Annotated in this window: 109 protein-coding genes and 1 tRNA gene (1 of these 110 only partly in view); 54 read left to right on the top strand and 56 right to left on the bottom strand. The window is 40.4% G+C overall.

The features are described from left to right. Positions 1–451: 451 nt before the first annotated feature. On the top strand, positions 452–1318 hold the full coding sequence (rpoH, locus tag GKR92_10595; protein QMU62118.1) for an RNA polymerase sigma factor RpoH: 867 nt from the start codon (positions 452–454) through the stop codon (positions 1316–1318). An 8-nt stretch (positions 1319–1326) separates the two neighbouring features. On the opposite strand, the gene GKR92_10590 is transcribed toward rpoH, so the two are convergent. The 3 genes from GKR92_10590 to GKR92_10580 are packed head-to-tail and all read right to left on the bottom strand — an operon-like array spanning position 1327 to position 3694. Then, positions 1327–2310: a heme A synthase gene (locus GKR92_10590; protein ID QMU62117.1), complete on the bottom strand. Its 984-nt coding sequence runs from the start codon at positions 2308–2310 to the stop codon at positions 1327–1329. A gap of 34 nt (positions 2311–2344) precedes the next feature. Then, a complete protein-coding gene (locus tag GKR92_10585; GenBank protein QMU62116.1) occupies positions 2345–2938 on the bottom strand; it encodes a hypothetical protein in 594 nt (197 codons plus the stop codon). A gap of 15 nt (positions 2939–2953) precedes the next feature. Further along, positions 2954–3694 (bottom strand): hypothetical protein, encoded by a 741-nt coding sequence (locus tag GKR92_10580; GenBank protein ID QMU62115.1) that lies wholly within the window; start codon positions 3692–3694, stop codon positions 2954–2956. Between the two features lie 36 nt (positions 3695–3730). Here GKR92_10580 and GKR92_10575 point away from each other — a divergent pair, with 36 nt between their 5' ends. Then, entirely contained in the window at positions 3731–3934 is a 204-nt protein-coding gene (locus tag GKR92_10575) for a twin transmembrane helix small protein (GenBank protein ID QMU62114.1), read from the top strand. 129 nt (positions 3935–4063) lie between these two features. On the opposite strand, the gene GKR92_10570 is transcribed toward GKR92_10575, so the two are convergent. The 7 genes from GKR92_10570 to GKR92_10540 all read right to left on the bottom strand — a co-directional run bounded on the left by GKR92_10570 (position 4064) and on the right by GKR92_10540 (position 10534). After that, the gene (locus GKR92_10570) at positions 4064–4936 is read right to left on the bottom strand and encodes a cytochrome c oxidase subunit 3 (protein QMU62113.1); all 873 of its coding nucleotides are present in this window, start codon (positions 4934–4936) and stop codon (positions 4064–4066) included. A 20-nt stretch (positions 4937–4956) separates the two neighbouring features. After that, entirely contained in the window at positions 4957–5514 is a 558-nt protein-coding gene (locus GKR92_10565; protein ID QMU62112.1) for a cytochrome c oxidase assembly protein, read from the bottom strand. 88 nt (positions 5515–5602) lie between these two features. Next, positions 5603–7231, bottom strand: a complete 1629-nt coding sequence (ctaD, locus tag GKR92_10560; GenBank protein QMU62111.1) for a cytochrome c oxidase subunit I — start codon at positions 7229–7231, stop codon at positions 5603–5605. Between the two features lie 61 nt (positions 7232–7292). Further along, entirely contained in the window at positions 7293–8126 is an 834-nt protein-coding gene (gene coxB / locus GKR92_10555) for a cytochrome c oxidase subunit II (protein QMU62110.1), read from the bottom strand. A 21-nt stretch (positions 8127–8147) separates the two neighbouring features. Continuing rightward, positions 8148–8654: a DUF2244 domain-containing protein gene (locus tag GKR92_10550; protein QMU62109.1), complete on the bottom strand. Its 507-nt coding sequence runs from the start codon at positions 8652–8654 to the stop codon at positions 8148–8150. Positions 8655–8888: 234 nt separating this feature from the next. Next, positions 8889–9752, bottom strand: a complete 864-nt coding sequence (bioC, locus tag GKR92_10545) for a malonyl-ACP O-methyltransferase BioC (protein ID QMU62108.1) — start codon at positions 9750–9752, stop codon at positions 8889–8891. Then, positions 9752–10534: an alpha/beta fold hydrolase gene (locus GKR92_10540; protein QMU62107.1), complete on the bottom strand. Its 783-nt coding sequence runs from the start codon at positions 10532–10534 to the stop codon at positions 9752–9754. The genes bioC and GKR92_10540 overlap by 1 nt, the downstream gene beginning before the upstream one ends. A 7-nt stretch (positions 10535–10541) precedes the next feature. Here GKR92_10540 and plsY point away from each other — a divergent pair, with 7 nt between their 5' ends. Next, positions 10542–11147, top strand: a complete 606-nt coding sequence (gene plsY, locus GKR92_10535; GenBank protein QMU62106.1) for a glycerol-3-phosphate 1-O-acyltransferase PlsY — start codon at positions 10542–10544, stop codon at positions 11145–11147. Between the two features lie 29 nt (positions 11148–11176). Here plsY and tsaD read toward each other — a convergent pair whose 3' ends face one another. Then, entirely contained in the window at positions 11177–12205 is a 1029-nt protein-coding gene (gene tsaD, locus GKR92_10530; protein ID QMU62105.1) for a tRNA (adenosine(37)-N6)-threonylcarbamoyltransferase complex transferase subunit TsaD, read from the bottom strand. A gap of 153 nt (positions 12206–12358) precedes the next feature. On the opposite strand from tsaD, the gene rpsU reads away from it, so the two are divergent. From rpsU to GKR92_10515, 3 genes are all read left to right on the top strand, one after another. Further along, positions 12359–12574: a 30S ribosomal protein S21 gene (gene rpsU / locus GKR92_10525; GenBank protein QMU62104.1), complete on the top strand. Its 216-nt coding sequence runs from the start codon at positions 12359–12361 to the stop codon at positions 12572–12574. Positions 12575–12621: 47 nt separating this feature from the next. Then, a complete protein-coding gene (locus GKR92_10520; protein QMU62103.1) occupies positions 12622–13068 on the top strand; it encodes a GatB/YqeY domain-containing protein in 447 nt (148 codons plus the stop codon). 163 nt (positions 13069–13231) lie between these two features. Continuing rightward, positions 13232–14296 carry a uroporphyrinogen decarboxylase gene (locus GKR92_10515; protein QMU62102.1) on the top strand — a complete coding sequence of 355 codons (1065 nt, stop codon included), beginning with the start codon at positions 13232–13234 and terminating at the stop codon, positions 14294–14296. A gap of 4 nt (positions 14297–14300) precedes the next feature. Here GKR92_10515 and GKR92_10510 read toward each other — a convergent pair whose 3' ends face one another. Then, positions 14301–14894: a hypothetical protein gene (locus tag GKR92_10510; GenBank protein QMU62101.1), complete on the bottom strand. Its 594-nt coding sequence runs from the start codon at positions 14892–14894 to the stop codon at positions 14301–14303. Between the two features lie 34 nt (positions 14895–14928). Beyond that, on the bottom strand, positions 14929–17436 hold the full coding sequence (locus GKR92_10505) for a PBP1A family penicillin-binding protein (protein ID QMU62100.1): 2508 nt from the start codon (positions 17434–17436) through the stop codon (positions 14929–14931). Between the two features lie 183 nt (positions 17437–17619). Between GKR92_10505 and pilM the strand changes: the two genes are divergently transcribed. The 17 genes from pilM (at position 17620) to GKR92_10420 (ending at position 39078) form a co-directional block, all read left to right on the top strand. Continuing rightward, a complete protein-coding gene (pilM, locus tag GKR92_10500) occupies positions 17620–18681 on the top strand; it encodes a type IV pilus assembly protein PilM (GenBank protein QMU62099.1) in 1062 nt (353 codons plus the stop codon). 2 nt (positions 18682–18683) lie between these two features. Continuing rightward, positions 18684–19247, top strand: a complete 564-nt coding sequence (locus GKR92_10495; protein QMU62098.1) for a pilus assembly protein PilN — start codon at positions 18684–18686, stop codon at positions 19245–19247. A 3-nt stretch (positions 19248–19250) separates the two neighbouring features. Next, a complete protein-coding gene (gene pilO / locus GKR92_10490; protein ID QMU62097.1) occupies positions 19251–19841 on the top strand; it encodes a type 4a pilus biogenesis protein PilO in 591 nt (196 codons plus the stop codon). After that, positions 19838–20389, top strand: coding sequence for a pilus assembly protein PilP (locus GKR92_10485; GenBank protein ID QMU62096.1), 552 nt, complete (start codon positions 19838–19840; stop codon positions 20387–20389). The genes pilO and GKR92_10485 overlap by 4 nt, the downstream gene beginning before the upstream one ends. A gap of 130 nt (positions 20390–20519) precedes the next feature. Beyond that, complete coding sequence (gene pilQ, locus GKR92_10480) at positions 20520–22649, top strand: type IV pilus secretin PilQ (GenBank protein QMU62781.1); 2130 nt, start codon at positions 20520–20522, stop codon at positions 22647–22649. 131 nt (positions 22650–22780) lie between these two features. Further along, positions 22781–23305: a shikimate kinase AroK gene (gene aroK / locus GKR92_10475; protein ID QMU62095.1), complete on the top strand. Its 525-nt coding sequence runs from the start codon at positions 22781–22783 to the stop codon at positions 23303–23305. A 26-nt stretch (positions 23306–23331) separates the two neighbouring features. Continuing rightward, the gene (aroB, locus tag GKR92_10470) at positions 23332–24417 is read left to right on the top strand and encodes a 3-dehydroquinate synthase (GenBank protein QMU62094.1); all 1086 of its coding nucleotides are present in this window, start codon (positions 23332–23334) and stop codon (positions 24415–24417) included. Positions 24418–24421: 4 nt separating this feature from the next. Then, positions 24422–25612, top strand: a complete 1191-nt coding sequence (locus tag GKR92_10465; protein QMU62093.1) for a deoxyguanosinetriphosphate triphosphohydrolase — start codon at positions 24422–24424, stop codon at positions 25610–25612. Continuing rightward, positions 25596–27206, top strand: a complete 1611-nt coding sequence (locus tag GKR92_10460; GenBank protein QMU62092.1) for an AAA family ATPase — start codon at positions 25596–25598, stop codon at positions 27204–27206. Before GKR92_10465 ends, GKR92_10460 begins: the two co-directional genes overlap by 17 nt. 188 nt (positions 27207–27394) lie before the next feature. Next, the gene (locus GKR92_10455) at positions 27395–29104 is read left to right on the top strand and encodes a DNA primase (GenBank protein ID QMU62091.1); all 1710 of its coding nucleotides are present in this window, start codon (positions 27395–27397) and stop codon (positions 29102–29104) included. A gap of 76 nt (positions 29105–29180) precedes the next feature. Then, positions 29181–30989, top strand: coding sequence for an RNA polymerase sigma factor RpoD (rpoD, locus tag GKR92_10450; GenBank protein ID QMU62090.1), 1809 nt, complete (start codon positions 29181–29183; stop codon positions 30987–30989). A gap of 80 nt (positions 30990–31069) precedes the next feature. Beyond that, positions 31070–31146, top strand: a tRNA-Ile gene (locus GKR92_10445). A gap of 416 nt (positions 31147–31562) precedes the next feature. Further along, the gene (locus GKR92_10440; GenBank protein QMU62089.1) at positions 31563–32426 is read left to right on the top strand and encodes a response regulator; all 864 of its coding nucleotides are present in this window, start codon (positions 31563–31565) and stop codon (positions 32424–32426) included. Positions 32427–32438: 12 nt separating this feature from the next. Continuing rightward, entirely contained in the window at positions 32439–32804 is a 366-nt protein-coding gene (locus GKR92_10435; protein ID QMU62088.1) for a response regulator, read from the top strand. Continuing rightward, positions 32804–33385 (top strand): hypothetical protein, encoded by a 582-nt coding sequence (locus GKR92_10430; protein ID QMU62087.1) that lies wholly within the window; start codon positions 32804–32806, stop codon positions 33383–33385. The genes GKR92_10435 and GKR92_10430 overlap by 1 nt, the downstream gene beginning before the upstream one ends. A gap of 39 nt (positions 33386–33424) precedes the next feature. After that, entirely contained in the window at positions 33425–35704 is a 2280-nt protein-coding gene (locus GKR92_10425; protein ID QMU62086.1) for a HAMP domain-containing protein, read from the top strand. Positions 35705–35742: 38 nt separating this feature from the next. After that, positions 35743–39078, top strand: coding sequence for a response regulator (locus GKR92_10420; protein QMU62085.1), 3336 nt, complete (start codon positions 35743–35745; stop codon positions 39076–39078). 52 nt (positions 39079–39130) lie between these two features. Here the strand turns inward: GKR92_10420 and GKR92_10415 are convergent, their stop codons facing one another. Further along, on the bottom strand, positions 39131–39316 hold the full coding sequence (locus GKR92_10415) for a hypothetical protein (GenBank protein QMU62084.1): 186 nt from the start codon (positions 39314–39316) through the stop codon (positions 39131–39133). Positions 39317–39716: 400 nt separating this feature from the next. Between GKR92_10415 and GKR92_10410 the strand changes: the two genes are divergently transcribed. Beyond that, positions 39717–40013, top strand: coding sequence for a hypothetical protein (locus GKR92_10410; protein ID QMU62083.1), 297 nt, complete (start codon positions 39717–39719; stop codon positions 40011–40013). 3 nt (positions 40014–40016) lie between these two features. Here the strand turns inward: GKR92_10410 and GKR92_10405 are convergent, their stop codons facing one another. From GKR92_10405 to aceE, 4 genes are read right to left on the bottom strand one after another with little or no spacing between them, the layout of a single operon-like run. Further along, entirely contained in the window at positions 40017–41927 is a 1911-nt protein-coding gene (locus GKR92_10405) for a DUF839 domain-containing protein (protein ID QMU62082.1), read from the bottom strand. 6 nt (positions 41928–41933) lie between these two features. After that, a complete protein-coding gene (gene ald / locus GKR92_10400) occupies positions 41934–43034 on the bottom strand; it encodes an alanine dehydrogenase (protein QMU62081.1) in 1101 nt (366 codons plus the stop codon). Between the two features lie 18 nt (positions 43035–43052). Continuing rightward, positions 43053–44696 (bottom strand): dihydrolipoamide acetyltransferase, encoded by a 1644-nt coding sequence (locus GKR92_10395; protein QMU62080.1) that lies wholly within the window; start codon positions 44694–44696, stop codon positions 43053–43055. Positions 44697–44715: 19 nt separating this feature from the next. After that, positions 44716–47361, bottom strand: coding sequence for a pyruvate dehydrogenase (acetyl-transferring), homodimeric type (gene aceE, locus GKR92_10390; GenBank protein ID QMU62079.1), 2646 nt, complete (start codon positions 47359–47361; stop codon positions 44716–44718). A 203-nt stretch (positions 47362–47564) separates the two neighbouring features. On the opposite strand from aceE, the gene GKR92_10385 reads away from it, so the two are divergent. Continuing rightward, the gene (locus GKR92_10385; GenBank protein ID QMU62078.1) at positions 47565–48710 is read left to right on the top strand and encodes a patatin; all 1146 of its coding nucleotides are present in this window, start codon (positions 47565–47567) and stop codon (positions 48708–48710) included. A 281-nt stretch (positions 48711–48991) separates the two neighbouring features. Here the strand turns inward: GKR92_10385 and GKR92_10380 are convergent, their stop codons facing one another. The 5 genes from GKR92_10380 to GKR92_10360 form a co-directional block, all read right to left on the bottom strand. Next, positions 48992–49879 (bottom strand): FAD:protein FMN transferase, encoded by an 888-nt coding sequence (locus tag GKR92_10380; GenBank protein QMU62780.1) that lies wholly within the window; start codon positions 49877–49879, stop codon positions 48992–48994. 93 nt (positions 49880–49972) lie between these two features. After that, the gene (locus tag GKR92_10375; GenBank protein ID QMU62077.1) at positions 49973–51196 is read right to left on the bottom strand and encodes a DUF3570 domain-containing protein; all 1224 of its coding nucleotides are present in this window, start codon (positions 51194–51196) and stop codon (positions 49973–49975) included. Between the two features lie 46 nt (positions 51197–51242). After that, on the bottom strand, positions 51243–51461 hold the full coding sequence (locus GKR92_10370; GenBank protein QMU62076.1) for a DUF4266 domain-containing protein: 219 nt from the start codon (positions 51459–51461) through the stop codon (positions 51243–51245). A 58-nt stretch (positions 51462–51519) separates the two neighbouring features. Further along, positions 51520–52023, bottom strand: a complete 504-nt coding sequence (locus tag GKR92_10365) for a redoxin domain-containing protein (protein QMU62075.1) — start codon at positions 52021–52023, stop codon at positions 51520–51522. A gap of 482 nt (positions 52024–52505) precedes the next feature. Further along, positions 52506–53795 (bottom strand): O-acetylhomoserine aminocarboxypropyltransferase, encoded by a 1290-nt coding sequence (locus GKR92_10360; GenBank protein ID QMU62074.1) that lies wholly within the window; start codon positions 53793–53795, stop codon positions 52506–52508. Between the two features lie 414 nt (positions 53796–54209). Between GKR92_10360 and GKR92_10355 the strand changes: the two genes are divergently transcribed. From GKR92_10355 to GKR92_10340, 4 genes are all read left to right on the top strand, one after another. Beyond that, a complete protein-coding gene (locus GKR92_10355) occupies positions 54210–56426 on the top strand; it encodes a hypothetical protein (GenBank protein ID QMU62073.1) in 2217 nt (738 codons plus the stop codon). A gap of 59 nt (positions 56427–56485) precedes the next feature. Continuing rightward, a complete protein-coding gene (locus GKR92_10350; GenBank protein ID QMU62072.1) occupies positions 56486–56887 on the top strand; it encodes a hypothetical protein in 402 nt (133 codons plus the stop codon). A gap of 884 nt (positions 56888–57771) precedes the next feature. Further along, a complete protein-coding gene (locus GKR92_10345; GenBank protein ID QMU62071.1) occupies positions 57772–59130 on the top strand; it encodes a porin in 1359 nt (452 codons plus the stop codon). 220 nt (positions 59131–59350) lie between these two features. Next, positions 59351–60160, top strand: a complete 810-nt coding sequence (locus GKR92_10340; GenBank protein ID QMU62070.1) for a hypothetical protein — start codon at positions 59351–59353, stop codon at positions 60158–60160. A 44-nt stretch (positions 60161–60204) separates the two neighbouring features. On the opposite strand, the gene GKR92_10335 is transcribed toward GKR92_10340, so the two are convergent. The 19 genes from GKR92_10335 to def all read right to left on the bottom strand — a co-directional run bounded on the left by GKR92_10335 (position 60205) and on the right by def (position 77469). After that, complete coding sequence (locus tag GKR92_10335) at positions 60205–61716, bottom strand: 2,3-bisphosphoglycerate-independent phosphoglycerate mutase (protein QMU62779.1); 1512 nt, start codon at positions 61714–61716, stop codon at positions 60205–60207. Between the two features lie 105 nt (positions 61717–61821). Further along, positions 61822–62688: a twin-arginine translocase subunit TatC gene (gene tatC / locus GKR92_10330; GenBank protein ID QMU62069.1), complete on the bottom strand. Its 867-nt coding sequence runs from the start codon at positions 62686–62688 to the stop codon at positions 61822–61824. Beyond that, the gene (gene tatB, locus GKR92_10325) at positions 62675–63115 is read right to left on the bottom strand and encodes a twin-arginine translocase subunit TatB (GenBank protein ID QMU62068.1); all 441 of its coding nucleotides are present in this window, start codon (positions 63113–63115) and stop codon (positions 62675–62677) included. Before tatB ends, tatC begins: the two co-directional genes overlap by 14 nt. Before the next feature lie 22 nt (positions 63116–63137). Next, positions 63138–63335 (bottom strand): Sec-independent protein translocase subunit TatA, encoded by a 198-nt coding sequence (tatA, locus tag GKR92_10320; GenBank protein ID QMU62067.1) that lies wholly within the window; start codon positions 63333–63335, stop codon positions 63138–63140. 67 nt (positions 63336–63402) lie between these two features. Further along, positions 63403–63720, bottom strand: coding sequence for a phosphoribosyl-ATP diphosphatase (locus tag GKR92_10315; protein QMU62066.1), 318 nt, complete (start codon positions 63718–63720; stop codon positions 63403–63405). A gap of 2 nt (positions 63721–63722) precedes the next feature. Continuing rightward, the gene (gene hisF / locus GKR92_10310; GenBank protein QMU62065.1) at positions 63723–64496 is read right to left on the bottom strand and encodes an imidazole glycerol phosphate synthase subunit HisF; all 774 of its coding nucleotides are present in this window, start codon (positions 64494–64496) and stop codon (positions 63723–63725) included. 80 nt (positions 64497–64576) lie between these two features. After that, the gene (hisA, locus tag GKR92_10305) at positions 64577–65314 is read right to left on the bottom strand and encodes a 1-(5-phosphoribosyl)-5-[(5-phosphoribosylamino)methylideneamino]imidazole-4-carboxamide isomerase (GenBank protein ID QMU62064.1); all 738 of its coding nucleotides are present in this window, start codon (positions 65312–65314) and stop codon (positions 64577–64579) included. A gap of 3 nt (positions 65315–65317) precedes the next feature. Beyond that, positions 65318–65977 (bottom strand): imidazole glycerol phosphate synthase subunit HisH, encoded by a 660-nt coding sequence (gene hisH, locus GKR92_10300; protein ID QMU62063.1) that lies wholly within the window; start codon positions 65975–65977, stop codon positions 65318–65320. A gap of 20 nt (positions 65978–65997) precedes the next feature. Continuing rightward, a complete protein-coding gene (hisB, locus tag GKR92_10295) occupies positions 65998–66591 on the bottom strand; it encodes an imidazoleglycerol-phosphate dehydratase HisB (GenBank protein ID QMU62062.1) in 594 nt (197 codons plus the stop codon). Between the two features lie 46 nt (positions 66592–66637). Beyond that, positions 66638–67075, bottom strand: a complete 438-nt coding sequence (locus GKR92_10290) for a D-tyrosyl-tRNA(Tyr) deacylase (GenBank protein ID QMU62061.1) — start codon at positions 67073–67075, stop codon at positions 66638–66640. Further along, positions 67072–68028 (bottom strand): prolyl aminopeptidase, encoded by a 957-nt coding sequence (pip, locus tag GKR92_10285; GenBank protein ID QMU62778.1) that lies wholly within the window; start codon positions 68026–68028, stop codon positions 67072–67074. The genes GKR92_10290 and pip overlap by 4 nt, the downstream gene beginning before the upstream one ends. A gap of 28 nt (positions 68029–68056) precedes the next feature. Further along, positions 68057–68650: a methyltransferase domain-containing protein gene (locus GKR92_10280; protein QMU62060.1), complete on the bottom strand. Its 594-nt coding sequence runs from the start codon at positions 68648–68650 to the stop codon at positions 68057–68059. A 3-nt stretch (positions 68651–68653) separates the two neighbouring features. Next, entirely contained in the window at positions 68654–70105 is a 1452-nt protein-coding gene (locus GKR92_10275; protein ID QMU62059.1) for a potassium transporter, read from the bottom strand. Positions 70106–70187: 82 nt separating this feature from the next. Next, positions 70188–71561: a Trk system potassium transporter TrkA gene (trkA, locus tag GKR92_10270; protein ID QMU62058.1), complete on the bottom strand. Its 1374-nt coding sequence runs from the start codon at positions 71559–71561 to the stop codon at positions 70188–70190. A 103-nt stretch (positions 71562–71664) separates the two neighbouring features. After that, complete coding sequence (locus GKR92_10265) at positions 71665–73035, bottom strand: response regulator (GenBank protein ID QMU62057.1); 1371 nt, start codon at positions 73033–73035, stop codon at positions 71665–71667. Beyond that, on the bottom strand, positions 73032–75281 hold the full coding sequence (locus tag GKR92_10260) for a HAMP domain-containing protein (GenBank protein ID QMU62056.1): 2250 nt from the start codon (positions 75279–75281) through the stop codon (positions 73032–73034). Before GKR92_10260 ends, GKR92_10265 begins: the two co-directional genes overlap by 4 nt. Beyond that, positions 75269–75853, bottom strand: a complete 585-nt coding sequence (locus tag GKR92_10255) for a DUF4390 domain-containing protein (GenBank protein QMU62055.1) — start codon at positions 75851–75853, stop codon at positions 75269–75271. Before GKR92_10255 ends, GKR92_10260 begins: the two co-directional genes overlap by 13 nt. Next, positions 75850–76821, bottom strand: a complete 972-nt coding sequence (locus GKR92_10250; protein ID QMU62054.1) for a methionyl-tRNA formyltransferase — start codon at positions 76819–76821, stop codon at positions 75850–75852. Before GKR92_10250 ends, GKR92_10255 begins: the two co-directional genes overlap by 4 nt. Positions 76822–76926: 105 nt before the next feature. Beyond that, entirely contained in the window at positions 76927–77469 is a 543-nt protein-coding gene (gene def, locus GKR92_10245; protein QMU62053.1) for a peptide deformylase, read from the bottom strand. 152 nt (positions 77470–77621) lie between these two features. Here def and GKR92_10240 point away from each other — a divergent pair, with 152 nt between their 5' ends. The 10 genes from GKR92_10240 (at position 77622) to GKR92_10195 (ending at position 88359) form a co-directional block, all read left to right on the top strand. Further along, positions 77622–78815 carry a LysM peptidoglycan-binding domain-containing protein gene (locus GKR92_10240; protein ID QMU62052.1) on the top strand — a complete coding sequence of 398 codons (1194 nt, stop codon included), beginning with the start codon at positions 77622–77624 and terminating at the stop codon, positions 78813–78815. 146 nt (positions 78816–78961) lie between these two features. Beyond that, the gene (gene dprA, locus GKR92_10235; GenBank protein ID QMU62051.1) at positions 78962–80086 is read left to right on the top strand and encodes a DNA-protecting protein DprA; all 1125 of its coding nucleotides are present in this window, start codon (positions 78962–78964) and stop codon (positions 80084–80086) included. 151 nt (positions 80087–80237) lie between these two features. Continuing rightward, on the top strand, positions 80238–82733 hold the full coding sequence (locus GKR92_10230; protein QMU62050.1) for a DNA topoisomerase I: 2496 nt from the start codon (positions 80238–80240) through the stop codon (positions 82731–82733). 2 nt (positions 82734–82735) lie between these two features. Further along, positions 82736–83275: a tRNA threonylcarbamoyladenosine biosynthesis protein RimN gene (locus GKR92_10225; GenBank protein QMU62049.1), complete on the top strand. Its 540-nt coding sequence runs from the start codon at positions 82736–82738 to the stop codon at positions 83273–83275. 3 nt (positions 83276–83278) lie between these two features. Beyond that, positions 83279–84208 carry an oxygen-dependent coproporphyrinogen oxidase gene (gene hemF, locus GKR92_10220; protein ID QMU62048.1) on the top strand — a complete coding sequence of 310 codons (930 nt, stop codon included), beginning with the start codon at positions 83279–83281 and terminating at the stop codon, positions 84206–84208. Positions 84209–84264: 56 nt separating this feature from the next. Then, positions 84265–84696 carry a hypothetical protein gene (locus tag GKR92_10215; protein ID QMU62047.1) on the top strand — a complete coding sequence of 144 codons (432 nt, stop codon included), beginning with the start codon at positions 84265–84267 and terminating at the stop codon, positions 84694–84696. Between the two features lie 215 nt (positions 84697–84911). Beyond that, positions 84912–85904, top strand: a complete 993-nt coding sequence (gene hemB, locus GKR92_10210) for a porphobilinogen synthase (GenBank protein ID QMU62046.1) — start codon at positions 84912–84914, stop codon at positions 85902–85904. Between the two features lie 72 nt (positions 85905–85976). Next, complete coding sequence (gene aroE, locus GKR92_10205) at positions 85977–86813, top strand: shikimate dehydrogenase (GenBank protein ID QMU62777.1); 837 nt, start codon at positions 85977–85979, stop codon at positions 86811–86813. Beyond that, positions 86810–87706 (top strand): 4-hydroxybenzoate octaprenyltransferase, encoded by an 897-nt coding sequence (locus GKR92_10200; protein ID QMU62045.1) that lies wholly within the window; start codon positions 86810–86812, stop codon positions 87704–87706. Before aroE ends, GKR92_10200 begins: the two co-directional genes overlap by 4 nt. Then, positions 87703–88359, top strand: coding sequence for a hypothetical protein (locus GKR92_10195; protein ID QMU62044.1), 657 nt, complete (start codon positions 87703–87705; stop codon positions 88357–88359). The genes GKR92_10200 and GKR92_10195 overlap by 4 nt, the downstream gene beginning before the upstream one ends. Positions 88360–88378: 19 nt before the next feature. On the opposite strand, the gene GKR92_10190 is transcribed toward GKR92_10195, so the two are convergent. Then, entirely contained in the window at positions 88379–89119 is a 741-nt protein-coding gene (locus GKR92_10190; protein ID QMU62043.1) for a ComF family protein, read from the bottom strand. Positions 89120–89196: 77 nt separating this feature from the next. Between GKR92_10190 and bioB the strand changes: the two genes are divergently transcribed. The 3 genes from bioB (at position 89197) to mscL (ending at position 91888) form a co-directional block, all read left to right on the top strand. Then, the gene (gene bioB, locus GKR92_10185; protein ID QMU62042.1) at positions 89197–90216 is read left to right on the top strand and encodes a biotin synthase BioB; all 1020 of its coding nucleotides are present in this window, start codon (positions 89197–89199) and stop codon (positions 90214–90216) included. Positions 90217–90247: 31 nt separating this feature from the next. After that, positions 90248–91390 (top strand): 8-amino-7-oxononanoate synthase, encoded by a 1143-nt coding sequence (gene bioF, locus GKR92_10180; GenBank protein ID QMU62041.1) that lies wholly within the window; start codon positions 90248–90250, stop codon positions 91388–91390. A 117-nt stretch (positions 91391–91507) separates the two neighbouring features. Further along, positions 91508–91888, top strand: a complete 381-nt coding sequence (mscL, locus tag GKR92_10175) for a large-conductance mechanosensitive channel protein MscL (protein QMU62040.1) — start codon at positions 91508–91510, stop codon at positions 91886–91888. A 106-nt stretch (positions 91889–91994) separates the two neighbouring features. On the opposite strand, the gene radC is transcribed toward mscL, so the two are convergent. Continuing rightward, a complete protein-coding gene (gene radC / locus GKR92_10170) occupies positions 91995–92666 on the bottom strand; it encodes a DNA repair protein RadC (GenBank protein ID QMU62039.1) in 672 nt (223 codons plus the stop codon). A 135-nt stretch (positions 92667–92801) separates the two neighbouring features. Here radC and coaBC point away from each other — a divergent pair, with 135 nt between their 5' ends. From coaBC to argB, 4 genes are read left to right on the top strand one after another with little or no spacing between them, the layout of a single operon-like run. Then, positions 92802–94061 carry a bifunctional phosphopantothenoylcysteine decarboxylase/phosphopantothenate--cysteine ligase CoaBC gene (gene coaBC, locus GKR92_10165; protein QMU62038.1) on the top strand — a complete coding sequence of 420 codons (1260 nt, stop codon included), beginning with the start codon at positions 92802–92804 and terminating at the stop codon, positions 94059–94061. After that, on the top strand, positions 94012–94485 hold the full coding sequence (locus tag GKR92_10160) for a dUTP diphosphatase (protein QMU62037.1): 474 nt from the start codon (positions 94012–94014) through the stop codon (positions 94483–94485). Before coaBC ends, GKR92_10160 begins: the two co-directional genes overlap by 50 nt. A gap of 40 nt (positions 94486–94525) precedes the next feature. Then, the gene (locus GKR92_10155; protein ID QMU62036.1) at positions 94526–95896 is read left to right on the top strand and encodes a phosphomannomutase/phosphoglucomutase; all 1371 of its coding nucleotides are present in this window, start codon (positions 94526–94528) and stop codon (positions 95894–95896) included. A 26-nt stretch (positions 95897–95922) separates the two neighbouring features. Continuing rightward, positions 95923–96807, top strand: coding sequence for an acetylglutamate kinase (argB, locus tag GKR92_10150; protein ID QMU62035.1), 885 nt, complete (start codon positions 95923–95925; stop codon positions 96805–96807). On the opposite strand, the gene GKR92_10145 is transcribed toward argB, so the two are convergent. Then, on the bottom strand, positions 96793–97425 hold the full coding sequence (locus tag GKR92_10145; protein QMU62034.1) for a DUF4124 domain-containing protein: 633 nt from the start codon (positions 97423–97425) through the stop codon (positions 96793–96795). The genes argB and GKR92_10145 overlap by 15 nt on opposite strands. A gap of 86 nt (positions 97426–97511) precedes the next feature. Continuing rightward, positions 97512–98222 (bottom strand): orotate phosphoribosyltransferase, encoded by a 711-nt coding sequence (gene pyrE, locus GKR92_10140; protein ID QMU62033.1) that lies wholly within the window; start codon positions 98220–98222, stop codon positions 97512–97514. A 73-nt stretch (positions 98223–98295) separates the two neighbouring features. Between pyrE and xth (GKR92_10135) the strand changes: the two genes are divergently transcribed. The 3 genes from xth (GKR92_10135) to GKR92_10125 are packed head-to-tail and all read left to right on the top strand — an operon-like array spanning position 98296 to position 101202. Then, positions 98296–99066 carry an exodeoxyribonuclease III gene (gene xth / locus GKR92_10135; protein ID QMU62032.1) on the top strand — a complete coding sequence of 257 codons (771 nt, stop codon included), beginning with the start codon at positions 98296–98298 and terminating at the stop codon, positions 99064–99066. Next, the gene (locus GKR92_10130) at positions 99063–100451 is read left to right on the top strand and encodes an MFS transporter (GenBank protein QMU62031.1); all 1389 of its coding nucleotides are present in this window, start codon (positions 99063–99065) and stop codon (positions 100449–100451) included. The genes xth (GKR92_10135) and GKR92_10130 overlap by 4 nt, the downstream gene beginning before the upstream one ends. 19 nt (positions 100452–100470) lie before the next feature. Next, complete coding sequence (locus tag GKR92_10125; protein ID QMU62030.1) at positions 100471–101202, top strand: DUF4197 family protein; 732 nt, start codon at positions 100471–100473, stop codon at positions 101200–101202. A gap of 12 nt (positions 101203–101214) precedes the next feature. Here the strand turns inward: GKR92_10125 and GKR92_10120 are convergent, their stop codons facing one another. The 10 genes from GKR92_10120 to dnaA form a co-directional block, all read right to left on the bottom strand. Beyond that, positions 101215–101703, bottom strand: a complete 489-nt coding sequence (locus tag GKR92_10120; GenBank protein QMU62029.1) for a L,D-transpeptidase family protein — start codon at positions 101701–101703, stop codon at positions 101215–101217. Positions 101704–101826: 123 nt separating this feature from the next. After that, entirely contained in the window at positions 101827–102465 is a 639-nt protein-coding gene (locus GKR92_10115) for an AAA family ATPase (GenBank protein ID QMU62028.1), read from the bottom strand. A 288-nt stretch (positions 102466–102753) separates the two neighbouring features. After that, positions 102754–103521 carry an exodeoxyribonuclease III gene (xth, locus tag GKR92_10110; protein ID QMU62027.1) on the bottom strand — a complete coding sequence of 256 codons (768 nt, stop codon included), beginning with the start codon at positions 103519–103521 and terminating at the stop codon, positions 102754–102756. A gap of 29 nt (positions 103522–103550) precedes the next feature. After that, the gene (locus GKR92_10105) at positions 103551–104207 is read right to left on the bottom strand and encodes a TIGR04211 family SH3 domain-containing protein (GenBank protein ID QMU62026.1); all 657 of its coding nucleotides are present in this window, start codon (positions 104205–104207) and stop codon (positions 103551–103553) included. 68 nt (positions 104208–104275) lie between these two features. After that, on the bottom strand, positions 104276–105193 hold the full coding sequence (locus GKR92_10100; GenBank protein QMU62025.1) for a hypothetical protein: 918 nt from the start codon (positions 105191–105193) through the stop codon (positions 104276–104278). Positions 105194–105229: 36 nt separating this feature from the next. Further along, positions 105230–105802, bottom strand: a complete 573-nt coding sequence (locus tag GKR92_10095) for a LemA family protein (protein ID QMU62024.1) — start codon at positions 105800–105802, stop codon at positions 105230–105232. 157 nt (positions 105803–105959) lie between these two features. After that, positions 105960–108407, bottom strand: a complete 2448-nt coding sequence (gene gyrB, locus GKR92_10090) for a DNA topoisomerase (ATP-hydrolyzing) subunit B (protein ID QMU62023.1) — start codon at positions 108405–108407, stop codon at positions 105960–105962. Between the two features lie 92 nt (positions 108408–108499). Further along, positions 108500–109663 carry a DNA replication/repair protein RecF gene (gene recF, locus GKR92_10085; GenBank protein ID QMU62022.1) on the bottom strand — a complete coding sequence of 388 codons (1164 nt, stop codon included), beginning with the start codon at positions 109661–109663 and terminating at the stop codon, positions 108500–108502. Beyond that, positions 109608–110708 carry a DNA polymerase III subunit beta gene (gene dnaN / locus GKR92_10080; GenBank protein QMU62021.1) on the bottom strand — a complete coding sequence of 367 codons (1101 nt, stop codon included), beginning with the start codon at positions 110706–110708 and terminating at the stop codon, positions 109608–109610. Before dnaN ends, recF begins: the two co-directional genes overlap by 56 nt. 238 nt (positions 110709–110946) lie before the next feature. After that, positions 110947–112308 (bottom strand): chromosomal replication initiator protein DnaA, encoded by a 1362-nt coding sequence (gene dnaA, locus GKR92_10075; protein QMU62020.1) that lies wholly within the window; start codon positions 112306–112308, stop codon positions 110947–110949. A 231-nt stretch (positions 112309–112539) separates the two neighbouring features. Between dnaA and rpmH the strand changes: the two genes are divergently transcribed. The 5 genes in view from rpmH to mnmE are tightly spaced (at most 54 nt apart) and all read left to right on the top strand, a layout consistent with a single transcriptional unit that may run on beyond the window. After that, complete coding sequence (gene rpmH / locus GKR92_10070; GenBank protein QMU62019.1) at positions 112540–112683, top strand: 50S ribosomal protein L34; 144 nt, start codon at positions 112540–112542, stop codon at positions 112681–112683. Beyond that, positions 112684–113028: a ribonuclease P protein component gene (gene rnpA, locus GKR92_10065; GenBank protein ID QMU62018.1), complete on the top strand. Its 345-nt coding sequence runs from the start codon at positions 112684–112686 to the stop codon at positions 113026–113028. Positions 113029–113035: 7 nt separating this feature from the next. Next, on the top strand, positions 113036–113275 hold the full coding sequence (yidD, locus tag GKR92_10060) for a membrane protein insertion efficiency factor YidD (protein ID QMU62017.1): 240 nt from the start codon (positions 113036–113038) through the stop codon (positions 113273–113275). A 1-nt stretch (position 113276) separates the two neighbouring features. After that, the gene (yidC, locus tag GKR92_10055; GenBank protein ID QMU62016.1) at positions 113277–114968 is read left to right on the top strand and encodes a membrane protein insertase YidC; all 1692 of its coding nucleotides are present in this window, start codon (positions 113277–113279) and stop codon (positions 114966–114968) included. 54 nt (positions 114969–115022) lie between these two features. Beyond that, positions 115023–115343, top strand: the beginning of a protein-coding gene (mnmE, locus tag GKR92_10050) for a tRNA uridine-5-carboxymethylaminomethyl(34) synthesis GTPase MnmE (GenBank protein ID QMU62776.1). Its footprint extends 1017 nt past the window's final position; only the first 321 of its 1338 coding nucleotides appear in the window; it begins with the start codon at positions 115023–115025; its stop codon lies beyond the right edge, outside the window.

The raw sequence follows: 115343 nt of genomic DNA, 5'->3' as shown, positions 1-115343 counted from the left end.
ATTCGAAATAGACAAAGTCCAAATTTAGACCGATAAAAGGACATCAACTCCATTCTGATATTTTTCTATGAGTTAGCTCCAAATTTGTTCCTTCATGAGAGCTTCTCAACGCCTGTGTGGCAACAAAGATACTGACTCAGCATTTTGAAACAATAGGTTACCGGGTGAAGCGTGCTTTCGAAGCGACGTAACAACAAACGGGATTTAATAAATCAAAACGCTATGAAATCTTCATTATTTCGAAATGCATAGACGAGAAGAATCTTGAGCAAGAGTACCGCTGATTTTGGATTATTAACCTTATAAAAATAATGCTTATTAAGCCTTGAATCGATGCGGTTACACCAAACATCGGCTTTATTATTGAACTCATGGGCAGGTTAGCACTCTAATATCAAGAGTGCTAAAATTACATCATTCACATGATCTTTAAGAGAGGAAATCACAGTATATGACAAAGTCGATTATGCCCCCACAGACACCTCTAAGCGTATCCACAGCGAACGTAGATAGCTATATTGCGTCTGCCTATCAAATACCTGTGTTGGATGCAGAACAAGAGCATGCTCTGGCTGTACGCCTGCATGAGGATAATGATCTTGATGCGGCACGTACTTTGATTCTCCATCACCTACGCTTTGTTGTTCAGGTGGCGCGTGGATACAACGGTTACGGCTTACCTATTGCTGATTTAATTCAGGAAGGCAATGTAGGCCTTATGAAAGCTGTGAAAAAATTTGATCCGCAAAAAGGTGTGCGCTTGGTATCTTTTGCAGTGCACTGGGTGCGCGCAGAAATCCATGAATATGTTTTGCGCAATTGGCGCATTGTAAAAATTGCTACTACTAAGGCGCAACGTAAATTATTTTTCAATTTACGCAGCAAGAAAAAAAGACTGGCCTGGTTAAACCAGGCAGAAGTTGAGAACGTAGCGGAACAACTTGGCGTTAAAACTACTGATGTATTGGAAATGGAAAAACGTCTCAGCAGTCCTGATATGGGATTTGACTTGCCTGATCATGCTGATGAAGAAGACTCTGCAGCGAGCTACGCACCGGCTGCATACTTAAGTGAAGATACTGATACACCAGAAGTTATTACTGAAGAAAATGATTGGCGAGCTCATCAGAATAGCCAGCTAAAAATAGCGCTGCAAGAATTAGATGAACGCAGTCGCGACATCGTTGCTAAGCGTTGGTTAGCTGAGAAAAAGACCACCTTGCAAGATTTATCCAAGCAATATGATATTTCTGCAGAACGCGTACGTCAGTTAGAGAGCAATGCAATTAAAAAACTTAAATCAGTAGTTACTGCTTAAATTTAGTTTTACTCTAAACGCGAATAATAAATTAATGTGACCACACTGAGCAGCAGCAACGCTGCTCCACCGTTGTGCATCACCGCAACACTGATGGGCAACTTCATCACTACATTAGAAACTCCCAAGGCAATTTGTGCTAACAATAACAACAAAGTTATTGTTGCCAGCTGGCGCATATTCGATGATGTACTGCTACGTTTCATGATGCGTAATACTAAATACAACCAAAAAACTCCAACGACTATCGCAAACATGCGATGACTAAGATGAATTGCAGTTCGTGCAGGATTGTCGAGCACGCCAAACTCATAGTTCTGCTCTATACCACGCCAAATTACAAAACCTTCTTTAAAGTCTGTCTCTGGCCACCATTTACCTTGGCAAGTTGGAAAATCGGGACAAGCCAAAGCTGCATAATTCGCACTCGTCCAACCGCCCAGAAGAATTTGTGTGCCCAATAGCAACAAACCCACAACTAAAATTGGTGTTAAAGAGTTTTTCCGAAGCGAAGTTTGCTCCCGCGAACTATCTAATACTAACCACCAGAGCAATGCCAAAATACTCAAGCCACCGAATAAATGCAGCATCACGATGACCGGTTTTAGCAATAGGGTAACCGTCCACATCCCTAATAATCCTTGAAAGATAACTAATCCCACTAAGATAATAGGCAACCATAACGCTTGCTTCGTGTCTCTTCGTCTCATTATTGCAACAATAGCCAAAGCCACAATCAATAGGCCCAATCCTTCAGCTAGGTAACGATGGATCATTTCTTTCCAAGCTTTGCTAGATTCAACTTCGCGCTCAGGAAATGCCTGATTAGCTTGATCAATTTCAGAACTCGTTTCTGGAACACCTAAAATATGGCCATAACAACCAGGCCAATCCGGGCAGCCCAAACCTGCATTAGATAAGCGCGTGTAAGCACCCATCACTACAACCATAAGTGCTAGCAATGTCGCAAACAGTGCAATTTTTCTAAACATACTATTGTTTTATCTTTCTTGTATTTATTCAGATTTAACCTATTTTAGACACTTTTAATAAGCGCTTAAGATCTTTCTTCATGCCTTTAGAAGTAACGTCTTTAGAGTACCACATCATTAAATTTCCAAGTGGGTCAATCACATAGATCTGATGCAGAGGAAGATCTTTGAATAGTGGTAGCGACTTATCCACTATTTTTTTCTCAAACCAGGCCACTTGCATGCGATGATATTTGGAAAATAATTTATTTATAGCTTGTGTGCTTTGTTGGTTATGCACACCAAGATATTTTCGTTGCACGCGATCACTATCACGACCTAACGTTAAACGCACTTGGCGCATTTTAAATAAATCAGCTTCACAGTATAGATCGCAAGATTCATCACCGATGTATAACAAGGTCCACTTACCCATGAATTCTTCATGACTCCATGAACTACCATCAATAGCTTTTAGCTCAAACTTTTCGAGAGGCTGAGCAGGGCTAATTAATGTGCCATGATTTTGTGTTTTTGAACTCATCCAACTGTTCGGCACATAAAATAACCACATTGCAAAAAATAACGGCCCAAAAAATACTGCGAATAAGCCGATCATATAACTTCTACTTTTAGTTCTATTTTCCATTAGTCTTATTATATTTTATTTATTATTCGACCTAGAAATGGGCCTAGGTCGATGCAACACAACGAATATAATCAGCACAGTTATAGCCATAGCAAACCATTGAAATGCGTAACCGTAATTGCGTTTCGATGAGGAAGTTTCGTATATTCTCCACTTCGCTTTATACGTATCTTCTTGCCCTGCTTGCATACGCAAGGATAACGGCATTAAGTCTTGCCCTATCCTAGATGACAATAACTCAAAATCTAGGAATTGAATCAAACGCGGCCAACTTATTGAGCTATCTATTTCACCCAAACTAAAGGCTTTGCCATAGGGAACATACACACTGCCTACTAAAGTTCTCATATTTTCATCAACATCTACATTAGGCAATGTTTCACGCGAACCAGTTAGTGGTACCCATCCACGATCTACTAAAACTACTCGATCAGAGTTATAAATTTTAAAGGGTGTGAATATATTGAAACCCACTTGATTATCTAAAAAGCGATTATCTAGTGCAAACTGCTGACTTGATATAAACCTTCCTTTTACGCGTATAGACTGAAAACGTAGGCTAGCAGGATCAATAATCGGAAAACTAAATGCTTGTGGCTCACTGTTTTTGCGTGATTCAATTTCTAGTTGGATTTGTTTTTTTTCTTCGCCACGTAACAACTGCCAAACCCCTAAGCTACTAAGAAAAAATATTCCCGCTATAGTAGCCATTACCACTTGCCAAGTTGGTTTTCGCCAATGCTTATTTTCTGTCACAATGAATTAACCATAAAAAAGTAAAAGTTTATTCCCATGAAAATTATTATTATTCTATTATTTCTAGCTGCACTAGGCAGCCTTGCTTCAGCTATGGTTTTTTTAGTTAAGGACAAAGGCGAAACCAATCGAACAGCAAAAGCACTAACCTATAGAATTGGTATATCTGTATTTATTTTTGTTCTTCTTATCCTTGCATACTTCGCCGGCTACATCGAACCTCATGGCATTTCAGGTTAAAACTATAAGCTAAAAAAACGCCGCGACAAATCTGCCGGGAGCAGATTTGGGTAGCTTTGCTAGCCGTATGGCCGAGTACCAGGAAGGTACGAGTCAAAGCGACGTTTTATATCTAATATATCTGCCAGCTTAAACCCAGTAGACAAATATATATAAGCCTAACCATACAACGTCTACAAAGTGCCAATACCAAGCTGCCGCTTCGAACCCGAAGTGATGCTCTGGCTTAAAGTGGCCACGTATGCAACGTACCAGAATCACAAATAGGACGATGGCGCCGATGGATACGTGCATGCCGTGAAAACCTGTCAGCAGGAAAAATGTAGAACCATAGACACCTGAACCCAATGTTAAACCTAAGTGCTGGTATGCCTCGTAGTATTCATAGCCCTGGCATACCATGAAGATCGCACCCAGTAATACGGTTAAAGACAAACCAATGATTAACTGGCTACGGTGATTTGCTTTTAGCGCATGGTGCGCCCAAGTTAAGGTCACGCCACTGGTTAATAACAAAGCGGTATTAATCGCAGGTAAACCCCATGCTGGCATCGGTGTAAATTGACCGCCAATCTCGCCTGGGCCATTTCCCGTTAGTGGCCAAATCACTTCAAAACCAGGCCATAAATAATTATTGGTGGCTGCCCCAGCTCCTTCGCCCCCTAACCAAGGCAAAGAGTACACACGTGCATAAAATAAGGCCCCAAAGAACGCAGCGAAGAACATCACTTCTGAAAAAATAAACCAGAACATACCCCAACGGAATGAAGTGTCTACTTGGCTGTTATATGCGCCTGTTTCACTTTCTTTAATAACCGCACCAAACCAACCAAACAACATGACTAATAAAATAACCGCACCCACGATCATTAGGTGTTTGCCCCATGTTGCGCCATTTAGAAGATTCGAAAATCCAACCATAAGACTACAAACCGCAATTGACCCAATGATGGGCCAATGACTGCCATGAGGGATGTAATAATTACTTTCTGCTTGTGCCATAAGTTTTCTCTTAATAAATTTTAAGTGTTATCAATATTATTTAATGATTTGCTAACGGTATTACTCACATCAAAATACGTATAGGAAAGCGTTACCGTCTTAACGTGATCAGGTAATGCAGGATTGATTACAAACACCACTGGCATCTCTAAAGATTGCCCTGCTTCCAGAATTTGATTATTAAAACAAAAGCATTCGGTTTTAATAAAATGGTTTGCCGCTGAAAAAGGTGCAACACTTGGAATCGCTTGGCCAACAATCGAACGACTGGTTTTATTTTTTACAAAAAAACTGGCTTGGTAAGGCTTGCCTGGATGCACCTGCATCTTCGCAGTCGCTGCCTCAAAATCCCAAGACATGCCCTGATTTAAACTAGTAATAAACTCAACGGTAATGGTGCGTGACTCATCCACTTCAAAGCTTGCTTGCTGCTGCTGAGTGACATTTTCAGACTTACCATTTAGTCCAGTGATGTCACAAAGCACGTCATACAATGGAACCAGCGCATAACCAAAACCAAACATCGCAACTGCAAAAAAGCAGAGCTTAATCGCACTATTATTGGATGAAGACTTCATATCTTAATAATCTCATTTGCTAGCCATTAAGAAATAGAAGCCAACATAAATAATCAATGCCACGCAACCCAATAGAATTGCGGTGCGCCTAGCTTCTCGTTTTGACTGTTTCATAATGTTCACGTGTAAACCAATTCCATTCGTCTTCAACATTTGGTGGTGTTGTAAAGCTGTGATATGGGGGTGGTGAGCTTAATGTCCACTCTAAGCCATGTGCGCCATCCCAAACTCGATCAGTGGCTTTAGCGCCGCCACGTATAGTTGCGATTACAAGACCTAAGAAAATTAGTTGTGAAAAACCAAAACCAAATGCACCAATGGTTGCAATCTGGTTGTAGTCAGAAAACTGTAAAGCGTAATCTGGTATACGTCGCGGCATACCTGCTAAACCTACAAAATGCATTGGGAAGAAAGTCACATTTACAAAAATGGTAGATAACCAAAAGTGTGTCTTACCCCAAAACTCGTTGTACATATGGCCGGTCCACTTCGGAAGCCAATAATACACCGCAGCAATGATTGCAAAGATGGAACCTGGCACTAATACGTAGTGAAAGTGCGCGACTACAAAGTATGTGTCGTGATATTGGAAGTCTGCTGGCGTAATCGCCAGCATTAATCCTGAGAAACCACCAATTGTGAATAAGATAATAAATGCTATGGAAAACAACATTGGTGTTTCAAACGTCATCGCGCCACGCCACATGGTACAAATCCAGTTAAACACCTTCACGCCTGTCGGCACTGCGATCAGCATGGTGGCAAACATAAAGAACAGTTCGCCTGCTAACGGCATACCTACGGTGAACATATGGTGTGCCCATACAATGAAAGATAAAAATGCGATGGATGCCGTTGCATACACCATTGATGAGTAACCAAATAATGGCTTACGTGCAAACGTCGGGATGATGCTAGAGATCACGCCAAACGATGGCAGAATCAAAATATATACTTCAGGGTGGCCAAAGAACCAAAATATATGTTGGAACAATACCGGGTCACCACCGCCCGCAGCATTAAAGAAGCTAGTGCCAAAAAACTTGTCGGTTAACAACATAGTTACGCCACCTGCTAACACAGGCATTACTGCAATCAATAAATAAGCAGTAATTAACCACGTCCATACAAACAAGGGCATTTTCATTAATGTCATTCCAGGTGCGCGCATATTTAAAATAGTCGCTACCACATTGATGGCACCCATGATGGATGACATACCCATAAAGTGAATTGAGAAAATCACAAACGGAAGCGCATCACCGGTCTGCAGTGACAAAGGTGGATATAGAGTCCAGCCACCTGCAGGTCCACCACCGTCCATAAACAACGTTGACAACATCATGGCGAATGCAAACGGTAGTATCCAGAAACTCCAGTTATTCATGCGCGGCAGTGCCATATCGGTACCACCAATCATCAGTGGAATTAACCAGTTTGCAAGACCGGTAAAAGCCGGCATCACTACACCAAAAATCATGATAATGGCGTGCATTGTGGTCATAGAGTTAAAGAACTGTGGATCTACAAACTGCATACCTGGCTGAAATAATTCTGTACGAATGATTAACGCCATGAATCCACCAATAAAGAACATGATGAATGAGAACCATAAATACAATGTACCAATATCTTTATGATTGGTAGTTGTAATCCAACGCATCATGCCTGATGGATGATGTTCGTCGTGATGCTCTTCTGATGCCACGGTAGACATATCTAAAACTCCCTAACTAAATAAACTTTTTTAAAACTAAAAACTAATAAATTGAAATCCATTAATTGCTTAATACTGCTTGCTTGTTTTCTATAACAGCAATATTTTTTTGGCTGGTTTGCTCCGCGACCCAAGCATCATAATCTTCAGGCGAAAGTGCACGCACCACAACCGGCATGAAACCGTGATCACGCCCACATAACTCGGCACATTGACCGCGGTAAATGCCAGGCTTGTCGATTACAGTCCATACTTGATTGATGTAACCTGGAATAGCATCTTTCTTAAGCGCCAAATCTGGAACCCACCAAGCATGTAACACATCATTGGAAGTAATTAAAATTCGGATCTTGCGATTGGTTGGAAGTACGAGCTCATTATCTACCTCTAACAAGTAGTTATCATTTTTGGGCTCTTGATTATAAATTTCTTCACGAGGTGTGCTTAGAATGCTATAAAAATCGATGTCATGATCAATATATTCATAGCGCCAAAGCCACTGGTAACCCGTAACTTTGACAGTCATATCTGCGCCACTGGTATCCTCCATCGCGATTAGTACTTTTGCCGCAGGAATAGAAATACCAATCAAAATTACAAACGGAAGTGCCGTCCAAATAAACTCAAGTAAAGTGCTTTCATGAAATTCAGCGGGTGTAACACCTTTTGATTTACGATCTCTAAAAATCGAAATCGCCATAGCGCCAAAAACTAACACACCGATTACACAACAAATGTAGTAAATAGCCATGTGCAAATCAAATACCTGCTTGCTGATATCTGTTACACCTTCGGTCATATTATAGGGCTGAATGTCGGCCCATGCGTTTTGAGAAGCAATAATCATCAATCCGAATAATGAACCGACTGAACGCACCAAGTATTTCTGTTTCATTTGTATATTCCTGCCAAAAAACTAACTATGTATAAGTAGTGTGTGTAGTGCTTTTGCTAATGAATCAGACAAACTTTTGCGTTCATCATTAGTTAAACACCTTCCTATTTCCGTCTCTTTACCTTTCGAACGAATCAGCAATCTACTTGGATGACCTTGTAATGGAGATTTAACTAACTCCAAATTGACCCAAGCTCGTTCAAATTGCCATGCTTCACTAGGTTTTTGTCTCCCCTTTTCAACAATCACTAGATCGTCTTCTATAGTGACGACCTCTTGGTCGCGACAGCGTAAACTGCACATATATAGGCCTAATGTAAGCGCGAATATCTCTAATCCTGCAAACGGCAAAATTAACCACAGCCCTTGCAAAGCAAACATGCCTGCTATACCAAACGATATAGTCGCCATAAAATAAATAAAAAGCTTATTGCCACGCCAAGAAAGAGATTGATTGCGACGAACTATAAACTGCTTTTGTGCTGATAGTTCATGATCTATATCAGTAGCAGTAGTCAAATTATAAATCCCTTATTTAGCGAACCCATATCCAGTATTTCTTGGGTTAAATACTAATGATATTAGGCAATATTAATGCTCGTAATTGTAGCCCTCCATTAGAAAAAGTAATTCCCACACTATTAGGGCAATAGAGATAGTTACACTCTGCTAAATTGATGTCTTATGTTGCTATTAACCACGGTTATAAATATTGTTTTCATTTGTTGTTCAAGATTCTTTGTAAAGAATATTTTCATCACGCTATTTAATCTGATTTATTGGAATTCGCACTTCACTAACCGGCATTTTATCTTTATTTGATGTTAACTTCCGAGCATAACCATAAATAACTTCGTAACTAGCCGGCAATAAGCCATTTTTTTGGCGATAATGTTCATAGGCTGCTTCAAATTGATGGAATTTTTTCTTCCCCATTAAGCCGTTAGAGAAATTATCTTCTTTCATACCAAACTTGCCACGACTACCTGTATCTTTTAAATCCCGTAATAATTGCCGCGCTTGCTTATATTCAATCGTAATAACTTCCATATCGACAACCGGATCAGCATAGTGATTCGCCATTAATAAATCACCTATATGGTGCATATCGATAAACTGATGCACGTGATCACGCTGATCAACGCGCGCCCAACTTTGACGTAACTCTTTCAACGTATCAGGCCCGAAAGTACTAAACACCAGTACACCGTCCTGTTTTAGAATTCGAGCGCATTCAATGAGCACTTGATTTAGATCTCCACACCATTGAAAAGTAGAGGTGGAAAATATCAGGTCAACAGACTCATCTTTAACCGACAAATGCTCTGCCTCACAACACATTATTGAGGCGGTTGGTTGTAAGGGCGGCTGCATTTGATTCGTTTGCAACAACATAGACATGGCAACATCACTGGCAATTACATGGCTGTTAGGAAACTGAACTTGCAAACCTCGTACGCTTCTCCCAGTTCCTGACCCTATATCTAAAATAGTGTACGGCTCTAGTTTTAACATTTGCAAACGTTCTAATGCACGATCACAAATCTCATGCTGCACAATAGCAGCAGCATCATATGTATCTGCTGCTTTAGAAAAATCTTTACTTATTCGATGTTTATTAAGCATTAAACTTGTTTTTCTGTTTGTGCAAACATGCTTTTTACTAGATCAATAAACTGCTCAGAATGCGATAAAAACGGTACATGGCCAGCATCAGTTATTTTACAAATCCGTAAATGCCCCCATATTTCAGCCGTGTGCTCAGCGGCTCTTACAGATGAAACCTGGTCGTTTTCACCCTGCAATAAAACTATTGGAACATTCTTTGATAGACATAAATCGCGTAAATCTATTTCTTTTAGCCACCTTAAGCCCCAACGAATTTTATCTTGATGCTGATTAGAGGCTTGCTCTAAAGCTTGCATACTTTTCTTTGCGGCCGTGCTGTGTAGTGTTTGTAATGCACAAAATTGTTTTAGCGTAGTCTTTGGAGAAGCATCATACTGTTTTACAAATCTTGTAAAAGTATTGGGTGGCATTGCATGCGGCCATTCTTTGCTGGCAACAAACTTAGGTGTGCTCGCGATTAACATCAAACTTTGCACACGTTGCGGGAATTGCTTTAAATACAATTGAGCTAACATACCGCCTAATGACCAAGCGATAAGTACACAGCTAGGCGGTAATGTATTTGCCAGCAATTCTACTCCTTGGTCAACACTCTCATCCCACTCTATATCATGGCTATGACCATGGCCTGGTAAGTCTACACACCAAAGTTGAAATTCTTTACTGAGATCAGCGATACAAGCCTGCCAAATTTTCGAACTGGACCCCCATCCATGCAACAATGCCAACACTGGGCCATTGTTAGCTTGGCCAAATTTTGAAACATGTAATCTAGACATCGTATTTATGGACACTCTTCCCGCTCAAATACTAATCGTTGTAGGCGCGTATCTGCTTGGCTCATTCAATAGCGCAATCATCGTAAGCAAAGCATTTAGTTTACCTGACCCTCGAAACTTAGGCTCTGGGAATCCTGGTGCCACAAATGTATTGCGCACTGGCAATAAGATAGCCGCAGTGATTACTTTAGCTGGCGACTTACTTAAAGGCTTGCTACCGGTGTTAGCAGTGGACCTACTTACGGCAAACACCCCTCTCGTAGCGGCAACCGGTGTTGCGGCCTTGCTCGGTCACATGTATCCGCTTTACTACGGTTTTAAGGGCGGCAAAGGAGTGGCTACAACACTCGGAGTGCTGCTAGGTTTTGATTGGCTACTTGGTGCAACATGGATTACGTTTTGGTTATGTGCCGCACTATTTTTTCGTTATTCCTCACTCGCAGCTCTGATTGCAACCACATTAATTTTAGTAACAAGTTGGTTTTGGTTAGAGAATATTTGGTTATTTATATCTATGGTCATTATTACGGCATTTGTTTTCTGGAGACACCGCAGCAATATTAAAAATTTACTGAATGGTACTGAATCTAAATTAAGTAATTCTCAGGAATAAATATAAATAAAGATCTAGCTGTTCCTACGTTATATAGATTCTAACGACCATCTAGGTTGTACTTGAATCTGCATGTCTTGCGGTTGAATTCCGCGCTGCAAACGTAATAGGCCCAGCTGAGCCACCATCGCTGCATTATCTGTACAAAACTCTGGGGCTGGATAAAAAACCTGTATGCCGCGTTTACCTAGTTTTTCTTTTAACTGCTGACGTAGTTTTTTATTCGCACCTACGCCACCCGCAACCACTAACGTTTTAGCATTGCTTTGTTCCAATGCGCGCAGTGATTTTATTCTTAAGGTATCCACCGCGGCATCTTCAAATGCACAAGCCACATCAGCACGTGTTTGATCATCGATAAAAGAAGATTGGCTTTCTTGTAATGTTTTTAATGTATTTAATACGTGGGTCTTCAGTCCACTAAAGCTGAAGTCCAGGCCAGGTCGATCGGTCATTGGTCGGGGAAAATGAAATCGCTTTGCATCCCCTAACTGAGCTAATTGTTGAATCTGGGGGCCGCCCGGATAAGGCAGTCCTAATAGTTGCGCGGTTTTATCAAATGCTTCTCCCACCGCATCATCAATGCTTTCACCTAAAATACTGTAGCTTCCTATCGCATCTACTTTGACCAGCAGGGTATGGCCACCTGAAACCAATAGCGCTACATAAGGGAATTCTGGAGAAATATTCTCGATCAGTGGTGCCAATAAATGTGCCTCCATATGGTGAATCGAAATGGCGGGTTTATTGATTGACCAGGCGAGGCTACGTGCAAAACCAGCTCCAACCATAAGCGCACCCATCAGCCCTGGGCCAGAGGTATATGCAATCGCATCGATATCTTCAGCTAACCCAAGATTGGCAGCATGTAGGGTTTCTTGAACTAATGGACCCAATTTACGAATGTGGTCTCGCGAGGCCAACTCAGGCACTACACCGCCATAGGGACTATGTAGCTCAATTTGTGAGTAGAGCTTATTTGCCAGTAGCCCACCAGATTCACTGATAATGGCTACTGCCGTTTCATCACAAGAGCTTTCAATTCCCAGTACACGCATGGGCGCATTATCACGCGATTTTGCTACATAGGTACAACATTCCTAGGGGGATGGCCTTATATCTAGTCTAGTAATCTGATGCTTTGTTTGATATTTGGCAACTCGTCTGTATAATCGCGGCTCATTTTTCAATTAAATAAATTCAATAATCATATGCCTGGTGTACGTGTAAAAGAAAACGAACCCTTTGATTTCGCTCTAAGGCGCTTTCGCCGTTCTTGCGAAAAAGCGGGAACAGTCACCGAAGTTCGTCGTCGTGAGGCTTATGAAAAACCTACTGAAATCCGTAAACGTAAAGCTGCAGCTGCTGTAAAACGCAACCTAAAGCGCGTATCTCGTACCAGTTTACGTCGTCGTCGTCTTTACTAAAAATTTCTCTTACACCTTCTGGTGCTTCCCCAAACTTGACTAGTTCCGTGTCCAATCTTAAGGCTAAGCTGACGGATGACATGAAAGCTGCTATGCGCAGTGGGGAGAAGTCACGCCTGCTAACTATTCGTTTAATACTTGCTGCAGTTAAACAGCAAGAAGTAGATACACGCGAAGAACAAAGTGACGAAGACATTATTGTCTCACTCACCAAAATGCAAAAACAGCGTCGCGAATCCATTAGCCAATTTGAGAAAGCCGGTAGACAAGATTTAGTAGATAAAGAAGAGCAAGAATTAGTTGTCCTTAGCGAATATCTGCCTGCAGCATTAGGTGAAGATGAGATCGATAAATTGATCACTGATGCAATGTCCGAGTCTGGGGCAACAAGTATTAAGGATATGGGCAAGGTAATGGGTATTTTAAAACACAAGCTTGCGGGACGCGCAGATATGGGCGCGGTCAGTGCAAAAATCAAAGCAGCATTAGCCTAACCTTGGCCTAACCATAGTTAGCTAAGCTAGTATTAAATACCGTTTAACTAATTCTCAATTAACATTGATATAGTAAGCTTGTTAAATCATTCGGGCTTAACTATCCCAGATTCAATTTGTCTAAGGTTACATCCCGGCTAATACCGAATAGGTTTCATTTACTATGTCTGCTTTGAAAAACGATCTTTTTATTCGCGCATTACTTAAACAAGAAGTAGAACGCACTCCAATGTGGATTATGCGCCAGGCAGGTCGGTATCTTCCTGAATATCGCGCAACACGAAAACGTGCAGGTAACTTTTTAACGCTGTGCAAAACACCCGAATTAGCCTGTGAGGTTACGATGCAGCCGCTAGATCGATATGGTTTAGACGCTGCAATCTTATTTTCCGACATCCTTACCATCCCCGATGCATTGGGACTGGGTCTACAGTTCAGCGAAGGTGAAGGACCAAGTTTTAAATCACCGATTACAAGCATGGCGGATGTAAATCGCATTGCCGATATCTCATCGCCAATCAATGATCTCAGTTACGTTACCGATGCCGTCAGTTTGATACGTAAAGAACTCGATGGCCGAGTGCCGCTGATTGGCTTTTCTGGAAGCCCGTGGACGCTAGCAACCTATATGGTAGAAGGTAAAGGCAGTAAAGAATTTCACAAAGTTAAAGGCATGCTTTATCAAGAACCTGAAACACTTGAAAAGCTATTAGATGTTTTAAGTAAATCCGTCACAGAGTATCTTGCTGCACAGATCGATGCAGGCGCACAAGCCGTTATGATCTTTGATACCTGGGGAGGCGTACTATCTAAAGAGTGTTATCTCAAATATTCACTCTCCCCCATGCAGAAAATAGTACACCAACTTAAAAATATCCCATCTGCTAAAAATGTACCCATCGTTTTATTTACCAAGGGTGGCGGTAATTGGTTAAATGAAATGGCAGCCACTGGTTGTGATGCGTTAGGGTTAGATTGGACCACTGAGATTGATCATGCGCGAGCACAAGTTGGCAACAAGGTTGCATTACAAGGTAATCTAGATCCCTGCGTATTATATGGTAGCGACGACGTCATTCGCGAAGAAGTTAAGAAAGTGCTTAGTAAGTTCGGAAATGGCTCTGGGCATGTTCTAAATTTAGGTCATGGCATCCAACAATATGTAAACCCAGACAAGGTGAGCGTCTTAGTTGAGGCGGTTAAAGAATTTAGCCCGGCCTATCATTAGGCAACTATTCAGCAAGTAATTCTTTCAAACCCTTCAAATTGATTCTTTGTATACTTCGATTCTGACTTTTACTTTTTGGTAATTGATGTTGCTGACGTAAATTAAATACCGATACTTCAATCTCATTATCTTGATATTCAAAATTTACAGTCGGCAAAAATACAAAATCATTATTTAGCTTTAATCTTTGCTCAGAAAATTTCAAGGCTACATTTTTATCTTGCAATACATCAATAATTCTCTCTACTGTATCGCAGGAAACATGAATGCTTATTGGCGTGTTTACACCTAAAGTACCCTCTAAAACAGGACCGACTAAAAACGGAGCATAGTCTTTTAACCATTCCATAACGGCTAAGGCTATTTGACGCTCGACTAATAGTATTTGCTCGTGCGTAGGTATAAAAGTCTTTTGAAAAGATGCTATTGCCTGCTCAATTTCAAAATTACTTGGCAATGAGCCATGCTCAGAGTTACCTAGTCTTTCACTGGCTTTTAATTTAGCACGATGAAAATCTCGCACACCTTCTTCAGTGATAATTTTTGCGGTTTCGAAAGCTAACGCTTGTCTTAATCTATCTGATTTATTGCGACCCACTTTCTAATGACGGCCAATAATTAGAAGATAGAGACTAGAAAAGTTGCTCTGGAATCTCTATTACTTCACCAGGCTCACCACCTTGCTGTTGAAAAGTAATTTGATTACCCACTTCGACACTTGTGGTTGGAATGTATTGTTCGCGAAAAGTTTCTTGGATACCTTGATTACTGTCCTGGTCTACGAGCAAGCCTGTTTTAGGATCAATACGCATCGTTACGATTCCTTGCGGTGTCTGTAACGTATTTTCAGCTTTACCATCTAGTGCTGTGCGCATGTAGTCGATCCAAATCGGTAATGCGGCAGTACCGCCTACTTCACGCTTACCTAACGGTCGATCCTGATCAAACCCCACCCAAGTAGTTGCCACCACGTCACCATTAAAACCACTAAACCAAGCATCATGCTGCTCATTAGTGGTACCCGTTTTGCCAGCCAAGTCATCTCGGCCCAGCACTTTTGCCTTGGTGCCCGTGCCGCGTTTAATAACATCTTGCATCATGCTCACCATTTGATATGCATTCTCATTCTCTAACACGCGCGAAGCAATTCTAAGTTTACTCGGTAAGTCTGATGATAACTCAGGCTGTTTACTAACCTCACTAGTTTCTATTACAGTAGTTTTATTGGTAATTGCTTCTTCTTCGCTAATTTGTTGCTGTAGTTGTAGACAATCTGATTCGCAAACTGCCAAAGCTTCAGCGCTGAATAACACTTCGCCCTTATCATTTTCGATACGTTCTATTAAGTAGGGTTCTATCAGGTAACCCCCATTTGCAAACACTGCATAACCTTTAGCGAGCTCAAGAGGTGTCACTGCACCAGATCCTAGCGCTAAGGTTAAATCATAAGGTAGACGTTCTCGGTCAAAACCAAACTTTGCAATATGCTGCATGGCATGCCGGCGGCCCATGTCATTAAGTAGTCGTATAGAAACCATATTGCGTGACTTAAATAGAGCAACTCTTAAGCGCGTAGGACCGAAAAATTTACCGCTATAATTTTGTGGGCGCCAGGTATCTTCTAGAGCAACATCTTCGAAAACTACTGGCGCATCATTAATAATGCTTGCAGGTGTATAACCGGAATCCAAGGCTGCAGAATATATAAAAGGTTTAAAGCTAGAGCCGGGTTGACGCCTGGCTTGTACAGCGCGATTAAATTTACTGTAGTAATAATCAAACCCACCCACCAGTGCCAAAATGCCCCCATTTTGTGGGTCCACTGAAACTAAAGCGCCTGATACCTCGGGCACTTGTTCTAGAGACCACTGCTTAGAGTCTTCCGTTGTAACACGTATTACATCGCCCACGGCAAACATCTTTGTAAGGTCGCTAGGCGCTTCACCCATCGCATTTTCATTTAAGTAAGGACGTGCCCATTCCGCACTTTTCAATGGAATGGCTATAGCACGATCCGCTCCAATGTAAACTTGTAAATCATCTTTACTGACTGCGGTAACGACTCCGGGAACTAGACTGCCAATTTCCGTCAATACGCGTAGGGTTTCATCTAGCTTTTCAGTATCGATTTCACCCATCTCATTAGTGATACCCTCTACCTTTGATTCAACACCTCGGTAACCATGACGTTTGTCATAGTCGCGCAAACCCTTTACTAATGCTTGCCTTGCAGCTTGTTGCAAACGTGTGTCGACAGTAGTGTAAACACGATAGCCTTTGTTATAAGCATCTGCAGTACCAAAGATATCGACAATAAACGCACGCGCCATCTCGCCTATATAAGGTGCGTCTACTTCAACCCTTGGGTAATGACGTGAAGCCGTGACTTCGGCCTCAATAGAATTACGATAAGTATCCTTATCAATGAATCGTAAATGGAGCATTCTACCCAGCACGTAATTACGTCGTACTAACGCACGGTCAGGATTTATAATCGGGTTAAAACGTGATGGTGCTTTAGGAAGGCCTGCAATCATGGCGATTTGTGAAATCGATAATTCATCCACATTGAGTCCGTAATAAACATCCGCTGCGGCACCCACACCATAAGCGCGATTGCCAAGATAGATCTTATTAAGATAGAGCTCCAGAATTTCATCTTTGCTGAGCTCATGTTCGATTTGCAAGGCTAAAAGTATCTCTCTTAACTTGCGTACATAAGTGCGTTCATTGCCAAGGAAAAAGTTTCTCGCCAACTGCATCGTAATTGTACTGCCACCCTGGCGTTTTTCACCCGTACGCAACACTTCAATTGCTGCACGAATTAAGCCTTGGTAATCCACCCCTGGATGTTGGTAGAAACGGTCATCCTCTGCAGCGAGAAATGCCTGTATAACTGGCTGAGGGTACTGTTTGATCTGTAATGGCTGGCGGCGCTTTTCGCCATATACCGCAATTAGCTTGCTATCACGGCTAAATACCTTAAGAGGCACCTGTAATTCAACATCTTTAAGAGTACTGACACTAGGCAATCCTGGAGCGAAATACAGGAATGCACCCACTGCAATGATGCCTGCAGCGACGGAGATCCCGAAAATTCCGATGAATACTAGTCGTAATAGCTTTAAAAACAATGGCATATGCTTACAATGAACGTCGCTCTAGTGAGTTATCTTAAGAGCAGGGTATCAGAACCTAAATTATGCGGTTCAGCAAGTATTTTGCGAAACCCACTATTTGATATAGAGTTACACACAGTTCCTAATATACATTTATATAAGCCAATCATAACTATCACAATATTTAAATAATTAATTATCAACGTGTTGTTTTTCAATAGAAATAAAGGCCCTGTAGTTGGCCTAGATATTAGCTCTTCCTCGGTGAAGGCCATGGAGTTTTCACAAACCAGTAATGGTTATCGTGTTGATCATTTTGGAGTAGAGCCTTTACCTTCAAACGCTGTGACCGAAAAAGTCATTTCAGACGTGGATGCAGTTGGTGAAAGTATTAGACAAGTGATGAAGAAGTCTAGTTCCAAAGCTAAAAACTGCTGTTTAGCCGTAGCTGGATCGGCGGTAATTACTAAAGTCATCACCATGCCCGCTAATCTAAGCGAAGAAGACTTGGAAGGCCAGATACAACTCGAAGCTGATCAGTACATTCCTTATGCTTTAGAAGAAGTAAACCTAGATTTTGATATCTTAGGACCTACTGAAGAAAATCCTGAAACCATCGATGTACTACTCGCAGCATCACGCAGCGAGAATGTCGATATGAGAGTTGCTGCCGCAGAAGCTGCAGGGCTTGCTCCGATTGTGATCGATGTAGAAGCGTATTCAATTGAAAATGTATTCCCTATATTAACGGAGTCTGTTGAAAACAGAGGACGCGACAAGACTGTTGCCATATTAGATATCGGGGCCACTATGACTAGTCTCAATGTGCTTGAAGATCATAAGATGGTGTATACACGCGAACAGCCATTTGGCGGTAAGCAGTTAACTGAAGAGATCATGCATCAATATGGCCTAACTTTTGAAGAGGCTGGCTTAGCAAAAAAAGAAGGTGGCTTACCAGAAAATTATGTCTCTGACCTATTAGAACCCTTTAAAAACACTGCCGCACAGCAGGCAAATCGTTTTTTACAATTCTATTACTCGGCTAGTCAGCACGTAACCGTAGACCATTTATTACTCGCTGGTGGTTGCGCTGCAATCCCAGGCTTAGATGAAAGAATCGCCAATGAAACCGGCATACAAACTACTATCGCAAACCCGTTTAGCCATCTTTCCCTGGGTTCGAAAATAAATCCACAGACACTAGGTAGTGATGCGCCTTCCATGTTAATCGCATGCGGTCTTGCGTTAAGGGCATTTGATTAATTATGGCTAGAATTAATTTATTACCTTGGCGCGAAACGCGTAGGCGCGAACAGCAGAAAGAATTTTTTACCCTGATGGGATTAGCCGGGGCCTTGTGCGCTGCAGTTGTGCTACTCACACATTTTGAGATTAACGGTAGAATTGGCCACCAAGAAAAACGTAATCAGTTTCTCACCAATGAAATTAAAGTATTGGATGGAAGAATTGCGGAAATTAAAAAGCTAGATTCAACTAGGCAGGCACTGATTGAGCGCATGGATGTTATTCAAAACTTACAAGCCGCTCGCCCAGGAGTAGTGCATTTATTTGATGAATTGGTAAAAACATTACCTGAAGGCGTACATCTTTCTAGTCTTAAACAATCTGCAAATAACTTACAGTTATCCGGCAAAGCCGAGTCGAATGCTCGTGTGTCATCCTATATGCGCAAAATAGAAGATTCTGAGTGGCTAGCTAGCCCAAGTTTAGAGGTAATTGAAACAAAAGATACGAAGTTGTCACGAATCAGCAGTTTTAGCCTAACTGCGCAACAAATTAATCCTAACATCGAAGAACAAGATAACTAAGCCATGGATTTCGCAGAACTAAAAAATGTAAATCTAACCAATATCGGTACTTCGCCCTTGTGGGTAAAAGTTTTGCTAATTGGAGTAGTTTGCATTGCAATTCTATTCGCAGGCTATTGGTTACATCACAAAGGCCAGTTAGAAGGTTTGAAAAGAGTGCAAGCAAAGGAAGTAGAGCTTAGGTCCACTTTTGAAAATAAGGCTGAGAAAGCTGCAAATCTAGAACTTTATAAAGTTCAACTTGAAGAAATGCGCCGCACCTTTGGAACGTTACTACGCCAATTACCGAGCAAAACAGAAATTCCTGCGCTTATCGTAGACATCTCTCAAACCGGATTAGCAAGTGGCTTAGAAATTGAACTATTTAAACCAAATTCTGAATCACGCAAAGAGTTTTATGCAGAAAAACCTATCAGCTTACGAGTAAAAGGTGACTACCATCAGTTTGGTGCCTTCGCGAGTGAGATAGCAGCACTGCCTCGAATAGTCACACTACATAACATCTCGCTTACACCTAGTTCTAGTGAGAACAAAGATATGACCATGACAGCAACCGCAAAAACCTATCGTTATCTTGAAGAGGATGAGGAATGACAAGGTTTAACATAAATAATTTAAGCTCTATCTTTTGGGTTTTATTACTAGCCTCAAGCACAGTACTTTTATCTGGTTGCGGCAGAGAGATGCGTGATCTGGAAGACTATGCTGAACAAGTCAAATCACGCGAACCTCCTGGCATTGACCCTATTCCAGAAGTTAAGCCTTACCAAAGTTTTAAATATCAAACCAGCAGTGCCCGCAATCCATTTGACGCATCGATATTTGAAGCCAAAATTGTTCAAAACATAAGAAAAACGAATTCAACAATTTCGCCAGATCCTAATCGCACGCCTGAATTTTTAGAAAATTTCCCTCTAGATACCTTACGCATGGTAGGAACACTTGAGCAGCGCGGCACACTTTGGGCATTAGTACAAACACCTGAAAAAACGATTCAGCGAATATCTAATGGAAACTATATTGGTCAAAACAATGGCAAAGTTTTGAATGTATCTGATGCAGGAATTAAACTTGAAGAAATTATCCCAGACGGTTTTGGTGGCTGGCGCAAACGTGATGGCGCTGTTGCATTAAGTGAATAACTTTAATACAAATTCACAAAGCAGCAGAATAATTTTTAGAGCTATTATTTACAGGGAAAGCTTAAATACTAAGGGGCATTAGGCCATGAATGAATCATTAATTAACTCATACAGACGTTGCACAGCAATCATGTTAAATAAAAACCACAAACTTAGAGCTACTGCACTTAAAGGGATCGCTACACTGCTTCTTTTTATGATGGCCATGACAGCATTTGCTCAAAACGAACTTCAAGACATTAAAGTTGCGAGCTTACCTAATGATGAAATACAGCTATCTCTACAGTTTTCTAACCCACCAACCGAACCTTTAACATTCACTATTGATAACCCTGCACGCATTGCCTTAGATTTCCCAGCTACAAACAGTGTACTCACAAGTCGTTTCCAAAATATAGGGATCGGAATTGCACAAAGCGTTAACGCCGCAGAAGCCAAGGGACGCACAAGAGTGGTTGTGAATTTGAGTCGCATGGAAGATTACAAATCCAGCGTATCTGGCAATAACTACATCCTAACCATAGGTTCTAATTCTGCTACTAACACCGTTGCCTCATCGCAACCACAAACAGGTACTACTGCAAAACCTCCAACTTCTTCATCTAGCGCTACGAATGGAAATAGCATAAACAACGTCGACTTCAGACGAGGTAGTGACGGTGCTGCCCGCATAATTGTTAATCTTTCAGATGCTAATATTCCAATTGATTTAAGTGAGCAAGGTGGCCGAGTTATTGTTGACTTTGGCAACACCTCAATACCAAATAATCTAAGCAAGCGGTGGGATGTGGTTGATTTCTCCACGCCAGTAAAATTATTTGAACCCTTTGCTGATGGGTCAAACGCCAAAATGATTATTACACCTGATGCCAGCAAAGAATTTGAGCACCTCGCTTACCAGTCTGACAACCAATATGTAGTTGAAGTTAGAGAGATCCCTGAAGAAGTTGTAGAGCAGCGAAAAAAAGACGTATTTGAAGGAGAGCGACTTTCTTTAAACTTTCAAGACATCGAAGTTCGGTCAGTGTTGCAGTTGATCGCGGACTTTACTAATTTAAACATGGTGGTGAGTGATGCCGTTTCTGGGAATTTAACACTGCGATTGAAAAACGTTCCATGGGACCAAGCTTTAGACATTATCCTAAAGACCAAAGGTTTAGGTAAACGTGAAAATGGTAATGTAATTTATGTCGCTCCAAGCGAAGAAATAGCCGCACGTGAAAAATTAGAGCTCGAAGCTCAACAACAAGTACAAGAACTAGCGCCGTTGCGCTCCGAGTTTATTCAAGTTAATTATGCACGTGCAGGCGATCTTGCATCGTTATTAAAGTCCTCTGATAATTCATTGCTATCTGAGCGTGGAAACGTATCAGTAGATGAGCGAACCAATAATTTATTAGTTCAAGATACTACACTGAAATTAAATGAAATCCGACGTTTAGTAGAAAGACTAGATGTACCTGTTAAACAGGTGCTAATCGAATCTCGTATCGTCATTGCAACTGACGACTTTAGTAAGTCACTAGGTGTACGGTTTGGCGTAACCAATATCGATGATGATTTTGATGGAAGACTTGGAAATACAGGTGTTATTTCAGGCGGATTGAACGCAACCACCGATGCCATCAATGGAGATGACCTAGAGCTAGCTGATAGATTAAATGTGAATCTACCCGCTCCTGATGCAACTGCTAGTATTGGGCTGGCATTGGCCAAGCTTCCTTTGGGCTTATTACTTGAATTAGAGCTTTCTGCAGCTCAAGCGGAAAGTCGTGCTGAGGTAATATCAACTCCGAGAGTAATTGCTTCTAACCAAACTACTGCGCGCATTGAACAAGGTACAGAAATTCCATTTCAATCTGCAACTTCTAGTGGCGCAACTGACGTAGAGCTCAAGAAAGCTGTTTTATCTCTGGAAGTTACACCTCAAATCACACCTGATGATCGCGTATCCATGAAACTAGTAATCACTAATGACAGTGTAGGCGGCCAAGTCCCTTCGGGCTTTGGTGGATTTATACCCTTTATTGATACCAATGAAATAGAAACAGATGTACTAGTAGACAATGGACAAACTATAGTCCTGGGTGGTGTATATGAACAAGATACACAAAACTCTGTTGCTCGCGTGCCATTCTTTGCCGACTTACCATTTGTGGGAGTTTTATTCAGAAGCTCTACAGAAGTTAATAACAAGTCAGAATTACTCGTATTCATAACTCCAAAAATTATCAGCGAGCAATTAGGGCTCGTCCGCTAACAATTAGCTTATATAAAGTTAACTAAACCCTTTCTATATTACATAGAGAGGGTCTTACCGTTTTAGTCTATACTCCTCCCCATGTAGAACGTTTTGCCTAATGCAAAACGCTTATTATAGAGCGCAATTATTTGGTTACTAAACATAACATCATCCTAATAGGCGCAATGGGTGTCGGCAAATCTACTGTCGGCAAACGCTTAGCTAAAAAGCTTGTAGTTGAATTCTATGACAGTGATCAGGTAATAGTAGAAAAAACAGGTGTGGATATAGCCACAATATTTGAATATGAAGGTGAACAGGGTTTCCGCAAACGTGAAGAAAAAACCATTAAAGAACTTTGTGAATTAGAAAATATTGTCCTTGCTACAGGTGGCGGAGTAATTTTATCAAAAAACACTCGTGGGTTATTATCAAAATCAGGAACAGTGTTTTACTTAAAAGCTTCAATCGAAACCCTATTAAATAGAGCTAAAAGTGAAAACTCTAGGCCATTACTTAAAACTTCTAATAAACGAAAAACAATTAGTAAGTTGCTAGAAAAACGAACACCCCTTTACGAGTCTGTAGCCCACCATACCATTAATACTGATCGACACACGGTTAACTGGTCAGCTGATCAAATCTTAAAGGTTATTCAAAACAGTAATAGCTAGTCTCTATGTTAACGTAATAATGAAATATGAATACTTTTGACGTACAGCTAGGTAAACGAAGTTACCCAATTTACATTGGGGAAGATTTACTTACCCAGCCACAGCACTTCCTCAATCACACGGCACATAAAAATGTTTTCATAATTAGTAATGAAAAAGTGGCCCCCTTATATCTAGATAAGGTTCTAGATAGCTGCAAAAAATTTAACTGCGAATTCAAGATTTTGCCTGATGGCGAGCAGCACAAAAATATTAATACTATGGAAACGATTTATAGCTCGCTATTAGAGCAGCACTGTGACCGTAGCACGACTTTAATTGCATTGGGTGGCGGAGTTATAGGAGATATCACAGGCTTCGCTGCTGCCACATATCAACGAGGTGTGCACTTCATTCAAGTACCTACTACATTATTAGCACAGGTGGATTCTTCAGTAGGTGGTAAAACTGGCGTTAATCATGCGCTTGGGAAAAATATGATCGGCTGTTTTTACCAGCCAAGATGTGTGATCGCTGATCTTAGTACACTTAACACATTAGATGAGCGTGAACTTAGTGCAGGTATTGCAGAAATTATTAAATATGGCTTGATTAGAGACCCTGAATTTTTTATTTGGCTGGAAAAAAACATGAGTAGACTAATCGCTCGTGACCTCGACGCTTTAGCTTATGCCGTACATCGCTCCTGTGAAAACAAAGCACAGATTGTGGCTGAAGATGAACTAGAACAGTCTGGGAAACGCGCACTACTAAATTATGGGCATACTTTTGGACATGCTATAGAGACTGGAACAGGTTATGGCAATTGGTTACATGGCGAAGCAGTAGCATGTGGCATGTTGATGGCTGCCCGCCTATCCATAAAACAGGGCTGGTTAAGCAAACAAGATTATTCACGTATCGAAACAATCATAAAGGCGGCAAATCTACCTACACGAACGCCGGATAAAATGACTGTCGAAGATTTTATTAACTTGATGTCCGTGGATAAAAAAGTACGTGATGGTAGATTATATTTAGTGTTACTAAATAAAATAGGAGAAGCTGTTTTAACGGCTAACCTCATGGATTCAACGCTAGAAGAAACGCTACGAGAATATTGCAACGAATAATAAAATGAACACAGCACCTGCTAAAAATGAACTGCAAGACATTTCTACCGATGATTTAGCTTCCTATGCTGCGCATGCAAACCAAAGTTTAGGCCGAGAACATCCAGAAAACAGTGCTAAATATCGCTCAGAATATCAACGTGACCGTGAACGAATAATTCACAGCACTGCATTTCGTAGACTAGAATATAAGACCCAGGTTTTCGTTAATCACGAAGGTGATTTATTCCGCACCCGTCTAACTCATTCCATAGAGGTAGCACAGATAGCCCGTGCTATTGCCCGCGCACTTAGCCTTAACGAAGATTTATGTGAAGCCATCTCATTAGCACATGATCTTGGACATACACCATTCGGACACGCAGGCCAGGATGCACTCAATGATTGTATGCAAGAACATGGAGGATTTGAGCATAATTTACAGTCTTTACGGATAGTAGATAAGCTTGAACTAAAATATCCAGAATACTCAGGATTAAATTTGATGTTTGAAACCAGAGAAGGTGTTCTTAAGCATTGCTCCCGTAAAAATGCTGAGCATCTTGGTGATCTGGGTAAGCGTTTTTTACAGCGAATGCAGCCCAGTTTAGAAGCACAATTAGCCGATATTGCTGATCAAATCGCATATAATAACCATGACCTGGACGATGGCTTGCGTGCCGGCCTAATTAACGCGAAACAACTCAGCGAAGTTGAGTTATTTGATGAAAAATTTACAAATGTGAGCGCTAAATATCCACGGCTAAGCGAAAGACGCAGAATATATGAATGCATTCGAAGTATAATTAATGAACTAGTAACTGATTTAATCTCTCAAAGTAAAGCCGTAATCAGTGATATGAAGCCTGGAACCATTGAGGAAGTGCGAACTCAGCCCAAACCAATGATTCAATTTAGCGAGTCTATGCGTTTAAAAAACCGAGAACTTAAGACATTTCTAAATAAGAATTTATATCAGCATTATAAGGTCCATCGTATGAGCCAAAAAGCGAAAAAAATAATACTGGATTTATACACATCGTTTTATAATGACACCAAGCTAATGCCTGAAGAATACCAAGAGTATGCCTCTGCTGCGCAACAACAAAAAAGTGACAAAGGTAGAGCGCGCATTGTTGCAGACTATATTGCTGGGATGACAGACCGTTACGCAATTGCAGAACACGAACGTATATTCAATGCAAAAACCATCTGAACAACGCTACAGCACTCATGCTATCGACAATATAGGTATGGATTTTATATCCATAGAGTGCCTAGAAAAATTAGGTCTTGATCAAAACCCATTCATTGATCATGCACGAGATCCTTTCCTTTTCTCCGACAAGCAACTTGAAATGTCCATGAACGTATTAGTGGACTATTTAGTAAATCAAAATTCGACAATTGTATTACTTGGCGAAGTAGGCATTGGGAAAACTACTCATTTACGTGCATTGCTACGCAAAGGGTATCAACAATTTAACTTTTGCACACTACGCGCAAAACCTAAAATATCCTTTGCCGAGATCGAGCAAAAGATTAAAGAACGTTGGCGTCTACCACAAAATATAGATGAAAATGAATTACAGGCAGACATTGATAGCAATGAGCACTTAGCCACAAATGAACACATAAAAAAGTATATAGAAGATAACAAGCAACCAGTACTAATTATCGATGATGCGCATCGACTACAAAATAATGTGCTCGACGATCTATTAAAACTTAAGCATCACGTGGGGCTTCAATCACCGCACACCATGGGTCTAATTCTTGCTTCAGAACCAGCTCTACAGACTCAACTAGCAGAATTAGAGCAAATTAACCCCGCAGCAACACAGATCTATCAGATAAATGTGCGTTCATTCGATATGAATCAGTGCAAAGAATACATTCAATATCGTATGAATAAAGCTGGTGTAAATTATGAAACTATCCTGAATTCAGAAAAAATATCAGAGATCTATACAAGATCTAAAGGTTTGCCCAAGCACATTAATAAGTTAGCACGAGAAGAAATTTCAAAGCTGTGTGAAAAAAAGACTACTGCGACAAATACAACCTACAAGCTCAAATCTAGCCCGAGTATGCGTCTAAGTCTTATTTTAGCAGGACTAATTGGACTGGCAGTAATATTTGCAGCCTTAACAAATAGATTTAGTAAACCTGATGAGACTGTATCTCTAGATTTAAGCAAGCCAAAAACAGAACAAGAAAGCATAGATACTAAAGATCAGGCCGTAGCAACAAAACCTAAAAATGAATCTAACAAAAAATCTAACAAAGAAGAAATCGCAACTAAACAAAAGCAGGCAAGCGCTGTTTCTAAACCAAGTAATAAATCTATAGCTAAGCCTTATGTAGCTCCTTTAGTACTAGGACCTCTTCTAGACAGCAGCCCAAGCACTCAGACTAAATCACAAAATAAACAACTAAAACCAACTAGTAGCCCCAAAACCGTTGGCAAACAGGCAAAGACTAAAAACTCAACTCAATCACTTCACTCATCAGATTGGATACTAGAGCAAGACCCTAAAGCCTATACTATACAAATCGTGGCTTCGCCAAATGAAAATAACTTGCAGGATTTTGCAAATAAAAATTCTTTAAAAGAAAATACAGCTTATTACAAAAAATCTTCTGCGGATAAAAATTGGTTCGTTCTTGTACACGGCATTTATAGTTCGCGAGAAGACGCTCTTCGTGGTATCGAAACGCTTTCAGATTCACTGAAAAAAAATACTCCTTATCCAGTTCAATTAAAATACCTTCAAGAGGTAATACCAGTAATTACTATTGAACAGTAATCTCTATAACGCTAGGCCATTTTGGTACTATTCAAAAAAACCCTTAGGGTCTTGTTACAGTCATAAAACAATTAACCTGAAAAATAATAATGATTCTATTCACCGCCACAGGCTTTAAGTTTTGCTACGATAGGTCCATCATCTTACCTTTGTAAACTTTCACTAATAAATTTTTAAGTCAGGTCTAGATCATAGTGTCCTCGAGAATTCCTCAAGCCTTCATTGATGAAGTTGTCACTCGTACCGATATAGTTGAGCTTATCGATAATCATGTGTCTTTGAAAAAGAAAGGCAAGGAATATGCTGCGTGCTGTCCTTTCCATAACGAAAAAACCGCTTCATTTACCGTGAGTCCTGAAAAACAGTTTTACCATTGCTTTGGTTGTGGTGCGCATGGCACGGCGTTAGGTTTTTTAATGGAATACGAGCGTCTTGATTTCATAGAAGCCGTTGAAGTCCTTGCGCAACAACATGGGCTTGAGGTTCCTCAGGATGAAACAAATTTTGTAAAAAGTGATCATCAAAATTTATATATTTTGCTTGAACAAGCCAACCTTTATTTCCAAAAAAATCTACGTCAACATCCTCATGCTATTGATTACTTAAAAAATCGCGGAGTAAGTGGCGAAGTGGCTGCTAAATATGATTTAGGTTATGCCGAAAATGGATATGAATACTTACTTAAACAATTTAATAACTCAGCAACTCAAGAACAACTGATTGAAATTGGTTTAATTAAAAAAAATGACAAAGGCAGCTTGTATGATCGTTTTCGTAACCGGATTGTATTTCCAATTAAAGATCGTCGTGGTCGAGTTATCGGCTTTGGTGGCAGGGTGCTTGATGATGCGGTACCCAAGTATTTAAACTCTCCTGAAACACCAGTTTTCCATAAAAGTGATGCGCTTTACGGTTTATATGAAGCACGTAAATCAAACCATACAACTAAAGCATTAATAGTTGTTGAGGGGTATATGGACGTTGTCGCCCTTGCGCAACATGGCATAGACAATGTGGTAGCAACACTAGGTACTGCAACGACTTCGCAACACATACAACAACTGTATCGCTGTACTCAAGAAATAATATTTTGCTTTGATGGTGATCGTGCTGGTAGAGAGGCAGCCTGGCGTGCTGCACAACAAACCATCCCATTATTTACAGATGGACTTGAAACAAAATTTTTATTCCTACCACAGGGTGAAGACCCAGATAGTTTAATCCGCACACGTGGGAAAGAAATATTTTTACAATACGTAGATGAAGGCGATTCATTATCAACCTTTATATTTTCGAAACTAAGTGAAGACATAGACACTAGGACTCCATCTGGTAAAGCCAGACTGGCACAAATTGCTAAACCCTTATTAGAAAAATTTCCTAATGGAGTATTTAAAAGATTAGTTTTTGAGGAGTTAGAAAAAAAAGTTGGCGCACCTATCCATTACAATACATCTGCTCTAAACAATACTAAACCTGCTGTACCGTCTAACAATAAAGCCACACCGGTGCGTTTAGCAATTGCCGCACTACTGCATCAACCATCGTTAGCATTAGATATCGGCTCTATTGCTCATCTAGAAATTTGTAGCCTTTCCGGTGTCCCACTACTAACCAAGATTATAAAAATTTGGAAACTGGAGCCCTCTCTAAGTCATGCAGCCCTAATTGAACGCTTTCGTGACCGACCGGAAGAGCAGCAAATACAAAAACTGATGACCTGGTCTCCACCTGAATTAGCAGAGCCTAAACAGGCCCTGGAAGATGCCCTAAGCTGGATTGAGCGTAAGACCCAGACATCACGCGTGCAGGAACTCATTGAAAAAGAAAGCACTGATGGACTTACTGAGGATGAGCGGCAAGAATTTAAGAACTTACTTCATCAAAAAGCATCATAAGTACTACCTATATCAGTGTTTTCTGATAGACTTGCCGGTTCACCCAGCAATCCTTCAAATCTGAGTTTGGAACAAAATGGACGAAGATCAACAATCCAGCATTAAACAACTTATCGCCAAAGGCAAAGAACAAGGTTATCTCACTTATGCAGAGGTAAATGACCACTTGCCTAGCGGAATTGTTGACCCTGAACAAATCGAAGACATCGTTAGCATGATTAACGACATGGGAATCAAAGTCCATGAACAAGCGCCGGATGCAGACAGTTTAATAATATCTGACAGCACGGCCACTGATGATGATGTAGAAGAAGAAGCTGCTGCTGCGTTAGCAACAGTAGATAGTGAATTTGGCCGCACTACAGACCCGGTTCGCATGTATATGCGTGAAATGGGCATTGTTAACCTATTAACACGCGAGGGCGAAATTAAAATCGCCAAGCGTATTGAAGATGGTTTGCGTCAAGTTCTATTCGCGATTGGTCACTATCCCGCGACGATCGAAAAATTATTATTTATGTACAACAAGGTTGAAGCCGAAGAGCTACGACTAACTGACTTGATTACCGGTTTTATTGATCCAGATGAAGACACTGATGCCATTCCTCCACCTGCTGCACAACAACAAGCAGAAAGAGAAAAAAATCAGACTGGCGATGATGAAGAAGAAGAAGTAGATACCGGACCTGATCCCGAGGAGGCTCGTGCTTACTTTAAAGGTTTAGAAAAGTTATTCAAAAAGCTTTCAAGTCCTGCAGTTGCAGATGATGAGAAAAAACTAGCCAAGGCGCGTGAAAAACTTGCTGAAGAATTTACGATGGTCAAGTTAGTACCAAAAATCGTAGACATTCTTACTGAAGATGTGCGCAAAATGATGAACCGCATCCGGTCTCACGAACGCAGCATTATGCAAGTTTGTGTGCATAACGCGAAAATGCCGCGCAGCAAATTCATTGAGTCTTTCACAGGTAGTGAAACCGATGTTAAATGGATAGATACACACGCTAAAGCAAAGTTTTCTACGGCACTTATCGAATTCAAACCAGAAATTAAAAAAGAACAAGAAAAGCTCATTCTAATTGAAGGTGAAATCGCCCTTACAGTTGGCGAAATTAAAGACATTAACCGTCGCATGTCAATTGGTGAAGCTAAAGCAAGACGTGCCAAGAAAGAAATGGTTGAAGCAAATTTACGTTTAGTTATTTCGATTGCAAAGAAATACACCAATCGCGGCTTACAGTTCTTAGACTTAATTCAAGAAGGCAATATTGGTTTAATGAAAGCGGTAGATAAATTTGAATATCGCCGCGGTTACAAGTTCTCTACCTATGCTACTTGGTGGATTCGACAGGCCATTACACGTTCCATTGCTGACCAGGCACGTACCATTCGAATCCCAGTGCATATGATTGAGACCATTAACAAACTCAATCGTATATCGCGTCAAATGCTACAAGAGATGGGTCGTGAAGCGACACCTGAAGAACTATCAGAACGCATGGAAATGCCTGAAGACAAAGTACGTAAAGTACTTAAGATAGCCAAAGAACCTATTTCGATGGAAACTCCGATTGGAGATGATGAAGATTCACATCTTGGTGATTTCATTGAAGATGCTACGATCGAATCGCCCGTAGATTCGGCTGCCTTCGAAGGTTTAGGAGAAGCCACGCGTGAAATACTTGCCTCACTCACACCTCGCGAAGCAAAAGTGCTGCGCATGCGTTTCGGTATTGATATGAATACTGACCACACACTAGAAGAAGTGGGCAAACAGTTCGACGTAACACGTGAACGTATTCGTCAGATCGAAGCCAAAGCATTACGTAAACTTCGACATCCTAGTCGTTCCGAACAATTACGAAGTTTCCTTGAAATTGAATAAGGTCATTTGAACAAATGAAGTTGCACGAGAAATAGAGTACCTTCAACAAACTCTGTATTATCCTATATGTTTTTTGTTCAGGGCCCTTAGCTCAGTTGGTTAGAGCATCCGACTCATAATCGGCAGGTCCGCAGTTCAAGTCTGCGAGGGCCCACCAACCCCACTAATCAAAAAGTTCTATTAGAGCATTCCGCAAAGGTGTTCTGATAGTCGGCTGTATTCAGTAAGTATTTAATTGTTACCTGTTTAGAAAGCTGAATTTCGTGTAGCGCTTGATCCTCCGGTAAGAACTTATAATCCATTAATCGTAGGCTCGAGCCCTTCTGAGCCCCTGTAAAAAACAATTATTCATAGCTCCCTATAACTGCTAATTTTCTAGCATCAAACAGCAAATGTGCCTTCGTATCCAACGGTATATTAAGGCCCTATATCTGAAAAAGTATCCCGCTTAAACGGGTTACAGGTCACAAAAAAGATAATGGGATTACAGTCATTAAAACCTTTTATACACACTGACTGGTGGCCATTTTGTGAAAATAGTATTTATAAAATTCACTACGCAAGGAAGCTAAAGTGAATGAAATGACAAGGTCGTTCCGTATCAAACTGTGCGGGATTCAGCTTAAAGATCACAATGTGCTAAAACGTATTTTAGCCATAACAGAAGGACGTGCGCGCACCTATTCATTATCAAATCTAGAAGAAGATGAAGAAACTGATATTTTAATTGTTAATGCAGATGACCCTACCGCTACAGATGAATGGAACGAAAAATATGTAGGAAGCAATGGCGTTAGTATGTGTGCAACGGTATTTGCGAGTCGAAACAATAATACAAAAGAACAGTATAGCAACACATCGTTGCCCTTTTCCCCTACTCGAATTCTTAAGTGTCTCGATGAGGTCACTGTTAAGAATTTTAAATATACGCCAGAATTACGGATTGAAGAACCTACTGAAGAAATTGAATCAGAGACTACCCATTCAAGCATTCGCAACTACAAATCTGAACTTTCAAATCAAGAATTAGAAACTTTTATTGGTAACGAACCAAGCAAAGATAATGGACGCAACAAACGCAATGTACTTATCGTTGATGATAGCTTACCTGTAAGAAAAGCGTTAGATATGAAGCTGCGCCTTATGGATTATGAAGTCCAACATGCTTCTAGCGGGCGAGAAGCAATTTTTTTACTTCAAAACAGTCGTTTTGATTTTATATTTCTTGATGTAGTCATGCCTGGAATAGATGGCTATGAAGTTTGTAAATTAATTAAGCGTAACAAGGCTACTAAAAATATCCCTGTTGTAATGTTAACGAGCCGATCCTCTCCATTCGATAGAGTTAAAGGGAAGTTAGCGGGTTGTGATTCATACTTAACAAAACCAGTTGAACACGAAAAATTTGAAAAAATAGTGACTGGATTTCTTATCTAATGAGGACAAGACATTATGAGCAGTAAAGTATTAATCGTCGATGACTCTAAACTTGATTTAGAAGTTTTAAAAGCTATTGTCACAAATGCCGGATATCAAGTCGTTACGGCAGTCTCTGGCCAAGAAGCAGTAGATAAAGCAGCAAGCATCCACCCAGATTTAATATTTATGGATGTCATTATGAATAATAAAGATGGGTTTGAAGCATGTCGTGAAATTATTGCTAACAAAGAGACTAAAAACATACCTATAGTCTTTGTAACTGGGAAATGCCAAAAAGCAGATCGCGTCTGGGCAGAGCTGCAAGGTGGCAAAGCATTAGTGGGAAAACCATTTACCTCTGATCAGATAATGACAGAAATTAATAAGCATATCTGATGGATAAGGTTTCCAATTCAAATTTTAATGAAATTATTGATGCGTCAAACACTGCGCACACTGGTTCAGTATGGCTAAAAGAAAATGAAAAGCTAATTGAAAAACTTGAAGCTGCTTACAAGTCTACGCCAGAAAAGAATTCTACTAATCAAAGTAACCAGCTATATGGAATTAAATTCAATACTTTACATATTTTGATTGACAAAAATACCCCTAGCGAATTACTCGAAGATAACAGTGTATTCCCTATTCCTTTAGCTGCCGATTGGATTATAGGAGTTGCTAACATTCGAGGGGATATTATCCCGATAATTGATATAGAAAAAACTGTATTAGGTGAAACCAAAAATATTAATGCCAATAGTAATAACATTATGATTATTGGCAAAGGTGAAGATGCCATTGGATTACTACTAGATCAGCTACCAATGCTTATTAGTGTCGCCGATGATGCAAAACTAAATGATTACTCTAACTTACCTAAAATAATACAAGAGTACGTGGAATATGCTTATACACATGATGATCAAAAATGGGTATGTATAAATTTTCCTTTATTCATTCAATCTTTAAAAACTTAACTCTTTTTTATACATCAGGCGTCTCAATAGGACATTACTATGGTCAATTCAAATTTAATTTCAAATATATCGATAAATAAAAAATTAACAATATTATTTATTACTGTTGCAATTGGTTTTATTGCAACCACTGCAACTTATTGGTTTATAGTTAATAATGCTCGTGCCTCTACAGAACGAACTAATTTATTTATTGAATATGGGCAATTAATTAGTGAGGCTCAAAAAAATTATTTTAAAGTTAGACGTTTTGAAAAAGATTTTTTATTAAGTATTTCTGCATCAACAGGCCAAACTTATAACAATGCCCCTCTTGATGAACATGCTAAACATGTACAGCTGTTAGAAAAGAATATGGAAGGGCTACGGTCATTAGGCAGCACCATTGATGCATCTAATTCCAAAGAAATAGTCATTAATGAGGTAGAAATGCCTACTGATTATATATCTCAGCTGATCACGCAAGCGTCAACAGTTGTTGAAAATTATAAAATATCATTTTCTGATATTGTAAAATTCAATCAACTAGTTGGATTCACCAACTCAGAGGGACTACGACTGAAGGCTAATGATTCAATTAACTCAATTGAAACTAATACTAAATCTTCAACAAATCCAAAATTATTCACCTCTATTGCAAAATTACGCTCGCATGAAAAACATATTTTACAATCTATAGATTTAACTGAATCATTTGAAGATTTAAAACTCGAGGCTAAAATATTCAACTTAGAATTAAAAGCAACTTCTCTAAATACAAAAGATAGACTTTACTTAACTAATAAAATTAGCAATTACATTCATATTGTAGATGAAATAGTAACTAATAAACGTAATGCAAATGAATATACAGAGCTTTACGATTTCATGCTCGGCCCAATGTTTGACGAAATGGGCCAATCATCTAAATTGAGCATTACTCAAAACCAGGCTGTACTAGAGAAAAGTACAATTTTTACAACAATAGTGGTTTCTACCTTATTGCTTGCAATTGCGGCCTTGATCTCCTCATTACTTTATTTCTTTGGTGATTCAATCAGAAAACCAATTAACAAACTATTAGATACGATACATGCAGTAAATCAGGGAGATCTATCAGCCCGAGTACATACACAACGAAAAGACGAATTAGGTGAATTATCCTCCTCATTTGATAAATTATTAGATGAGAAAGTTGCGCAACTCTCCGAATCAGAAAAAGAAAACGAACAACTCAATGAATCAGTAATTGAGTTAATTAAAGCTGTGGCTCAATTAGGAAGGAAAGATTTCACTGTTAAGGTCCCTGTATTTGAAGATGTAACCGGAGCAGTGGGTGATTCACTAAATTTATTAACAAAAGAAACTGCAGGAGCCCTTAATGATGTAAAAAGCATATCGACTTATGTAGCGGGAGTTTCCAGGCTGGTTCAAAAACAATCAAACTTAGTTATCTCAGTTGCTGAGCATGAACGACAGCAAGTTCAAAAAACAGTAAATGAACTGAACAAATCATCAACTGCGATGAACAAAATCTCCACGGATGCTATCGATGCGAACACTAGAGCTGATAATGCTCTTCAAAATACTCAATACGCCTTAAATGCAGTAAATAAATCAGTAGAAGGCATTAATAGTATTCGTGACACTATTCGTGAAACTGAAAAAAGAATTAAGCGGCTAGGCGAACGATCGCAAGAAATTACGGGAATTGTAAATTTAATCAACAGTATTGCTGAACGAACCCATATCCTCGCACTAAATGCCAGCATGCACGCCGCATCAGCAGGTGAAGCAGGGCGTGGTTTTGCAGTGGTCGCTGACGAAGTACAACGGCTCGCCGAAAGTGCGCGCGAAGCTACAACAGAAATTGGTTCATTAGTGAGTAATATTCGTACAGAAACTAACGATACAGTAACTGCCATGAGTAAAGCTATTAGCCAAGTAGCCAATGGTACTCAACTTGCCGAACAAGCAGGCTCTGCAATGAAATTGACTGAAAAATCAACGGAAGATCTAGTACAGGCAGTTGAAAGAATTACTCAAAGTTCTAAAGATCAAGCGAACGTAAGCTTAGAACTAGTTGAGCAGTCTAAGGGTATCGTTTTAAGCACTAGAAAAACAGATAAATATTTAAAAACCCAAGTAACAAGTACTAACAACCTTGTAGCCTATTCTAAACGTCTATTAACAACTATTCAGTCTTTCAAACTTCCAGAAAGTAAATCAATGCAACAGACTAACTCAATTAAAAATATTGAGGTGCCTGAAATTGAGAGTGTTCTGAGTAATCAGGAAGATAGCAAAAAAAGCACTACTATTAAATCGGCAAGCGCATAATCAAATAGTTAAGTATATTAATAAACTAGAATAAGCTCATGGAAATAAATATTAATTTTTGCTTAGAACATTTGGAGCGTCTTAACAATCTAAGCCAAAATTGGTCGGATAATGAAAACCAAGAGCCTGATAAACTAAGTGAACTTCTACTTGAGTTTGATTTAGTAATTAACCAACTAAAAGATCATGCAAATAAAAATAATGATATTGAACTAGAAGATCTCTACACTCAATTTCAGAATAATCTGATCGTTTTTTATGAATCAGTTGCATCAGAAAAACAAATTGAATTAATTTGCGCTTGGCCAGTTTACTTCAGTGAATTTATTTCAAACCGCCAAGATGAAGAAACCATTGTGGGGCTTATAGAATTTCTATGCGATCCAGATTGGCCTTATGCCTATAGCTCCGAACATAACCATACAACACAATCAAACGCCGATACTCTAGTTCTGCAAACAGAAATACCTGAAAGTCTAGTTGAACCAGAATCAAAGATTGAGCGCCCTCCAGAAGAATCAACAAATTTAAGTGCTGAACAACAAGAATTTTTAAATTTAATCAATGCCGAAATAGTTGATATTCAAGCATCCCATACAGAAAGACTTACTACATTAATTGAGTCATCAGAGAGAAAAGAGTCTGATCTACAAGACGAACTTGATACTCAAATAGACCAACTTGAACGCATCGGATCAGCTTCGGAAATGGTGGGCTTACGAGGATTAAAAAAGTTTTGTAAGCAAATTCATAAATTTTTAAGTCATGTGCGCGATAGCGACATAAATCAACTTACTACTCTAATAGAACCATTACTCGATTGGCCCGATATTATACAGGCATATTTATTTGCACCCGAAGATTCTGACTATATTCTAGCTGCACTAGATTACTTAAACCTAGATTGCTGGCCAATACAGTTAACACCTGTCGAGCAAAAGGATTTTGAAGATGCTTTCTATTCTTCAAAAATTGAGGGCGACACAAGTCAAACTCTCTCACGTATTCGTGATGCAACCCTTGAAAATATTAACCTAAATAAACCAGAAGATGTTCCGGAAGAACTTTTTGATAGTTTATTACAAGATTTACCTGATCAAACCGCAGAATTTTCACTCGCTGTTCAACACTTAAGAGGCCATGATTACCTTAAGCAATTAGAAATCTCTAAGAGAATTGCGCATACCTTAAAAGGTGCAGGTAATACAGTTGGCATACAAGGACTTGCTAATTTAACCCATCACTTGGAAGACATACTGGACGCTTTACTCAAGGAAAATGAAAAACCATCCCATAAATTACATAGTGTGCTTGAGAATGCTGCCGACTGTTTAGAAGAGATGTCAGAGCATCTTCATGGAATGGGACAAGCGCCTGAAGAGACATTACAGATATTACAAGAAGTATTAAATTGGGCAAACCACATTGATGAGCATGGAATCCCAGCAGAAAATGACTCTTTTAATTATAATCACGAATCTACGGCCAACAAAATAGAGAATAGTGAAACACCAATAAATATAACTTCAAAAATTGAAGACGACGAGAAAGAGAAAGAATCTCAAGTGGAGCAATCACTACGAATTGCTACTAGCTTAGTAGATGATTTACTCAAGCGTGCTGATGAAAACATAATCTCAAATGCCCAAATGCAAGAATATATCTTACGTTCTAAAACATTCGCAAAACAGCTGCGCAGCAACAACCATAAAATTAAAAATTTGGTTAATGAGTTAGAACACTTAATCGAAGTTCGTGGATTTTCATCGCAGTTTTCACCAAAAAATAAACAGGATAAGTTTGACCCATTAGAAATGGATAAATTTAATGAACTCAATACTTATTCCAATTTACTTATTGAAGCTGCAGCTGATTCAAACGAATTTGCCATGAGTATTGAGGCATCACTATTAAAATTAGAAAATCTTTCTACCGTACAAAGACGCATATTATTAGAAAATCAAGAAGCAGTGTTGCGCACAAGAATGGTACCCATTAAATCAATCACCCAAAGATTGAAACGCTGCGTTAAACAAGCCAATAAACTATCAAATAAATCTGCACAACTTAAAATTGTAGGTGAAAATATCCTTATTGATAGCGACATCCTCAATCAACTTGTCGATCCATTGATGCATATTCTTCGAAACGCTATAGATCATGGTATTGAACCCGCAGAATCTCGAAAACAGCAAGGAAAGACTGAAGGTGGCTCTGTAAATTTACGCTTTCATAAGAAGGGAAAACAAATATATATCAGCTGCGAAGATGATGGACGCGGATTAGACATTGATCGAATCAAATCAAAAGCACTCGAAATGGGGCTTCTGCATGAAGATATTGCATTTGAAAAAGAAGATGCCTTAAAACTAATTTTACAGCATGGCTTTTCAACTAAAGAAGAAATATCCCAACTATCCGGACGAGGAGTTGGACTAGATGTGGTATTTGCAGATGTAAGAGATTTAAAAGGCTCTGTGTCCATGAATACCCATTATGGTGTTGGCACAAAAATTGAACTTAGTATCCCTATGACCTTCCATTCTACTCAAGCATTATTGGTTTCTTGTGCTAACAACACGCTAGCACTTTCAAACAGAGGTGTAGAAGAAATTTTACACCCTGGTGCGGGTAGCATTATTTCTAAACAGAACATGCCATTTTTTGCGTATAAACAAAAACATTATCCAATATTTAACTTACAGAATGTACTATTCAATGAACATAAAATTGAATCAGATGACCCAAGTCAAGCTGTACTAATCATCAAAGATGAGTTTGATAATAGTCACGCCATTTTAATAGATAAAATTCTAGACTCTCGAGAAATTGTAGTTAAACCATTTAGCCGCTTTATACCAAAAATGTCGGGTTTGCTGGGCTCAACCATTATTGGTGACGGAAGTGTAATTTCTGTACTAGATTTATTAGACATCGTAAATATTGCAGACCCTAGTATTTTAAGGTCGCGAAACATTAAGAAAAAACAGTCTGAACATGTTAATAATATACATGCACTTATAGTCGAAGATGCAATCAGTACTCGTAAATCACTTGCGCAGTTTATGACAGATCTTGGTTTTAATGTTGCAACGGCTAAAGATGGCGTAGAGGCGATTGATATTATTCAAAAACAACTGCCTTCCATCATACTTACTGATTTAGAGATGCCGCGCATGAATGGATTAGAATTAACAGATCACTTGCGCTCTAATAAAGAAACAGAAAATACACCAATCATTATGATTACATCACGTGCAACGGATAAACATAAGAAAGAAGCTCATCGCATCGGTGTTACAGAATATATGACAAAACCTTACGACGAAGACATTTTACTCAATATAATTAACAAGCTTAGTATTACTGCATAGCTTTCGAAAAAACTACAAACGCAAATCTAAGAGAAGTAATATTTGTTGACTATTACTTCTTGAATTTGTTTGAATCAAAAGTAAGGTGATCTTCTTTGACTTGAATATTTGCAATTCTTCTATCTGGCATCGTTCTTCGATCAAATTTTACTAATTTCCCCAAACTATCAAAAAATGGAAATTTAGTCGGCAGCCCAAACCTACGTCTATCCTCACGCACACCCCTGCGATTTGTCACATTCGCTATTGTAGGAAACCCTTCATGGTTCCTCTTAGTTAATTTCTTCAACCCCCACATAACCTCACGCCTTGTACTGTAATTAATACTTACCATTGTATGAATATGTCGGTACATTTTTAGTCTGTATACATTATTTGGTCAAAAGTACTGGACAAATGGTGCAAAATTTTTGAAAGGTTATTATTTATTCGCGCATAATTTTATAATGAATGAGTATTCAAATAAGGTTATGTTATTAGCCAGATAAATTATACTTCAAGCTATATTGAATATTTCGAACTAATGATAATTAAGAACTATAAATAATTTTTTAGTTACAAATATGAACTATTGTTTGTAAGATCAACACTAACTTTTAGGTCTACTATTATTCAGATACTTTAAGAAGGAAAAAATAATGAAATATATATTGATACTTTTAGCCATAATATTCGTTTTGCTTCCAGTCTCATCAATGGCTGGGCGTGGCGGTGGCGGCTTAAGCTATGAAGAAGGTTTGTTTTTTTATGCAGATCAAAATAAAAATCAACGACTCGATCGAGATGAAGCCAAGGCTGTACATAACTTAAGCGAACCTGAAATTTTTGCACGTTTTGATGAAAACTCAAATGGCTTAATTAATCGCCTAGAATTTATGGAATTTTTGCAACTCTCTCCTTGGGTAGGTGAAAATGTACATCCTGCAGACCAATAGTTTTTAAGTCCCTATTATTTCGTCATTGTCCTGCGTGATAGCAATCACGCTAGGGCGAGGCGGTATGTTTTCATCAAAGTCTGGCCAACGAGTAGAAGGCTGATCAAAACTAGAGCCATTACCAGGGTGTTGCACAGAACAAAACATGGTTTTGGAATCTGGTGTAAAACAAGGGCTACATATCTCCGCACCTATGGGCGCGCGTAAAAACTGTTTTGTAAGCGCCTTATCTTTACCGCTTGTTGTACTCACCCAAATGCCGTCGGCTTTTCCAGATCGATTAAACCCATCGGTTGCAATCCATATATTTCCATTTTCATCAAACGAACAATTGTCTGGACTGGAAAACCAGCCATTGTCAGATATAGCTGTATGGAAATAAGCACTATCAATTTTGTTATTTGGGTTACCCGCTAACACAAAAACTTCCCATTTATATTCTCGTGCACTATGGTCTTGTTGTGGCGGGATTAATTCAAGAATATGCCCATGTCGATTAACTGGTCGTGGATTAGCTGCATCAGTGTTTAGAGGATTACGTCTTGCATTATTAGTAAACACCGCAAACACATTCCCTGAAATTGGATTAACCTTAATTTCTTCTGGTCTATCCATTGCAGTTGCACCCACCAAATCTGCCGCTTTACGCATATCCAAAACTACATCTGCCTGACTATTAAAGCCGTTAGACTTAGTGTGCGGCTCGCGGCCCCACTGCAGAGAATGCCAAATTACAGTGTTTTGATCTGTAAACTCGGCAACAGATAGTTCACCCTCATCGAGTAAAGACATATTGTGTTTGCGATCACCGCTGTGGTATTTGTTTTTACTCACAAATCGATAAACATATTCAAATATTTGGTCATCCCCCATATACACAACCACTCTTCCATCTTTATTAACATGCACATCACAGCCTTCATGCTTACATCGTCCTAATGCGGTTCGTTTAATCGGCACAAAGGATGTATCATAAGGATCTATCTCTACCACCCAACCAGCATGCATGGCGGCTTGAGGGTGTATATCAATATTCCAATGATCATGATATTTGCCCCAAGCAGAAAATGCTGTTTTATCTCCCAACAAGCCAAATCTTTTATAGCTTTTATACTCATTCGTGTTATGTGCATTACCCGAAAAATAAGCTTGTATATTTTCTTCTGCAGTTAATATTGTTCCCCAAGGAGTAACGCCACCTGCACAATTTCCAAAGGTCCCCATACAATTATTGCCTTCAGGCGAAAATTTAGTTGTCACCCTTTCGTGTCCACGTGCAGGACCAGAAAATTTCATTGAAGTTAAGGGGGTAATGCGTCGGTTGAGTTTTGAATCGAGTTTAATATTCCACAGACCTGCCTGTTTATGTATTTCAACAATACTTAACCCATGTGCAGCTATCTCTGTATCCACCCGCTCTCGGTTTAAATCGAACGCATGTGGTGAACCAGGATGCATCATTGAGCTATTTACATACTCATGGTTAACCGCAAGCACGCCATGAGTGGATGATTTATTTTTCTCTGGGAATGGAAGATACGCAACAAAGTCATTGTTATATCCAAATTGCTTAATTTGCGATGCAGGACTCTGCTTATCAGGATGAAATTTATCTGCATCTGAAAATAATCGATCCCCCCATCTTAATAAAACTTGTGCAGAGTAATTTTTTGCAATATGTAAGTGCTCGTCTAAGCCATGTAAGATCTCATCGAATGATAGTGAAGCTTGTCCATTTATATCATGAGAATCTTTGGCCAACGCAGACAATGGTAATGCGAGCGCTGTGAGTGCCGTATTTTCCAGTAGCTTGCGTTTACTGAGACGTTTGTTAAGAATTGTCTGGAATTCAGTATTATTAGATTGTCGTGTGGCTGGAAAATCATCTGGGTCACGAAAATATTTATCGACCATTAATATTTAAAAACTATTTGGTAAGCTTGGAAAAGCGTTTGCAACCGCCAAGTGTTTTATTTTTCCTGCATGAATATTTAACGCACTACGGATACCTTTGCTTTCATTCAAAAATGCATCTAAGCCCAAATTACTAAGTTTACGAATATAAGGAAACGTGGCATTACACAAGGCCTGACTGCTGGTACGCGCAACAGCTCCTGGAATATTGGTCACACAATAATGCACAATATCATCTACTACATACACTGGATCATGATGGGTAGTTGGCTTACTGGTTTCAAAACATCCGCCTTGATCAATGGCAACATCTACCAAAACGGCTCCGCTTTTCATTTGTTTTAGCAATTCTCGGTTAATCAGTCTTGGTGCACGTGCTCCAGGAATCAGCAATGCACCGATTATTAAATCTGCATCTAGTGCACATTGCTGAATTGCATGGGGGTCAGAATATATTGTAGTAACATTATCAGGCATAATTTCATCGATATATCTAAGCTTCTCAATATCAATATCCATAATAATAACATTCGCACCTAAACCTGCGGCGATACGTGCCGCATTGGAACCTACTACACCTGCACCTAGAATGAGTACATTAGCAGGGGCCACTCCGGCCACTCCACCCAACAATATCCCACGTCCCATCATTGGTTTTTCTAAACATTTTGCGCCTTCTTGAATAGACATTTTACCTGCAACTTCACTCATGGGTTTTAAAAGCGGCAATTGTCCTTGTGAGTCAGTCAATGTTTCGTATGCTAATGCAGTAATATTTTTTTGCAGACACATTTCCGTTAAGTGCTCGGAACTAGCAAAATGAAAATATCCAAATACTATTTGTGACACAGTGTACTTTTCTAGCTCAATTGCTTGAGGCTCTTTAACCTTTATTATTAGCTCTGCCTCATTAAATAGACTGTTCGGTGAATCTACAATTTTTGCTCCAGCCGATAGGTATTCATCATCATGATAACCACTGCCAAGTCCGGCCTGTGCTTCTATCAAGACATCGTGCCCGTCTTCGACTAATAGATGAGCGCCGACAGGCAGCAAAGCAACACGATATTCATCCGCCTTAATTTCTTTAGGGACACCAATTCTCATTTTATAAGAAAGCTGTGGTTATAGAATAAGTTTCCAAACATCCTCAAGTACCATTTTTAAATGTGAGCAAAAACGAGCTGCATCAGCCCCGTTAACAACACGATGATCGTAAGACAAAGAAAGAGGTAATAACTTTTGTTGTTCTTCGCTTGACTCCAGTATTAATTCATTGGTAATCATTTTCGACAAACCTAAAATTGCCACCTCGGGGGGATTTATAATGGGAGTAAAGGCACGCCCACCAAGATTGCCTAAACTGGAGATTGTCATACTCGCTCCACCCATATGCTTAGGCGTTAGTTTTCTTTGTTTTGCAAGGTTGCTAATCTCAACAAGCTCTACTGCGAGTTGTTCAATAGATTTTTTATCTACATCTCGTAACACCGGAACAAATAAACCAAATTCGGTATCCACCGCTATACCAATATGGTAAAAATCTTTATAGATAAGTGTTTCAGAAACGGTATCTAGAGAGGTGTTAAATTGTGGAAATTTCTTTAAGGTGGCAACCAGTGCTTTCACAACGAACACAAGCGGTGTGAGTTTAATTTGTTTGGCTGCCAATTCATTAGCTAATTGCTTGCGGTGTATTTCAAGCTGGGTAACGTCTGCCTGATCAAAATGCGTAACATGAGGAATGCTTTGCCATGCATTCAACATATTATCTGCTGTTATTTTCTGAATTTTGGTTAATTCTTTCGCTGAGGAATCTCCATATTTTGAAAAATCCAATGCTTTAGCAGATTTGCCGCCCCCTACATGCTTGACTTGCAGATGTTCACGTACGTGATGCTGAATATCCTCTTTTACTATTCTCTGCTTTCGTCCAGTACCCTGCACGTTCTCTAAATTTACACCCAGCTCACGAGCATATTTATTGGTGCCGGGACTGGTATAGGCTGTTGAACCAGAAGCTTGACCGGAAGCATGGCTTGAAATTCTACTCGAAGAGGCTTGGCTATTAGAAACTTGATTTGCCATAGGTTGAACTGCATGACCGCTTCTTGCTGGTGCTGAATTCGATTGGTTTTCTGCTTGTGGTTCTACAGTGTGTAAAGTAATCTTGAGGTTGATTAAAGCGTCTCCTTCTTTAATTTTACCACCAGCCTGCACGATTACTTCTTCAACTACCCCCGCGAGTGGCGATGGATAATCCATCATCGCTTTCTCACTTTCGATGGTGACTAGAGGCTGATCAATAGTTACCTCATCACCTACTTTAACTAATATCTCAATTACATCAACAGAATCAAATTCTGCTATATCGGTGATCGAGATGGTTTTGACTTCTTCAATTACAGCTGTAGTTTTATCTATAGGCTCATCGCGCATCGATGAATTAGGGTTAGCTTTACTATCAGTCTGTGGTTCAGCTGCGTGTTGCTTGGAAACACCTGGGCCTGCTTGTGAATCCGCTTGCGAGGCTAACTTTAAGGTAATTAAGATATCCCCTTCTTTAATCTTCCCACCATTCACCACAATCACTTCATCTACTACCCCCGCGAGTGGCGACGGATAATCCATCATCGCTTTCTCACTTTCGATGGTGACTAGAGGCTGATCAATAGCCACCTCATCACCTACTTTAACTAGTACATCAATTACATCAACAGAATCAAATTCTGCTATATCGGTTATCGGAATGTTTTTTACATCACTCACAACGCACTCTAGTTAAATATTAAGATACTGCTGGATCAGCTTTATCAGGATCGATGCCGTATTTTTGCATCGCTGTCGTTAAGATTGATTTTTCTAGCACACCTTCTTCAATTAAACTATAGATAGCAGCAATGACGATGTAATGCGCGTTTACTTCAAAGTGATATCGTAGCTGCTTCCGCGTATCGCTGCGCCCAAAACCATCTGTACCTAGTACTACATAGTTTGATTTTATATACGGGCGAATCTGGTCGGCATAAATTTTCATATAATCCGAAGCTGCTATCACTGGCCCCTTTTTACCCTCTAGGCATTTTTCAACATACGACACTTTTTGCTCTGCATCGGGATGCAACATATTCCAGCGCTGCACCTCCATTCCATCACGACGCAAGCGATTGAAACTGGTAACACTCCAAATGTCAGACGTTATGGAATAGTCTTTTTGCAATAATTCAGCTGCGGCAATCACCTCTCGTAAAATTGCACCACTCCCCAAAAGTTGAACGTGATGTAATTTTGCTTGAGTAGTTTGCAAGCTATACATACCGCTAATGATTCCTTCTTCACAGCCTTCAGGCATAGCAGGTTGCACATAATTCTCATTCATTACAGTAATGTAATAATAATAGTCTTCCTTTTTCACAAACATGGTTTGCAAGCCGTGATGCACAATCACCGCAAGTTCATATGCATAAGTAGGATCATAAGCGCGGCAATTAGGAATGGTTGATGCTAATAAATGACTATGACCATCTTGATGTTGCAAGCCCTCACCCGCCAATGTCGTTCTACCAGCAGTACCGCCAATTAAAAAACCTCGCGCACGACTATCTCCGGCTGCCCAAGCTAAGTCTCCAATACGCTGGAAACCAAACATAGAGTAATAAATATAAAATGGAATCATCGGAACATCATGATTACTATACGAAGTTGCAGCTGCAATCCATGAGGACATTGCGCCAGCCTCATTAATGCCTTCTTCCAGAATTTGTCCGGCTTGATCTTCGCGGTAATACATCACTTGATCAGCATCTACTGGATCGTATAACTGCCCTTTATGTGCATAGATACCCAAACTTCGAAATAATCCTTCCATGCCAAATGTGCGCGCTTCATCAGGAACAATTGGCACCACATACTTGGCAATCGCTTTATCGCGTGTCAGTGCAATTAAGATTCTTACAAACGCCATAGTGGTTGAGTTTTCTCGACCATCACTACCTGAAATTACATCTTTAAAAACCTCAATCGATGGGATTTCTAAATTGATCTGGCTTTGATTGCGTTTCGGTAATTCACCTTGCAACTGTTCTCGTAACTGCTTCATATACAGCATTTCAGGGCTATCGGCTGGTGGCTTATAAAAAGGCACTTCTTCCAACTCTTCATCACTAATTGGAATACGGTATCGATCACGAAATGCTTGAAGAGAATCTTTAGTCGGCTTCTTTAATTGGTGCGCAATGTTCATGCTCTCACCACTTTTCCCTAGCCCATAACCTTTTACGGTCTTGGCTAATATCACAGTGGGTTGGCCGGTATGTTTCATTGCCGCCGCATAGGCTGCGTATACTTTTTGTTGATCATGGCCGCCACGATTTAAACGCCAGATATCATCATCGGTCATGTTTTCAATAATTTTTTCTAGCTCTGGATATTTACCAAAGAAGTGTTCGCGCACATACGCGCCGCCTTTGGCACGATAATTTTGATAATCACCATCCAAGGCTTCTTCCATGCGCATACGCAAAAAACCATCTTTGTCTTTAGCGAGCAGAGGGTCCCAATTCTCACCCCACACCACCTTAATAACATTCCAACCTGCGCCACGAAACACGCCTTCTAACTCTTGAATTATTTTTCCATTGCCGCGCACTGGTCCATCCAAGCGTTGTAAATTACAATTAATTACAAAAATTAAATTATCTAGCTCTTCACGTGCAGCCAAAGATATGGCACCCAAGGATTCAGGTTCATCCATTTCACCATCGCCGGTAAACACCCACACCTTACGATTGCTTTTATCGATGATGCCGCGATCATGTAAATACTCCATGAAACGTGCTTGATAGATTCCCATAATCCCTGCCAAACCCATCGATACGGTTGGAAATTGCCAAAAGTTCTTCATCAACCATGGGTGAGGATAGGAAGACAAGCCTTTGCCTTCAACTTCGCGACGGTAATTTTGTAATTGTTCTTTACTTAACCGACCTTCTAAAAAAGCTCGCGCATAGACACCTGGAGCAGCATGTCCTTGAAAATAAACGCAATCCCCAGCGAAATCTTCTCTAGCCGGACGAAAAAAATGATTAAACCCTATACTCATTAGCGTAGCTGCAGATGCATAGGTAGAGATATGCCCACCAAGTTCAGGAAACTTTTTATTGGCTCTAATTACAGTGGCTAAAGCATTCCATCGTTCTAAGGAACGAACTCGATGTTCCATTTTAGGATCACCTGGCAGTCGTTCTTCTTCATCTGCAGGTATTGTATTAACGTACGCAGTAGTATTTCTAAACGGTAAGTTTACACCCGCCAATCGAGCATCATTAATGAGTTGCTCTATGATGAAATGTGCACGATCCTCTCCATCATGTTCTACGATCGCACGTAAGGAGTCTATCCATTCTCGTGTCTCTTGAGGGTCAATATCGTTCATTTGGCCATTTAAGTTATAGATTGTTGCGCTGGTTAGCTTGAATACTAGGCAATACTAAAACATGACGATAAGATACCGTCACAATAAGTATTTTTGAAAGCCTTTGCATTAAAACCCTTTCACTTAAAGTAAGAAATAATACTCTACTCTATATTTAATAGACCCTACACCACTTTATATGCTTACTTTAACCGTCAAAAAATATGCCGCCTTCAATTAATTCTGACCTTGGTTTAGCCATGACGGGTGGTGGTGCCCGAGCTGCGTATCAAGTGGGCGTATTGCGTTACATTTGCAAGAAACATAGTGAGTTCCGTCCTCCAATAATTACGGGTGTATCTGCAGGAGCCGTTAATGCTGCACACCTTGCAGCTTATCAAGGCACATTTAGCGAGGCAGTGGAACAACTTGCGGAACTATGGCAAGAACTTACAACCGATAAAGTATTTCATACGGATAGTGGCTTTTTCTTTTCAAACTTTTTCCGCTGGGGCTTGAGCTTTGTTCTTGGCGGCAGTCGTATGGGTCCACGTAAACGCAGTTTATTAGATAGCGATCCACTACGACAATTCTTAGAAAAGAAATTAGCCTCAAAAGCCACTGATAGAATACAAGGCATTCAAGAAAATATTGATAAAGGTCACTTACAAGTTTTAGGTATTTCCAGCACAAATTATGGAACAGGGAAAGCCATCACCTGGGTACAAGGTCATGTGGAAGAACATTGGCAAAGACCAAGAAGACGCAGCGAGAGTGCTGAAATTACGGTTGAGCATGTAATGGCATCAACAGCCTTACCTTTAGTGTTTCCTGCTATAAAGCTCGATGATGGTTGGCATGGGGACGGGGGGATACGTTCGATCGCTCCTCTTTCACCTACTATGCATTTAGGCGCAAAAAAAATACTCGCTATTTCGACACGTTATCGTGGCGGTGAAGTTACACCTGATGAAACTATGATTGACGAGTTCGCACCTGTAGCGCAGATTATTGGCATTTTGCTCGATTCTATATTTTTAGATTTGCTCGATTATGATGCGGCTAATATGAGCCGCATAAATATGCTCTACGATGAAGTGAATGAAAAAACTCGAGAAGCATTAAATAAAGTGAATTTGTTAATTCTGAGGCCGAGTGAAGACTTAGGCAAGCTCGCAAGCCAGTATGAAATTAAACTTCCTCAACCATTCCGATATTTTACCCGCGGCTTTGGAACACGTGATACAAAGAGTCCTGATTCACTTTCCCTATTAATGTTTCAACCAGATTATTTAAATCGATTAATAGAATTGGGAGAAACAGATGCTGAAGAAAATGCAGAACAGATTGAAGAGTTTTTAACTCAATAAAAACAAAACAATGTGCGTCTAGATATAAGAAAGCCCCGTGGATCCATCCACAAGGCTTTCAAGTTTGCCACTGGAGTTGGAACAATGTGGCAAGGAAATAGTAACTCTTTTTCACGACATGTGGTAGCAAAGCATGAATAAACGGTCGTATTGCTATGTTTTCTTTGTGGATTTAATTCAAAGTGTGATGGCTTTCACACTTTTGTAAATGCATTATTCAAGGCTCTCCCCGTAATTCTCAATTGCTATTTGCACAATTTATAACACTAGTTCCTCTGAGATTACACTTCTAAGCGACTAACACGTTTTAATGTGCCAAAAATTTCTTCATTTTGATTCATGCATAGATAAGGTAAGCCAAGTTGTTCTAACCAAGCAGATCCTTGTTGTTCTCCCTTTAACATCGCAATGGTCGAAGTTGTTCCCGCTACTACACATTGCTCAGCGCAAACACTGGTACTCGCTAGACTATTCACTGGCCAACCAGTTTGTGGATTTAGTATGTGTGCATAACGAACCCCATCTACCAACATAAAACGTTCGTAGTCGCCACTACTTGCCAAACCGCCTTTTGATAACATCACAAACGACATCGGTATATTTGGATTACGCGGGTGTCGCACACCAACTTTCCAAGGATCACCGTTAGGATGCGGGCCAATAATACAAATGTCGCCACCTAAATTTACAAGTCCGCCTTGTACGCCTGCATGGCAGCAAAAGTTTGCAGCAACATCAGCTGCATATTCTTTTACATAGCCACCAAAGTCTAACTCCATACCTTGTAATGGTAATTTTAGTACAGGTGCATTCCAAGTTAACTTATTCCAACCAATGAATGGTAGAAGTTCTTCAATGTCTTTTTGCGTGGGTATTTTATTCGATCGAAAGTCCCAAACTTTGCGCAAAATTCCAGAGGTGATGTCGAATAACCCATTACTTTGTTCATAACCTACTTGTGCATAGTTGAGTAATAACGCTGTCTCAATATCAACCTCGATAGCATTTTCATCACCTGCACTATTATTTATTTTTGTAGTAACACTATCCTCACGATATCGAGAATATTTTTTTTCTAGTCGATGTATTTCTGCAATTGCATCATTAGATATTGAGTCCGCAGTTTTGTTATCAGCTGCATAGAGCCGCAGCTCGCATGGCGAACCCATTGCTTTGAAGGGAAAAGTAAAGAGCTCCAAACAGGAAACCCCAGTAGACTAAAGATAATGAAGTCTACTAAATTTTAAGCAATAACTGGATAGTTAAAAACTATAATCCATGCCAAAGGTGAACTGCGTATAATCAAGTAAAGCTGGATTTTCAACATCAACTTTTTGGAAAGAGTAGGACTTGTCGCTTAAATAACGTTCAGCACCAATTCTGACTGTCCAGTCGCCAATGCTTTCCGATAACCCTAATCGTAATGAAATTGCCCCATAGGGTGATAAGCGATAATCGCTAGAATACTCGCCATCTGCTCGTTCCTGACGATAGAATGGTTCGTAAAAGTCTGCTTGCGTTTGTGAATAGTAGCGAATCGATGTGTCAAACGCCCAGCCACTCTCAGTTACTTTATTTAAACCTAGTTCTAAAGTATGAGAACGCACATCCCAATCATCGTAGTAGAAACGATAATCTGCATGTAACGCTGCGCTGAGTAACTCGGAATATCTACGTAATTGCGTTGCCCAAGTATACTTAGTGCGATCGCCGGGTCGATTTTCTGGTCTTATTTCAAAACCTCCTCCCACACCAATCCATACTTGCTTATATGGATCTGTTAAAAATCCATCAAAATATGAGACACCTAATGTAGATTGCAATACAGTATATTTATTTATTACTTGAGTAACGCTACCAGTAACTGTGTAATTTTCTTTATCTTCACTATCTACACGTAATGTGCCGGCTAGCTGGGTAGGTTCTATCTCATCAAAAGAAGCTGAAATACTTCCTTTTACCGATGTGGCTTTATTTGGAAATTCATACTCAACACTTACCCCTCCAGCAATTGACTTATAATCTTTTTCGGTTGAATACGCGATACTTGGAGAAATGGTATATTTATCACCAAAGTAATCTAACCCTGCCCTAAAGTCATAACGTGTGTCATCAATTGTTGCTCCACTCATGACTACGAGTGGATCGCCTGTGGCATTTCCTATATCCGTAGGCCTTACATACCAAGGAGATGAACCACTCATATCATCGTAAACAAACCCTGTGGTAAGTTGCCATTTTTCATTAAGCGGATAAAGGAATTGAACTTGCAGAACATCAATTTCGTAGCGATCTCGTTCTCCAGCAGCAGGATCAGAGTCGCCACTAGGGATGGAGTCTTCATCATAACGGGTATATTGCATTGAGAGCTTAGGTTCACTGGCACCCACTGCTGCTTTCACGACTGTGCTAAATCCAGGTAATGCCATAGCGGCAGACGTTAACGCAGCTAATGCGGGACTGATGCCGCTTTGTTTTTTACTCATTAATTATTTGTCTAATTTGTTAGTGTTATTTAGAAAGATATTTAAATCAGTTACAACCGCAGCCTCCGCCACCGGCACCGTATCCACCCGCAGATCCTTCTTTACTAAAATAGACATGTTCCTGCAATTGACCCAGTAATGGATCAGGCTCCCATGCCATTTCAGGCTTAGCCAAAATACCTCGCTCCCATGGGCTTACCGAGCTACAAGAAAATGTAAGGAAACAGGTTAATAGAACAGCGAAAATACGCGAAAATATTTTCATAATTTATTTATGCCTATAATTATTTTAGGTTAATTAAGTCGAGATTATACTTGTGCTTCTACTGTGCAATTAGTTTTTCAATTTCAACTCTAAGCTTTTCAATATCGCCTTCTTTAAAGGCTGCATGAACATATTTAACAACACCATTTTTGTCAATTAAATACGAAGTCGGCATAGCTTTTACACCAAATACCCCAGGTAAAACACCTTTAGGGTCTTTAACAATTGGAAAACCTACTGGGTGTTTAGATAAGAATTTTTTTGCATCATCTGTGTTTTCATCAACATTGATCGCTACAATTTCAAAATCGCTGGTACCAATCTCTCTGCGTAAATCATCATATTTAGGAAATGACTTAAGACATGGCGGACACCATGATGCCCAAAAATCGATTAACACTACTTTGCCACGGAAATCTTCCATGGAAACATTACTGCTACCATCAATTGAACGAGCTTTAAACGAAGGCACCGTGTCACCAACTGAAATTGCGGCCGATGCACCGAATGGTATAAATATAAATACTATTAGAATTAATTTACTTAGTAGACGTGTGCTCATGCTTATACCTCATATATTTAATTATTAAATCATCACTATTTGATCGATTTATTTTCTATTCGTTTAATCCGCGTCTAAACTTTTTGAAAACTGTGCGAAACACTGCTCATTAATAAATAAGCCTGATATGAATTATTGGATATTCACATAAATAAATAACCCTGTAACGCACTGAATGGGTTTAAATTTCGGATTAAATAGACTGATTTTGATCTCTTGTAATTAAAATCGTAAATCTCTGATTACAATGAAAAAACTAACTCCAAAGAATCATCATAGGTTACGAAACTATACAAGCTGGAATAATTTCCGAGACTCCATTTATCCGGAAATACATGCACTTTGTACTAGATAGAAGTCGAAATGATGAAAATATCAACATGGGCTAAAGGCTTTAGCAAAAGAGATCCAAAATCTGCGCAAGCAGACAAATGCTTGCGCAGTAAGGACATGTTAATTTAGCAGATAGCTAAATACAGAATTTAACTACTAGCCGATATCGCTTGATCAAGATCAGCGATAATATCAGCGGCATCTTCTAAACCAATGGATAAGCGCACCACATCTGGCCCTGCACCAGCTGAAATTTGTTGTTCCTCTGTAAGCTGACGATGTGTTGTCGAAGCAGGATGAATAATCAATGAACGTGTGTCACCAATGTTTGCAAGATGTGACAGCAACTTGCAATTACTTACAATCCCTAAACCCATGTCGTAGCCGCCCTTAACACCAAAGGTGAATACAGCGCCGGCACCATCAGGACAATATTTTTTGGCTAAGGCATTAAATTCACTATCAGGTAGGCCCGCATAAGAAACCCATGTAACTTTTGAATTTCCTTGTAGCCACTTTGCAACTTCTAGAGCATTATCTGCATGCTTTTGCATACGTAATGGCAAAGTTTCAGCGCCGGTAATAGTTAAGTATGCATTCATCGGCGCCATAGTAGGGCCCAAGTCACGCAACCCTACTGCAATACAAAATACGGCATAGGCCATATTGCCAAAGGTTTCATGGAAATTTAGCCCTTGGTAAGCCTCACAGTTTTTTGTCAGACCAGGAAATTTGTCATTTTGCGACCAATCGAAATTGCCGCTATCAACAACCACACCGCCCATGGCATTGCCATGGCCAGAAATAAACTTAGTCGTTGAGTGCACAATGATATCAGCGCCATGTTCAATCGGTCGACATAATGCAGGGGATGGTAGCGTGTTATCAACAATCAGTGGTATACCTGATTCATGCGCAATGTTTGCAATCGCCTCAATATCACACACCACACCACCTGGATTTGCCAAGCTTTCAGTAAATACGGCTTTGGTTTTCTCATTAATCGCTTTACGAAAGTTTTCAGGATCGGTGGGATCAACAAAATTAACTTCCCAACCAAATTTTTTAAAACTATGGCCAAACTGAGTGATAGACCCGCCATAGAGTTTATTGGAAGCCACAAATTCATCACCGCTATTCATTAGGGCAAATAACGCAAGCAGTTGTGCGGAATGGCCGGAAGCAGTACAGACCGCTGCTACTCCGCCCTCAAGGCTTGCCATTCTATCTTGTAAAACACTCGTCGTTGGGTTGGTTAGGCGCGAGTAGATAAATCCAAATTCCTCTAAACCAAATAACCTTGCAGCATGATCTGCATCTTTAAATACAAATGCCGTTGATTGATGTATAGGGGTGCCGCGTGCACCTGTAGTGGCATCTGGTGCAGCTCCTGCATGAATAGCGCGGGTTGAAAAGCCCTGCTGTGTTTTATTACTCACAATATCTCCTTACCAAGCGAACACTCTGTTTATCAGACATAGCGCTTATTGATTTATAAATTATTAAAAACCGGTAGTGGCCTAGAATATTTTACTAAACATTTTAGATTGTATGTGTATAGACGATTTTTGGCTAATGTTGCCTATATGCATATTTAAGTTTACGTATTTTGATTCTCATGTATATGCAATACAGTACCCAGTCACTGTGGCTAGCTAGCCATCTAACGTACTGCAACTATACCCCTATATTTAACATGGGTTTAGTATTAATTTCATACCCCTTCAAGCTACATCAAAATATTCTCGATATTGAGGAATTAATTCATGAAGTTTTCTTGGTAATCTCTTTATGTACTATATTATTATTCCTAGCAAATAATCCTAAGTAAAAATCTACCAACTCGCAGATACATGAGTACCGTTATTCCAAGTGATACCACATCAGAAGAGTCTTCTTCAAATTATCCTGCACCCAAAAATATTCTTAGGTGCACTTACGAATCAGTACTCGCTGCATTACAGGAAGATAAAAGAGTCATTTTAATTACCGGTGATGCAAAAAAAGGTAAGACCGCTCTTATTCACACTATAAGCAAAGATATCGCTGAAAAACACCGCATTATCACTTTATCTGGGAAAGATTTACCTTCTACTGAAAAGCTTAAGGACAAAAATAGCAGCCCTGAGTTGTACAACATGAAGGACTTTTTTTTAAAGTCCACTGATTTGGGGGATAAACTAGTTGTATCTTTAGATGATGCACATTGTTTACCCATTAACTTTTTATCAGAGCTCATTGAGCATGCTAAGTGCTCCTCTGCTAAAGATCATAGTTTGCAGTTGATCCTGTCGGGCCCGTTAACTTTTAAAGACCAACTTATGTCTATTGAGCAAATAGGCTCAGAAGATTTGGTCCACTTTCCGATGGACACCCTTAGTGAACAAACTATACGTGCTTATGTCCTAGCAAAAACCTATAAAATATCTTCTATTATAAAGCGGCTGGAGTTTGAATCTGAATCTTTTCGCACCCTTGCAGACTTTATTCAATCTAGCCAACAGGTATTAGATGTCATACTCGAATGGTGTGCTGCCTTAGCTAAAAAAGATCAACTTACTTCAATATCAAGCCACACTGTTAATCGTGCCATTAGTTTTGCACAGCAGTATGCTATAGATAAAAACTTAGGTTTAGATAACGCATATCCACCTTCGCATGAAGTATATCAATATATTAATAATGCTAAATCTACCCAAGGAACTACCCAGGAATCTACTACAAAAACATCCGTAGAATCAGACGAAAAGCCAAATAAAACTAAACCGTATAACCAAGAGACAATTCAACAAACCAATTATTCTGTAATTGCTTCTGAAGAAAGGGATGCAGGAGAAAGCGTACAAATTCAACCGGTAGGCAACGAGGTGTTGCAAAGACAGCATGCGGCAGAAAACGAATCCATGCCATTGCAATGGACCCCTCCCGCTAAACGTGGAACTGCAAAAATAAAATCATTCCCTGTTATGGCAGGACTCATAACTATTCTCCTCCTAGGATTTATTACCTTTATCGCTTTTCGAATTGGGCCCAACACAAGTATTGAAGAATCACAAAATGAACACGTTAACTTAAATCAATCAGAAGATACTGTTATCGAAGAGCAATTAGCACCTGATACAGTAGTCGCCACAACTGAAAACTCTTTAAATTCAGATACTCAACCACAAAAACCTACTATAGATGCTGAGAAAAATGTCAATGAGAATGCACACGCTGCAGAAATAAATACAAATAATGTCGCGACGATTCAGCTAGAAGAACAAATTACATCTCTAAATAAAATACCGGGCAATGAGCTTTCTCACAATGATCAAGATAAAGTATTAGCCCCCCAAGAAAATATACATATCGTAGATAACTCTTTACCTAGCAAGGAGCTTAATGAGCTGCTAGCACTGGCTAAGCAGCAGCTTGAAAATAAAAATTTATCCACCCCTGCTGGTGATAATGCGCTAGATACATATCAATATATTCTAACAAATGATCCTAACAACTTGGCTGCGATTGATGGTGTCAAAAAAGTACATGACAAATATTTAAGCTGGGCCAATTATTATTTTCAAAATAACGAGGTTAGTCGTGCAGCCCATTTTTACAATAAAGCATTAAGCATAGATCCAAACGACACTGTTGCAAAAAATAAGTTACAAACCATCGTCGCCCAACAAGAGACCATTGCTACAACTGAGTTCGCTAATGAATCAAATACTGACGTACTCCAAAACAGTAAACAAACTGCATTAATTCAAAATTTGCTCGTTACAGCGGAACAAAGCATGCAGCAAATAGAAACCGATATTGGCGCTAACAACCGCAACTACAACAGTTATCAAAAAGCTCAAACAGCGTACCAGAATGTTTTGAGATCTGAACCACAAAACCAACAAGCCAAACAAGGCTTGTCTTTATTAAAAGATCACTATACTGACTGGGCAGAACTCCATGCACAAAGTAAAAATTATAATATTGCACTGTTTTTATATGGACAAGCACTTGCCATTGAACCAAAAAGTTCGCAAATCGCTCAACGAATCGAACAATTATTAGAGTTTAAAAAGGCGTTATAGAAATAAACCATAAGCAACTATTTACTAAATTACGCAGTCAACACGAAACAACTATTTCAATGAATAACAATTCTTCCATACTATTAATTGTGCAAGTAAATGGCACACCCATGCTTGAGTATGACCGCATGAAAACACTCTCATCTACCCAACAACAATCTTTAGTGCTTATGGAAGAAAAACTAAGCCAAGGTCTAACGCTTGGTAGTGTAGAAATTACCAACCCTACTCTTGAACAACGGGTTGAATTTGTTGCAGCAAACTTAATTTCGGCTATTTTGAATGACGAAGAAGTACTTTCAGCAGCAAGCTGCGCCTATCTCGCCCACGCATTACCTGAATTAAAGCAAATAAAGGCATTGGAAAAAAATGGAGAGATTTCGATTGAGTTGATTTTTGATCGCGAATACCAGCCTGAAGAGAAGCTAAACTTTGTGCCGCCAGGTCAATATCAACAATAAAATTCAATACGAAGGGAATTAATTTATAAGATTAACTTTGTAAATAAAGTTTTAAGAGTAATTTAAGAGTAATTACTTGTTAAAAAATACAATACAAAAATATTTTATGTATGCGTGACAGCCCTAATTCCAAATTAGTACTGCAGCGCCTACCACAAGTATAAAGAGCGCGACTAGTAAATTCACAGACATCCAATTTGTCCTTTCAACACAATTGATTCAGGCTCACTATATAGAAGTAAGAAGTGCTGAAGGGCGCTCTCCAGATCAGTTCATAGAATATGCCGACAAAACATTAGTTAGATCTAGCTTAATCTAAAAAAATACTCAATTTGTTGAAAATCATCGAATAATCAATCCAACCATCTCTATCTAACTATACTTACATAAGAGCCACTCATTCCCTAAGCAAGACTACGTCTAGATTTGTTGCTTAATACGCATAAAAGATAATATTCCTTAATTTAATCAACACCTTACTCTATCTTTTACTACTATGTTGCTTATTTACAACAATTGCCCTCAAATTCACTTCATTAACCATATCAGTGCATACGCCAAGAAATACGGCTAGTTGTTTGTAAAGATTATAACTTTTGCTTAATTTGTTGCGTAAATACAACGTAAATTAGTTGACTTCGTTCACGCCAAAAGGCAATCTGTCGCACAAATACAACTTTTGTTGTATTGGATCTGTGCGGAGTGTTGCAAGGATGTAACTACTTACTTAAACAGATTGAGATGAATCATACAGAGGGAGGGAAGCACCTTCGTTTTATTACTAAGGTTGTAACCAAAATAAGTATGAGTAATCTCGTCTAGGAAAATTACTCGAGTATTTTTCTTTTATCTTTAAACCTTAGTTAACGAAGAGGAGTATCTTCATGAAAACTAAACTATTAGCAACGGCGTCAGCTGTAGTGCTAGGCCTTGCATCTTTTGCTGCAACCGCCAATGACACTATCGGCTACGTTCCAGCTGCTGAATGGCAAATTTATAGTTGGCATAACTGGTCGTATGAATTCACTGATGTTGAAAATAACACAGCGGAGACTAGCAGCGACCAAGAGTCACAAAAAATTAGAAATAACGCTGCAAACCTTGGCTTCAAAGCCAGTATTGACACAGGTCTTTCAACAGGCGGTCAAGCAGTAAAAGCTAATTTCCAATGTGAGCAATTTATGCAATTTGGTGGTGAGTTCGGTGGCGTAGGCCCAGCCTGGTGTAATCGTAACTCTAAAATTAGTATAAGTGGTGCATTTGGTGAGGTTATGTGGGGCAACTGGCTCACACCTTACAACGTAGTGCATGCAGCCTGGATCGATCCATACTGGGACGCAGACTTCACATCACATACCTCTTTAATGGGTACCATTAACAACTTTGACTACACTGGCCCTGGTTCAGGTCCTTCCATTGGTGCAGGTTCAGTTGGTGCTAACGGATTCAACAAGCGACAAGACAGCTTGGTCCAGTATTTGTCACCTAACTTTAATGGCTTTGCTTTTAGAGTTGCGACGACTACGCATGATATGGGTGATGAAGAAGTTGCCACCGCAACCAGTGGTGCTACAAAGCTTGATCCTCGCTTGACGGAATTTGGTGCAACCTTTAATAAGCCACTAGCTAATGGTGACAATTTTTGGATGGCCGTATCTTATTCAATGCATGATGAGTGGGCAGCGGTTGATTTTAATTGTGATGATTCAGATGACACCGGCGCGCGTATTTCAGCTCAATACATACACCAATGGGGTGGAGGCGGTTCAACTGCCATTGCCGCAATGTATGAAGAACTAGAATATGACTGGGATGATTGTGGATTCATGGTCGATACAGACGATGATGGTATGGTCGACACACTAGGCGCAATTTCTACATTTGTATCTACAGGAACACTTGGTGCAACAGACCTTGAGCTTGGAAAAGACACCTGGATGGTTTCATTAAACCATCAGTTCGGTAACGGCTGGGCTGTTCGTGGCACCTACTTGGATGCAGATGAATATGACTGCGGTGTATCCGATGGCTGTGACACTGATAATGACACAGACGCTTCTTCAATCAGCTTAGGTGTTGACTTCACCACATCCGGTGGAACCATGTTTGCGCTTAAATACGTTGAAGTTGATAACGAGGATAATTCTCGATACGACACAGGTTTTTGGGCAGCTGGCGACGGCTCTCTATCAGCCGGTTCTGACTCAGAAGTTTGGGGAGTTAGTATTACCCAAGCGTTCTAATTGAACTGTTAGAGAAAACACGCTGTATTTTATTTCCTGGTAGTTACTGGGGAATAAGTAAAAAGCCCCCATTCTTGGGGGCTTTTTTTATATTCCATGATTTAATTTCAAGTTCTCAGCTAAACTTTAATGGTTTATGCCTGATATATGCTTGATACAAGAACTTTATCTTCATACTATAATCTCATTAATAACGTCGGATTGTTAACACAGGTCTACTATGCAAAAATTAATCCTCATTCTCCTATTACTCCCTGCAACAAGCTTTGCTGAATGTACCCAAGAAACGATTCAGTATTACTTAGATAAGGGATTTAATCAGGAGCAAATTACAAAATTATGCACCGCCACCTCTAATCAAGCCGAGAGTTATCAACCCTACCAAAAGCCGGTTATTATTGTACAAGAAGGAGGCCAAACAGATGCTACAGGTCTCAGCGCTGATGAACGAAAAGCTATCAATGCGTTACGTGGTGGTATAGATGCACGTTCCATTGACATTACCCCTGAAAATTTGAATTATATTAAAAAAGTGTGCACCCAATGGAAGATGTCGCCTGATGTTGATTCATGGGTGACTAAATGCATTGATGTCGCCTTTTCTATCTCACGCAAAGATTTAAAAGTGAATGAAGCTGGTAAAGGTAAACTTTTATATGGGCAGACAGGATTAACGGTGTCCAGTGCGGCTATAAAACGCAAATATGTTACCGCTGACCCATGGAAAAATTTACGTGCGGACATGAAAACTAAGTTAAAACGAAAACACGAAAAAAATGAACAAGGCAATACTACTAAAATTCAGTTACGCAAAACGGCTGATCCTGGTCAAATGGTGAATGCGATCAGAACACTAGCCGATGCAACCAATGCTAAGCAAACAGGAGTAGACTCAACTGAAGTTGCCAGAGTATTAGACGACTCTTACACACCTCCCACTGAAGAGGAATACCTTGCGTCACAACCAACCTATGAAAAAGCTCAAGAAGAAAATAAAAAGAAGAAAAAATGGTGGAATCCGTTTGACTAAAACGGGTTAAGAACATTAGTTATAATAAATTCTCTATACAAATATTACTCTCCAATATGGTGAATGAGTAAAGATTCACCCGTCATTGATTTAGGCTGTTCAATACCCATCAATTCTAAAATCGTTGGCGCTACTGCACTCAACCCTTGGCCGTTGGACAAATCCCAGGCGCCATCATCAATAACTAAACAAGGTACAGGATACGTTGTATGTTGAGTATGCGGCTCCTTAGTACGCGGATCGATCATCTCATCACAGTTACCATGATCAGAAGTCAACAGGACAGAGACCCCCTTAACTTTAGCAGCATCTAAAACTCGGCCGACATGTAGATCCAGGGCTTCAATCGCAGCGACGACTGCCTCTTTGATTGCGGTATGACCCACCATGTCGGCATTGGCAAAGTTTGCAACAATTAATGAATACGTATCATTATTAATGGCCTTGATCACTTCATCTGCAACTTCTTCTGCGCTCATTTCGGGTTGTAGATCATAGGTAGCCACTTTTGGAGATGGCACCATTTTCCTATCTTCTCCTTCATAAGCTTCTTCATGGCCACCATTTAAAAAGTACGTCACGTGCGGGTATTTTTCGGTTTCAGCACAATGAAATTGGTACAAGCCATGCTTAGAAATAATCTCCGCCAGATTAGTTTCTGGTTTGCGAGGCGCGAACACTACAGGACCCAGATATTCCTTACTGTATTTAGTCATTTTAGTAAGTTTGATGGGCTCATAACCTGGCCCGCGATCAAATGAACTAAAGTCTGGCTTTGCGAGCGCTTTACTGATTTGGCGCGGACGGTCATTACGAAAATTAGTAAAGATCACTTCTGACTCGGACGTTAATGGCATCGCGTTTCCTAGCACAGAAGGTAAAATAAATTCATCTGACTCACCGCGCGCATACGCTTTGTCAATCGCATCTATTGCGTCGGTGCATTTTTCGCCTTTTAATTGTACGAGTGCTTGCCAGGCTTTAAGGGTGCGTTCCCATCTGCGATCCCGATCCATTGCATAGTAACGACCCATTAAGGTTGCAATGGTGCCATTAACTTCAAGAAGCGCATCTTCTAAACGTTTTACATATATTTTTGCACTTTTAGGCGCTGTATCTCGGCCATCTGTAATGATATGTAGCACAGGTCGTACTTGCACTTCGTGGCAAAGTTTCATTAACGCAAGAGTATGGTTGATGTGCGAATGCACACCGCCATCTGACATCAGTCCGATAATATGGACATAGCCTTCTTTCTTCTTTGCATTTTCCAAAGCACGACGTAATGGAGACATTTCATAAAAACTACCATCGGCAATAGCAGCATTTATACGGATTAAGTCTTGAGTAATAATAGCACCACAACCAATCGTCATATGACCCACCTCAGAATTACCCATTTGTCCGGGTGGCAGTCCTACAGCCTCGCCTGAAGCTTCTAATACGGTATGCGGATAATTAGAAAAATATTCATCTAGATTAGGTGTCTTAGCTTGCAACACTGCATTATTGGATTTACTAGGGTTCGTGCCAAAGCCATCCAGGATTAGTAGCATGGCACGATTTCGAAGGGTTACTTTTTTTTCCACGGTTAAAACAGTTTTTATAATTAATTATCGAGGCGGGTATGTTTAATCAAAGTGAACTTGATTCATTGGTGATCATTTATCTTCAGGAGGTTCATCTAATAATTCATTATCATCGATTTCTATTGCATGTTCCTCTTTACTTAATGCACTAAACCGAGGCTCCTGGCGTTCTGAAGCTTCTAATTCATTTGTACTCCTATTATTAATCATTACGCGCGACAATAATAAACCTAGTTCAAATAATAGCCATACTGGTATGGCCAATAAAAATTGCGAAATAATATCTGGTGGAGTGAGCAACATCCCAACAACAAACGCGCCCACAATCACATAAGGACGTTTAGTCGCTAATTGATCCGATGTGGTGATGCCTAATTTAACCAGCACAAAAGTGATTATCGGCACTTCGAAAGCGACACCAAAAGCAATAAATATTTTCAGTACAAAATCTAAGTAACGCCCTATATCGGTCATTACCGCTACGCCCTCAGGCGCAACCCGGGTAAAAAAAGCAAACATCAATGGAAACACTACAAAATAAGCAAACGCCATACCGATATAAAAAAGAACCCAGCTTGAAACAATAATCGGAAAAGCTAAACGTTTTTCGTGACTATAGAGTCCTGGTGCGATAAATCCCCAGACATGAAAAAGAATAACCGGTATTGCCAATACAATACTGAGTACAAAAACCAGTTTAAAAGGTGTTAAAAATGGTGAAGCAACATCTATAGCAACCATAGAGCTGCCTTCTGGCATATGTGCCATCAACGGACCTGCTAAATATCCGTATAGATCGTTTGCAAAATAAAATAAACACATGAAAACAAACATCACACTGCCGACAATCCACAGTAATCGGCTACGCAATTCATAAAGATGCGTTAAAAGCGTTTCATTTTTTTGATTACTGCTAGATGTGTCGTTAGTTGTCGTCATGCTTTTGTTCAGCCTTATCCATATTTGGGCCTATTTTTGCGCTTTCTTCTGAACTTAATAACAACTCTTTCTGTTTGGTTGATTCGATGTGGTTCTCAACCGCTCGAATTAGTTCACGGTCACCTTTCCCCTCATCCTCATTTTCATTTTCATTTTCAAGGTCTAATTCTTTTTCTATTTCATTTTGGGTGCCTTTCAGCATTTCCTTAAGCTCACCAATTTCACCTTGCTGCTTTTCTAAAATTTCTTTCAGCTCCGCTGCTTTAATCTCAGACTCAATATCTGAGCGAACGCTGGCAATCATTCGTTTTGCTTTGCCGACCCATTTGCCAATCTGACCTGCTAAGGCGGGCAAGCGTTCCGGGCCAACCACAAGTAAAGCAATCACCATAACAATGGCAAGCTCCCAAAATCCAAAATCAAACATGCGTATCTATGATTTTAGGGATTTATTCTTTTGGTGTAGTGTCGTCTGTTTCAGACTTTGCTGCATCGTCTGCGCCTTTATCGTCTTCATCTTTCATGGACTTTTTGAAATTTTTAACTGCGCCACCGACATCGCCCCCCATATTGCGTAATTTTTTTGTGCCAAAAATTAATACAACAATAACGAGTACAATCAGTAATTGCCAAGGACTAATTCCCATAATCTAAACTCCTAATAAAAACTATAAATAAGTATTTAATTTAAATTCACAAAATATCTTGCTGAGACTAACGCTGAGCTTTTTCAACCAGCCCTGAAATTCCAAAGCGCTGATTTAATTCCTCTAGCACATCTTCGTGACTTAAATTCTGCTGTGCCAACAACACCATACAATGAAACCACAAGTCAGCAACTTCATGTATAAGATGTTTAGCGTCCGCTTTTCTTGCAGCATCAATCGTTTCAACAGCTTCCTCTTCAATCTTGGCTAGAATTTTTTCAAGGCCAGACTCATATAAACTAGCGACATAAGATTCATCCGCTTTAGCATCTTTACGCTGCTCAAGAATCTCAGCTAATTTTTGCAAGGCATCTTTATTGCTCATAATTAATTTCTCACCACAATCCCTTGCTGTGCCATATAACTTTTTGCCTCTTGTATAGTGTATTCGCCAAAGTGAAAAATACTAGCCGCGAGTACAGCATCTGCCTTGCCTATTGTCACGCCATCCGCCAAATGCGCCAACGTACCTACACCCCCAGAGGCGATAACCGGAATACCAACGGCCTCACTTATGGCACGTGTCAACTGCAGATCAAATCCTATCTTAGTGCCATCCCGATCCATACTCGTTAATAAAATCTCACCTGCTCCGTAATCTTGCATCTTCTGCGCCCATTCTAGCGCATCTAGCCCTGTAGGCTTACGTCCACCATGGGTAAAGATTTCCCATTTTAACGGCTCGCCGACTTTACTTATTTGCTTGGCATCGATAGCGACTACGATGCATTGGGAGCCGACTTTATCACTGGCCTGTTTTACAAATTCTGGATTAAAAACAGCGGCAGTATTAATACCCACTTTATCAGCACCCGCATTTAGCATGGTGCGAATATCTTCCACTTTACGTATGCCACCCCCTACCGTTAAAGGAATAAATACTTGAGCTGCAACTTGTTCAACCACATTAATCATAGTGTCACGATTTTCTGAACTTGCTGTGATATCTAAAAAGGTAATTTCATCTGCACCTTCATGATCGTAACGCTTAGCCACTTCAACTGGGTCGCCTGCATCACGAATATCTACAAACTTTACACCTTTAACTACTCGCCCTGCATCCACATCTAAACAAGGGATGATACGTTTCGCAAGCGGCATGTTATTTATGTCTTTTAGAAATACTATTTGTAGAAACAGAAAAAATATCCGTTGCTTACCAAATGATTATTTAGAAATAGTTATGATTGATAAGAATCAGCAAGTTTTTGTGCATGCTGAAATTCGATGGTACCTTCATAAAGCGCTCGGCCAACGATCACGCCAATGATACCTTCTTCATCACACTCACATAAGCGCTTGATATCATTTTCATCCGTCACTCCACCTGAAGCAATTACAGGAATATGGATTGCAGCAGATAGCTCTGCGGTGGATTCAACGTTTAAGCCTTGCATCATGCCGTCTCTACTGATATCGGTAAACACAATTGCAGCGACACCATCTGTCTCAAAATGCTGTGCCATATCAATTACGTCGTGATGGGATAACTTTGACCAACCATCGATAGCCACTTTGCCATCTTTAGCATCTAAGCCAACAATTATATGTCCTGGAAACTCTAAACAAAGATCATTCACAAAATGTGGTGCACTAACTGCTCGAGTACCGATAATCACATATTGAACGCCAACCTCTAGATAAGCTTGCACGGTATCTTCGTCACGTATTCCACCGCCTACTTGAATCTCTAAATCAGGGTGATTCTCGGCTATACTGTGAATAATTTCACGGTTCACAGGCCCGCCCGAAGTAGCGCCATCTAAATCTACTATGTGTAAGCGCTTTGCGCCTGCTTCCACCCATTGATCTGCTACCGCTACCGGATCTTCAGAGAATACCGTTACATCTTCCATGCCGCCTTGTCGCAGGCGTACACATTTACCATCTTTCAAGTCAATTGCAGGTATAACAATCATGATTTAATTAACGGTGTTGTTGCCGTCCCAATGTATGAAGTTTTTAAGGAGTTGCAAGCCTGCCTGAGCACTTTTTTCAGGATGGCATTGCATCGCAAACACATTATCTTGTGCGATTACCGAAGTAAATGTTGGACCATAATTTGTTGTGCCGGCAATTAAACGTTCATTTTCAGTTGCCACAAAGTAGCTGTGCACAAAATAAAAATAACTCGATTCTGAAATATTTTTCCATAAAGGATGGCTCTGTTGCTGTTCGATGCAATTCCAACCCATATGCGGCACCTTATAGCTATCCTCTCCAGAGCCTATGGTTAAATGGTTACCAAAATATTTCACACTACCGCTATACAGCCCCAAACAATCGATACCATCATTTTCTTCGCTCATTTGCATCAACACCTGCATGCCCATGCATATACCTAGAAAAGGTTTTTGACTTGCAGCATCGATAATTGCAGATTGCAGATCACATTGCTGCAAAGCAGACATACAGTCTTTAGCCGCTCCTTGACCAGGAAAAATTACTTTATCACTAGACGCAATTTTATCTGCATCTGAGGTAACTATAATATAATCTTTTGGCTCGGCAACATACTCAATCGCCTTGGTAACGGAATATAAATTCCCCATACCGTAGTCAATAATGGCAATGTTACTCATGCTTTACGTAAGTGTGCTGTTTACAAACTTCCTTTAGTAGACGGTATTATGCCTTGCATACGTTCATCCGGCGTTGCTGCCATACGCAGAGCACGTCCAAATGCTTTAAAAATAGTCTCCGCAATGTGGTGGGAATTCACCCCAGATAAACTGTCTATATGCAAAGTCACATTAGCGTGATTTACAAAACCTTGAAAAAACTCATGGGTTAAATCTACATCGAAATCACCCACGCGCGCACGAGGGAAGTCCACACGAAATTCTAAACCTGGCCGCCCTGAAAAATCGATTACCACTCGCGAAAGCGCTTCATCTAATGGCACATAAGCATGTCCATAACGAACCACTCCTTTTTTATCACCTATCGCTTGGCTAAATGCTTGGCCTAAGGTAATGCCAACATCTTCTACAGTGTGGTGAGCATCAATCTCTAAATCACCTTTTGCATCGATGGTTAGATCCAACATGCCGTGACGAGCAATTTGATCAATCATATGCTCAAAAAATGGCAGACCCGTCTGTAGCGAAGATTGGCCAGTGCCATCAATGTTAAGCTGGATCGAAATTTGAGTTTCGTTGGTATTGCGTTCAACGCTGGCAGTACGTGCAGTCACAGGAGATGTGGTTTTTAGTTAATTAAATAAATTTTTATAGTTCTTACTATATCTCTAGCCAGAAAGTTACCGGTCCGTTATTAACCAGATGTACCTGCATATCCGCAGCGAACTTTCCTGATGAAACTCTAGCATATTCCGCTTTTAATTTGTCTAAAAAATAGTCAAACAGCCTCTTAGCATGATCAGGAGTCGCTGCAGCAGAGAAATTAGGCCTTAAACCTTTTGTGGTATCCGCTGCTAGGGTGAATTGCGGTACAAGTAGAATATCCCCCTGTACTTCGCAGATGTTTTTATTCATTTTATCATCATCGTCTGCAAACATTCGATACGATAATATTCGCTGCTGCATTTGCTCAGCCATTTTCTCGGTATCTTGTTTTTGCACTGCAAGAAACACCAACACTCCAGCATTAGCCTCTGCAACTTTTATATTATTAACAACTACACTGGCACTAGATACGCGTTGTAACAAAGCGATCATGATAGTAATTTTACAAAATTTTGTGTGGTACGCACCAATGCATCGACATTCTCATCTTCAGTGGCAGAGTGACCAGATTTTGGAGTGATTATAAGTTCAGCAGTAGACCAAGATTGGTGTAATGCATAGGCCTGTTCAACAGGGCAAACAACGTCATATCGGCCATGCACGATCACGCCAGGTATGTCGCGAAGCTTATGGGCTTCTACTAGCACCTGATTGTCGTTTAAAAATGAATTATTAACAAAAAAATGACATTCGACGCGCGCTAAACTCAATGCAGTATGGTCATCCGCAAAATGATTTAACACACTAGGCTTTGCTATAAGATTAGAAGTACTGCCTTCCCAGATCGACCAAGCACGCGCAGCCTCTAATTGAATACTTTCCTCTTCACTAGTCAAACGTTTATAGAACGCAGATACCAGATCATCACGTTCATTTTTAGCAATTACTTTAATATAGTCTTGCCAAAGATCAGGATAAATATAGCTAGCCCCATCTTGATAGAACCATTGAATATCTCGTGGGCGACAAAGAAACACTCCTCTTAAAATGAGTCCGGTCACACATTCTGTATGTGTTTCAGCATAAACTAGCGCCAGTGTTGAACCCCAAGACCCACCAAACACTAACCACTTTTCAATTTTTAAGTAGTTACGAATGGTTTCTATATCAGCAACTAAATGCTGTGTTGTGTTTTCAGCTAGCTCCGCATGTGGTGTAGAACGACCACAACCACGTTGATCAAATAAAATAATGCGATATTGTTCGGGGTCAAAAAATCTACGTTGAAACGGTTCGCATGCTGCGCCAGGCCCGCCATGTAGAAACACTACTGGGATGCCATGGGGATTACCGCACTCCTCAATCCATATTGTATGTATAGGTGAAACCTTAAGTTGAAATTCATGATAAGGCTCAATTTCCGGATATAAAGTTAGTAATTCCACTACTGTATTTTCTTGATCATCTTTTGGCTCATCTTTTCTGGGCAACTAAGCTTGCAACGTCTCGCAAACCTTTTTTAACATTGCCTACCGTTCCATGTTCTTGATACGCAAGTACATGCAGAGGTGAAAATAATGCTAACAACTCATTTTGCTGCAATCGATATTGTGGATTACTAGGCCCCACAGTAGATACTTTTTCATTTGTATATGTCTGATAAAACAATAAACCCTTAGGTCTTAATGCCGCAATAATATCTTGCGTTAATGTTCTCTCTAGATAATAGCTGACACAAATTACATCAAATGAATTCGATGTGGGTGGGTGTTGCTCAATATCCCTAACGTCTGCAGCAATAGAAATATTTGTTTCCTGACAATGCGCTTGCACTCTTTCAATTGCTATTGCTGAGATGTCCCAAGCATGAGTGTTCAACCCACATTGTGCTAAATAAATAGCATTGCCGCCTAAACCACAGGCGAGGTCTAATGCTAATCCACTACTAGGCAATAAATAGGCATAGTCAAGTAGAACACTTGCAGCTTTAGTTTCTAATTTACTTTCTATTTGAAATTGGGTGGTGTAAATATCATTCCACTTTTTTTCACTAGTATGGTCAGCCATAAATTAACGACGCCAAAATGCTGGAGTCAGTATAACCAATAAGGTAAAGATTTCGAGACGTCCCAATAACATGCCTAAACACAATACCCACTTACTAAAATCGTTAATGCTAGTGTAATTGGCGCCTACTTCACCTAAACCTGGACCAAGATTATTTAGTGTTGCGGCCACTGCTGAAAATGCTGTAACTTGATCTAAGCCAGATGCCATTAACAATAAAAGCATTACGACAAATACGCCGATATAGGCCGAGAAGAAGCCCCATACCGCTTCAATAACACGTCCATCGACTGCTTTAGAACCTATTTTTACTGCAATTTTTGCATTGGGATGAATCAGACGCATCATCTCTCGCATACCTTGTTTAACCAATAGCAACACCCGAATCACTTTCATTCCTCCACCAGTTGAACCTGTGCAGCCACCGATAAAACTTGCCAGTATTAGCAGCAATGGTAAAAAACTAGGCCAGAAATGGTATTGGGAAGTGGTAAAACCCGTCGTAGTAGCAATAGACACAGCATGAAATACTGCTTTTGAAAATGCATCGCCCCAACTCAGATACACTTCACCGATACGCAAAAACACTGCAGTAATTGTAGTGATAGAAATAATTACAAAAAAGTAAGTTTTAAATTCAGCGTCCTGAAAATAATGTCGTAAACTTTGTGATTTCCAGGTAATAAAGTGCAAACCAAAATTTAAGCCAGACAACAACATAAAAATAATGGAAACGGTTTCAATCGGCATGCTACGAAAATAGCCTATACTTTCATCATGAGTTGAGAATCCGCCAATCGCTACAGTAGAAAAACTATGGCTTATCGCATCAAATATGCTCATGCCCGCTAGCCAATAACCAATTGCACACGCAATCGTTAAAGACAAATAGATATACCAAAGTGCTTTTGCAGTTTCTTTAATACGCGGAGTCAACTTGGTATCCTTGACAGGACCTGGTGTTTCTGCGCGATAAAGTTGCATACCGCCTACACCTAACATAGGCAGAATGGCCACCGCTAAAACAATAATTCCCATACCGCCTAACCACTGTAGGGCCTGGCGGTAAAACAAAATACATTTTGGTAATTGGTCAAGATTGGTAATCACCGTTGCGCCAGTGGTGGTTAACCCTGAAACCGATTCAAAAATTGAATTCGTAATGCCTAAAGAAAGAGAGTTACTTAATAACAATGGCAATGCACCAAACAAGCTCAGCACTGTCCAAAATAACACAACAACTAAAAAACCATCCCGTAAGCGTAAATCATTTCGGTAACTACGCACTGGATACCACAACAACAAACCAGTGATGAGAGTAATCATAAATGCAATTGCGAATGGAGCATATGCACCTTCTTCGTAGATTACATCCACCAAAATAGGCGGCAGCATAGTAAAGCTAAACCATGCAAGCAAAAATCCTAGTACGCGTTGAATAGTTTTTCTTTGCATGAGAGTGTTTGAATGTATAAATATTTAAGAAAATATTTACAAATAGTGGGCTTCTTGACTGCGCGTGACTATTAAGCTTGAGTTATATAAACGTTGCACTAACTTGAAACAGTCGTTCTATATCTTTAACACCTGTTTTATCGGCCAAAAAGATAATTACATGATCCTCAGACTCTATAATGATATCTGCTTCAGCCATTATAACTGCCTCGCCTCGAACAATTGCGCCAATGGTTGCGCCGTTTGGAAGGTTAATTTGTTCTATGTTACGCCCCACAACCTTAGATGTCTTTTTATCGCCATGCGCAACCGCCTCGATGGTCTCTGCTGCACCACGACGTAAAGAATGTACTGAAACAATATCGCCTTTACGCACATGTGTAAGTAAAGTGCCCAAAGTAACTTGTTGAGGCGAAATAGCAATATCGATCATGCCACTTTCAACTAAATCTACATAACTGGGACGATTGATGAGTGACATGACTTTATTTGCGCCCAAACGTTTGGCGAGCATAGCAGAAAGAATATTCGCTTCATCATCATTGGTAAGGGCGCAAAATACATCCATATTTTCAATATTCTCTTCGCGCAGCATGTCTTGATCAGCTGCATCACCTTGTAAAACAATAGTTTTATCAAGTGCCTCAGACAAATAACTTGCACGCTCTGGAAAACGCTCAATGATTTTAACTTGGTATTTATTTTCAAGAGACTTAGCAAGATGCAGCCCAATATTACCTCCTCCAGCTAACAGAATTCGTTTATACGGCTTTTCTGTACCGCGCAATTTCGCAGTAATCGAGGCGGCATTGGAAGATGAAGCAAGAAAAAATACTTCATCATCAGCTTGAATATGCCCTTCGCTATGCAATGTAATGGACTTATTATTGCGATAAATTGCAACTACTTTTGCTTCAGTTTCTGGCATGGCCTCCCAGATTTCATCTACCCGCTTGCCAATTAAAGGGCCATCAAGTTCTGCACGCATGGCTAAAAGTTTTACTTTGCCTTCTGCAAAATCTAGCACTTGTAATGAACCCGGATGTTCAATCAAACGTTGAATATATTGTGAAATCAAATGCTCAGGACTGATTAACACATCAACTGGCAACGCTTCTTGCACAAACAAGTCGCTATACGCTAGATATTCCACTGCCCGAATACGAGCAATTTTAGTGGGTGTATGAAACAAGGTGTACGCAACCTGGCAAGCGACCATATTGGTTTCATCACTATTGGTAAGAGCGATAATCATGTCAGCATCTTTCGCACCCGCTTGTGATAACACCGAAGGATGAGAAGCTTCTCCTGCAATGGTACGTAAGTCAGCACGGTCTTGGATATCTTGCAAAACAGTAGCATTAGTATCAACAAGCGTGATGTCATTATTCTCATTAGCCAGGCTAAGTGCTAATGACCCGCCTACTTGTCCTGCACCTAAGATTATGATTTTCATAATGTTTTTCTCCAACCGTCAGCTATATCTGGCTGTTTACTGGCGGCGCAGGATAGGCCTGTTAATTAGCACTTGCAAGCCCTTTTCTCTCTACGTGATTTAATTAGGACTCTTTGGTATTGATCCCAAGCGCACGAAGTTTGCGATAAAGATGGGTACGCTCTAACCCAACACGTTCTGACAGTTTAGTGATATTGCCGCCTACTTGTTTCAACTGATATAGAAAATAACTACGTTCGAAAGACTCACGTGCTTCTCGAAGCGGTAATTGATAAAGGTCTTCATGTGCCGCTTTATCATTTGAAACCTCTTTTGTTTGATCTTCACTTTGCTCCTCTAATGCTGCCTCTACCTCTTCAGCAGACACTTCATCTGATGAACTTAATATAAGTAATCTTTGCACTAGGTTTTTAAGTTCACGGATATTGCCTGGCCAGCTGTAGTGTAGTAGTCGATTTTGCGCAGCAATTGCAAAGTTTCGGTATGGATAGTTTTCTTTCGAACAATAAAAATCAATGTAATATCGCAACAATTCAGGCACATCTTGCAAATGCTCACGCAGTGCTGGAATACGAACTGGCACCACATTCAGTAAAAAATACAATTCATCATCAAAACGATTGGCCTTAACTTCAGCTTGTAGATCGGATTGTGTGGCAACCATCACTCTACTATCGAATTTTTGTGCATTAGCTCCGCCAATACGTCTAAATTGTTTCTTTTGCAACAAGTGAGACAAAATCTTTTGCCCCTGTTCATTCAGATTAGCAACATCACTAATAAATATTGTTCCGCCCTTACACGACTCTAATAATCCAGGGCTGATAATTTCATCTGCTTCAGTACCAAATAACTGTTTAGCAGGCTCACGAGTATTAAAGTTATCCTCGTTAAGCGCTAATAAACGTTTTGATTTTCTAATGCTTAATGAATGTACAAAATTAGCAAAATATTTTTTACCAACACCTATCTCGCCCTTAATAAATAAAACATTATCATGTGCAGCTAATTTTTTTGCTTGATCACGCAAGGATTGAATAGGCAGGCTTGAACCGATAGGCATTTCGACTATCTCATTCGCTAACGAAGAAGCAGTATTTTTTTCGCCGGCTTCTAGTGCGCGCTTAACACTCACTAACAACTTTGACATGGTTAATGGCTTTTCGATAAAGTCGTAAGCACCCAAACGGGTTGCCTCTACAGCAGTCTCCACTGTGCCATGTCCTGACATCATCACCACCGGACAATCAATGCTGCCGCTACTCTGCCAATCTTTTAGTAAACTAATACCATCTTCCCCTGGCATCCAAATATCAAGTAACACTAAATCTGGATGCTTGCTGTTAGCATGCTTTCTCGCCACTGCAGTATTTTCGGCAACACTTACTTTGTAACCTTCGTCCACCAATATTTCTTGCACCAGATTACGAATATCTGGCTCATCATCTACAACCAATATGCTTTCTTGGCTCATGCTGCGTCTCCTTGACTACGCACTGAAATTTCGCTTGCATCAACCGTGCTTAATGTTGCAGCGCTTAAAGGTATACGAATCTTAATTCGCGCACCTCTATCAGGTGAATTCTCTGCGCGTATTGTGCCACCATGCTCTTCAACAATTTTCTTAACTATTGCTAAACCCAAACCATTGCCGGTATTTTTAGTAGTTACATAAGGCTCGAACAAACGTTCTAATAAATCATTCGGAAAACCTGGTCCATCATCCACCACCACTAAACTTACTAATGGCACACTGCTGATTTCAAAACAGCGTGTAGTTATTTGTACTTTTGCATATTCCTGAGGTTTATCTAACATGGCTTCAAATGCATTTTTTATAAGGTTATGCATTAATTGGCGAAGTCGCGTGCTATCTCCCAATATTAATGGAGGATAATCATCAAGTGAGGTGTGTACCTCAAAGCTATGAATATTATTTTGATACAGCTCAACAACTTCAGAAATTAATTTATTAAGATCCAGGGGGCTTTTTTCAATTTGTGGTGCCCTCGCATAGTCAGCAAAGTCATTCACCATTTCTTTCATGGATTCTACTTGTTCAACGATAGTAGTAGTAGCGCGATCTAAAATACTGCTTTCATGTTGGTCAAGTTCGGGCAGAATTTTACGCCGCAATCGTTCAGCAGATAGTTGTATCGGAGTTAATGGATTTTTAATTTCGTGCGCTAATCGACGCGCCACCTCCCCCCAGGCAGAATCACGTTGTGCACTAATGAGATCGGTAATGTCATCAAACACAAGCGCATAACCACCAGACTGTTCTTCATCATTTGGTAATGTCACCCCACGACACATTAGTATTTTGCTTTGAAATTTGTTGCCTTGACTTCCGCCTACTAGCTTAACCTCGGTTTGCCATTGTATTTCGCTACCTTGCAACATAGGCACAACCTGATCGCAAAAACTTTTCAAGTTTTCATGCCCCATAGACAACTGTGCGACATCACGACCAATGAATTCGTTGATATCAGTATTTAATATTTGTGAAGCCGTTGCATTGGCTGTTTTAATTACCAAGTTTTGGTCGAGGCTGATTACTCCGGAAGAGAGATTTTCTAAAATAGTTTGTAAATAGTTGCGTTGGCTGTCAATTAATCGCTGGCTCAGCTTAGCTTTATCACGCGCTAAGGATAAACGCTCTGTCATTTGGTTAAAGGATACAACTAACATACCCAGATCATCATTACGTTCAACAGGAATTTTTTTATGGTACTGACCTTCTGCTACCGCCTTGGTGCCCTGCGCAAGATCTTTGATTGGTTCAACTAATCTACGTGCAGAAAAAAATGCAGCCCACACAGCAAACAAAATTCCAAGCAATAACACTAAGGTAATTATCAAAGCAAAATTTTGTTTTAAAGGAGTGCGTAAATAAACCAATTCATTATATTTCCCAAACCCTTCTTGTACACTTAATGCGAGATCGCTAATACGATCGGAAATTGGATATAAAACCTGCACCATACGTCTTTGCGTAGTGGCTCCCGTAGTATTCATCGGAAACACTAGGCGTACATGCAAACCCGAATCTTTTATAGGATCCAAACCCACGTATGTTTCGCCTTGGCCAACTAAGCGCATCACCGTCTCTCCCGGTAACCGAGGCACAACCGCCGCTCCAACTTCGCCCCCAGACGCAATAATACGACTGCTGCGAGTAAATAAAACAATTTCCGCTGCACCGCTGCGTCGCAATAAATCATTGATCACCAAGGGCGCATCTAATGAAGTAGTTCGTGATAACTCTTTAACCATAGGCTTGGTTTGCTTACGAAGTTGTCGCATATGCAAATCCAAAGAAGAGCGGCTTAGGTCTACTGAATCTTGCAAAGCTTTTTCTACATCTGCATCAAACCAACTGTCGACGCCTTCTTGAATAAGCCACATTGAAAATGTATACACGATACCAACAGGAACAATCGCGAGCAGTACAAACATTAATAACAAGCGTAATGTTAGGCGCGAACCGGGCTGGCGTCTAAGCACTTGCATGCCGAGTCGATACACATTGACAATGATTAGAAGTAAAAACACACCCAGCAAAAATACATTGAATGGGAATAACCAATAATGAAGCTCTTCAAAACTAGTTTCACTACGCGTGGCGTCCGCCAATAAATACAAAGACCCCATTAACAAGCTGAACAAAAATATGATCGGCCAAATACGCAGAATGGTTTGTTTTTCTATAGCTGCCATTCATACCACCCGCTATCCAATCGCCACTTAGGTGAAAAATAACTCTTCATTCTTAACGGTAAAGGTAATTTATTAGTTAATAACTGCGAACGCAGTTGCACAACATGAGTTTCTTGTTTATTTAAATGGTCAGCCTCAGCAATATACAGTGCAGATACTCTTCCTTGCTGAATCAAGACAGACTCTAAATCTGGATAACTATCGCTTTCGCCCGTCTCAAGATTTTCCAACACATACTGTTTGCTGAGCACATGATATTTTAGCAAGTGAGTTTTTACCGTTGTTACGACAACTTTATCCCAAAGCCATTTTTGCAAGGATACTATTTGCACTTCAATTTGAAACTGCAAAGATATACCATTAACTAACGCTTCCCTAACTTCTCTATTTAATACATAAGCAATTTCAGCATCTAAACGTAATTCATTATCCAACTCAGTAATGTTTAAATAGTTAACTTCGATCGCACTGGTTTTCGCCTGTGCAGAATTACCTATTAGAGAACTCATAAACACAGCTATGTTTATGAGCAATAATGCTGAAACTAATCTTTGTGGCCAACAATTATTCATGCCGATGCGCCGAGTGAATTGCTCACAGGTTCATTAGTAAAGCCGTATCCACTAACATCGTGGGCATTGATAAAGTCTTGTGCGCTGATGATTTTACCGCCAGCAAGTTGTAGCGCGATTAGATTTATTACCCCCGCTCCAGTAACCACTTCTATACTTTGCTTATTGTTGCTTAAAATAGAACCAGGGAGTTTATCACTACTTTTGTCACTTACTGCTGCTTGCCAAATCCGTATCCGTTGTTGCCCAAAGTATGTATAAGCTACCGGCCATGCGTTAAAAGCACGAATTTTGCGTTCAATTACTATGGCGCTTTGCTGCCAATCAATATTGGCCTCTTGTTTAGTAATTTTTTTAGCATAGCTAACGTGAATTTCATCTTGAGAAACAGCTGCCAACTTGCCCTCTTGTAAATTTTCTAAAACCTGCACAATTTCAGCAGCAGAAATACAGGCAAGTCGGTCATGCAGACTTGACCCTGTATCAGTAGCTTGAATGTCACATTCAAATTGTTGCAAGACGGGACCTGTGTCCAAGCCTTCCTCCATTTGCATAATGCTGATTCCAGTTTCCGTATCTCCAGTAATAATCGAGCGTTGAATGGGTGCAGCACCTCGCCATCTTGGTAGTAAGGATGCATGTATATTAATGCAACCTAATTTAGGAATCGCTAATACTTCTTTAGGTAATAGCAAACCATATGCACTAACTAGCATTACATCGGCTTGAAAGTTTTTAATTTGGGAAAACTGTTCTTGGTCTAAACGTAATGGTTGGTAAACAGGGATTTCTGCATTGATAGCAAGTTGCTTTACGGGACCATAATTAATTTTTTGCCCACGGCCTGACGGACGATCCGGCTGAGTAAACACCGCGACGATATAATGTTGGCTGGCGATACATGCTTGCAATGCAGACGCTGCAAAGTCTGGAGTACCCGCAAAAATTATATTTAAAGGCTGGCTCATATATTTGTGCAGTTATGTTGAACGCGTTGGATACCGAATTGATAGTGATAACGCGCATTACTGAACGTTACGCTTTTAGCTGCAGCTTACACTTACATCGTGCCTTTAGATGATCGTGGCAGTTTGAGAAGGAACATCCTGATCTGATGGTTCTAGTTTTTTCAGCTTGAGCATTTTCTTTTTTATCCGCTGTTTTTTAAGGGGTGATAGATAATCTACGAATAGCTTACCGTCTAAATGATCCATTTCATGTTGAATGCATACCGCGAGCAATCCGTCTGCATCCAGGGTAAATTCTACTCCCTGCTGATCCAGAGCCTGTACCGTGATGTTCTCTGCACGCTGCACGTTCTCAAAAATACCAGGTACCGATAGACAGCCTTCCTGCATCTCTTCTTCTCCATCCTTTTTGATAATTTGGGGATTGATCAGGCACAGAGACTCCGATTTATCCTCGGATATATCTATTACAATAATCTGCTGTTGTATGTTCACCTGAGTTGCAGCCAGACCAATGCCTGGAGCCTCATACATGGTCTCAAACATGTCTTTCACCGTCTGTCGGACCTGTTCATTCACCTCATCGACTGGAGTTGCTTTTTTTCGCAACCGCGGGTCAGGAAAGTGTAAAATTTCTAAGAACGCCATTAAGTTACACAATAGTTATAAATTAATTTAGTATTGCCTTTAATAAGCTCACAAATAAGATAACCTTATGCTTATAGGGCTATACTCTAGTATAAAAGTATTGGTAGCTAGTTTAGCAAAAAATCTTCTATAACAACGCATTAAGGATCAACATGCTGGGGAAATTCAACCATCACGGCACATTTTTCATACTACTAGTCACTTGCCTATTAGCTATATTAGTAGCAGCTTGCACAACAACATCGGAATCAAACAATGCCGATACCGGTATCGAGGTTGGTGAACCGAATGTAGATATCGATACCTCTGAAACACAAGCATTAGATACGTCCGGCGAGCCACACTTAGAAGATCTACCTGTATCTCCGCAACAACATAATGTTGAATTTAAAGCATCTGCTCCTGAGCAATACACGGTTGCACCAGGTGATACATTATGGGATTTGTCGAATCGTTTTTTAGTTCAGCCCTGGTATTGGCCAGAGATTTGGTATCTAAACCCTCAAATAAATAACCCGCACCTTATTTACCCTGGGGATGTAATATCAATTTTTTATGTAGGCGGAAAACCTTATCTAACCGTTGGGGACGGGCCAAGAGTCACTAAACTTTCACCAAAAGTTCGTAGTGAAGATATTGATTCCCAGACGTATGGCATTCCCATCCCCGCTATTCAGCAATTTATTATTCGTCCTCGTGTGGTGAGTGAAGAGACCTTAGATAGTGCTCCGTATATTTTAAGTCACATCGAAGAAAGACTTGCATTCGGCACGGGAGATCGTGTTTATGCACGTGGCTTTGGCGGTGAACCGCATGGTCAATACTCTATTTTCCGTAAAGGCGAGGAACTGTATGACCCGAAAACTGATGAGTTACTCGGTTTTGAGGCCATTCTTGTTGGTGACGGTGAAATTATCCGCGCGGAAGATCCTGCAACGTTAGATTTAACGCATACAACGCGCGAAGTGTTACGTGGCGATAGACTATTGCCGGTAGATTTTAGTGAAATTGACACCGAATTTATCCCTCATGCACCACCCGAAAATACTCATGGCCATGTGATATCTTTATTTGATGCGATTACTCAAGTAGGCACATTTCAAGTAATCACGCTTAGCCTTGGAGAACGTAACGGCATCGAAAAAGGCCATGTGTTGGATATTAATCAAGCTGGACGAGTGGTGGCAGACCCGTTCGAAAAACCAGGATCTTTGATCGATGTTGAATTACCTGAAGAAAGCGCAGGCCGCGCTATGGTATTTCGCACCTTTGAAAAAGTCAGTTATGCTTTGATTATGGAAACTTCAAGAGCCATTCAGTTCGGTGATTCAGCAACCAACCCTTAATCACCATAACATAACAAATACACCGTCCTTAAGCCCAAGATCTAACATAGATCTTGGGCTTAGCTACTTTAGTACGTTGCAAGTTTTTCGTTAGCTCACGTAAGTCGCTACAATTACAGGCTGGGGCAACTTAATAGTATCAGCACATGCAACCACTCAACGCTTGGCTTACGCTTATCCATGTTGACAAACTTGGACCGGTTACACTGATAAAATTATTAGGCCACTTTAGTAGCCCAGCAAGAATACTGGAAGCCAGTCGTAGCGAATTACAATCACTCGGTATTAGAAAATCCATCATCGATGGCATTCTGGAACCTAATGAAGATGCTATACAACGCGACCTTGCGTGGTTAGAGCACGAAAACCATCACGTAATTACCATCCAGGATACGTCTTATCCTGAATTACTCAAACAAATATCTGACCCGCCTTGTGTTTTATACGTCTTAGGCAAACCAACGCTGTCAGTAAGCTTATTAACTGAACCGCAGCTGGCAATTGTCGGCAGTAGAAATGCCAGCGCATATGGCAAAGAACTTGCTACCTCATTTGCACAACAGTTAGCAATTAACGGCCTTGTCATTACCAGTGGCTTAGCCAGTGGCGTTGATGGCGCAGCCCATCGCGGTGCATTGCAGGCAGATATTGGCAGTACCATAGCCGTCGCCGCCTGTGGATTAGATCGTGTCTACCCTGCAGAGCATCGTCAACTCGCTGAACAAATTGTTCAACGCGGTGCACTCGTCTCTGAATTCCCTATCGGCGCCTCACCAATGCCAGGACATTTCCCCAGACGCAATCGAATTATTAGCGGGTTAAGTCTTGGTACATTAGTAGTAGAAGCCTCAATGAAGAGTGGCTCTTTAATTACAGCGCGCCTTGCTACAGAACAGGGACGCGAGGTGTATGCCACCCCTGGATCTATTCATAATCCTCTTTCTAAGGGCGGGCATACTTTAATTCGTAACGGCGCAAAGTTAGTTGAGACTGTGGAAGATGTTCTAGAAGAACTCAAACATCACATCAACCTAAACTCTATAGAGTCTAGTCAAGAATCGGTCTCCGAAGACAAACAAGATAGTGCATTAGACCCGCAACATGAAAAAATATTAGAAAGCATGGGCTATGAGCCCATTAGTATTGATGTATTGATCGAGCGTAGTGGCCTTGGAGTTGAAGTAGTATCTTCTATCCTTTTGATTTTAGAGCTGAATAACCAAGTTACACATCATGGCAATGGCATTTATCTGCGCCGCAATAATTTTTAGAAACAATAGCTAATTAGATAAATTTTTCTGTAAAACTTTTATCTTCGGCGGTAATTCTGCTAAGAATAACGCCATAGGCATTTACAAACCCATTAGAAACGCGTAATAGTTCGCCGCTACAGGTACTTAATAATAGTAGTTGCATAAACACATGAGTAAAAATTTAGTCATTGTAGAGTCTCCAGCCAAAGCTAAGACAATTGAAAAATATCTAGGCAAAGACTTCCACGTGCTCGCTTCAGTAGGCCACGTACGAGATTTATTATCAAAGAATGGTGCGGTCGATCCAGATAATGAATTCGAGATGAAGTATGAAATTAAGGAAGACAGCGAAAAGCATATTAACGCTATTGTTAAAGCACTCAAGAAATCGGATGTGCTACATCTTGCCACTGACCCAGATCGCGAAGGTGAAGCGATTTCATGGCACCTGTATGAAATATTAAAAGAACGTGACCTGCTAAAAGACGTAGACGTACGTCGAGTAGTGTTTCATGAAATTACCAAACGCGCAGTTAGTGAAGCCATTGAGAACCCAAGAGAACTGTCTTACGACTTAATCCATGCCTATCTTGTACGTCGCGCGTTAGATCACCTTATTGGCTTCAACCTCTCGCCATTACTTTGGAAAAAAATCAGACGTGGCTTATCTGCAGGACGCGTTCAAAGTCCCGCTTTACGTTTGCTTTGTGAACGAGAGAATGAAATCGAAAAATTTGATCCGCAAGAATATTGGACCATTGAAGCCGATTGCGAAAAAGACAAACAAGAATTTCTCTCCAAGTTAAACATTTATAAAGACAAGAAACTTGCACAGTTTGATATCAATAATGAAGGTGATGCATCAGCTGCTAAAAAATTATTAGATAGCAATGCGAATGGCAAACTGGTTGTTAAAACGGTTGATAAGAAAGAACGCAAGCGTAACCCAGCTGCACCTTTCACTACCTCTACTTTGCAACAAGAAGCCGTGCGTAAACTTAGGTTCTCTGCCAAAAAGACCATGGCCGTCGCACAAGCCTTATATCAAGGTAAAGAATTAGATGGAGAGACCGTTGGTTTAATTACCTACATGCGTACCGACTCTGTGGTACTTGGGCAAGAAGCCCTGGATGAATTGGTCGATTTTATTGTGCAGCGTTATGGCAAAGATAACTTGCCTGATGAAATTCGTGTATTCAAAACCAAATCTAAAAACGCACAAGAAGCTCACGAAGCTATTCGCCCTACCTCTTTCATGCGTACACCAGATGAGGTTAAAAAGTTTCTTAGCGCAGATGAAATGAAACTTTACTCCCTGATTTGGAAACGTGCTGTGGCCAGTCAGATGATTCACGCTACCTTAGATTTAGTGGCCGTAGAGTTTGCTTGCGGCGATGGCAATATTTTTCGTTCTACGGGTTCATCCATCAAAGACCCTGGTTTTATGCAGGTCTACCAAGAAGGCATGGACGACAAAAAAGAAGAATCCGATGAACGCATGTTACCGGCATTAGAAGTTGGCGAAACCGTAAGCCTTCATGAAATAAGAACCGAGCAACACTTTACTGAGCCGCCGCCACGCTTTACAGAAGCTACCTTAGTGAAGACGTTAGAAGAATTTGGCATTGGCCGCCCATCAACCTACGCCAGCATTATTTCTACTTTGCAATATCGAGAATATGCAGAAGTGGAGAGTCGCCGTTTTACGCCTACCGAGATGGGTAGATTAGTAAATGATTTTCTTACTAATCACTTCACCCAATATGTCGATTATGATTTTACCGCCAACTTAGAAAATGAATTAGACGAAATTTCACGTGGCGAAAAAGAATGGGTGCCGGTTATGCGCACTTATTGGAAGCCGCTCATCGATTTAGTTGAGGAAAAAGAAGAAAGTGTCACACGCGAAGAGGCGGTGCAAGCACGACAGCTTGGGACGGATCCCAAATCAGGAAAACCCGTTAGTGTTCGTATGGGGCGTTACGGACCCTTTGTAATTATTGGCACCAAAGAAGACGAAGAAAAACCAAAATTTGCAGGCCTATTACCGGGCCAAAAAATGGCAGATATTACTTTTGAAGACGCCATGGAGCTGTTTAAGTTGCCTCGAGAGTTAGGCGAGACTGAAGAAGACGGAATCATATCCACCAGCATTGGACGTTTTGGCCCTTATGTTAAGTACGGCCCAAAGTACGTTTCGATTAAAAAAGACAGTGGCCTTGACCCTTATACTATTAAACTTGAAGAAGCGATGGTATTAGTTGCAGAGAAAAAGAAAGCCGATGCCGAAAAGCTGATTAACCATTGGGAAGAAGAAGGCATTCAAGTGCTTAATGGCCGTTATGGGCCTTACGTTACCGACGGCAACAAGAACGTAAAAATTCCAAAAGACACTGAGCCTAAATCACTCAGCCTGGAAGACTGTCAAAAGATGATTGCCGAGGCGCCAGAAAAGAAATGGGGCCGCAAAAAGAAAGCGGCAAAGAAGAAAAAAGCTGCGCCTAAGAAAAAAGCCGCGGCAAAGAAAAAGAAGGCTGCGCCTAAGAAAAAAACTACCAAAAGAAAAAAAGCGGCAAAGAAAAAATCAAGCAAGAAGAAAGCAGCGACTAAGAAGTCAGCTGAGAAATCTCCTAAAGCTAGCGACGATACCAGCTCAACAGAATAATCATGCTTGCCAGTCAGGTTTCGCAAGCTACGGTTATTTTGCAATACGGTGGCGTAGTCGCTTATTCAACCGAAACAGTTTTAGGTCTGGGATGTGATCCCAATAATCAACAAGCCGTTAACAGAATTCTTTGGCTAAAAAACCGCGCCATTGAAAATGGCTTGATCATGTTGGTAAACAATATTGTGTCGTTACAGCAATACACAACATCATTGACTGCTGAACAGGTTGCATCAATTTCTTCTGCAGAAAATACCACTTGGCTCATCCCGGCGAATGACCAAGCTCCAAGTTGGATGCTAGGCAAACATGAAACTTTAGCCATGCGCATTACCCAACACCCCACAGCCAACCCCTTATCTGCAGCCACTCATGGAATTGTGTCTACCAGCGCAAATGTTTCCAGCTATAAAATATTAGCAGATCAAGATGAGGTTCGAGATTGGTTCGGCCCTCACGTAGACTATATTATCGTAGGCGAAACAGGATCAAGCGTACCAAGTAAAATTATAGATTTAATCACCGGAGAAAAACTTCGTTAGCGTATGTCAATTGATATTACACCAAGCATCGACCCAGACATCGACAAGGTAAAAAACTACTTGCTGGATTTACAGAATCGCAATTGCGAGCAGTTAGAAAAGCAAGACGGTGCGGCTAAGTTTAAAGAAGATGCGTGGGAGCGCGCAGAAGGCGGTGGCGGTCGCACGCGCATTCTGCAAAATGGCGCGGTGTTCGAACAAGCCGGTGTAGGGTTCTCACATGTGTTTGGTGATCAACTGCCACCCGCCGCGACCACGCAACGGCCAGACCTTGCGGGCCGCAGCTTTCAAGCAATGGGGGTGTCTTTAGTCATTCACCCCAACAACCCGTTTGTGCCAACCTCGCATTGCAATGTGCGGTTTTTCATTGCCGAAAAAGAAAATGAAGCACCGGTGTGGTGGTTTGGTGGCGGGTTTGATCTAACCCCCTATTACGGCTTCAAAGAAGATGCCGTGTTTTGGCACCAAACGGCAAAACAAGCCTGCGATGCAATAGATGAAGGTTTATATGCAAAGTTTAAAAAATGGTGTGATGAATATTTTTATATTAAGCACCGCAATGAAGCGCGTGGCATAGGCGGATTGTTTTTTGATGACTTTAATAAAGGCGGATTTGAAAATAGTTTTAAATTATTCAAAAGTATTGGCAATCAGTTTCTTCAAGCTTATTTGCCCATTGTAGAAAAACGCAAAGACCATGCGTTCGATGAGAAGCATCGCAACTTTCAATTGTATCGTCGCGGTCGCTATGTAGAGTTTAATTTAGTGTATGACCGTGGCACGTTATTCGGTTTGCAGTCCGGTGGGCGTACCGAATCTATTTTGATGTCATTGCCGCCGAATGTGCGTTGGGAATACGACTATTATCCTGAAGAAGGGAGTGAAGAAGAAAAATTGTATACGGAGTTTTTGCCAGCGCGGGAGTGGATCTGAAATGACTGCTTACGACTCAAGTCAGACGTATTAATAATTAATTTGGGACACTAGTTATGAAATATTTTATGTATCTAATTTTAATATCTATTGGTTTTTGTGGAGGCATCTATGTTGGTTTTCAAAAAGCACCACAAGAATTTATTTACTGGGATAGTCAATACAAAGCATCAATACTTGCATCACAACAAAAATTATTAAAAAATGGAAACGTAGAAAAAGCAATAGACGCAAATGAAATATTTTTAAACAATGAGCTTTCTAATCATGCAGAATTTTTAGAAAGCAAATTAAAGTGGTTATTACCTAATAGGCTACCATTCGATCGCAAACCTATTCAGAATGCAGTTGATTATCGTCTTGCCAATCCATATCAATTGGCAGGATTATCAAGCTCAAGCTCTATAGAAGAGATTGAGGGCGATAAGATCCTCAATAAAAATGTTAATTTTGTTTTAGAGTTATATAGAAAAGCCTCATCCGAATAATCGCAATGACCGAACGCAGTCATTTTAAAATCACCAACTTTAATCTGAAGCAACATCCTAGTTGCAGCTCTTATTCACATCGGCAGAAAATTGCTCCTGCATTTTCTGCACTTCCTACATCCTTGTAAGTCGTCCATATACTCACTAATCTTCTATATTGCCCAGATAAGGTTTCAAATCAGTATTCTTGAATAAGTTTTGCTACTATTCTTGCCATGAGTGAATACCCTTATATAAGAATGCGTCGTATGCGTGCGGATGCTTTCTCGCGTGAATTACAGCGTGAGAATCGTATCCATGTGAGTGATTTGATTTATCCTGTGTTTGTCATGGAAGGTCAGTCCTCGCGTGAAGAAGTGCCCTCTATGCCAGGAGTTGAGCGCATGACGGTGGATGAGTTGGTTAAAGAGGGTAAACAGGTTCATGCGTTAGGCATTCCTTCGATAGTGGTCTTCCCGGTCGTCGATGCAGACAAGAAATCTGAGCAAGCAGAAGAAGCCTTTAATGCCGATGGCTTGGCGCAACGCGCGATTGCCGCATTAAAAGACGCCGTACCAAAATTAGGCGTGATCAGTGATGTGGCTTTAGACCCCTTTACTACGCATGGGCAAGATGGTCTGATCGATAATCAAGGCTATGTATTGAATGATGAAACGGTAGACGTCCTTACCAAGCAAGCTTTGTCTCATGCACAAGCCGGTGCAGATGTTGTTGCGCCATCCGACATGATGGATGGCCGTGTAGCAGAAATTCGAAATGCTCTGGAAACCAATAATTTTCGAAATACTAAAATTCTAGCCTACTCGGCAAAATATGCTTCAAGTTTTTATGGCCCTTTCCGAGACGCAGTAGGTTCTGCTGAAAATCTCGCCGGTGGAAATAAATATACCTATCAAATGGACCCTGCGAATTCGAATGAAGCCTTACATGAAGTCGCGCTAGATATTGGCGAAGGTGCAGATATGGTAATGGTAAAGCCTGGCTTACCTTACCTAGACATTGTGCGTCGTGTAAAAGAAGAATTTAAAATGCCCACTTTTGTTTACCAGGTAAGTGGTGAGTACAGTATGTTAAAAGCCGCATCACAAAATGGCTGGCTTGATGAAAAAGAGTGTGTAATGGAAGCATTGCTTTGTATCAAACGTGCAGGTGCAGATGCCATTCTCACTTATTATGCTAAAGATGTAGCAAATTGGTTAAATAGCTAGGAGCTAAATTATCAGAGTCTTTGCAGATATTGCTAAACTACTTTAGTGTCCTCTTTAGAAAACAACTCGAATATTGACCAGTATGCAGTGATCGGTAATCCTATCGAACACAGTAAATCTCCTGATATTCATCTTTTGTTTGCTGATCAAACTGGCGAACAACTTAATTATAAAAAATTATTTGCGGATGAAGATAAATTTTCTCAAGTAGTAACTGAATTTTTTACCAACGGCGGAAAAGGTCTAAATGTTACCGTGCCATTTAAAAATAATGCTTGTGAATTTGTGGACGAGCTTACCGATTATGCAGCACATGCGGGCGCAGTAAATACTATTTATATTGGTAAGAACAATAAACTTATCGGCGATAACACCGATGGCATTGGCTTATTACGCGATTTAAAAAAATCACTGCGAATACAAATTGAAAATAAAAAAATATTAATTATTGGTGCAGGGGGTGCAACTCAAGGAATAGTGGAGCCGCTATTAAATGAACAACCTGATCAGTTACTCATTGCAAACCGCACGGTTAGTAAAGCTGAGGTCATTGCTGAACAATTTATTACTTTTGGTGAAGTAAAAAGCTGTGCATTAGATGAAATTCCTAAACAGCCTTTTGATGTTGTGCTACATGCTACTTCTGCAGGTTTACAAGGACATAATGTTACATTGCCAACAGAAATATTAAGTGCTAACACTTGTTGTTATGACCTTTTGTATAGCGATCAAGACACACCTTTCATGCAATGGGCCAAACAATATAAATCTGGAAAAGTAGTGGATGGTTTTGGAATGCTATTAGAACAAGCTGCTGAAGCGTTTTATTTATGGCGTGGCAAACGACCTGATACCGCTATGGCGCAACACTATTTCCGTCCGGACACCACAAAAAAACCGGGCTTATGATCCAACATATTAAGAAGCCACCAATAGACATAAATCGTCTAGTGCTTTATGCAAAGTTGGTTCGTTTAGACAAACCAATTGGTATCTTATTGCTGCTATGGCCCACCTTATGGGCATTGTTTATTGCCGCGGATGGCATACCAAATCTAGCCATACTCGTCGTATTTATTCTTGGCGTAATACTTATGCGCTCGGCTGGCTGCGCCATTAATGATTATGCGGATCGGGACATAGACCCGTTTGTTGCACGAACCAAGCAACGCCCGGTGGCCAGTGGACTTATTCAACCTAAAGAAGCTTTAGTCGTTGCCGGTGTATTAGCATTCATTGCATTTGTGCTCGCACTCATTTTCTTAAACAAGCTCACCATTTTTTTTGCCCTCGGTGCAGCACTGCTAGCGGCAACCTATCCATTTATGAAACGGTTGCATTTTTTACCACAAGTGCATCTTGGCATCGCTTTTGCCGTTGCTATTCCGATGGCCTTTACCGCCATCACAAATGCCTACCCCACGCCGATTGCCTGGCTGCTATTTACCGCAGCGGTAATCTGGACCACCGCCTATGACACTCAATACGCGATGGTGGATCGTGAAGAAGATATAAAGATCGGCGTGAAATCCACAGCGATTTTATTTGGCCCGATGGACAAAGCTGCTATCGGCATGATGCAGTTTTTAGTCGTGCTATGTTTAGTGTTAGTAGGAATTAACACCAACATGAGCTGGATCTATTACCTTGGCATCGCACTCGCGGGTTTATTTTTTATTTATCAGCAAGTTTTAATCAAACACCGCTTCCCAGACCGCTGCTTTTACGCATTTTTAAATAATAATTATTTCGGCATGGTGGTATTTATTGGAATCTTTGCACATTACTGGGTTAGCAAATGAATAAAGATCTGGAGAGAATTCTTGCATGGGCGAAAGTACATTCGCCACAAACATTGCAACATCTAAATAGCCCAGCAAGTGATGACGATATTAGAACTGTAGAAACAGAAATTGGCATCAAATTACCAAATATCTTGAAAGAACTATTAAAACAGTTTGATGGAGAAGATGGGGAAACTTGGTTAGCGCTCTTAGGTAATGGTAACCAATTGTTATCGTGTAAAAGAATTATCGAGGATTATAAAATTGGTCAAGAAGCAGCTGAAGAAAACTTCGATGATGAAATGGATACAGTAGCGTATTGGAAAGATCGCATTGAATGCGGAATTATATTTGTTAAAGGAAACGTTAAACCTCTTTTTCTTCAACCTAACTGGTTACCCATTACGTGTATGAATGGCGATGTATATCGATACCTTGATTTTGATCCTGCTCCCGGTGGAACAGAAGGACAAGTTATTGAAGTTGATATGGAGGGCTGCAGTTACCAAGTGGTAGCTGATAGCCTCGAAGAGGCTTTTTCTATGTATGCAGACCAACTGGAGTCTGGTAAATACAAAGTAGAAGAAGACGGGTATATAGAATTGATTGAGGTCGGACTTGAAAATGAGTTGAGTTGGGGAACGCCCAAATGGCTGAAAGATATTAAATAAATATTAGCTGGCATCGCCATCAAGCAACACGTGCTATACACCAAACACCAACCCTATCCACACCAGCTTCCTTCAAACACTTTGCCATTTCATTAACCGTATTCCCCGTCGTCATCACATCATCAATAATACAAACCTGTTTGTTTTTCAAAACGGTTGAATTCTCGTTAACTGAAAAAGCACCTTTGACATTTTTATGTCGTTGCTTTGCCGGTAAGTCCATTTGTACACTAGTGTCACGATTCCGATACACAATATCGTAATCAAGCTGACTGCCCCATTCTTTGGCTAATTCTTTGCTGATAATACGCGCGATTTCCAATGCCTGGTTATACCCACGTTGTCGCATGCGTTTTTTATGCAGCGGCACAGGAATAATCAGTTCAGGAACCTCTAGTTGTTTTTCCTCAATATGTTGTAACAAAAGCTCAGCAAGTAGCTTGCCTTGATTAAGCTTGTTATTAAATTTGAATTGATAAATTGCATCACGAATAAACCCGTCAAACTGAAAGGGTGTTGAAGCATGATCAAAATATAGTTCACGATTACTACATGCCCCACAAACAGAAGCTTTCCCGCTCTGCAATGGGAGCGCGCAACGACTACAGGCGTATTCCACCCAAGGCAATCTTTGCAAACATCTCTCACAAAGATCCATTCCGTTATGCCCCGCATCGTTGCAATGCAGACACACTTTCGGATACAACAGCGCACCTGCTTTTTTAAAAGCTGAAGTAATTAGCGGTATCCTAGTAGTCATGCTTTTATTGACACCCCACTGCAAAAGATTAGACTTGCTGGCACTATTATCGTTAACCTTTATAGCAAAGCAACTCTATGCAATCTGAAACTATGCGCAATGACTGGAAAAAACATGAGGTCTTAGACCTATATCAACTGCCATTTAACGATTTACTATATTTAGCACATCGTATTTTTCGTGAAAATCACGATCCTAATAAAGTACAAGTCAGCACGTTGCTTTCGGTTAAAACCGGCTCCTGCTCTGAAGACTGTTCCTACTGCCCACAAAGTGGCCACTATGATACGGAGATTGAAAAAGAGCGTTTGTTATCTCTAGATGAAGTGAAGGAAAATGCAGAAGCTGCCAGAGAAGCCGGCGCCTCAAGATTTTGCATGGGCGCTGCTTGGCGTAACCCTTCGGATAAAAACTTAGATCAGGTTATTAAAATGATCGAAGTGGTTAAAGACCTTGGATTGGAAACCTGTGTAACGGTGGGCATGCTCACCGAGCTGCAAGCGCAGAAGTTAAAAATAGCTGGGCTGGATTATTACAACCACAACCTAGACACCTCTCCAGAGTTTTATGGCAGCGTGATTACCACCCGTACTTACCAAGATCGCTTAGATACTCTAGAACATGTTCGTAATTCCGGCATTAACGTGTGCAGTGGTGGCATTTTAGGTATGGGAGAATCTCGCGAAGATCGAGCGGGTTTGTTATTACAACTAGCGAACCTGCCTCAACACCCTGAGTCGGTACCGATTAATATGTTAATTAAAATCAAAGGCACGCCACTTGAAAACGTAGACGACCTTGATCCGTTTGAGTTCATTCGTACCATTGCGATTGCACGCATCTTGATGCCTAAGACCTATGTGCGTTTATCAGCCGGGCGTGAAGAAATGAATGAACAGACCCAAGCGTTGTGCTTTTTTGCCGGAGCGAATTCTATATTTTATGGTGAGACGTTATTAACTGCTAAAAACCCAGAGACTGAAAAAGACCGAGCATTGTTTAACAAGCTTGGCATTCAGGCAGATAGCGTAAATGACCCTATCAATGCTGCTCTTCATTCTGAGATTGACTCTAGTCAAGCAGCTGCCGTTAATTAAGCTTGCCCTCTCTATTCCGTGAGGCTTTGGTATGAAAGATCTAGCAACAAAGCTAGACAAACTTAAGCACGAAAATCTTTTCAGAACTCGAAAATTGATTTCCTCGGCTCAGCAAGTTGAGCCAATTATTAATGGACAAAAAATTTTATCTTTTTGCAGTAATGATTATTTAGGTCTAGCGAATCATCCAAAAGTAATTGAACGCTTAACTAGTGCTACGCAAGAAAGTGGTGTTGGCTCAGGCGCTTCACATCTCATTACAGGTCATCACCAAAGTCATGCCGCTTTAGAAGAAGAACTAGCGGAATTTCTTGGTTGTGAGCAAGCATTGCTGTTTTCAACCGGTTATATGGCGAACTTAGGCGTAGTCAGTGCTTTAGCTACACGTAACAGCACAATTTTTGCAGACAAACTAAATCATGCTTCTTTGAATGATGCGGTTTTGTTATCACGTGCAAAATTAAGCCGTTATGCACATCAAGAAACCAATCAGTTGGAAAAGAATATTGCTGCAGAAGAAAAATCTAGCAAATTCATTTTAACCGATGGTGTGTTTAGTATGGACGGCACGATCACTCCATTTAAAATATTACAGACGATAGCCAAAAAACATAGTGCTGCATTAATCGTCGATGATGCTCACGGCATAGGCGTGCTTGGCAAACAAGGCAAAGGCTGTACAGAAGGTTTATTATCTAATGACGACATTTTAATTGGCACACTGGGCAAAGCCTTTGGCACCTTTGGAGCCTTTGTTGCGGCAAGAAAAGAAACCATTGAGTGGGTAATACAAAAAGCACATAGCTATATTTATACTACTGCCCTACCGCCTGCCATCGCAGAAGCCACACGAGCCAGCCTACAACTCATCAAACAAGAAGCTTGGCGCAGAGAACATTTACAAGAGTTGATTCAGTATTTTCAAGATCGATGCCAACACGTTGGCATAAATGTATCTGCCTCAAGCACTCCCATACAACCCATTATTTTAGGCTCATCAGAAACTGCCTTAGAAGTCAGTAAGAATCTTTTAAAAACTGGAATACTTGCGCCTGCTATTCGCCCACCAACCGTTCCAAATAACACTGCAAGATTGAGAATAAGTTTCTCGGCTACACATACCAAACAGCAGATCGATCAGCTTATAGTTGCTCTTGAACAATTAGTAACATAATTATTTTCATTACAATCAACTAGATAAAGCGTCAATAAGTTAGCTTGCATTTTCAAGTATTGCTGATTACAGTTCTTTCCGACTCTTATAACTATAATAATCTCAGGAGGATTTATCATGGGAATGGTAAGTGAATTTAAGGAATTCGTCATGAAAGGCAACATGATGGATATGGCTACCGGTATTATCATCGGTGCAGCTGTATCCGCAGTAGTTGGTTCATTGGTCGATGACATTATCATGCCAATAGTTGGTTTATTTACGGGTGGCGTGGATTTCAGCACTCTCGGCATGCCACTTGGAGAAGGTGAAGGTGCTGCTATATTTGGCTACGGTGCATTTATTCAAGCACTTATTAACTTCTTAATTATTGCTTTTGTAATTTTCATGATTATTAAAGCGGTTAACAGCATGAAGAAAAAAGAAGAAGCGGCACCTGCGGCTCCACCAGAAGATGTTGTTTTACTTCGCGAAATTCGTGACAGCCTAAAAAAGTAAAAAAGAAGGAATAAAAATATTTGAAATAAATTTCTTATTAATTAAGACAAAAAACCCGCGTAAATCGATTGCGTGGGTTTTTTTATGTCTGTGAATTATTTATAGATTACAGCTGCCCTAATTCGGCAAGCGATATCACATCATCGCCAATAATTAAGTGATCTAACACTTTAATATCCATTAATGACAAGGCATCACGCAAAGTATGGGTAATTTCAATATCCGACTGGCTCGGTTTTGAATCACCCGAAGGATGATTATGCGCAAGGATAACTGCATTGGCATTATGTTTTAGTGCTTGCTTCACCACTTCCCTTGGGTGCACTTCCGCACTGTGTAAACTGCCGACAAATAATTCTTCAAATTCAATTACTCGATTTTTGGTATCTAAAAATAAGCAAGCGAATACTTCCTTGCCATAATCCCGCATCCGCATAAGTAAAAATTGCTCCGCATCATCTGGATTAGATAAAGGCCCTTCACGCTCTAAGGATTCACGCAAATATCTGCGTGACATTTCAAGACATGCCTGTAATTGTGCATATTTTGCTTCGCCCAATCCTTTAGCTTGGCAAAATGATTTCAAGTCAGTAGACAATAGCTTACGCAAGCCACCAAAATCATTTAGCAGGTCACGAGCCAAATCGACGGCAGATTTTCCTTTCACGCCGGTGCGTAAAAATATTGCTAGTAGCTCGGCATCAGAAAGCGCATTCGAACCTTGATCAAGTAAGCGTTCCCGTGGACGTTCCCCTTCTGGCCAATCTGGTATCGCCATTTATCCCCCTAATATCTTACTAATGCATATAAGCCCTTGATATAAAAAGCAATCACTGACAAAAGGCTATTAGCATATGGTAAAGCGTGATGGTTATTAAACCATCTCCCTAGCTATCTTTGATAGACTAATCTCATGTCTCTAGCCAATAAAAATATTTTGCTCGGCGTAAGTGGTGGTATAGCTGCTTACAAAAGTGCAGAAATAGTGCGTGAATTAATTCGTGCACATGCACATGTGCGTGTAGTCATGACTCGATCTGCTAAAGAATTCATTACTCCCCTTACATTCCAGGCTTTATCTGGCAACCCCGTTCTATCCGATGAGTTTGAACATGCCGAATCTGCAAATGGGATGGACCATATTGAATTGGCTCGCTGGGCAGATGCGGTACTTATCGCACCTGCGAGTGCAAATACCATTGCAAAATTGACCCACGGTGGTGCGGATGATTTGCTCAGTACAACATGCTTAGCAACTAAAGTGCCCATTGCATTAGCTCCGGCGATGAATCAAGCCATGTGGGCTAATAGTGCAACACAAGATAATGTTGAACTGTTACGCAAGCGCGGCTTATTATTTTTTGGTCCTGCTGCCGGCTCACAAGCTTGTGGAGATGTAGGCGAAGGGCGCATGTTTGAACCTCATCAACTACTCCTTTCATTAAGTAATTTATTTAATACGGGCGAACTAACCGGGATCAATGTCATGGTAACGGCTGGCCCTACTCGCGAACCCATTGATCCAGTGCGATACATCAGTAATCGCAGTTCAGGTCGAATGGGTTATGCCATTGCAGAAGCGGCTCATGACGCAGGCGCCAACGTACAACTCATATCTGGGCCAGTTTCATTAGCGGTACCTGATGACATTGAATGTATCTCCGTAACAACCGCACAAGAAATGTTTGATGCGGTGCAAACAGATATTAATACTCAACAAATCTTTATAAGCTGTGCTGCCGTTGCAGATTATCGACCCGTTACTAAACAACCTGAGAAAATAAAAAAGCTACATGATGATCTATCCGTAACCATGGTGCGCAACCCTGACATTATTGCTGAGGTGGCTAGACAAGATAACAAACCTTTTGTGGTGGGCTTTGCAGCAGAGACTCGTGAACTTAATAAATATGCCAAACAGAAATTAGAGCGTAAACGCCTGGATATGATCGCAGGTAATGATGTCTCTGATGACAACATTGGTTTTGATAGCCCAGAAAATGCACTAGAAGTTTTTTGGACAGGTGGACATTGCTCACTAGAGCGTGATACAAAAACAAAAATCGCGCGACGACTTATTGGTCTAATCGCAGAACGTTACGCCAACACAGATAAGAGAAGCAATGTCACAGTACTCAAAAACGCAAAAGACCGAAGTCAGAATACTCGATAGCCGCATCGGTAAAGAAATCCCGCTACCTACTTATGCCACTGCTGGATCTGCAGGGATGGATTTACGCGCCTGTGTTGATGCATCAATAACTATTTCACCAGGTGAAACTGTATTAATCCCAACAGGCATCTCCATTTACATCCAAGACCCTGGGCTTGCCGCAACCATTTTACCACGTTCAGGCCTAGGCCACAAACATGGGATCGTTTTAGGCAACCTAGTCGGATTGATTGATTCAGACTATCAAGGCCCGCTAATGGTATCGCTTTGGAATCGTGGCAGCGAAACATTTTCTATCGATGTGGGGGATCGTATTGCTCAATTGGTTATCGTGCCGATAGTGCAAACTGAATTTGAAATTGTTGAAGAATTTACAGTATCGGATCGAGGTGAGGGTGGCTTCGGTCACACCGGCACAACTTAGAGTTTTGCTAGTTTCTCTATTTCACATTTAAATTAAAACAATGAATATAGATCCCCATATTTTTCGTGCTTACGATATCCGCGGTGTGGTTAAGACTGCGCTGAAACCAGAAGTCGTCACATTGATAGGCCAAGCTTTAGGAGGCCTGTATCCAAACAGTAAAACCGTGGTTGTGGGCCGTGATGGCAGAATGTCTAGTAAACAGCTGGTAGATAGTCTAAGCCATGGCCTGCAGGCTTGTGGCTGTGAAGTTATAGATATTGGTGAAGTGCCAACGCCTGTGTTGTATTACGCCACTCATAAACTTAACACCGGTGCAGGTGTAATGGTGACTGGCAGCCATAACCCACCTGAATATAACGGCCTGAAAATGGTAATGGATGGAAGAACACTGCATGGTGAAGACATACAGGCCATTTACCAATGTATTATAAATAATCAACTTAAGTCCGAAGCAGGCAGTATTAAACAAGAAGATCTATTAGATACTTACATTTCAAGAATAGCCGAAGACGTGAAACTTGCGCGTCCTCTACGAATCGGCGTTGACTGTGGCAATGGTGTTGCAGGACCCGCTGCACTAACATTATTTAAACAACTAGGGTGTGAAATTTTCGATTTATATTGTGATGTAGATGGGAGTTTTCCTAACCACCACCCCAATCCCAGCGATCCAAAAAACCTTGAAGATTTAATTACATGTGTGCATAAAAATAAACTGCACTTAGGCCTTGCTTTTGACGGTGACGGTGACCGAGTTGGGGTTGTTGATGATAAGGGAGAAGTATTATGGGCAGATCGCCAAATGATGCTTTATTCTCGTGACGTACTTTCCAGAAAGCCGGGAGCAAAAATCATTTTTGATGTGAAATCATCTAGAAATTTAGCAGCCGTAATTGAAGCAGCCGGTGGCGAAGCCATAATGTGGAAAACAGGTCATTCATTTATTAAAAACAAAATGTCAGAAACAGGCGCTGAATTAGCGGGTGAAATGAGTGGACATATCTTTTTCAAAGAGCGCTGGTATGGCTTTGATGATGCACTTTATAGTGCTGCACGCTTATTAGAAATTCTTGCTAAGCAAGATCTGTCGAGTAGCGATCTATTTTCTACTCTACCAAACTCAATCAGTACGCCAGAAATTAACGTACACTTTGATGAGGACGGAGCACAACACGTGTTTATGCAAAAATTTGCCAGCCTCGTGGACCTCCCTGATGCAAAGATCACAACTATTGATGGCATCCGTGCTGATTACCAAAATGGTTGGGGCCTTGTGCGCGCTTCAAATACAACACCTTCTTTAGTGATTCGATTTGAAGCAGATGATGAAAGAGTAATAGAGAGTATTAAAAATGATTTTCGTCAACAAATGTCTAAAACGGATTCTAATATTGAATTGCCATTTTAACTTTCTTGTTAGTAGCTAATATCCACATGGAACCAAGCAGCGCCGATACAATCGCCAGAGTTTTAATTGAGGCTTTACCTTATATTCAAAAATTCTCTGGTAAAACAATAGTCATCAAATATGGTGGCAATGCGATGGTAGATGAAGATTTAAAAAGTAGTTTTGCTCGTGACATAGTGTTATTGAAACAGGTAGGCATTAATCCTGTAATTGTGCACGGTGGTGGTCCCCAAATTGGACAAACACTAGAGAAACTAGGCAAAAAAACTGAATTTATTGAAGGAATGCGCGTTACGGATAGCGAAACTATGCAGGTGGTTGAACAGGTTTTAGGTGGAATCGTTAATAAAGAAATTGTCGATCTCATCACCCAACATGGTGGCAATGCAAAAGGCATGATGGGCAAAGAGAACGGCGTAATTCAAGCTAAGCGCTTAACGATAACGCACAAATCAGAAGAATTAGAAGTGCCTGAAATTATTGATGTAGGTCATGTAGGCGAAGTTAGAAAAGTGAATCCTGAATATCTCGAGCAACTGAATAAGGATCGAATCATACCAGTCATTGCGCCAATTGGCTTAGGTGAAAATGGAGAGTCATTAAATATTAATGCGGATTTTGTCGCTGGCAAAGTAGCCTCAGCGCTACGTGCAGAAAAACTTATTCTGCTAACCAATACGCCAGGGGTACAGAAGGACGGTGAGCTTTTAACAGGTCTTAAGTATGATGAAATCAAGCAACTTATTGCTAGTGAAATAATTAAGGATGGTATGTTGCCTAAAGTAACTTGTGCTTGGGATGCAATTTCATCAGGCGTGAAAAATGCACATATTATTGATGGGCGTGTTCAACACGCGGTACTATTAGAATTATTTACCGATCAGGGTGTTGGAACTTTACTCAGCAGCTAACTCAGGATCTTTCAGTTCTAAATAACGATTGATGTCTCCGGCAAAGCGTTTTTTAATAACCAATTTTTCTTTTTCTTTAATCGCAAGGATATCGTCGACATTAGCAAGTTGTTCTTTGTAGTGCTTACGACTTTTGGTTAGCCAAGATGGAGTGTTATTGCCGTTAGCCTTTAAACGTTGCTCAGATGAATTTAATTCATCAAGTTTATTAGTAAATCTATTTTTACGTATCATAGTAATTCTTATCGCGGACTCTACTGTTTCAATTCGCTCATCACGCACGAGCTCAATATCTTCTACGGTTAAATACATGGCTAATAAAACACGATCTCTATGTTCTGCCTTTTCTGTTTTTTGTTTTTTTAGTTTCTCTAATTTAGCTAAACGCTGCACTTCTTCTATTTCGCCTACTGTTTTAGGTGCTGGAATTGTTTTCACCACACGACCGGTATCATTTAATAGTTCTTGTTTCTTTTGAGATTCAGCTGGAGGCAAGCTATCGCTATAGTGAATGGTGCCAGTATTGTCTACCCAGCGATAAAACTCGGCATACACATTACTTGTCATGCTTAAGACCAGGATTAATAACAAGTAGCTTAGATATTTTGCTGGGAACATATTGCTTATCTGTGTTTTTCTATTGGGAATTTTACTACCATATACTAAAAAGTTAGAGTCAAAATAGCTTGTTTAATCGCGAAACTTTACTCACTCGTCATATAAGGACCACAACCCAGCAAAAACATTAACCTTGTTTGTTGTAAGGTAATAGACTGGTACTTTTCCAGGTAGTTTTTAAGTGCTTCTAGATGCTCACCATACATATTGTTGCTTTCTGCATATTCGATAAGTTCTCTCGCACCCGCCACTGTTGTAACCGATATATTTAAATCTCGTTCAACTTGTTGAACGGCAGAAAGCGATTGGTCACTACTGCGCTCTTGACGATCAAAGGCTATTACCACACCTTTTACCTGCGCCATGGGCCCCGCCTGATTAATGATCTCTGCTGCCTCATTAATGGCAGTTCCAGCTGTAATTACGTCATCAAGGATCAATATCTTTCCGCTTAAGGGTGCACCAACTATATGTCCCCCATCACCATGTATTTTCACTTCTTTGCGATTAAAGGCATAGGGATAATTTCTACCGTGGTCTCGTGATAAAGTCATAGCCACAACTGCTACCAACGGAATGCCTTTGTAAGCAGGTCCAAAAAGCATATCAAAATCCAAATTTGCATCTACGATCGCTTGGGCATAGAACTGACTTAGTCGATCCAATGCTTGCCCGTCATTGAATAATCCAGCATTAAAAAAGTATGGGCTAATTCGGCCAGATTTAAGTGTAAATTCACCAAACTGTAAAACACCCTGCTCAACTGCAAATTGAATAAACTTAGTACTATTTTTCATGTGGATATTTTTATTAAGGGATCTTTGCTAGTGTACTAAAAATTAATTTATTTTGATCTAATCCCAATTAACTATGCGCATCATCACAGTCAATGTAAACGGTATACGAGCGGCGGCTCGTAAGGGCTTTTTTGATTGGTTGAAAAAGCAAAAGGCCGATGTAGTCTGCATACAAGAAACCAAAGCACAAATTCATCAACTTGAGGAAGACCCTATCTATTTCCCTAAGGGTTATCATTGTTATTACGTCGATGCAGTTAAAAAAGGCTACAGTGGTGTAGCGGTTTACAGTAAGCATGAGCCAATAAAAGTAATAAGAAAATACGGCGATGATGAATTTGACAGTGAAGGTCGTTACTTAGAACTACAATTCGAGAATCTTGCAGTAGTTTCTTTATACGCCCCATCTGGTTCTTCCAGCGACGAAAGACAAGAGGCCAAATTTCGTTTCATGAAAACCTTTATGAAACATCTAAAAAACTTAAAGCGGCGCAAAAAGGAATACATTATTTGCGGTGATTGGAATATTGCCCATAAAGAAATTGACTTGAAGAACTGGCGAGGGAATAAGAAAAACTCAGGCTTTTTGCCTGAAGAACGCGCTTGGTTAGACTGTTTATTTGATGACATTGGTTATATAGATGTATTCAGAGAGTTTAATCCAAAAGAAGATCAATACACTTGGTGGTCGAATCGAGGTCAAGCTTGGGCTAATAATGTCGGCTGGCGGATTGATTACCATATTGCAACACCAAAATTAAAGGATGTGGCCAAAAAAGTTAGTATCTATAAAGATGAACGCTTTTCAGATCATGCTCCCTTAATTATTGATTACAAACTATAAAATTGAGCGTCTATTCTAAAAAAATCTCTTGGTCAGAAGCACTAAAGGTTTATAAAGAGCCTAAAGTTCTTGCCATGTTATTTTTGGGATTTTCTGCGGGTCTACCACTATTTTTAGTCTTTGGAACACTTTCAATTTGGTTGCGAAGAGAAGGGGTAGACCGGAGTGCAATTGGGTTTATCTCATGGGTAACGCTATTTTATGGACTAAAATTTTTATGGGCACCTCTTGTAGATCGTCTATCGATTCCATTTCTAACTAGCTTTTTAGGTCAGAGACGTAGTTGGATGCTAGTAGCGCAATTAGGCGTGATATTTGGTTTATGGTGGATGGCAAGTACAGACCCATCTGTTCAGATAGGTGCATTAGTAATAGGCGCACTTTTAGTTGCATTTTCTTCTGCAACACAAGATATAAGTATTGATGCTTGGCGCATTGAATCAGCCTCTGTAGACCATCAAGGCGCAATGGCTGGTGCATATCAAATAGGTTATCGATTAGGACTCATCCTAGCATTTGGTGGTGCAGCTACTATTGCAGGAAGTTTTTCATGGAATGTTGCCTATTTCTTAATGGGCTGCGCTATGTTTGTAGGCTTAATATCTACTTTCATAATTTCTGAACCTAAACGAAGTATCGATCAACAAACATGGACGCAGGAAAAACGTGTTACTTCATACTTAGACCAGAATTCCAAATTACCTAATTCATTGCGTACAATTATTGCTTGGCTAATAGGAGCGGTTGCTTGTCCCTTTATAGACTTCTTTAAAAGAAATGGACTCTTAGCTTTATTAATTCTTCTGTTTATTGGCCTATTTCGTATTAGTGACATCACCATGGGTGTTATGGCAGGGCCTTTATATGTAGATATGGGTTTTACAGATACTCAGCTTGGTTTAATTAAAGGTACGTTTGGAATTACGGTTACCATATTGGGCGCACTAATAGGCGGTGTATTAGTAATGCGCTATGGGGTTTTTATAATGCTGATTATTTCAGCAATACTTGTTGTGCTTACAAATCTTGTATTTGCTTGGATGGCTACACAAGCTGCAGATATATTTATGCTCGCAACTGTTATTACTGCAGATAATTTAAGCGGAGGAATTGCGGGCTCTACATTTATTGCATATTTATCAGGACTTACTAATCGTGCTTACACGGCCACACAATACGCCTTATTCAGTTCTATTATGCTACTGCCAGGTAAGTTCATTGGTGGATTCTCTGGTCAAATAGTGGATAACATCGGTTACGCAAATTTCTTTATTTATGCGGCCATGCTAGGAGTGCCATCCATAGTGCTAGCAATCTTCTTGTACTCTCGAAAAGATAAACTTTTTAGAACAAATACGCGTACGGAAGGTCAAAATATAAAATAACATTCCTCAGGAGTCAGTCATGAAGTTTAAATTGTTAACTATTACGTTTTTTACATGTGTGTTTGCTGGGAGCTTACATGCGGGTTGGTTTGATAAGGCAAAAGAATTATTAAATGAATCAGGCGTCACCTCTTCTAGTGCGAGTAAATTAACGGATGGAGAAGTTTCTTCAGGCCTTAAAGAAGCATTACGTGTAGGTTCTGATTTAGTCGTTAACCAACTGGGTGTTACGGATGGTTTTAATGCTGACCCAAGTATTCATATACCATTACCCAATAGTTTGAAGAAAGTGCAATCCACTTTAGACAAAGTTGGTATGAGTGGCATGCTGGATGATTTAGAAACGCGATTGAATCGAGCGGCAGAGATTGCTACGCCAAAAGCAAAGGAATTATTTTTTAATGCAATCCAAGCAATGACGCTTGATGATGCACGTAACATCCTAGGTGGAGAAAACGATGCTGCAACACGTTATTTCCAATCTAAAATGACACCTGACTTAGTAACAGAATTCACCCCTATAGTGAATGACAGTTTGTCAGAAGCTGGAGCAATACAAAGTTACGACAAAGCGATTGGGCAATATAAAAAGCTCCCTTTAGTTCCAGATGCTAAAGCGGATTTAAGTAGTTATGTTGTAGAAAAAGGTATGGATGGAATTTTTCACTACCTTGCAGTAGAAGAAGCTAAGATAAGAACTAACCCTGTTGCACGGACAACAGATTTATTGAAAAAAGTTTTCGCTAAGTAATATAACGAAATATTATGGAATGATTTCGATGAGAGTGCCGTCTTCCACAGACTCCCAGATTTCATCCATTTCATGATCTTGTACAGCAATGCAGCCTTCCGTCCAATCGTCTTGATTAAATAAAAGGCTTGTTTTTTCTACCCAATTACTGGGTTGGCCGTGAATCATAATTGCACCGCCTGGAGAATCACCACGTTCGCGTGCATCACGATGATCTGTCTTACTGGGGTAAGAAACATGAATAGAGCGGTAAAACTTACTATTAGGATTACGCCAATCTAAAGTGTAAATACCTTCTGGTGTACGGGAATCGCCTTCACGCGCTTTATGCCCATCTGGTTGTTTGCCAAGCGCAATTCGATAAGTTTTAAGAAGTTCGCTACCGCGATATAGATATAGCTTACGTTCAGCTTTTTTAACCACCACATAATCTGCTTTATCGATTATGGTCGCATCTTCTGTAGAAGCATGAACCGTACTAATTAAAAAAAAGTAATGCAAAACGCTATGCTAAAACTAATACAGATTATTTTTCGTGGTCTAAAATATTTTATCAAGGTTGCACTCTCGTTATTAATGCCAAATCAGAAAGTGTGGCAATTCAATTTGCTAACCTAGTTAATTTTACGGCTGACTGCGCTTACTTTTAACCCATTTTAGGATGGGCTCCCACATTTCACGGTCAAGCTCGGTGGCACCCGGCGCCATTTCAAATATTCCTAATCCTCGTTCTGCGGCTTTAATGTAATTTTGACTGTCCCGTAACATGGTTAAAAACGGTATACGCTGCTTACTAAGGAAGTCATCCAGTTCCCAATAGATGTTTGTATAGTCACGAGAGCGATTTGCAACCAGTGCGAGTTTTGCTCTTTTACGTTGAACGGGCGCTGATTTTTTTAATTCCGCGATGAATCCACTCACCGCGCGCATATCAATGGGCGAAGGCAACACCGGTATAAGAATAGTTTGGGCTTTATTCAACATTTTGCTTAGATCACCACCATGCATTCTGGCTGGGGCATCATGAATGACAAAGTCGGTATTTCGGCTAGGGCGTTTTGCGCTTTTTTTATAGGCTGCAATGCCCTCAATTGGCGGGCGGGCGGCGGAACGTGACGCTAGCCAGTCCATGCTACTACCTTGTTGATCATAATCCATTATCACCACTTTCTTATTCTGCGAGGCAAAATAAGAAGCCAAATTTGTCGCGATTGTGGATTTTCCTGATCCACCCTTTGAATTAATCACCATAATGTTGCGCATTTCTTTAACACCTCACGTATGTAGATTGGTAGACGAAGTTTGTCTTAACTATGACGACATGCCAAGTGCAATTAATTACTTCTATACAAAACACTCTTGCGAGTGGCTTTCAAAAGCTAGTGGAGTAAGGCCACAACGATGAGGTAGGAGATACTTTATTGTATAAAACCTTCTAAAGAAGGAAGAGAAATTGATAAGGCTTATAGACCACAGTCGCACGCTGGAAGCTTCTTTTCTAGAATTACATTATGATCACTTTTTAAGGAGATCGAAGCATTAACCGTATATTTAATACATAAATTCAGCAATTACTGGCGCATGATCTGAAGGTCGTTCATTACTACGTGGTGCCTTATCCACTACGCTGAAGCTGCAATTGCCCTCAAGCGCTGTGCTAGCAAGAATCAAATCAATCCTCAGACCAAGGTTACGGCGAAATCCTGCAGCGCGGTAATCCCACCAACTGAAGGTATTTACCTCTTGATCAAATAGCCTAAAGGTATCCACAAACCCTAAATCGGTAATTGTACCCAGCGCTTTACGCTCTTTTTCACTACATAAGATCTTATTTCGCCATGCTTCAGAATCATGCACGTCAGCATCTTCTGGGGCGATATTGAAATCACCCAACACTACATAGTTTGGGTATTTTTTTATGTCTTGCTTGATAAACGCGGTAACTTTTTTCAACCAATCTAGTTTGTACTCATACTTATCAGAGTCCACTTCTTTGCCATTGACCACATAGAGATTTAATACCCGAACATCGTCTATGGTTACAGCAAGAATCCTGCGCTGCGGGTCATCCAACCCCTTAATATCTTTTACGACATCACTGCCTGCCTGTTTTGAAAGTACCGCCACTCCGTTATAGGTCTTTTGTCCTGAATATTGTACTTGGTAACCCGCCTGTTGAATTTCCTCAAAAGGAAAATCTTCATCTACCATTTTGGTTTCTTGTAAAGCGAGTACTTCCACTGGATTATCTTCCAGCCACTCCAATACTTGCGGCAATCGCACTCTTAACGAATTCACATTCCAAGAAGCAATTTTCATAATTTCTGCTTAAATAAGCTTTGTTAAAATCATGAGAAACGAAACCCATGTAATCGTTTTTTCATGCGCCATGATGAAATTTTAACGCCCAACAAAAGACCCACAATTATTAGTGCTAGAGGTAGGCCAATTAATGTCCATTTTTTGTTTTCATAATCGAGCCCTAACTTAGACTCTCTGTTTTGCGTGTGAGATGGGTTAATTGAAGCTTCAATTGTTTGGGCATTCCCAGCGTCGGCGATTTGTTCTTGCAGTCTCTGGTTTATTTCTTGTTCTTTATCTAAAGCACTTTGTAATTCATAAATTTTATTGGTTTCAGCTTCGTTATCTATAACCGCAACCTGGTTTTGTCCACTATTTTTAAGCACTTCAATTTCTGCTTCCAACTCTTTATTCTTTTCACTGACTGAATAATAAAGCAGTTTATCCGGTGGCTCTTCTACTAAAAAAGCTGATTTCACCCAGCCCTCTGTACCGTCGTAAATACTTACTCGACTGAAACCATCTTGAGTCGAAAACACTTCCACGGAATCCCCGCTAGCAATTGTTTGTAGCAGTTCGCTCTCAGCACTTGGTTTTGAGTACACTCGTAATTGTAGCGAATCGGTTACGTAAGCAAATTCCTGCGCCCAGAGTAATTGTGTGCAAAGAGCAAGTAATGCTGAAATACATAAACATTTTTTCATTGCCGAGCATTATGCCTCAACTGCCTTACTTTTGGTTATATGAAAAAAATAATAGAACGCGGCTAGTATTAATAAGCACCTATAGTCTTCAGGAAAATACTGACGACAAATACCACAAATAAAAATGCTAGTCCTACTGAGAAAAGGCGATTATTACGTGAAATATGAATTTCTGATTTTGAGGAAAGTAAAAAAGGTTGGTACTTTTTTGTTTGAGGTTTTTTAAGCACATGCATGCGTTTAGGTAATGGTCTTGATAATTGCTGTTCTAATACAATTTTTTTTGCATCGGCACGTGCATTTTCCCACTCTTCTTGGTTGATTTGGCCATCGTTATTTTTATCATATTCAGCAAGTTTTTCTTTATCGCGTTTTAGTTCACGCAAATGTGCGCTTGCCGCATCTTTAAGGTTTTCTTCAACACCTGTTCCCATCGAGCTATATTCACCAATTGCATAGAGATACTCATATTGATCTAAGCGTCGCTCGGTATAACGGTATTTTTCGCCTGACTGAAAAATAGCGCCCCCTAACACGTCAAGTGGGGACATGTGCGCAGAAGGATTTATGCGTTTAGACCCATACCATGTGTTTGAAGAGCTAGGTGTCACTTCTGCATCTTCAGGATCAATAACACACGTACCTGTATCATCTTCTAGTAAAAACAAGTGGTCACTCACGCCACCATCAATATGGCGCCACTTTTGTTTAGAATGTGCAACATACTCGTCAACTGAGAAGGAGTACCACACACAAGGTTGTCCACTTAATGGGGCATGAATATCCGGCCCTTCCATCCATTTAGCGGTGCCATGAAGCTCAACATATCCTTGAGTACAAGAACGTATTTTTGATGTGGGCATGTCTTCGATCAAGCGTGCCCGATGAAACATTCGCAGTGCAGCAAGTAAACAAATTACTGCCCCAACAAATAATGCGGTTATTAAAAACCAATCGCCACCGCTAAAGTGCGCTAATTCTTGCACGGAACGATAAGGTAAACGTTAAAGAAGCGCCAAACTTTAATTAAACAATGCTTTTACATCTACGTCTTGCGTATCTGACTCAGCAAACTCAAGCAATTCGAATGGTTTGAAAGCTAGCGCTCTCGCTACTATTAAATCTGGAAATTGTTCAATGCGAACATTATTGCGATTTACGCTTTCATTATAAAACTCACGACGATCTGCAATCGAATTTTCTAAACCTGAAATTCTTCCTTGTAGGTGTTGAAAAGTTTCGTTTGCTTTAAGTTCTGGATAATCTTCAGCTACTGCAAACAAGTTGCCTAAGCCCATACGCAACATCCCTTCTCCTGAACCCAGTGCATTCATGTCACCAGATTGTTGCGCATTAGAAACTCTTGAGCGAGCTTCCATTACTTTGGTTAACGTCTCTTGTTCATATCCCATGTATTGCTTACACACTTCAATGAGTTTTGGGATTTCGTCATGGCGTTGTTTCAACAACACATCGATATTGGACCATGCCTTAGTTACCGCGTGTTTTAGATTAACTAGATTGTTATAAATGACAATGAAGTAGCCAGCCAAAACAATAATAATGGCTAGAAAAATAATGCTCCCGATTCCCATGTGCGCTCCCTAGTTGTTTAGATTGAAATTTTCAACTACATAACAATTAATATGGGGGTATTTTCTTTAAAATCAACCATCTACGCTAGTAAAATGATGACTAGTGTGGAGTTAATACTGACTAACTAATTAATATCAGTTGTTAATAGGCTAGCTACTAAACATCAATGTTTGTCGCAGACAACGCATTTTGTTCTATAAATTCTCGACGCGGCTCGACTTGATCACCCATCAATGTGGTAAACACCTCATCTGCTGCAATCGCATCTTCAATTTTAACTTGCATCATTCGCCGAACTTCTGGGTCCATGGTGGTTTCCCAAAGCTGATCGGGGTTCATTTCGCCCAGGCCTTTATAACGCTGGATTGTTTGTCCACGCTTTGCCTCGTCCATCAACCAAGTCATCATTACAACAAAATCTTGGCTCTCATGCTTGCGTTCGCCACGTTGAATAAACGCGCCTTCTTGCAACAAACCATCAAGTTGATTGGCAAAATTTCGCAACAATTTAAAATCTGCAGAAGTGAAGAAATCTTCATTATAAACATCATCTTTTGCCTGGCCGTGTACCCACTTCACTAGAGTAAGGTGGCCCGGTGAATTCTCCCAATCTTCCGTTACCGTATATTTTGTACCCGAAGTTTGCTGTTGATTAAGTTGCTCAGCCAGTATGTTAAACCATGTTCCCAAAGCAACACGTGCGCTTTTATCTTCTGTAGATTCAATCTCGGGTGCAGGTGTGTGTAACATTGCAAGCAATACTTCTTTTTCATGTACACGATTGAGTCTTTGAATCGTAGGCATGGCAGCCATATGGCTTTTGCTTAATTCTTCTAGCGCGTTACCTGAAATAGCGGGCGCCGTTGCATTCACATGTAACCCTGCCCCATCTAATGCTTGCTGGAGTAAATTCGCGTTTAGCTCTACGTCATCTTTTATATAGGTTTCTTGTTTTCCTTTTTTAACTTTGTACAACGGTGGCTGACCAATATATATGTAACCGCGCTCAATTAATTCAGGCATTTGTCGGTAAAAGAATGTTAATAATAATGTGCGAATATGCGACCCATCCACATCCGCATCCGTCATGATAATAATGTGGTGATAACGAAGTTTGTCGGGATCAAATTCTTCTTTGCCTATTCCACATCCTAATGCAGTAATAAGAGTACCCACTTCAACCGAACTCAACATTTTATCAAAACGTGCCTTTTCGACGTTCAATATTTTTCCTTTTAACGGCAGTATGGCTTGTGTGTGTCGATCGCGTGCTTGTTTAGCTGAGCCTCCTGCTGAATCACCCTCCACTAAGAACAGTTCACTCAAAGCTGGATCTTTCTCTTGGCAATCCGCTAACTTACCCGGCAGTCCTGCTACATCTAAGGCGCCTTTGCGGCGTGTCATTTCACGCGCTTTGCGCGCAGCTTCGCGCGCGCGCGAAGCTTCAACAATTTTATTTACGATAGCTTTCGCTTCTGCTGGACTTTCCATTAAAAAATCTTGCAGCGCTTCTGATACCGCAGAATCAACAATGCCTTTCACTTCCGATGAAACCAGTTTGTCTTTAGTTTGCGAAGAAAACTTTGGATCCGGCACCTTAACGGACAATACCGCAGTAAGTCCTTCACGCGCATCGTCACCGGTCATGGTTATTTTGTATTTCTTAGCAATACCTTGCTTTTCGATGTACTGATTTAATGAACGAGTCAGTGCACCACGCAAACCTGCTAAGTGAGTTCCGCCATCACGCTGAGGAATGTTATTAGTAAAACAAAAAATATTTTCCTGATAGGAATCATTCCACTGTAATGCCACCTCGATGCCCATATCTTGGCGCCGAGTATCTACATAAATCACCGTATCATGCAGTGGTGTTTTCTTTGTATTGAGGTGTTCTACAAATGCTCGAATACCGCCATCATATTGAAATGTATCGTTTTTTTCTGAGCGCTCATCTTTAAGCTTAATACATACGCCGGAATTTAAGAATGACAATTCGCGTAAGCGTTTGGCTAAAATGTCGTAATGAAATTCGGTGTCTCCAAAGACATCTGGGCTAGGCGTAAAGCGAATGGTGGTTCCGGTTTTATCTGTTTTATCGCCCTGTTTTAATGGGTGTATAGGTTCACCCATTTGATATTCTTGTTGATGGGCATAGCCGCTGCGATTTATAGAAAGAATCAACTTTGATGACAATGCATTTACCACTGACACACCCACGCCATGTAACCCGCCAGAAACTTTGTAAGAGTTATCATCAAATTTACCACCGGCATGCAATACCGTCATAATGACTTCTGCTGCTGAACGATTCTCTTCCTCGTGCATATCGACAGGAATACCTCGACCATCATCTGATACCGATACCGAGCCATCGGTATGGATGATTACTTGTACGTCGCTACAGTGGCCCGCTAAGGCTTCATCGATAGAATTATCTACAACCTCAAAGACCATGTGGTGAAGGCCAGTGCCGTCATCGGTATCACCGATATACATACCCGGGCGTTTACGTACCGCCTCAAGCCCTTTTAGGACTTTGATATTCGTTGAATCGTATGTGGCTTTCTTTGGTTTCTCGGACTTATTTTGGTCGTCTGACATAGTTTATTTATACGTTTAATGTAATGCTGGATTATACCAAGCCTTTCGCACAAGAGCTTGTACATCCGCTTCAAACAGAAGATAAATATTTGTTACTTCATGGGCTTACAAACACCTTGTTTCACGTGAAACACCTTGGTGTCATCCCAGCCCAGTAACTCGATCTGCCCCTCTTCTATTGCGGTAATAAACACTTGGCAGCCTAGCGTTTGTAATGCCGTGATCAGAGCATGCGCATGCTGTTGATCTAATTCGGCACGTATATCATCTAATAACACAACGCACTTCTTTTTATTGAAGTGTTGAATATGGTTTATTTGTGCAAGTAACAAACAAGCTGCGATGAGCTTTTGCTGACCTCGTGAGGCTACTGCAGCGGCATCCTGCTGATTTAAGAATAATTTAATATTTGCGCGGTGCGGTCCGCAACCAGTAGTTTTGCTTACTAACTCTTGTTCCCTTAGGCTACACAGCGCTGTTTCAAGACCCGCCTCTTCTGACCAACCTCGGTGATAGCTCATGCTGACTTCACATTCTGGCAGCAGGCTGTTGCTATAATTGTCGAAATATGGACTAATTTCTTGAAAAATCTCCGATCTTGCAATACCAATCTCTTCGCCCAATACGCTTAGTCGGTTTGTCCATACTGAAAGCTCCTCTGTATCGCATCGATTTCGTAGCGCAGTGTTCCGCTGACGCAAACATTTATTATAATCACGCCAATTTTGTAAAAATTGATGTTTCACGTGAAACGCGGACCAATCCATGTAGTTACGTCGATGTTTGCCGCTGCCTTGAATAAGCTGGTGCGAATCCGGATGCATGCATAGCACAGGCAAATAGCTGGCATGGCTAGAAATTGAAGCCACTTTTTCTTGATTACAATGCAATACCGTCTGTTTTGAAGATTTTTGGATACCGAGGCGTGCAAACCCATCCACAGCGTCTACTTTCCCGCTAACAATAAGGTCGGTTGCTTGTTTGCGAACTAAAGGAGAGGTGCGTCGTTCTCGAAAAGACCGTCCGCGACTGAGCACATCAATGGCCTCTAGAATACTGGTTTTACCCGCACCATTTTCACCAATAAATAAGTTGGCATCAGCTGCCAAAGAAATATCTAGTTGTTCAATTATTCTTAGGTTTTGAACGAGGAGAGTTTGCAGCGCCAATGGTAGAGCTTGTTTGCGTGCCAGAGATAAACTATAGGCGCATTGGCATGACAACGTAGCGACTTGCTTGGCTGCCCGGTGAAACAATTAAAGCGCTGCTGTTTGCGTCTTGAATAATAACTTCCACTTTATCTGACTCAAGGGCATTCAGTACATCGAGCAGATATACAACATTAAATCCGACTTCTAAGCGGTCGCCAGTGTACTCGATCTCAATTTCATCTTCGGCTTCTTCGTGCTCAGGATTATGTGCCTGAATAACCATAATATTGTTATCAAGTATCAGTCTTATGCCTTTATATTTTTCGTTCGATAAGATAGAAGCTCTTGTAAGTGCTTGTTTAAGAAGTACTTTATCAACCTTAGCGCGATTGTCGCACTCTTCGGGTAACACGCGTTGATATTCCGGAAATCGTCCATCAATGAGCTTCGATGTAAATTGCAAATTAGCTAAATTCACACGCAAGTGGTTCTTACCAATTGCAACCGTAATTTCATTGTCTTCCTGGCTGAGCAAGCGCAACAATTCTTGCACGCCTTTGCGTGGCAAGATGATTTGTCGCGAACCGTCGATATCTGATTTGTGTTCCAGCTGGGAAAGGGCAAGCCGGTGTCCATCTGTTGCTACCGTACGAATTTGTCCAGCATCCAATTCTAATAACAAACCATTTAAGTAGTAACGTACATCTTGCTGTGCCATTGCAAAAGCAGATTTTTCAATTAAGGTCTTAAAATCTCCTTCCTTAATGACTACATTTTGATCCAATTCCAGGTCACCGATTGTTGGAAAATCTTCAGCAGGTAATGTTGCTAAAGAAAACCGACTGCGCCCTGAGCTGACTTTTATTTTTTCATTTGAAGAATTAATTGCGATGTTAGAGTCATCTGGTAAAGAACGGCAGATATCTAGCAACTTTCTTGCCGGAATCGTCGTTGCTCCTTGATCTTCAATTTCCATATCAAGTGTCGCGACCAATTCAACCTCAAGATCCGTTGCTGTGATTGAAAGTTTTTGCTCACCGCCTCGAAGTAGCAGATTGCTGAGTGCGGGCATGGTTTGTCTGCGCTCTACGGCACCAATGATTTGCTGTAGAGGTTTTAATAGGTCTTCACGTTTTATAGATAACTGCATATTATATATATTTAGTTATAGTTATAGAGTAGCCAATTTTCTGTGGATATTGTTATTTTATTCTTGTAATTCAATATCTTATATTAATATTGATTGGGTAAAAACGGTTCAGTTAAGGCGCTTTAACACTGAATGTTACAGGCATAAGTCTTAGATAAGAATTCTGTGCAAACTATATCACCTTTTATACACAGCTAATCAACAAATCTAGCGACGCGCCGTTTTGTAATTAGAGTTATTAACTGCTTAGGCTTCTAAGTAAATTAATATAGTCGTCGTTAATTCTCGTATCACCCTCACGTAAGCTAGCCACTTTCCTGCAAGCATGTAATACCGTGGTGTGGTCTCTACCGCCGAAAGCGTCTCCGATTTCAGGCAGACTATGGTTGGTTAATTCTTTTGCTAGCGACATCGCAATTTGTCTTGGTCTAGTAATGGAGCGGCTGCGACGCGCAGAAAGAAGGTCAGATACACGAATTTTGAAGTATTCCGCCACGGTTTTCTGAATATTATCGATAGTGGCCAATTTATCTTGTAAGGCTAACAAGTCATGCAAGGCCTCTTTCGCAAAATCGAGTGTTATCGCTGAGCCCGTAAACTGGGCGTTAGCGATGACCCTGCGTAGCGCACCTTCAAGTTCACGAATATTTGAACGTATTCGCTTACCAATAAAAAATGCTACTTCACTAGGTAAGTCAACATTCATCAGCTCTGCCTTGCGCTGCATAATCGCTACGCGTGTTTCAAGTTCTGGCGGCTCAATTGCTTGGGTTAGCCCCCAGCCAAAACGAGACTTTAATCTTTCATCTAGTCCCTCAACTTCTTTTGGATAGCGGTCACAAGTTAAAATCACCTGGCTCTGAATTTCGAGCAGCGTGTTGAAGGTATGAAAAAACTCTTCTTGTGAACGCTCTTTGCCGGCGAAGAATTGAATATCATCAATCAGCAAAGCATCGACCGTGCGATAAAAACGCTTAAATTCACTGATGGCGTTGTGTTGTAGTGCTTTTACCATATCAGCCACGAAACGCTCTGAGTGTAAATATAAAATTTTCGCGTTAGGGTTTTGCACCAGCATTTGGTTACCGATCGCGTGTAAAAGGTGCGTCTTACCTAAACCAACACCGCCATAAATTAGTAATGGGTTATAAGCGGTTCCTGGATGGCCAGCCACTTGCAAAGCAGCAGCTTTGGGTAGCTGATTAGATTTGCCTTCTACAAAGGTATCAAAGGTGAAATTTGGATTTAGGTTATGGTTGAAATTTTGTAATTTAGCCGAAGTTGCGCTTACGGCTTGGGCAGCTTGATTTTTTTCATCTGTTTCTGCATTTGCTGAGCTTGTTTGTGCTGCTCGATCACTGCTACCAATTTCTAACGCTACCGGACGAGTTGACGCACTATTGCTAGTTCCCGCTAACTCATCAATCCGCGATAGAAAATTGTCTTGCACCCAATCCAACACAAAACGGTTGGGCGCCAACAGTGTGAGCCCACCATTTTCTTCGATGGCGTGTAAGGGGCGGATCCAGGTATTAAGTTGTTGTTCGGTTAATTCGGATTCAAGCTTATGAATACATGATTTCCAGAGAATACTAGTCACGCATCTAACTCCAGTATGCTTATAATGGTTATGTTTTTGTTATGGGGGTAGATCAGTCTATCCAGTAATAGGATTGTTATCCACTGTTTAATGTCAGACAATAATCGTTGACAAATGTAAGTAGCGCGACTATTTTTGCGCACCTTATTAGATAATTATCCTAAACCCCTAAAAGTTAGAATAATTAATGCTAATGAAGACTAAGTTAAGAAATTTTAAAGTTGAAATAATATGAAACGTACATATCAACCTAGCAATTTAAAGCGCGCACGCACGCACGGATTTAGGGCAAGAATGAAAACGAAAGGCGGCCGCGCAGTAATTAATGCACGCCGAGCTCGTGGACGCGCACGTCTGTCTGTAACACACACATAATTGCCTAGAGAAGATTTTTCGTTTACGCATCAAGACCGACTGCTAGACGCAAGTCAATTTACAAGAGTCTTTGATCAGGCAACGAAATCGAGCAGTGAGTTTTTTACCATACTGTCGAGAGAAAATACCGAAGACCAACCACGTTTAGGTATAGTGGTCGCTAAACGAAGAGCTAAACGTTCAGTTGATAGAAATATAATAAAAAGAATTATTCGCGAGAGCTTTCGTTTGAGTAAAGCAAAACTACCAACTAATGATTTCATTGTGATTTTAAAGCGCCCAATCAAGACTATTAAGCGCTCAAACCTTAGGTTGCAAATGGAATCGCTCTGGAAGCAATACTAACTAAATCATGCGTGCAGTTATCAGCAAATTACCAATCAATTTGATTAAGGCTTATCGCTTTGTGCTCAGCCCTTGGTTAGGACAACAATGTAGATTTCACCCAACTTGTTCGCAATATGCATTGCAAGCTGTTGAGCAACATGGGCCTTACCGAGGCAGTTGGTTAGCAGCGAAACGTCTTGCATCATGTCATCCATGGCATGCAGGCGGCATTGATCCAGTACCCGAAAATCACGCGAACAAATAAAATGGAAAACCAAAGATTCTTTTTATATATAGCGCTCGCTTTTTTGCTTTATATCATATGGTTAACCTGGCAACAGGAGCAGGCACCCGCGCCTGTAGCACAACAAGATTCAACTCTGCAGCAAAACACAGATACGGGTAACGAAAATAGTTTTGAAAATTCTGACGATTTGCCTGACGCACTAGATTCAAAACAAATAACGAATACGGCATCTAATGTTGTAGATAAATCCGTAACGCAAAGCAAAAGCCAAAAGGTGCATGTACGTACCGATGTGTTAGATGTAATTATTGATACTCGAGGCGGCGATATACGACAAATTGATTTGCCAACCTATCCGGTGTCTTTAAAAGAACAAGACGAAGCATTTCGTTTAATGTTTAGTAATAACCGTACCTACATTGCGCAATCAGGGCTACGCCATGACAAAATTAATGGCCAATCAGTTAGCGGCGCCGCACCTACGCACCATGAAGTTTATCGCGCGGAGCAAACAGAATATTTGTTGGATGAAGGCAGAGACGAACTTGAAGTTAAATTGTTATGGAGTGGCGAGAACGGCATTAGTGTAGAAAAAATATTTACTTTCTACCGCGACTCTTTTGTATTTGACGTTAAGCACCGAGTAATGAATCAAGGCGACACAAGTTGGGCGGGTCGACAGTATCAACAATTGCGTCATAGCCCTATTTCTGAAAAACGTAGTTGGTTGCGTTTACCGACCTATACAGGAACTGCGTATTTTGATGGCGCATATCATAAGCATAAATTTAGTGACGTAGAAGACGAACCTATCAACATGCAGGTAGACGGTGGCTGGGTTGCGGTATTGCAGCACTATTTTGTTTCAGCGTGGATTCCTGAAGCAGAAGAACAAAATCGTTTTTACAGTAAGGCGGTAACCGCTGCTGGTGAAAACCAGTTATTAATTGGTATGTTATCTAGTGCACAAACGGTAGCGCCAAATAGTAGTGCCGAATTTAATCGGCGTTTATATGCTGGCCCTAAAATTCAAAACGATATGAAACAGATCGCGATGGGCTTAGATCTAAGTGTCGATTATGGGATGTTTTCAATTCTTTCCAAACCTTTGTTCTGGTTGCTGCAATGGTTTCACAATCTGGTAGGCAATTGGGGTTTGTCAATTATTCTGGTTACCGTTGTGGTTAAACTTATTTTTTATAAGTTATCTGAAACCAGCTATAAGTCTATGGCACGCATGCGCAAGCTACAGCCGAGAATAAAGGCCTTACAAGAACGTTTTGCTGACGATAAGCAAAAGCTTGGACAGGCCACATGGGATTTATATCGAAAAGAAAAGGTTAACCCTGCCAAGGGTTGTTTACCTATTCTTATTCAAATGCCGGTGTTCTTGGCGTTGTATTGGGTATTAATCGAAAGTGTTGAGTTGAGACAAGCACCGTTCATGTTTTGGATACACGATCTTTCGATACGTGACCCCATTTTTGTATTGCCATTCTTGATGGGTATTAGCATGTTTATCCAGTTCAAATTAAACCCTGCGCCACCGGACCCTATGCAGGCAAAAATATTTGCCATGATGCCTATTATGATGACGATCTTTATGGCATTTTTCCCAGCAGGATTAGTTTTGTACTGGTTGGTAAATAACATTCTGTCGATAATTCAACAGTATGTAATTACCAAACGAATAGAAAAAGAAACAAATTAAAATAACTATTACTGAAAATAGTTAACAAATAAAGGGCGAGCTTTGCCCAAAAATATTACACAAAAAGAATTGATCTGTGCGCTTGCCACTCCAGCTGGCAAAGGGGCGTTGGCAATTGTGCGCTTGTCCGGGAAAAATGCGCATGTCATAGCTAAACAAATTACACATAAATCATTAGCTCCTCGCCAAGCCAGCTATACAAATTTTTATAACCGTGACGATGTAGTTCTAGACCAAGGGTTAGCAATCTATTTCCAAACACCGGCATCATTTACCGGCGAAGATGTAATTGAATTTCATTGCCACGGTAATCCATTACTAGCAGACTTATTGCTCGAAGCTCTTTGCGCTCTAGGAGCACGTTTAGCTACACCT

Source organism: Gammaproteobacteria bacterium (genome assembly GCA_014075255.1).
Taxonomy (GTDB): domain Bacteria; phylum Pseudomonadota; class Gammaproteobacteria; order UBA4575; family UBA4575; genus JABDMD01.
This window is presented reverse-complemented; position numbering and strand designations above follow the sequence as displayed.

Bases quoted from the DNA above. Each gene is read 5' to 3' on its own strand.
- rpsU (QMU62104.1), top strand. From the start codon at position 12,359: ATGCCTGGTGTACGTGTAAAAGAAAACGAACCCTTTGATTTCGCTCTA.
- pilQ (QMU62781.1), top strand. From the start codon at position 20,520: ATGTTAAATAAAAACCACAAACTTAGAGCTACTGCACTTAAAGGGATC.
- GKR92_10115 (QMU62028.1), bottom strand. From the start codon at position 102,465: ATGCGCAACATTATGGTGATTAATTCAAAGGGTGGATCAGGAAAATCC.
- GKR92_10565 (QMU62112.1), bottom strand. From the start codon at position 5,514: ATGAAGTCTTCATCCAATAATAGTGCGATTAAGCTCTGCTTTTTTGCA.
- GKR92_10410 (QMU62083.1), top strand. From the start codon at position 39,717: ATGAAATATATATTGATACTTTTAGCCATAATATTCGTTTTGCTTCCA.
- GKR92_10460 (QMU62092.1), top strand. From the start codon at position 25,596: ATGCAAAAACCATCTGAACAACGCTACAGCACTCATGCTATCGACAAT.
- tsaD (QMU62105.1), bottom strand. From the start codon at position 12,205: ATGCGTGTACTGGGAATTGAAAGCTCTTGTGATGAAACGGCAGTAGCC.
- GKR92_10190 (QMU62043.1), bottom strand. From the start codon at position 89,119: ATGACTACTAGGATACCGCTAATTACTTCAGCTTTTAAAAAAGCAGGT.
- GKR92_10160 (QMU62037.1), top strand. From the start codon at position 94,012: ATGTCACAGTACTCAAAAACGCAAAAGACCGAAGTCAGAATACTCGAT.
- GKR92_10200 (QMU62045.1), top strand. From the start codon at position 86,810: ATGATCCAACATATTAAGAAGCCACCAATAGACATAAATCGTCTAGTG.
- dprA (QMU62051.1), top strand. From the start codon at position 78,962: ATGCAACCACTCAACGCTTGGCTTACGCTTATCCATGTTGACAAACTT.
- GKR92_10240 (QMU62052.1), top strand. From the start codon at position 77,622: ATGCTGGGGAAATTCAACCATCACGGCACATTTTTCATACTACTAGTC.
- aceE (QMU62079.1), bottom strand. From the start codon at position 47,361: ATGAACGATATTGACCCTCAAGAGACACGAGAATGGATAGACTCCTTA.
- gyrB (QMU62023.1), bottom strand. From the start codon at position 108,407: ATGTCAGACGACCAAAATAAGTCCGAGAAACCAAAGAAAGCCACATAC.
- plsY (QMU62106.1), top strand. From the start codon at position 10,542: ATGGACACTCTTCCCGCTCAAATACTAATCGTTGTAGGCGCGTATCTG.
- GKR92_10095 (QMU62024.1), bottom strand. From the start codon at position 105,802: ATGGGAATCGGGAGCATTATTTTTCTAGCCATTATTATTGTTTTGGCT.
- GKR92_10570 (QMU62113.1), bottom strand. From the start codon at position 4,936: ATGGCACAAGCAGAAAGTAATTATTACATCCCTCATGGCAGTCATTGG.
- xth (QMU62027.1), bottom strand. From the start codon at position 103,521: ATGAAAATTGCTTCTTGGAATGTGAATTCGTTAAGAGTGCGATTGCCG.
- def (QMU62053.1), bottom strand. From the start codon at position 77,469: ATGGCGTTCTTAGAAATTTTACACTTTCCTGACCCGCGGTTGCGAAAA.
- GKR92_10465 (QMU62093.1), top strand. From the start codon at position 24,422: ATGAACACAGCACCTGCTAAAAATGAACTGCAAGACATTTCTACCGAT.
- pyrE (QMU62033.1), bottom strand. From the start codon at position 98,222: ATGAAAAATAGTACTAAGTTTATTCAATTTGCAGTTGAGCAGGGTGTT.
- rpoD (QMU62090.1), top strand. From the start codon at position 29,181: ATGGACGAAGATCAACAATCCAGCATTAAACAACTTATCGCCAAAGGC.
- GKR92_10505 (QMU62100.1), bottom strand. From the start codon at position 17,436: ATGCCATTGTTTTTAAAGCTATTACGACTAGTATTCATCGGAATTTTC.
- bioC (QMU62108.1), bottom strand. From the start codon at position 9,752: ATGCTTAATAAACATCGAATAAGTAAAGATTTTTCTAAAGCAGCAGAT.
- GKR92_10385 (QMU62078.1), top strand. From the start codon at position 47,565: ATGCCGCCTTCAATTAATTCTGACCTTGGTTTAGCCATGACGGGTGGT.
- GKR92_10290 (QMU62061.1), bottom strand. From the start codon at position 67,075: ATGATCGCTTTGTTACAACGCGTATCTAGTGCCAGTGTAGTTGTTAAT.
- GKR92_10125 (QMU62030.1), top strand. From the start codon at position 100,471: ATGAAGTTTAAATTGTTAACTATTACGTTTTTTACATGTGTGTTTGCT.
- GKR92_10485 (QMU62096.1), top strand. From the start codon at position 19,838: ATGACAAGGTTTAACATAAATAATTTAAGCTCTATCTTTTGGGTTTTA.
- hemF (QMU62048.1), top strand. From the start codon at position 83,279: ATGTCAATTGATATTACACCAAGCATCGACCCAGACATCGACAAGGTA.
- ald (QMU62081.1), bottom strand. From the start codon at position 43,034: ATGAGAATTGGTGTCCCTAAAGAAATTAAGGCGGATGAATATCGTGTT.
- hisF (QMU62065.1), bottom strand. From the start codon at position 64,496: ATGCCGCTTGCGAAACGTATCATCCCTTGTTTAGATGTGGATGCAGGG.
- yidD (QMU62017.1), top strand. From the start codon at position 113,036: ATGCGTGCAGTTATCAGCAAATTACCAATCAATTTGATTAAGGCTTAT.
- GKR92_10495 (QMU62098.1), top strand. From the start codon at position 18,684: ATGGCTAGAATTAATTTATTACCTTGGCGCGAAACGCGTAGGCGCGAA.
- GKR92_10105 (QMU62026.1), bottom strand. From the start codon at position 104,207: ATGAAAAAATGTTTATGTATTTCAGCATTACTTGCTCTTTGCACACAA.
- aroB (QMU62094.1), top strand. From the start codon at position 23,332: ATGAATACTTTTGACGTACAGCTAGGTAAACGAAGTTACCCAATTTAC.
- GKR92_10350 (QMU62072.1), top strand. From the start codon at position 56,486: ATGAATAACAATTCTTCCATACTATTAATTGTGCAAGTAAATGGCACA.
- rpoH (QMU62118.1), top strand. From the start codon at position 452: ATGACAAAGTCGATTATGCCCCCACAGACACCTCTAAGCGTATCCACA.
- GKR92_10335 (QMU62779.1), bottom strand. From the start codon at position 61,716: ATGCTACTAATCCTGGATGGCTTTGGCACGAACCCTAGTAAATCCAAT.
- GKR92_10145 (QMU62034.1), bottom strand. From the start codon at position 97,425: ATGTTCCCAGCAAAATATCTAAGCTACTTGTTATTAATCCTGGTCTTA.
- ctaD (QMU62111.1), bottom strand. From the start codon at position 7,231: ATGTCTACCGTGGCATCAGAAGAGCATCACGACGAACATCATCCATCA.
- GKR92_10515 (QMU62102.1), top strand. From the start codon at position 13,232: ATGTCTGCTTTGAAAAACGATCTTTTTATTCGCGCATTACTTAAACAA.
- GKR92_10590 (QMU62117.1), bottom strand. From the start codon at position 2,310: ATGTTTAGAAAAATTGCACTGTTTGCGACATTGCTAGCACTTATGGTT.
- GKR92_10275 (QMU62059.1), bottom strand. From the start codon at position 70,105: ATGCAAAGAAAAACTATTCAACGCGTACTAGGATTTTTGCTTGCATGG.
- mscL (QMU62040.1), top strand. From the start codon at position 91,508: ATGGGAATGGTAAGTGAATTTAAGGAATTCGTCATGAAAGGCAACATG.
- rpmH (QMU62019.1), top strand. From the start codon at position 112,540: ATGAAACGTACATATCAACCTAGCAATTTAAAGCGCGCACGCACGCAC.
- GKR92_10370 (QMU62076.1), bottom strand. From the start codon at position 51,461: ATGAAAATATTTTCGCGTATTTTCGCTGTTCTATTAACCTGTTTCCTT.
- GKR92_10380 (QMU62780.1), bottom strand. From the start codon at position 49,879: ATGGGTTCGCCATGCGAGCTGCGGCTCTATGCAGCTGATAACAAAACT.
- GKR92_10420 (QMU62085.1), top strand. From the start codon at position 35,743: ATGGAAATAAATATTAATTTTTGCTTAGAACATTTGGAGCGTCTTAAC.
- GKR92_10430 (QMU62087.1), top strand. From the start codon at position 32,804: ATGGATAAGGTTTCCAATTCAAATTTTAATGAAATTATTGATGCGTCA.
- tatA (QMU62067.1), bottom strand. From the start codon at position 63,335: ATGGGAATTAGTCCTTGGCAATTACTGATTGTACTCGTTATTGTTGTA.
- pilO (QMU62097.1), top strand. From the start codon at position 19,251: ATGGATTTCGCAGAACTAAAAAATGTAAATCTAACCAATATCGGTACT.
- GKR92_10375 (QMU62077.1), bottom strand. From the start codon at position 51,196: ATGAGTAAAAAACAAAGCGGCATCAGTCCCGCATTAGCTGCGTTAACG.
- GKR92_10230 (QMU62050.1), top strand. From the start codon at position 80,238: ATGAGTAAAAATTTAGTCATTGTAGAGTCTCCAGCCAAAGCTAAGACA.
- xth (QMU62032.1), top strand. From the start codon at position 98,296: ATGCGCATCATCACAGTCAATGTAAACGGTATACGAGCGGCGGCTCGT.
- tatC (QMU62069.1), bottom strand. From the start codon at position 62,688: ATGACGACAACTAACGACACATCTAGCAGTAATCAAAAAAATGAAACG.
- GKR92_10340 (QMU62070.1), top strand. From the start codon at position 59,351: ATGCAAAAATTAATCCTCATTCTCCTATTACTCCCTGCAACAAGCTTT.
- GKR92_10575 (QMU62114.1), top strand. From the start codon at position 3,731: ATGAAAATTATTATTATTCTATTATTTCTAGCTGCACTAGGCAGCCTT.
- GKR92_10365 (QMU62075.1), bottom strand. From the start codon at position 52,023: ATGAGCACACGTCTACTAAGTAAATTAATTCTAATAGTATTTATATTT.
- GKR92_10250 (QMU62054.1), bottom strand. From the start codon at position 76,821: ATGAGCCAGCCTTTAAATATAATTTTTGCGGGTACTCCAGACTTTGCA.
- GKR92_10405 (QMU62082.1), bottom strand. From the start codon at position 41,927: ATGGTCGATAAATATTTTCGTGACCCAGATGATTTTCCAGCCACACGA.
- GKR92_10260 (QMU62056.1), bottom strand. From the start codon at position 75,281: ATGGCAGCTATAGAAAAACAAACCATTCTGCGTATTTGGCCGATCATA.
- GKR92_10540 (QMU62107.1), bottom strand. From the start codon at position 10,534: ATGTCTAGATTACATGTTTCAAAATTTGGCCAAGCTAACAATGGCCCA.
- GKR92_10585 (QMU62116.1), bottom strand. From the start codon at position 2,938: ATGGAAAATAGAACTAAAAGTAGAAGTTATATGATCGGCTTATTCGCA.
- coxB (QMU62110.1), bottom strand. From the start codon at position 8,126: ATGAAACAGAAATACTTGGTGCGTTCAGTCGGTTCATTATTCGGATTG.
- radC (QMU62039.1), bottom strand. From the start codon at position 92,666: ATGGCGATACCAGATTGGCCAGAAGGGGAACGTCCACGGGAACGCTTA.
- GKR92_10425 (QMU62086.1), top strand. From the start codon at position 33,425: ATGGTCAATTCAAATTTAATTTCAAATATATCGATAAATAAAAAATTA.
- coaBC (QMU62038.1), top strand. From the start codon at position 92,802: ATGTCTCTAGCCAATAAAAATATTTTGCTCGGCGTAAGTGGTGGTATA.
- GKR92_10195 (QMU62044.1), top strand. From the start codon at position 87,703: ATGAATAAAGATCTGGAGAGAATTCTTGCATGGGCGAAAGTACATTCG.
- tatB (QMU62068.1), bottom strand. From the start codon at position 63,115: ATGTTTGATTTTGGATTTTGGGAGCTTGCCATTGTTATGGTGATTGCT.
- GKR92_10315 (QMU62066.1), bottom strand. From the start codon at position 63,720: ATGAGCAATAAAGATGCCTTGCAAAAATTAGCTGAGATTCTTGAGCAG.
- GKR92_10255 (QMU62055.1), bottom strand. From the start codon at position 75,853: ATGAATAATTGTTGGCCACAAAGATTAGTTTCAGCATTATTGCTCATA.
- GKR92_10345 (QMU62071.1), top strand. From the start codon at position 57,772: ATGAAAACTAAACTATTAGCAACGGCGTCAGCTGTAGTGCTAGGCCTT.
- GKR92_10265 (QMU62057.1), bottom strand. From the start codon at position 73,035: ATGAGCCAAGAAAGCATATTGGTTGTAGATGATGAGCCAGATATTCGT.
- argB (QMU62035.1), top strand. From the start codon at position 95,923: ATGGAACCAAGCAGCGCCGATACAATCGCCAGAGTTTTAATTGAGGCT.
- trkA (QMU62058.1), bottom strand. From the start codon at position 71,561: ATGAAAATCATAATCTTAGGTGCAGGACAAGTAGGCGGGTCATTAGCA.
- GKR92_10225 (QMU62049.1), top strand. From the start codon at position 82,736: ATGCTTGCCAGTCAGGTTTCGCAAGCTACGGTTATTTTGCAATACGGT.
- hisA (QMU62064.1), bottom strand. From the start codon at position 65,314: ATGATTGTTATACCTGCAATTGACTTGAAAGATGGTAAATGTGTACGC.
- GKR92_10215 (QMU62047.1), top strand. From the start codon at position 84,265: ATGAAATATTTTATGTATCTAATTTTAATATCTATTGGTTTTTGTGGA.
- dnaN (QMU62021.1), bottom strand. From the start codon at position 110,708: ATGCAGTTATCTATAAAACGTGAAGACCTATTAAAACCTCTACAGCAA.
- hemB (QMU62046.1), top strand. From the start codon at position 84,912: ATGAGTGAATACCCTTATATAAGAATGCGTCGTATGCGTGCGGATGCT.
- GKR92_10280 (QMU62060.1), bottom strand. From the start codon at position 68,650: ATGGCTGACCATACTAGTGAAAAAAAGTGGAATGATATTTACACCACC.
- bioF (QMU62041.1), top strand. From the start codon at position 90,248: ATGAAAGATCTAGCAACAAAGCTAGACAAACTTAAGCACGAAAATCTT.
- GKR92_10155 (QMU62036.1), top strand. From the start codon at position 94,526: ATGAATATAGATCCCCATATTTTTCGTGCTTACGATATCCGCGGTGTG.
- GKR92_10355 (QMU62073.1), top strand. From the start codon at position 54,210: ATGAGTACCGTTATTCCAAGTGATACCACATCAGAAGAGTCTTCTTCA.
- bioB (QMU62042.1), top strand. From the start codon at position 89,197: ATGCAATCTGAAACTATGCGCAATGACTGGAAAAAACATGAGGTCTTA.
- hisH (QMU62063.1), bottom strand. From the start codon at position 65,977: ATGAGTAACATTGCCATTATTGACTACGGTATGGGGAATTTATATTCC.
- yidC (QMU62016.1), top strand. From the start codon at position 113,277: ATGGAAAACCAAAGATTCTTTTTATATATAGCGCTCGCTTTTTTGCTT.